Source organism: Streptomyces sp. URMC 124 (assembly GCF_051386455.1).
Taxonomy (GTDB): Bacteria; Actinomycetota; Actinomycetes; order Streptomycetales; family Streptomycetaceae; genus Streptomyces.
Genome location: NZ_JBPQTS010000007.1, coordinates 1 through 83,057, shown reverse-complemented (window position 1 = coordinate 83,057; position 83,057 = coordinate 1). Strand labels below are relative to the sequence as shown.

Here is an 83,057-nt window from a genome sequence, read left to right as displayed (position 1 = left end):
GCGGCGTTCGTCGCGGGGCGCGTGGGGCAGGGTGAAGCCGCCGGGGCGGGCGACGCGGGCGTTGAAGTCCTCGAAGCCGGGGATGACGCGGGCGATGCGGTCGCGGATGGTGGCGTAGTCCCGCTCGAAGGCCTCCCACGGAGTGGTGGAGGCGGCGCCGAGGACGCGCCGGGCGAGCCGGCAGACGATGGCGGGCTCGGAGAGGAGGTGGGGGCTCGCGGGCTTCAGGCCGCCGCGGGAGGCGTGGACCATGCCCATGGAGTCCTCGACGGTGACGAACTGGTCGCCGCCGGCCTGCCGGTCGCGCTCGGTGCGGCCGAGGGTGGGCAGGATGAGGGCGCGGGCTCCGGTGATCACGTGGGAGCGGTTGAGCTTGGTGGAGACGTGGACGGTGAGGCGGGCGCGGCGGACGGCGGCCTCGGTGACGTCGGTGTCGGGGGTGGCGGAGACGAAGTTGCCGCCCATGGCGAAGAAGACCTTGGCCTCGCCGTCGCGCAGGGCGCGGATGGCGCGGACGACGTCAAGGCCGTGTTCGCGCGGCGGGGTGAAGCCGAATTCCTTTTCCAGGGCGTCGAGGAAGGCGGGTGCGGGGCGTTCGAAGATGCCCATGGTGCGGTCGCCCTGGACGTTGCTGTGGCCGCGGACGGGGCAGACGCCGGCGCCGGGGCGGCCGATGTCGCCGCGCAGGAGGAGGAGGTTGACGACTTCCTTGATGGTGGGGACGGCGTGCTTGTGCTGGGTGAGGCCCATGGCCCAGCAGGCGATGGTGCGCTTGGAGGCGAGGATCATGCCGAGGGCCTGCTCGATCTCGGCGCGGCTCAGGCCGGTGGCGCGCAGGGTCTCGTCCCAGTCGGCGGCGAGGGCGGCGCGGCGGAAGTCCTCGTACCCGTGGGTGTGTTCGCGGACGAACTCCGTGTCCACCGCGCCCTCGGTCTCCAGGACGAGCTTGTTGAGCATCCGGAAGAGCGCCTGGTCGCCGCCGAGGCGGATCTGCAGGAACAGGTCGGTCAGGGCGGTGCCGTTGCCGGCGAGGCCGCGGGCGTTCTGCGGGTTCTTGAAGCGTTCCAGGCCGGCTTCGGGGAGCGGGTTGACCGTGATGATCTTCGTGCCGCCGCGCTTGGCCTTCTCCAGGGCGCTGAGCATGCGGGGGTGGTTGGTGCCGGGGTTCTGCCCGGCGACGATGATCAGGTCGGCCTTGTAGAGGTCTTCCAGGAGGACGCTGCCCTTGCCGATGCCGATGGTTTCCGACAGGGCCGAGCCGGAGGACTCGTGGCACATGTTGGAGCAGTCGGGCAGGTTGTTGGTGCCGTACTCGCGGGCGAAGAGCTGGTAGAGGAAGGCGGCTTCGTTGCTGGTGCGGCCGGAGGTGTAGAAGACGGCTTCGTCGGGGGAGGCGAGGGCGGTCAGTTCCCCGGCGATGATGTCGAAGGCGCGCTCCCAGCTGACCGGCTCGTAGGCGGCGGATCCCTCGGCCAGGTACATGGGGGTGGTGAGGCGGCCTTGCTGGCCGAGCCAGTAGCCGCTGCGCCCGGCGAGGTCGGCCACGGGGTGGCGGGCGAAGAAGTCGGGGGTGACGCGGCGCAGGGTGGCTTCTTCGGCGACGGCCTTGGCGCCGTTCTCGCAGAATTCGGCGGCGTGGCGCTTGTCGGGCTCGGGCCAGGCGCAGCCGGGGCAGTCGAAGCCGTCCTTCTGGTTGACCTTGAGGAGGGTGAGGGCGGTGCGGCGGGCGCCCATCTGCTGGTGGGCGATGCGCAGGGAGTGGGCGACGGCGGGCAGGCCGGCGGCGGCGTACTGCGGGGCGGTGACGTCCGGTGCGTCCTGGACGGGATCGCCGGTGGGTGGCTTGCCTGCCATGTCGCTCTCCCTTGAGCGGTCGGTGGTGCGCTGTGTCACTACGGGTCTGCCGTACGGATCTGCTGCGCGGGTCTGCCGACGGATCTCTCCGTACGGATCTCTCCGTGCGGGTCTCTCCGTTCGGTCCGATCCTGTCACGGGGCGGTGGCGGGTGCCGGGGGGAGGTCGGGCGTGGCCGGGATTGTCAGTGGGGCGTGGCAGGATCGGGGGCGTGGCAGCAAAGGCAGTGAAGACGAACGAACCGACCGGCAGCGAGGCAGCGGAGGGAGGTCGCCCCCGCCTGCTCCTCATGGACGGGCACTCGATGGCGTACCGGGCGTTCTTCGCGCTGCCCGCGGAGAATTTCACGACGGCGGCCGGGCAGACGACGAATGCGGTGTACGGCTTCGCGTCCATGCTCGCCAATACGCTGCGTGATGAGCAGCCCACGCACTTCGCGGTGGCGTTCGACGTGTCGCGCAAGACGTGGCGCTCGGAGGAGTTCCCGGAGTACAAGGCGACGCGTTCGAAGACGCCGGATGACTTCAAGGGCCAGGTGGAGCTGATCGGCGACATGCTGGACGCGATGAGCGTGCGGCGTTTCGCGGTGGACGGCTTCGAGGCCGATGACGTGATCGCCACGCTGGCCACGCAGGCGGAGGCCGAGGGTTTCCACGTCTCGATCGTCACCGGCGACCGTGATTCCTTCCAGCTCGTTTCGGACGACGTGACGGTGCTGTATCCGACGAAGGGCGTCTCGGAGCTGACGCGTTTCACGCCGGAGAAGGTGCAGGAGAAGTACGGCCTGTCGCCGTCGCAGTATCCGGACTTCGCGGCGCTGCGCGGTGACCCGTCGGACAATCTGCCGGGCATCCCGGGCGTGGGCGAGAAGACCGCCGCGAAGTGGATCAATCAGTTCGGTTCGTTCGCGGAGTTGGTGGAGCGCGTCGAGGAGGTCAAGGGCAAGGCCGGGCAGAACCTCCGTGATCACCTGGAGGCCGTCAAGCTCAACCGCCGCCTGACGGAGATGGTGCGTGACGTCGAGCTGCCGGTGGGCCCGGAGGGGCTGCGCCGCGCGGCGTACGACCGCAAGGCGCTGATCGCGTTCCTGGAGGGTCTGGAGATCCGCAATCAGGGTCTGCGGGAGCGGCTGCTGGCCGCGGACCCGGGTGCGGAGGCCGCGGAGGAGATCGTTCCCGAGGCGGGCGCCGAGGTGGACGGCACGGTGCTGGGCGCGGGCGAGCTCGCGCCGTGGCTGGCCGGGCACGGCTCGGCTCCGCTGGGCGTGGCCGTGGTCGACTCCTGGTCGCTGGGCAGCGGCCGGGTCGCGGAGATCGCGCTGGCGACGGGCGAGGGCCCCGCGGCCTGGTTCGACCCCGCCGAGCTGGACGAGGCCGACGAGCGGGCGTTCGCCGCGTGGAGCGCGGACGCGGGCGCGCCGAAGGTCATGCACGACGCCAAGTCCGCGATGCGGGTCTTCGCCGAGCACGGCTGGGTCATCGAGGGCGTCACGATGGACACGGCGCTGGCCGCGTATCTGGTCAAGCCGGGTCGCCGTTCCTTCGCCCTGGACGCGCTGTCGGTGGAGTACCTGGGCCGCGAGCTGGCCACGGCCGCCGCGGGCGACGGTCAGCTGGCGTTCGGTGCGGACGAGCAGGCCGAGGCGGACGCACTGATGGGCCGGGCCCGTACGGTCCTCGATCTGGGTGCGGCGTTCACCACGCGCCTGGAGGAGGTCGGCGCGGCGGAGCTGATGCGCAATGTGGAGCTGCCGACGAGCGCGCTGCTGGCCCGCATGGAGCGGGCGGGCATCGCCGCCGACCGGGGCTGGCTGGAGCGCATGGAGCAGCAGTTCGCGGCCGCGGTGCAGCAGGCCGTGCAGGAGGCGCACGCCGCTGCGGGCCGCGAGTTCAACCTGGGCTCGCCGAAGCAGCTGCAGGAGGTGCTCTTCGGTGAGCTGGGCCTGCCGAAGACGAAGAAGACCAAGACCGGGTACACCACGGACGCCGACGCCCTGGCGTGGCTGGCGGCGCAGACGGACAACGAACTCCCGGTGATCATGCTGCGTCACCGTGAGCAGTCGAAGCTGCGCTCCACGGTCGAGGGGCTGATCAAGGCGATCGCCCCCGGCGGCCGCATCCACACCACCTTCAACCAGACGGTGGCGGCCACGGGCCGGCTGTCGTCCACCGACCCCAACCTGCAGAACATCCCGGTGCGCACGGACGAGGGCCGGGCGATCCGCCGCGGCTTCGTCGTCGGCGAGGGCTTCGAGTCGCTGATGACCGCCGACTACAGCCAGATCGAGCTGCGCGTGATGGCCCACCTGTCGGAGGACGAGGGCCTGATCGAGGCGTTCAACTCCGGTGAGGACCTGCACACCACCGTCGCCTCCCAGGTCTTCGGCGTCGCCAAGACCGAGGTCGACCCGGAGATGCGCCGGAAGATCAAGGCGATGTCGTACGGCCTGGCGTACGGTCTGTCGGCGTTCGGCCTGTCCCAGCAGCTGAACATCGCCCCGGGCGAGGCCGGCAAGCTGATGGACACCTTCTTCGAGCGCTTCGGCGGCGTGCGGGATTATCTCCAGCGGGCCGTGGTCGAGGCGCGCGCCACGGGTTACACCGAGACGATGCTCGGCCGCCGCCGCTATCTGCCGGACCTCAACAGCGACAACCGCCAGCGCCGTGAGATGGCCGAGCGGATGGCGCTGAACGCCCCGATCCAGGGCACGGCCGCGGACATCGTCAAGATCGCGATGCTGCGGGTGGGCGAGGCGCTGGAGGCGGAGCAGCTCTCGTCGCGGATGCTGCTGCAGGTCCACGACGAAATCGTGCTGGAGATCGCGCCGGGCGAGCGGGAGGCCGTCGAGGCGCTGGTCCGCCGCGAGATGGCCGGGGCGGTCTCGCTGAGCGCGCCGCTGGACGTGTCGGTGGGCGTCGGGCGGGACTGGGAGTCCGCGGCGCACTGAGTGCGCCGCGCACCGAGTGCGCCCGCGTCCGTACGGCTACGGCCCCTCTGCCTTCACGGGAGAGGGGCCGTGCTTCACGGGAGGACGGCCGTGCGCGTGGTTCTCATCTGCGGCGTGCGTTGCTACCGTGCCCACTCCTGACGCTTCGTCAGGTCCGGGTGATCCCGCCGGGAGGCTTCGCATGCGCGCACTGGCCGCCGCGGCCGTCGGACTGGCCGCCGCCCTCGCCCTGGTCCTCACCGTCACCGCGATCGGCCCGCCCGAAGGGACCACCTCCCCGAGGCCCCTGCTCACCTCCGCCCCCGCGCACCCCTGACGGGCCGGGCGCGCCGTGCGTCGCAGAGCGAGCCTGATCCTCCTCGCGGTGGCCGTCTTCCTCGCGGCCCTCGCCCCGCTGCTGCGCTGGTACGCCTTCCCCCGCCTGGCCAAGGTCCCCGCGGGCAGCTACCAGAGCGCCGTCCTGGAGGCGAAGGACGCGACCCTGCTCGACTACGCCCGCATGGAGCCGCGGACCGTCCCCAAGGTCACCCTCGTCCAGACCCTCAAGGGCAACGCCGAAGAGGCCCGCAAGGTCCGCCGCGAGACCGGGTACGACGTCGTCGTCTGGGACACCCTCACCCACATGTCCGGGCCCGACGGCGCCATGATCTCCCAGATCCCCGAGCGCTACGTCTTCGACGCCCACAGCCAGCAGCCCGTGCACGCCGGCGGCGAGCACGTGGACGACACGCCCGTACGGCGCGACGGCATCGCCTACAAATGGCCCTTCCTCGTCGAGAAGCGCGACTACCGCTACTTCGACATGCAGACCCGCACCTCCGCCCCCATCCACTACCGGGGCACCCGCTCCTTCCGCGGCCTGGAGGTCTACTACTTCGAGCAGACCGTCCCCTGGACCCACGTCCCCCTGCCCCGGCGGATGCCTCTCGGCGTGACGCCCGACACCGTGCGGCAGCTGGGGCTGGAGCGCTGGTACACCACCCGGCGCATGTTCTGGGTCGACCCCGTCACCGGCGCCCCCGTCAACGGCGAAGAGATCCACCGCGAAGAGCTGCGCTGGACCGGCCGGCCGGACAAGAAGCCGATCACGGCGTTCGCCGGGCACGTGAAGATGCGCCCCGACTACGTCGACGCCACCGTCGGCCTCGTGACCTCCCAGCGGCGGCTCGTGCTCCTGATGACCTCGTGGCTGCCGTGGGGGAGCGCCGGCCTGGGCGGGCTGCTGCTGGCCCTCGCCCTGCTCCTGGAAGCCCGCGGCCGCCCTCGTCGTGCATTTACCGGACAAAAGGCACACGATGGAGGGAAAACCGAGCGGCAGGCCCCGGGGAAGAGGGCCGCATGGAGCAGAGGAGGCTCGCCGTGAAGGACAAGAGCGCGAAGGAGAAGACCGAGGACGGATCCACCACGTCCCGGCCGCGGCAGCTGTACACCGGGGGCGAGCGGCCGATCGACCCCGAGGACCTGGTCATGGCGTCCGGCCGGGACGTGACACCGGAACGGGTGGAGCGGGCGAAGCGGCTCATCGAGGAGAAGGGATCCGCAGCGGTCGAGCGCTACCTCCCCTGAGGTGCTCTGCCCTCACCGGGCACGCCCGGCGGGCCCCGCCGACAGGCCTTGCCGAGGCGGCCGGACGTCGCGGCGGAAGAAAGGTGCGCGGGGTGCCCTTCCGCCGCGACAGCGAAGAGGCCAGGCGGGCCCGCCAGGACCCGCCCGGCCGCCGGGCACGGGGTGCGCTGCGGGCGCGCGGGGTTCTTCGGCGGGCCGAATCCCGTCCGCCGCGGGGGTGAGCCATCGGATACATGCTGTCCGGCGGCGGCGTGCGGTGCGTGGGGCGGGGGCTCGTGCCGGGCGTCGGTCGGCCGAATCCCCTCCGCCGCAGCGGTGAGCAAGCGGATACATGCTGTCCGGCGGTGCCGTGCCGTGCGGTGCGCGGGCCGGGGGCTCGTGCCGGGCGTCGGCCGGCCGAATCGCCTCCGCCGCAGCGGTGAGCCATCGGATACATGCTGTCCGGCGGTGCCGTAGGACCTGGGCGATGGCGATGGCGAAGGCCAGGCGCCGGGTCCCGTCGGGCGGGCCGGATTCCCTCCGCCGCCGTGGCGCGCCGGCCGCCCCGCCGCGCCCGGCCCCGCCGGTACCCCTACCCGCTCAGTGGCCCCCCGTCGCCCGCCGCGTAGGGGGTGCCGTCGTCGGGTCCTCGGGCCACGGGTGGCGGGGGTAGCGGCCGCGGAGTTCGGCGCGTACGGAGCGGTAGCCGTCGCGCCAGAACGACGCCAGGTCCGCCGTGACCGCCGCGGGCCGCCCCGCGGGTGACAGCAGGTGGACGAGCACCGGCACCCGCCCGCCCGCGAGCCGCGGCGCCTCCTGCCAGCCGAAGAGCTCCTGCAGCTTCACGGCCAGCACCGGCTGCCCGCCGCCGTAGTCCACCCGGATCCGCGAACCGCTGGGCACCTCGATCCGCTCGGGCGCCAGCTCGTCCAGGCGCGCCGCATCGCCGGACGCCCACGGCAGGAGCCGCTGCAGCGCCTTCCCGCCGTCGGCCCGTTCCAGGTCCGACCGGCGGCGCGCGCGGCCCAGCTCCCAGCCGAGCCAGTCGTCCAGGCGCTCCAGCAGCGCGGCGTCGGAGACGTCCGGCCACGGCTCGCCCAGCTCCCGGTGCAAGAACGCGAGCCGCTGCCGCAGCCCGGTCGCCTCGGCCGTCCAGCGCAGCAGCCCCGGCCCCTCCCGCCGCAGCCCCTCCTCCAGCGCGGCCCGCAGGAGCCCGGGCCCGGGCTCGGCCAGGGGGCGGGACGCCAGCTCGACCGCGCCGAGCCGCTCGACCCGCCGCGCGACCACGTCCCGCCGCTCCTCCGACCAGCGCACCTCCTCGCCTTGGGCGTGCAGCGCCCCCGCCGCGGCCCGCGCCGTGCCCTCGTCGATCACCGCGCCGAGCAGCACCCGTGCCGAGGCCGCCGTGACGGGCCGGTCGGCGACGGCGGCCGCGAGCCAGGGCGCGCTGCGCAGCCGGGACCCGTCACCGAGCTGCGCCCCCGTGCCCGAGACCATGAGGTACGAGCCCTCGCCGCGCAGCCGGGCCACCCGCTCGGGGTAGGCGAGCGCGGTGACGAGCCCGGCCACGGCGTCGTCGGACAGCGCACCGGCCGCGCCGCGCGCGCCGTTCTCCGCGACGCCCGGCTCGGCCACGCCCGGCTCCGCCACGCCTTTCAGCGCGCTTTCGAGCCGCCGAGCCTCCGCGCGCCACCGCGCCCCGTACGCGTCGCCGCCGCGCCGCGCCGTGCGCCAGGCGGCCGCCAGGTCGTCGCCGTACTCGCGGGGCGGCTCCTCGCTCAGGAGGGCCACCACCTCCGCCGCACGGCGCGCGCCGGCCTCCCGGGCGCCGTCCAGGAGGGCGCGCGCGAGGCGGGGGTGCACACCGAGGCGGGCCATGCGCCGGCCCCGGTCTGTCGGGCGGCCGTCCGCCGAGACGGCGCCCGTGGCCGTCAGGACGTCGCGGGCGGCGGCCATCGCGCCGGACGGCGGTGCGTCGAGCAGGGCGAGCCCGGACGCGTCGGGGTCGCCCCAGCACGCCGCCTGCAGGGCGAAGGCCGTCAGGTCCGCGACGGTGATCTCCGCCGCCGGGAACCCGGGCAGCCGCACGTCGTCGGCCTCCGACCAGCAGCGGTACACCGCCCCGGGAGCCTCGCGCCCCGCACGCCCGGCCCGCTGCCGGGCCGAGGCGCGCGAGGCCCGTACGGTCGTGAGCGCGCTCAGCCCGCGCGCGTGGTCGGTACGGGGCTCGCGGGCCAGGCCCGCGTCCACCACGACCCGCACCCCGGGAACCGTCAGGCTGGATTCCGCCACGGAGGTCGCCAGGACCACCCGCCGGCTCCCGGCGCCACCGGCCAGCACCGCGTCCTGCACCGCGGCCGGGGCCCGCCCGTGCACCTGCAGCACCTCGGCCCCCAGCGCCTCCCGGTCGCCCAGCCGGCCCGCGACGCGGGCGATCTCCCCGACGCCGGGCAGGAAGCACAGCACGTCCCCCTCCCGCTCCCGCAGCGCCCGCCGCACCACTCCGGCGACGTGCTCCAGCAGGGCCGGGTCCACCCGCATGCCGTGCGGCGGCCGCACCGGCCGCTCCGGCGGCGCCCACACCACCTCCACCGGGTGGGAGACGCCGTCGGCCGTGACCACGGGCGCGTCGCCGAGCAGCCGGGCCCAGCCCTCGGCGTCCGTCGTCGCGGACGCCGCCACCAGCCGCAGCTCGGGACGGAGCGCGGCCCGTACGTCCAGGAGGAAGGCGGCGGCGGTGTCCGCGTCGAGGTGGCGCTCGTGGCATTCGTCCAGCACGACCGTGCCGACGCCCGCGAGCTCGGGGTCGCGCTGCAGCCGCTGCAGCAGCACACCGGTGGTGACGACCTCGACGACCGTGCGCGGCCCGGCCCGCCGTTCGCCGCGCACGGTGAAGCCGACGTGCTCGCCCACGCTCTCGCCCAGCAGCCACGCCATGCGGCGGGCGGCGGCCCGTGCGGCGATCCGGCGCGGCTCGGCGACCACGACGCGCTGTCGCGGGCCGTCTCCGGTGAGCCCGGCGAGGACCAGCGGGACGAGCGTGGTCTTGCCGGTGCCCGGGGGCGCGCACAGCACGGCCGCGCCGTGCGCGTCGAGCGCGCGCGTCAGCGCGGGGAGGGCGGAGCGGACGGGCAGCCGGTCGAGGGCGTCACGGTGGATCACAGGCCCAGTCTCGCCCAGCGGCCGGTGCCCCCACGCCGGGGCCCGGCCCGGGAGGCGAACGGGGCTCCCGGGAGAACAGCCCGCCGCAACGGCGGGTCACCACCACGGGGAGGGCCCGGCGGAACACCCGTCCACCGGGACCACCGCGGAGGTCATGATCCGCCGGAAGGGCCCTCGTCCCGTTCGCAGACGAAGATCGCCGTGCCCGGGATGAGGTTCCCGCGCAGCGGGGACCAGCCGCCCCACTCCTGCTGGTTCCAGGCCGGCCACTCGGGCTCGACGAGATCGGTCAGCCGGAACCCGGCCGCGACGACGTCCCGCACGCGGTCACCGAGCGTGCGGTGGTGCTCCACGTAGACGGCGCGGCCCTGCTCGTCCTGCTCCACGTAAGGGGTGCGGTCGAAGTAGGAGGCCGCGACGGAGAGGCCCTCGGGGCCCGGCTCGTCGGGGAACGCCCAGCGGATGGGGTGGGTGACGGAGAAGACCCACCGCCCTCCGGGCCGCAGCACGCGCCGGACCTCCCGCATCACCTGCACCGGGTCGGCGACGAAGGGGACGGCCCCGTAGGCCGAGCAGGCCAGGTCGAAGGAGCCGTCGGCGAAGGGCAGGGCGCTCGCGTCGGCCTCGACCAGAGGAACGTCACCGCCGATGCGCAGGGCGTGCTGGAGCTGGCGGTGGGAGAGGTCGAGCGCCACCGGGCGGGCGCCCTGCGCGGCGAGCCAGCGCGAGCACTGGGCCGCGCCCGCGCCGATCTCCAGCACGTCGAGGCCCTTGAGGCCGCTCGCCGGGCCCAGCAGGGCGGCGTCGGCCTCGTCGAGCCCCTCGGGGCCCCAGACGAAACGGTCGTCGCCGAGGAAGGCGCCGTGCTCGGTCTGGTACTCGTCGGCGTTGCGGTCCCACCAGCCGCGGCTGGCCCGGCTGCTCTCGGCGCCGCCCGTGGTCCGCCGGACCGCCTCCGGCTCGTGCTCTGCGGTCTCTTCGATCATCGGCGGCGCGCCCCCGCGGTAGTGTGCGGCGAGGCCCTCGTGGCCTCGCAAAACATAAGTTGTGACCGGTTTGGGGAGATTCATCCCGGGTGTGCGCCTTCGCGCATTGACCGTGCCCGGCTGCCCCCGTATGCTACAAGTTGCGCTGCGGGCCTGCGCGCCTCAGACGGAGCAGGCCGCGCTCGCACTTGTTGTATGTCCCCTCGGTTGCCGAGGCGCGTGCGGTGGTCTTCGGATCCGGAGTATGTGCCTCCAAGGCTGTCCGGCTTCGGCAGTGCGATACGGGCTCTCGGCGTAGCAGTACCTACGACTCAATGTCCGTACCGGAGCCCTTTCCCACATGACGAGCAGCACCGAGACCACCGCCACCACCCCGCAGGTTGCGGTCAACGACATCGGTAACGAGGAAGCCTTCCTCGCCGCGATCGACGAGACGATCAAGTACTTCAACGACGGCGACATCGTCGACGGCGTCATCGTGAAGGTCGACCGGGACGAGGTCCTGCTCGACATCGGTTACAAGACCGAGGGTGTCATCCCCTCCCGCGAGCTCTCGATCAAGCACGACGTCGACCCGAACGAGGTCGTCAAGGTCGGCGACGAGATCGAGGCCCTGGTTCTCCAGAAGGAGGACAAGGAAGGCCGCCTGATCCTCTCGAAGAAGCGCGCCCAGTACGAGCGTGCCTGGGGCACCATCGAGAAGATCAAGGAAGAGGACGGGATCGTCACCGGTACCGTCATCGAGGTCGTCAAGGGTGGTCTCATCCTCGACATCGGCCTCCGTGGCTTCCTCCCGGCCTCCCTGGTCGAGATGCGCCGCGTCCGCGACCTTCAGCCCTACGTGGGCAAGGAGCTCGAGGCCAAGATCATCGAGCTGGACAAGAACCGCAACAACGTGGTCCTGTCCCGCCGTGCCTGGCTGGAGCAGACCCAGAGCGAGGTCCGCCAGACCTTCCTCACCACCCTCCAGAAGGGTCAGGTGCGCTCCGGCGTCGTCTCCTCCATCGTCAACTTCGGTGCCTTCGTGGACCTGGGCGGCGTCGACGGTCTCGTCCACGTCTCCGAGCTGTCCTGGAAGCACATCGACCACCCGTCCGAGGTTGTCGAGGTCGGCCAGGAAGTCACCGTCGAGGTCCTCGACGTCGACATGGACCGCGAGCGCGTCTCCCTGTCGCTCAAGGCCACCCAGGAAGACCCGTGGCAGCAGTTCGCCCGGACCCACCAGATCGGTCAGGTCGTCCCGGGTAAGGTCACCAAGCTCGTTCCCTTCGGTGCGTTCGTGCGCGTCGACGAGGGCATCGAGGGCCTGGTCCACATCTCCGAGCTGGCCGAGCGCCACGTGGAGATCCCGGAGCAGGTCGTCCAGGTCAACGACGAGATCTTCGTCAAGGTCATCGACATCGACCTCGAGCGCCGTCGCATCAGCCTCTCGCTGAAGCAGGCCAACGAGTCCTTCGGTGCCGACCCGTCCGTGGTCGAGTTCGACCCGACCCTGTACGGCATGGCCGCGTCCTACGACGACCAGGGCAACTACATCTACCCCGAGGGCTTCGACCCCGAGGCCAACGACTGGCTGCCGGGCTACGAGAAGCAGCGCGAGGAGTGGGAGCGCCAGTACGCCGAGGCGCAGCAGCGCTTCGAGCAGCACCAGGCGCAGGTCATCAAGTCCCGCGAGGCGGACGCCGAGGCTGCGGCCGAGGGTGCTCAGGCTGCCCCGCAGGCCGGTGGCGCCCAGGTCTCCGGCGGCTCGTACTCCTCGGAGTCGGCCGACAACTCCGGCGCCCTGGCGTCGGACGAGGCGCTGGCCGCCCTCCGCGAGAAGCTCGCCGGCGGCCAGAGCTGAGGCTCTGCACCACGGCAGCTGACAGCTGACTGAGTAAGGCCCGTTCCCCTTGGGGAGCGGGCCTTACTCGTGCTCTGCTGACAGCCGTTGGTCGTAGCCGTTCGTTCCGTGACGCGAGACGCGCCGGCGTGATCCGGACGGCGGGAATGGCGGGCCCCTCCGGACGCGTTCCCCCGTACGGAACATGAGGAGGAGCGGTCACTGTGTTGGATCCGCAGGGTTTGTACGAATGGGAGCCCAAGGGGCTCGCCGTGGCCGACCTGGCCTTGGCCCAGGACACGGCCGGCCTGGTCATGCTCTATCACTTCGACGGATACATCGACGCGGGGGAGACCGGCGAGCAGATCGTCTCGCGGCTCCTTGACACCCTGCCCCACCAGGTCGTGGCCCGCTTCGACCACGACCGGCTCATCGACTACCGGGCCCGGCGGCCGCTGCTGACCTTCCAGCGGGACCGCTGGAGCGCCTACGAGACCCCGGCGATCGAACTGCGCATCGTCCAGGACGCGACGGGCGCCCCCTTCCTGCTGCTGTCCGGCCCCGAGCCGGACGTCGAGTGGGAGCGGTTCGCCGCCGCCGTGCGGCAGTTGGTGGAGCGCCTGGGCGTACGGCTGTCCGTCAACTTCCACGGCATCCCCATGGGCGTTCCCCACACCCGCCCCGTGGGCATGACCCCGCACGGCAACCGCACCGACCTGATGCCCGGTCACCGCAGCTTCTTCGACGAGGCGCAGGTGCCGGGGAGCGCCGAGGCGCTCATCGAGTACCGCCTCGCAGAAGCCGGTCACGACGTGCTCGGCGTCGCCGCCCACGTCCCGCACTACATCGCCCGCTCCGCCTACCCGGACGCCGCCCTCACCGCCCTGGAGGCGGTCACGGCCGCCACGGGCCTGGTGCTGCCCAACGCCGCGCACGCGCTGCGGTCCGAGGCGCTGCGCACCCAGGAGGAGATCGAGCGTCAGATCGCCGAGGGCGATGAAGAGCTCGTCTCCCTCGTCCGCGGCCTTGAGCACCAGTACGACGCGGTCTCCGGTGCCGAGACCCGCGGCAACCTCGTCGCCGAGCCGGTCGAGCTGCCCTCCGCCGACGAACTGGGCGCGGAATTCGAGCGCTTCCTCGCCGACAGGGAGGGCGACAGCGGTCACTGACCGCCCGCCCGCTACCGTGGGGCCCATGCTGAGAGTGGGCCTCACGGGCGGAATCGGTGCCGGCAAGAGCGAGGTGTCGCGGCTGCTGGCTTCGTACGGAGCGGTGATCGTCGATTCGGACAGGATCGCCCGCGAAGTGGTCGAGCCGGGTACGCCCGGACTGGCCGCGGTCGTCGCCGAGTTCGGCGAGGCCGTCCTCACGCCCGAGGGGGCGCTCGACCGCCCCCGGCTGGGCGCCGTCGTCTTCGCCGACCCGGACCGCCTGGCCGCCCTCAACGCCATCGTGCACCCCCTCGTCCGGGCCCGCTCCGCCGAACTGGAGGCGGCCGCCGCCCCCGGCGCGGTCGTCGTCCACGACGTCCCCCTCCTCGCCGAGAACGGCCTGGCCCCCCTCTACGACCTGGTCGTCGTGGTCGACGCCGGCACCGAAACCCGCCTGGACCGCCTGGTGCGCCTGCGCGGCATGACCCCCGACGAGGCCCGCGCCCGCATGGCGGCCCAGGCCACCCGCGAGGACCGGCTCGCGGTGGCCGACTTCGTCATCGACAACGACGGGCCGATCGAGGCGCTGGAGCGTCAGGTGGCGAAGGTGTGGGGGGAGCTGCGCGAGCGCGGCGCCGGGCGTTAGTCATCATGGCTGTTCGTCCTATCGGGTGAGGGCCTGCCGGCCCGGTGCGCTGGCGGCGTGCAGGCGCAGCAAGGCTGCCGGGACGTCCGCCGCCTTCCGCGTGGGTCCGGCCCGTCATCGACGCGGTTGCCGCATGCATAGGGTTTTCGCGATTCCGCTCGCCGAGCCGTTTCGAGGAGACCTTGCGTGGCCGTACCCGAGTTATCCGCGACGAGCCCGTTCTGCCCGCTGCCCCCGGCGCGGCTGGTGCCGAGGCTGGCCGGCATCGGCGTCGTCGTCCTGTCGTTGACCTGCATGGGGGCGATGGCCCGGCAGGCGGAGAAGGCCGCCGGCCACGTGGCGGACAAGGGCACCTTGAGCGTGGAGAGGTGCGAGGAGCACCGGGGGTCCGGCTCCAGAGGTTCGAGCGGTACGTACGACGTGTGCTTCGGCTCTTTCCGGGCGGAAAGCGGGCGTGTGGTGCAGGGCGGCCCGGGTCTTCGCGGCTCGTACGTGGCGGGCGAGAAGGTGCGCGTGTACCACCAGGGCAACAGCTACCGCCCGATCAGCTGGCGTTACTTCTGGGGCGGCTGGGCCTTCTTCTTCGCCGGACTGGCCGGGGTCGCCCTCGGAACGATGGTCGCGCTGACCGGCTTCTGGACGAAGACGCTCGGGGAGTCCAGAGCCGCGTGGGCGGCGCTGCGCCGGAACCACGCTCCCGCAGCGGCCTGTGTGGCATGGCTGTTCCGGGCCGCCGGAGTCGGAACGGCCGCGTGCGTCCTGCTCACTCTCGTCTCGCCTTAGGAGGGGGAACCATGGTTCTGAGGGTCGAGCCCGGACAGCTGGAGGCATTCGCGCGGCAGGTCGGCAGGGGTGCCGAGGACATGCGGGAGGTACTGGCGTACGCACGCCGGCACACTGTTCTGCCGTCGGGGGCCCATGGATTGTACGGAGAGGCACGCCTTCTGCACGATGCCCTGCGCAGCGATGTCGTGAGGGCCGTACGGCGCATGGCGGAAATCCTGCAGCATTCCTCGGAGGAGCTGGCTGCGGCGGCCGCCTATTACCGGCGTACCGATCGCGGCTCCGCCGCCGAGTTCGACGCGCTCACCCGGGGAAAAGGTGCCCAGCGGTGACGGGCTTCGTCGACGTGACCGAGCCCGTCGCCAGTCTCGTGCCACCTGTAACGCCTGCGGAATCCATCGATCCGCTGGGTCCGTTGAATGCAGTGGCGGATTTTCTCAGCCCGTCCCAATGGATTTTCAAAATCGCCGAGTTGATGCTGGAGACGGATCCGGTGAAGTGGGCCGGGGAGCAGCTCTCGGGCGACTGGAAATCCTATGCCGCCTGCGCCTCCGCGTGGCGGGGAATGGGGCACGCCTGCGAAGGGATCGCCCGTAACATCCGTTCGGGCGGCGTGCGCATCGATGCCTCCTGGGACGGCAACGCCGCAGGGTCGGCCGCACATTACTTCGGGGCTCTGGCGGGAAGCGTCGAGGAATTCCACCGGTCCCTTGACGCCATGGGTACCGAATACGACGCCATCGCCGGCGCTGTCACCTCCGCCGCGGCAGCCATCGCCGACTGCCTCACGGTGATGTTCGATGTGCTGATCACCGTCTCCATCGAGGTCGCCGCCTCGGCCGCCACGGGCGGTGGCGCAGCGGCCATGGTGGCCGCCCTGGGGACTTGGGAACTGCTGACCATCCTGAAGGAATGGGAGCGCATGAATGCGTTCCTCAGTGCGGCTCAGACGCTGATGCACGCGGGCCACGCCGCCCTGGCCCGGACCGGCGCCGAGGTCCTGAGCGCGCTCAACGCCTTCCCGGTGCCGCGCACGGGCTACGACCACCCCGCAGTCTGAAACAGAGGACCCGTGACCGAACAGCACGTCGGATTCGAAGAGTTCGTGACCCGCGGGCGCGGCGCCGACAGTGCGCGGGCCGTCCACGGCGCGCTGCGGCGGCTCGCCGAGGGCAGTGCCGGCGAGGTGCTCCAGGAGATGGCCCGCGACGTCCTCAGCGGCCGTGCGGGGCTGCGGGACGCCGTGCGCGTCGGGGCGTACGCCGAGGCCCTGGGCGAGGGCGCACGGGCCCTGCGGGCGGCATGGCAGGCCCTGCCGGAAGAGGAACGCGCCCGGCGCGTGGAGGACGCGCGGCGGGCCCTCGGCGCGCAGCGCCCGCACTGACCGGGGTCCTCGCCGTCACCGTCACCCCTCTCCGGCCTCCGGGGGGGGTAGGGCATTGTGGCCGGTCGTAACAGGTCGGCCGAGCCGGCCACCTCCGACAGGGCGCGCGCCAGCGCCACCAGGACCTCCCGCACCCGGGCGATCTCCTCCCGGAGCTCGGCCGCGTGCTCCCAGCCGCGCTCGTACGAGACCGGGTCCACGTCCGCGGGGCGCAGGGACTCGTACGCGGCCAGGCGGGGGTGCCAGGTGGCCAGGACCGGGCGCAGGGCCTGGTTGAGGACCGTGACCGCCAGGGCCCCGAAGGTGATCGCGCCAGGGCCGCGGCGCGGGGCGACGTCCGGGCCGTAGCGGCGCAGGATGTCGCGGGTGGTGCCGAAGAGGCTGTAGAAGGAGGAGAGGGCCTCCCTCAGGAAGCCGTCCTCCGGGCCCAGTTCGACGGTGGAGACACGGGTGGCCAGCTCCGCGTACAGCTCCCAGGCGGCCTTGCGCTCGGCCTCGACCGGCTCCCAGACGCCCGTGATGTCGCCCAGCATCGGAATGGCCATCCGGACCGTGATCTGCTTCGGCCTGGCCCGGCCGGCGGCGTTGCGTATCCGTCGCATGATCTTCCTCCCCGAGGCCCCACAGTAGGCTAGGCCCGGCCGCTGCAGACAGGTATCGGCCGGAACACCGTAGGAGAGAGCGTGGAGGGACGGGGCGCCCGCACCTGGGATGTGTTCCTCAGCTACAGCCGCGGGGACGCCCGCCGCATAGCGCCGCTCCGCGACCGGCTGCTCGCCTCGGGGCTCGACGTCTTCGTCGACGAGGTGACCGTCGCGGGCTTCGCCGGCATCAGCGACGCCATCCGCGAGGGCCTGGCCCGCTCGAAGGCGCTGCTGGCGTGCTACTCCGCCGCCTACCCCACGCGCCAGGCGTGCCAGTGGGAGCTGACCGCCGCCTACCTCTCGGGCCTGGCCGAGGGCGACCCGCGCCGCCGCGTCATGGTCGTCAACCCCGAGCCGGGCACCGGGCACATCCACCCCGTGGAGCTCCGCGACGCCAAGCACTGGGCGCTGCCCGCGGGCGCGGCGGAGCTCGACGCCCTGGTGGCGGACGTGCGGGCGCACGTCGGGGCGCTGACCGGCGCCATCGGGGCGACCGAGGCCGCCCCGGCCCGCTGGCTCCCGGGCCCGGCCCCGTCGCCCGCCCCCGCCTTCACCGGGCGCCTGCCGTACCTCTGGCAGGTGCACAGCCGCCTGCACCAGCACGCCGCGCCGCTCACCACGGGCCATTCGGCGGCCCGGCCGGTGCAGGTGCGCGGCATGGCGGGGATCGGCAAGACCCTGCTGGCCCAGGAGTACGCGACGCGTTTCGCTGCCGTGTATCCGGGCGGGATCCACTGGCTGGCCCGTGACACCGGTGACACCCCTGACGGGGACGAGGGCGCCTGCGGTGCGGAGTCGCCGTACGCGCCCTACGAGAGCGGCCTGCGGGCCCTGGCCGTCGCGCACGGACTGCCTGCGGAGGGCGGGGCGGAGGAGCTCACGGCCCGCCTGCACGCCCACTTCGCACGGACCGGCGAACCGTTCCTCTGGATCGTCGACGACCTCCCCGACCGGCTGACCACCCACCAGGTGGCCCGGCTGTGCGCCCCGCACCCGCTCGGCCGGACCCTGCTGACGACCCGCAGCCGCAGGTACGACACGCTCGCCACCCCCGTCGACCTCGACCCGCTGCCGCCGGACGAGGCGTACGCGCTGCTCACGCACGCCACGGAACCGCCCGGCTCACCGGAGGAGCGGGCGGCCGCGGAGGCGCTGTGCGCGGCCGTGGGCGGGCACCCCCTGGCGCTCGACCTGCTGTCCTCCGCCGCGGCCGACGGCTACACCACCCTCCTGGACCGCTTTCACACGCCGGGCCGCTCGCTCCTGGACGTCCTCGCGCGCGACCGGGTCCTGCCCACCGGCTACCCCGCGGGGGTGACGGCCGCGCTCGTCCGGGACGTGCGGGGCGCGGGGCCGAGCGCGACGGACGCCCTGCGGCTCGCGGCGGCCTTCTCACCCACCCCACTGACCAGGGACGACGCGGTACGGGCCCTCTCGCCGGGCAGTACGGTCCCGGACATCGCCACCGCCCGCCGCCTCGACGCGGGCATCGCCGTCCTGCGCGGGCGCGGCCTCCTCGTCCCCGCCGGCACCCGCTCCTGGTCGGTGCACCCGCTGACCGTCCACGCCTGGCTGCGCCACGACCCGGAACCCGGCCGGGCCGAACAGCTGCGGCACGCCGTCATACGGGCCCTGCGCACCTCCCCCGGCACTACGCTGGGCCGCGTCGGAGCCCGGCCCGGCACGGCCGGCACGAGCACGAGGGAGCCGCGGATGAAGCCGCACACGCCCGCCCCGCCGGAGCGCGGCCCCGGCGAGCTGGAGCGCATGGCCGCTTTCGACCTGCAGGTCGAGCTCGCCACCCGCATCGGCGTGCAGGAGCTCGCGCCCGGCACCGGCAGCCTGCGCGAGGCCCTCGGGTCGCTCCACGCCCTGTTCGAGTTCACGCGCTCCACGCTGCGGCAGTACAGCATCAACCTCGCCGCCGGGCCGCCGCCCCACGACGCCCGTACCGTGCACGCCATCGCCGACGACCTCCTCAACCGCACGCTGCGGCCCTTCACCAGCACGTGGCACCCGAGGCTGGCCGCGCACGAGGCGCTCCGGCCCGAGGGCACGAGCCCCGTCGCCCACGAGGAGGCGTGGCCGGACGCCCCGGCCATGCGCGCCGCCCTGACCGAGCTGCGCACGCCGCTGCTGCGGATCGTCGGGGAACTCGCCGGCATCTCCGGCGCCGACTTCGGCCTGCCCGCGGTCGGCTCGCCGGGCTGAGCGCTGAGGGCTACGGACTGAGGGGTGGGGGCTACGGGCCGCGCCGGTGCTCCACGGGCGCGCGCCGCTCACCGGGTGCGGGGCGCTCGCTGACGGGCCGGTACGGCGGGACGTCCCGGCCCGGCTGGTAGTGCGGGCCCTGCCGGATGTGCCGGATCACCAGCGACAGGTCGACGGCGATGACGGCGGTCAGGACGCCGCAGGCGACGGCCCAGCCGGGGTGGCCGATGAGCGCGAAGAGCACGGTGCCCGTGACGGCCCAGGCCAGGCCCCAGGCGGCCAGCCCGCAGCGCAGCCGCAGGGGGCTGCGGGCCGTGGCGGGTTCGTTGCCGGTGCGCATGGCGCTCGCCTCCACCTCCAGCATCCACCCGGAAGGGGCGGAAGGCGTCAGACCAGGCGCCGGATCTCGCCCCGAACGCGGTAGAAGCCGCCGGCGGCGGGGGAGAGGGCGTCGATGACGTAGCGGGCGCCCGCCTCGCGTATGTGACGGGGGAACTGGACGTTCCAGCTGGGGTCGTAGCCCTCGGATACGACGTGCACGCGCAGCCGGCCGGCCTCCTGGACGCACTCGACCACGATGCCCGTGGCGGGCGCCGCGCTCACCGTGGCAAGGGTGCGGGCCGGGGTGTACGTGGGCACGGCGGCGGCCGACTTCACGTCCACCGGCACGGGGACGCTGCCCGCCTGCGCGGCGGCCACCGCGCGCTCACTCGCGTCCACGCAGACCAGCGAGCCGTCCGTGGTGACCATGTACAGCTTCTCGTCCAGATACTGCATCGACAGGGCCGAACCGCTGCCCGTGCCGAGCTTCCACAGCCGGGTGCCGTCCGCCGCGAAGCAGTACACCGACGAAGCGGAATCGCCCGCGAAGACGTAGCGGCCCCCCGGGGCGGTGGCGCAGGAGTAGACCACGGTGTCGCACTGGTAGGTGGCCTCGACGGCGCCCGTGGCCTTCGACAGGCGCTGGACGACGCGGCGGTTGGTGCCGGCGTAGACCGCGTGGTCCTCCTGCCAGCCGAACAGCACCGAACCGGAGGTGGGGGTGTGCCACAGCTCGCCGCTGCCGTCGGGAGCGTAGGCGGTCACCCCGCGCGCGTGCCCGTGGTAGACGGCGCGCTCGTCGCGCCGGACCATCCAGGCGTGGTCGCCGCTGCTGCGGCGCGACCACTGGTACTCGTCCTCGTGGTCGATGACGGTCAGTCCGCCGTTGCGGTCGGCGACGTCGAGGACGCCCTCGCGGATGTCGAGCCAGAAGATGTCGACGTCGGAGGCGATCTGGTAGGCGGCGAAGGGGAGCTTGGAGGACAGGTCGTAGACCGTGCCGTCGTCGCAGCCGGCGTAGATCCAGAAGTCGTCCGCCACCAGGCACTTGACGCCGGCGGGCAGCTGGTAGCGCGCCAGCACCTCGCCGTCGTGGCCGAGGGTATGGACCTCGCCGGCCTGGTTGCCCACCCAGCAGCGGTCCTCGTCCACATGGATGCCGAAGGCGGAGGAGCCGGTGGCGAACCGCCACAGCACCGGGGCCGTGGCCCGGGCGGTCGACGGCGCGGACGTCACCTCGCGGCGCGTCACGGGGCGGGCGGCCCGCTGCCCGGGCACCGCCGGGGCGTATCCCTTGCGGACCTTCTCGCCCACCTTCTTCGCCGCGGCGGCCCGGGCCTTCTCCACGCTCGGGAACGACGAGGTCTGGACCTGGCCCGCGGCGCCGATGCGGCCGTAGCGGACGGTGACCGCCGTGCCGGCCACCGTGACCTCGTAGAACTTGTGCGCCCCGCCGCCGTCCTGCGACAGCTCCAGGTACGTCGTCTCTCCCGCCATGGCAAAGCCCCTCTCCCCGTCGGCCGCGGCGGCCGATCTCCGGTGCGCAGCACGCTAGGGGCAGCCACTGACAATCGATCAGAAGAGCGGTTCGGGGAGCACCCCTTCGAGGGACAGGAGCGAGCGCTTGATCTCCAGGCCGCTGCCGAATCCGCCCAGGCCGCCGTTGCTCTCGATGACGCGGTGACAGGGGACCACGACCGGCAGCGGATTGCTTCCCATGGCCACGCCCACGGCGCGCGCGGCACCGCGCTCGCCGACGCGGTCGGCCAGGTCCTGGTAGCTGACGACGGTGCCGTACGGGACGCCGGCGGCCAGCTCGCGCAGCACTCGCCGGTTGAACCCCGAGACCAGCGACCAGTCCAGCGGGACGGAGAAGGTCTCGCGGCGGCCGGCGAAGTAGGCCGAGAGCTCGGCCGCGGTCGTGGTGAGGACCTCGCGCGAGGCGCAGGGCCCGGACGCCGGGCCGGTGCCCATGCGCCGGGTGAGGGCGGCCACGGCTTCGGCCGACTCCGCCTCGTCCGCCCGGAAGACGACCTGCAGCAGGCCCTTGGGCGTCGCGGCGATCCCCAGGGGGCCGATGGAGGTGCCGACCGTCGTCCACGCCCACTCCTGCGGGCGGGGCGACGGGGCCGGGGCAGCTGCCGGGGCGGCCGGTTCCAGGTCCGTCATGGGGCCCAGCGTAGGCCGTCCGGGGCCCTGCCGGGCCCCGGTCCGGACAAGTGATCCACGCTCACGTGCTCCACGGCGCCCGCGGCCGCGGGCCGGCGGGCCCGGCTCACTACAGGCCCAGGAAGCCCAGGATGGACAGGCCGTCGTCCTCCTGCTCCTGCTCCTGCTCGTCCCGGTCCTCCTCCAGCGCCTCCTCGATCTCGTGCGGAGCGTTGCTGATGATGCCGTCGACCCCCGTGCGCGCCAGGTCCACGGCCCGGTCGCCGTTGTCGACCGTCCACGCGGAGACCTCGAGCCGCCGTCCGTGCGGCCCGCGCAGGGCGTGCACGGCCCGCACCCACGCGCTGGTGACGCTCCGGTGGTGCGGGTTGATCTGGTCGGCGAACGCGGCGTACGAGCGCAGTTCCGAGGCCTTCGGGGCGCCGAGGAACCCCGTCTTCACATCCGGCCGCACCCGGTGGAAGGCCTTGAGGGAGGGGGCGCTGAAGGACTGCACGACCAGGGAGCCGCGCACGTGGCGCGCGTCGAGCCACCCGGCGCGCTGCAGCTCGCCCGCCAGCTGCCGCTCGATGCCCGGGTACAGCTCGGGGGCCTTGACCTCCAGCAGCAGCTTCTGCCGGTTGCGGTCGACGCGCTGCAGGTAGCTCCGCAACGTGGGCACCCGCTCCCCGGCGAACCGGCGGTCGTACCAGCTGCCCGCGTCGAGCTTGCGGATCTCGGCGAGGGTGAAGTCGGCGACCTTCCACCGGGCGCGGCCGGGGAAGCGCCGCTTGACGTCGGTCGTCCGTTCCAGGGTGGTGTCGTGCATGACGATCAGGGCGCCGTCCTTGGTGCGCTGGACGTCGTTCTCCACCCAGGTGATGCCCAGCTCGTCGGCTCTGTCGACCGAGGCCAGGGTGTTCTCCGGGGCCTGCACCGGCACACCGCGGTGGCCGATCACGAGCGGCGCGCGCGGGGGTGCGGCCGCCTGCGCGGCAGCGGCCGCCCCGGCCCGGGGAACGGCCAGGACGAGCGTGGACAGGACGAGCAGCGCACTGGTCACGGCGGAGACGGGGCGGATGCGCATACGGGCTCCTCGCGTCGTCTGGACTCGGACGGGCACGTACCTCGGGGCCGGGCGTCCCCGGCCCTTGGTGTACGGGATCTGCGTACCTCAGACAAGTACGCGACACGGGCGGCGGCGGGGGGCGGAAACGCCTGTTCTTCGCCGGATCGCCGCCGCCCGTTCGCCCCGGGAACGAGGGCCGGACGGGCGGTGTCCGGCCGTTGTCAGTGGGGGGTCGTACGGTGGTCTCATGCGGCCCGTATCGAAGATCGAACGCAAGGTGGCACCTTTCGAGGTCGTCAGCCCCTTCCAGCCCAGCGGTGACCAGCCCACGGCCATCGCCGAGCTGGAGCGACGTATCCGCGCAGGTGAGAAGGATGTCGTGCTCCTCGGTGCGACCGGCACCGGCAAGTCCGCGACCACCGCGTGGATGATCGAGAAGCTGCAGCGGCCGACGCTCGTCATGGCGCCGAACAAGACCCTGGCGGCCCAGCTCGCCAATGAGTTCCGCGAGCTCCTGCCCAACAACGCCGTCGAATATTTCGTCTCGTACTACGACTACTACCAGCCCGAGGCCTACGTACCGCAGTCGGACACGTACATCGAGAAGGATTCCTCGATCAATGAGGAAGTGGAGCGGCTGCGCCACTCCGCCACCAACTCCCTGCTCACCCGGCGTGACGTCGTGGTGGTGGCCTCGGTGTCCTGCATCTACGGCCTGGGCACCCCCCAGGAGTACGTCGACCGCATGGTGCCCCTGAAGGTCGGCGAGGAGATCGACCGCGACGAGCTGCTGCGCCGCTTCGTGGAGATCCAGTACACGCGCAACGACCTCGCCTTCACCCGCGGCACCTTCCGCGTGCGCGGCGACACCATCGAGATCTTCCCGGTCTACGAGGAGCTCGCCGTCCGCATCGAGATGTTCGGCGACGAGATCGAGGCGCTCTCCACACTCCACCCGCTCACCGGCGAGGTCCTCTCCGACGACCACGAGCTGTACGTCTTCCCCGCCAGCCACTACATCGCCGGCGCGGAGCGCATGGAGAAGGCCGTCGCGGGCATCGAGGCGGAGCTGGCGGAGACCCTGGCCCGCATGGAGAAGCAGGGCAAGCTCCTGGAGGCGCAGCGCCTGCGCATGCGCACCACGTACGACATCGAGATGATGCGCCAGATCGGCTCCTGCTCCGGCATCGAGAACTACTCGCTGCACATGGACGACCGCGAGCCCGGCTCCCCGCCCAACACCCTCCTGGACTACTTCCCGGAGGACTTCCTCCTCGTCATCGACGAGTCGCACGTCACCGTGCCCCAGATCGGTGCGATGTACGAAGGCGACGCCTCCCGCAAGCGCACCCTCGTGGAGCACGGCTTCCGGCTGCCCTCGGCCATGGACAACCGTCCGCTGAAGTGGGAGGAGTTCACCGAGCGCATCGGGCAGACGGTCTACCTCTCGGCGACCCCCGGAAAGTACGAGCTCTCGCGCGGCGACGGCTTCGTCGAGCAGATCATCCGCCCCACCGGCCTGGTCGACCCCGAGGTCGTCGTCAAGCCGACCGAGGGTCAGATCGACGACCTGGTGCACGAGATCCGCACGCGCACCGAGAAGGACGAGCGCGTCCTGGTCACCACCCTCACCAAGAAGATGGCCGAGGACCTCACGGACTACTTCCTGGAGCTCGGCATCCAGGTCCGCTACCTGCACAGCGACGTCGACACGCTGCGCCGCGTGGAGCTGCTGCGTGAGCTGCGGGCCGGCGAGTACGACGTCCTGGTCGGCATCAACCTGCTGCGCGAGGGCCTCGACCTGCCCGAGGTGTCCCTGGTGGCCATCCTCGACGCCGACAAGGAGGGCTTCCTGCGCTCGGGCACCTCCCTGATCCAGACCATCGGGCGTGCCGCGCGCAACGTCTCCGGCCAGGTCCACATGTACGCCGACAAGGTCACCCCGGCGATGGAGAAGGCCATCGACGAGACCAACCGCCGCCGGGCGAAGCAGATCGCGTACAACAAGGAGCGGGGCATCGACCCGCAGCCGCTGCGCAAGAAGATCGGCGACATCGTCGCCACCCTGGCCCGCGAGGAGATCGACACCCAGGAGCTCCTGGGCTCCGGCTACCGCGACAAGGGCGCCAAGGGCAAGGCCCCGGTGCCCACCGCGCCGGCGGGGAAGGCGGCGGGCAAGGGAGCGAAGGCCGCCAAGGGCAAGGCGAAGGCCGCCGTCGCGGTGACGGACCGTCCCGCCGCCGAACTGGCTCAGCAGATCGAGGACATGACCGACCGTATGCGGGCCGCCGCCGCGGAGCTGCAGTTCGAGGTCGCCGCCCGGCTGCGCGACGAGGTGAGCGAGCTGAAGAAGGAGCTGCGGCAGATGAAGGAGGCCGGGCTCGCCTGAGATACGGGCGGGGATGTTGCAAGACCGCCACAAATCCCGTTCGGATTCGTGCGGGGTCGGGGTCCGTGCGTAGGGTCGGGGCCGGAGGCCGCGCGGACGCGCGGCCCACGGGGAAGAGAACGAGAAGGGACTGCGCGTGACGGTCAACTTGTCCAAGGGTCAGGGCATCAGCCTGCAGAAGGCAGACGGAGGCACCCTGACCGCCGTGCGGATGGGGCTGGGCTGGCAGGCCGCCCCCCGCCGCGGACTGTTCGGGTCGCGCACGAGGGAGATCGACCTCGACGCCTCGGCGGTGCTCTTCGCCGGGGGTCAGCCGGTGGACGTGGTCTTCTTCCGCCACCTGGTCAGCGACGACGGCTCGGTGCGGCACACCGGTGACAACCTGGTCGGCGGCGCCGGCACGGGGGGCGACGACGAGGCCATCCTCGTCGACCTGCAGCGCGTCCCCGTGCACATCGACCAGATCGTCTTCACGGTGAACTCCTTCACCGGCCAGACGTTCTCCGAGGTGCAGAACGCCTTCTGCCGCCTGGTCGACGAGACCAACGGCCAGGAGCTCGCCCGCTACACCCTCGACGGCGGCGGTGCCTACACCGCGCAGATCATGGCGAAGGTGCACCGCTCCGGCAACGGCTGGGCGATGACGGCCATCGGCAACCCGGCCAACGGCAAGACCTTCCAGGACCTCATGCCGGCGATCCTGCCGAGCCTGTAGGCACAGGCATCCTGAAGAACGACCCGGGCCCGGCGGAGAGCGCTTCCGCCGGGCCCGCGGGCACGACGAGCGCGGAACGAGCATGAAGAACGAGGGGGCGCAGCAATGACGGCCGAGCTGGTGCGGGGCCAGAACCACCCGCTGTCCGGTACCCGCCTGGAGATCCGGGTCTCGGCGGGAGGTCCCGTCGTCGCGGGCGCCACGCTCGCCGGCGCGGACGGCAAGGTGGCCGGCGCCGACCGGGTCGCGCACCCCGCCTCCCACCGCCTCCCGGGCCTGGAGGTCTCCCGGCAGGCCGCGGCCGACCACCGGCTCGCCGTCGACCTCGAAGCCCTCCCCGAGGACGTGCACCGCGTCCACGTGCTGCTCGCGCTGCCCACCGGTGCGGGCGGCCCCACCTCCTTCGGCGTGCTGGCCGCGCCGTTCGTCGCCGTCACCGAGCTCGACGGCGCCGAGATCGCCACGTACACGATCACGGACCTCGGCGTGGAGTCCGCCGTCGTCGCCCTGGAGCTGTACCGCAGGCAGGGCGCCTGGAAGGTGCGCGCCGTCGGCCAGGGGTACGCGGGCGGGCTCGCCGCCATGCTGCACGACCAGGGCCTGGAGCAGGCCTTCGAGACGGCCGCCGCCATCAACGAGGCCGTCACCCGCGGCATGGACCGCGCGGTCGCACCGCCGCCCCCGCGCCCGGCCGCCGATCCCGCACCGCCGGCCCCTGCGGCCGCGTCCGGCGGCGGCCCCGTCGACTACCGCCACCCCCGCCGCGCCACCGCGACGCCCCCGGACCCGGCTCCGGCCGCCCCGCCCGCCGAGCCGGGGCAGCCGCCCCGCCCCGTCGCGGGCGACGCCAACGGCTGGACGATGAACGAGCGGCTCTACAACCAGGTGTGGGGCATGTTCGAGGACCTGGCCCGCTCGGCCGCCGCCTACCGCAGTGCCGTCGACTTCGCGGAGTCGCGCCTGGAGCAGGAGCTGGACAAGGTCCTCTCCGACCCGGCCACCCGCGTGGGTCCCGCCGCCGATGCGGCCAGGGCCGAGGCGCGGGCCCGGCAGGCGAGCCTCGTGGAGCAGGCCCGGGCGGTCCTCGACCGGGACCTCGCCCAGCTCGCCGCCGAGGCCGAGGTCGTCGAGCACGCGCTGCCTCCGGCCTTCGCCCGCTGGGACAGCCCGGTCTGGCAGGACTTCCAGGTGCCGCTGGAGACCCCGATGGCGCTGCGCCTGGGCGAGCTGCACCTGCCCGAGCGCACGGACCTGCGGATCCCCATGCTGGTGCGGCTGCCCCTGGAGCGCGGCCTGTGGATCGACAGCGGCCGCCCCTCGGGCCTGCAGGGGGCGATCGTCGACTCCTCCGAGCTGCGCCGCCTGGCCATGGAGACCGCGGTCGCCCACGCCGCGCGGCTGCTGGCCGTGCACCCCGTCGGCGACTACACGGTGCACGTGATCGACCCCGCGGGCGCGGCCGGCGGGGCGCTCGCACCGCTGCTGCAGTCCGGCGCCCTGAAGGACGCCCCGGCGGCCGGGGCGCAGGGCGTCTCCGCGCTGCTGGACCGCCTGACGCGCCGGGTCGACCTGGTGCAGATGGCCGTGCGCAGCGGCGCCTCCGACTCCCTCCCGCCGGACGTCGACACCGCGGAGCAGCTGCTGATCGTCAACGACTTCCCGCACGGCTTCGACGACCGCTCGGTCAATCAGCTGCGGTACATCGCGGACGAGGGGCCGTCCGTGGGGGTGCACCTGATGATGGTCGCCGACCGGGAGGACGCCCGGGGGTACGGGCCGGTGCTCGACCCGCTGTGGCGCGCCCTGCTGCGGATCACGCCGGTTCCCGACGACCACCTCGCCGATCCGTGGGTCGGGCACACCTGGACGTACGAGCCCTCGCTCGTGCCGGTCGGCAGCGACGTGCTGGGCCAGGTGCTCCGGAGCGTGGGTCAGGCGCGGCAGGCGTATGGCATCTAGCAGGTAAAGGACTGCTGATCTGGGGTTTTGGGTCTTTCTTTACTCTTTCATGGGTCTTCCTGTACCATTCTGAGGACTGCCGTACGCCCGTACGACGTACCGGAGGAACAGTGGACGTCTCCCTGACCCTGTGGGTGCTGACCATTCTCGGTCTGTGCGCCCTCGTCGCCGCCGACTTCTTCATCGGAGGCCGCAAGCCGCACGAGGTCTCCCTCAAGGAAGCCGGGGTGTGGACGGCGGTCTGGGTCGCCCTCGCCGGCCTCTTCGGGCTGGGCCTGCTGCTCTTCGGCGGCGGCCAGCCGGCCGGCGAGTTCTTCGCCGGCTTCATCACCGAGAAGTCGCTCAGCGTCGACAACCTCTTCGTCTTCGTCCTGATCATGGCGAAGTTCGCGGTCCCGCCGGTATACCAGCAGCGCGTGCTGATGGTCGGCGTGCTCATCGCGCTGGTCCTGCGAGCGGTGTTCATCGGCGCGGGTGCCGCGATCATCGCCAACTTCTCCTGGATCTTCTACCTCTTCGGCGCCTTCCTCATCTGGACGGCCTGGAAGCTCATCCAGGAGGCGCGCGCCGACGAGGAAGAGGAGGAGTTCGAAGAGAATCGTTTCCTCAAGCTGGTCGAGAAGCGCTTCCCCTCCACGGACCGCTACCACGGCACCAAGCTCTTCATCGTGGAGAACGGCAAGCGCCTGATGACGCCGATGCTGATCGTCATGCTGGCGATCGGCACCACCGACGTCCTCTTCGCCCTGGACTCGATCCCCGCGATCTTCGGCCTGACGCAGGACCCGTACATCGTCTTCACGGCCAACGCCTTCGCCCTCATGGGTCTGCGCCAGCTGTACTTCCTGATCGGCGGCCTGCTGAAGAAGCTCGTCCACCTCTCGTACGGCCTGTCGGTCATCCTGGGCTTCATCGGCGTCAAGCTCGTCCTGCACGCCCTCCACGAGAACGGCGTGGGCGTCCCCGAGATCAGCATCCCGGTGTCCCTCGGCGTCATCTGCGCGGTGCTGGTCGTCACCACGATCACCAGCCTGCGCGCCTCCCGCAAGCAGGAGCAGGAACAGGAGCAGGAGGCGGCTGCGGTCGCCGCGGAGACCGAGGGCGCTTGCGAGGGCAAGGACGAGGTCCGCGTCTGACGCAGGCCCCGCCCCTGCCGCCGCGCTTCACCGGAGGCCGTCCCCGCTCAGGCGGGGGCGGCCTCCGCCGCCGTTCCGGGCGCCGCGGACGGCCGGGTCTCGGGCAGCAGGGCGAAGCACCCCAGGCTGACGAGGGCGACGGCCACGAGATAGCCCGCGACCGCCCACGGCGGACCGGAGCCCCGTGCCAGGGCCGTCGCGGCGACCGGGGTGAGGCCGCCGCCCACGACCCCGGCCAGGTTGTAGCCGACCGCCGCGCCCGTGCAGCGGATCCGCGTCTCGAACAGCTCCGGGAGGTAGGCGGCGACGACGCCGACCACCGCCGCGAACGGCACCGACGCCACCGCGAAGCCCAGCAGCATCCAGGCGGGCCGCCCGGTGTGCAGCAGGGTCACCAGCGGGACCATCCATAGGCCGAGGCCGGTGCTGCCGGCCAGGCACAGCGAACGCCGCCCGTAGCGGTCGCCCAGTACGGCGAAGAACGGGATGAGCGCGGTGGACACGACGACACCCGCCATGATGCAGCCGAGCATCACCGTGCGGCCGACGCCCAGCCGCTCGGTGCCGTAGGCCAGGGCCCAGGTGCTGATCGCGTAGTGGACGGCGTAGACGAGGGAGAGCCCGCCCGCGACGAGCAGGACGGGCCGCCAGTGGCCGCGCAGGAGCTCGGTGAAGGGCAGGGAGGCCCGGCTGTCCGTCGCCTCCAGGGCGCGGAACTGCGGCGTCTCCGGGAGCCGGGAGCGCAGCAGCAGGCCCGCCGCCGCCATGAGCCCCGCGCCCCAGAACGGCACCCGCCAGCCCCAGGCCAGGTAGTCCGCCTCGTCGAGCCGTGCCGACAGCACGAGGGCGAGGCCGTTGGCCAGCAGGAACCCCACCGGCGCGCCGAGCTGCGGGAAGCTGGTCCACAGCGCACGGCGGTGTGCCGGGGCGTGCTCCCCGGTCAGCAGGACCGCCCCGCCCCACTCCCCGCCGAGCCCCAGGCCCTGGGCGAACCGCAGGGCGAGCAGGAGCAGGGGCGCCGCCAGGCCGATGCTGTCGTACGTGGGCACGAGTCCCACGGCGACCGTGGCCAGGCCCGTCAGCAGCAGGGAGAGCACGAGGACGGGCCGCCGCCCGTGCCGGTCGCCGATGTGGCCGAAGAGCACGGCGCCCAGAGGCCGGGCGAGGAAGCCGATGCCGAAGGTGCCGAAGGCGGCGAGGGTGCCGAGCAGCGGGGAGACGGTCGGGAAGTACAGCGGCCCGAGGACGAGGGCCGCCGCGGTGCCGTACACGTAGAAGTCGTAGAACTCGATGGCGGTGCCGCTCATCGCGGCGAGTGCCAGGCGCCGCATGGACGGCGGGCCGGGGGGCTGGGTGCTGTGCCGTTGCATGTACTGCCCAACAGCCAGTCGGCAGGGAGGCAACGGGCGGCAGTGGGCGTGCGGTGGTGCGGCGGGGGGCGCGTGGGGCCGCGAGGGAAGCCGCTGAATATTTTTTGTCCGGATTTGCTCAGCTATTGCGCTTTTATCCGGCAGGGCGTAGCTTAAGAGATGAGGCCGCCGCATCCGGAGGAATTTGGATGGACGGCCTCACTGCATGCCCGGAGCACCCGGATCAAGCGCCCGGATCATCCCGGTGCGGGGGCAGTGCCAGGGGGATCACCAGCCGCGTTCGCGCCATTCGGCGAGGTGGGGGCGCTCGGCGCCCAGCGTGGTGTCCGCGCCGTGTCCCGGATAGACCCACGTCTCGTCCGGGAGCTCCCCGAACAGCTTCGTCTCCACGTCGTGCAGGAGGCTCGCGAAGGCCTCGGGGTCGTCGTGGGTGTTGCCGACGCCGCCCGGGAACAGGCAGTCGCCCGTGAAGACGTGCGGGTGTCCGTGCGGGTCGTCGTAGACCAGCGCGATGCTGCCCGGGGTGTGCCCCACCAGGTGCCGCGCGGTCAGCTCCACGCGGCCGACGCGGATGACGTCGCCGTCGGACACGGGCACGGTGGTCGGCACGGGGATGCCCTCGGCGTCCTCGCGGCCCGCGTACGTGGTGGCGCCGGTGGCGTCGACGACCTCGGCCAGGGCCTGCCAGTGGTCGCCGTGCCGGTGCGTGGTGACCACCGAGGCGATGCCGCTGTCCCCGATCAGGGAGAGCAGGGTGTGCGGCTCCGCGGCGGCGTCGATCAGCAACTGTTCGTCCGTCGCGCGGCAGCGCAGCAGATAGGCGTTGTTGTCCATCGGGCCGACCGCGACTTTCGAGATCATCAGGTCGGTCAGCTCGTGCACGTCCGCCGGTCCGCCGACCTTCACCGCTCCGCTGTACGTCATGGAGCCAGCCTATTCCTCCGGGCCGTTCACAGCGGGGGGAGGGCGGGCAGCGGGGCCCCGGCGGTGTCGAGCGCCGCGCCCTTGTCGCCGCGGCCCGCGAGCCAGCCCAGGAGGTCCGCGGGCGGGCCGCTGACGGTGACCGGGGCTCCCTCCGCGGTGCCGCCCGTGCGCCAGCTCCTGCCGTCGTCGGCGAGCAGCGTGACGGGCGGGATCCCCGGGCGGCTCGCCCAGCGGTCGGCGAGGAACTCGATCTCGCGTCCGGTGAACTCCTGGGGAAGGTCCCGCAGCTCGTAGCCGACGCCCAGGTCGACGAGGTGCAGCTCGAGCTCGATCCAGCGGCGGAAGGGGACGCGGGCGGCCCGGTCGGTCACGCCGTTGCGCATGGTGATCGTGCGGTCCCAGTCGGCCGGGACGGCGGCCTGGGCCCGCAGGCGCTCGGCGCTGTCGCGCAGGTCCGCGAGGTGTTCCTCCGGGGAGCGGCCGGCGCCCTTCTCGATGTCCTCGTCGCGGGCCTCGGCGGTCACGTACATCGGGCGGCCGGCCAGGACGTTGACGAGGGCGTCCGCATTGCGCGCGACGTGGGCCAGGACGTGCCCGCGGGTCCAGCCGGGCAGCCGGGACGGGGCGGTCACCGCGGCGTGGTCGAGCGCGCCGACCGCGCTCAGGAACCGCTCGGTCGCTTCGTGTACTGAGGCCAGGTCACGCACGTGGTCGATCATGCGGCCGACGATAGCGCCGCCACTCGTCCGGGTGAAGGTGTGCGGCTCCGACCGTAAATCGAATGTGCGTGCTATAGGCTCGATGAGGCATCGGATCCGACATCCGCGCGGCGGCCCCCATACCCTGGGTCGGGGGTGCGCGCCTCATCGCCTCAAAGAACCACCACTCTCCAGAACCACCCCCTTCTTCGTTCTCAAGAAAGGTGCCGACCGGCGTGGCTGACCGTCTCATCGTCCGTGGCGCTCGCGAGCACAACCTCAAGAACGTCTCGCTCGACCTCCCCCGCGACTCCCTCATCGTCTTCACGGGGCTCTCCGGCTCGGGCAAGTCGTCCCTCGCGTTCGACACGATCTTCGCCGAGGGGCAGCGCCGCTACGTCGAGTCGCTCTCCTCCTACGCCCGGCAGTTCCTCGGGCAGATGGACAAGCCCGATGTGGACTTCATCGAGGGCCTGTCCCCGGCCGTCTCCATCGACCAGAAGTCGACCTCGCGCAACCCGCGCTCGACGGTCGGCACCATCACCGAGGTCTACGACTACCTCCGGCTGCTGTTCGCCCGCATCGGCAAGCCGCACTGCCCCGAGTGCAGCCGCCCCATCTCCCGCCAGTCGCCGCAGGCGATCGTGGACAGGGTGCTGGAGCTCCCCGAGGGCAGCCGCTTCCAGGTGCTCTCGCCGCTGGTGCGCGAGCGCAAGGGCGAGTTCGTCGACCTCTTCTCCGACCTGCAGACCAAGGGCTACAGCCGGGCCCGGGTGGACGGCGAGACCGTCCAGCTCTCCGATCCGCCCAAGCTGAAGAAGCAGGAGAAGCACACCATCGAGGTGGTCGTCGACCGCCTCACCGTCAAGGACAGCGCCAAGCGCCGGCTGACCGACTCGGTCGAGACCGCCCTGGGCCTGTCCGGCGGCATGGTCATCCTCGACTTCGTCGACCTCCCCGAGGACGACCCCGAGCGCGAGCGGATGTACTCCGAGCACCTCTACTGCCCCTACGACGACCTGTCGTTCGAGGAGCTGGAGCCGCGCTCGTTCTCCTTCAACTCGCCCTTCGGCGCCTGCCCGGAGTGCACCGGCATCGGCACCCGCATGGAGGTCGACCCCGAGCTGATCGTCCCGGACCCGGAGAAGTCCCTGGACGAGGGCGCGATCAGCCCCTGGTCGCACGGCCACACCAAGGAGTACTTCGGCCGCCTGGTCGGCGCCCTCGCCGATGCCCTCGGCTTCCGCACGGACATCCCCTGGGCGGGCCTGCCCGCGCGCGCCAGGAAGGCCCTCCTCAACGGCCACAAGACCCAGATCGAGGTGCGCTACCGCAACCGCTACGGGCGCGAGCGCGCGTACACCACCGCCTTCGAAGGCGCGGTCCCCTTCGTCAAGCGGCGCCACTCCGAGGCCGAGAGCGACGCCAGCCGCGAGCGCTTCGAGGGCTACATGCGCGAGGTGAACTGCCCCACCTGCGAGGGCACGCGCCTGAAGCCGATCGTGCTCGCCGTCACCGTCCAGGGCCGGTCCATCGCGGAGGTCTCCGCGATGTCGATCAGCGAGTGCGCCGACTTCCTGCGGGACATGAAGCTCACCGGCCGCGAGAAGAAGATCGCCGAGCGGGTCCTCAAGGAGGTCAACGAGCGCCTGAAGTTCCTCGTCGACGTCGGCCTGGACTACCTCTCGCTCAACCGCGCCGCGGGCACCCTCTCCGGCGGCGAGGCCCAGCGCATCCGCCTCGCCACCCAGATCGGCTCCGGCCTCGTCGGCGTGCTCTACGTGCTGGACGAGCCCTCCATCGGCCTCCACCAGCGCGACAACCACCGCCTGATCGAGACCCTCGTCCGCCTGCGCGACATGGGCAACACCCTCATCGTGGTCGAGCACGACGAGGACACCATCAAGGTCGCCGACTGGGTCGTGGACATCGGCCCCGGCGCCGGCGAGCACGGCGGCAAGGTCGTGCACAGCGGCCCCTTGAAGGAGCTCCTGCGCAACAAGGAGTCGATGACCGGGCACTACCTCTCCGGCAAGAAGGCCATCGCCATACCGGACGCCCGCCGGCCCGTCGACCCCGAGCGCCGGATCACCGTCCGCGGCGCCCGGGAGAACAACCTGCAGGACATCGACGTCTCCTTCCCGCTCGGCGTGCTCACGGCCGTCACCGGCGTCTCCGGCTCCGGCAAGTCGACCCTGGTCAATGACATCCTGTACACGCACCTCGCCCGCGAGCTCAACGGCGCCCGGGCCGTGCCCGGCCGCCACACGCGCGTCGACGGCGACGACCTGGTCGACAAGGTCGTCCACGTCGACCAGTCGCCCATCGGCCGCACGCCGCGCTCCAACCCGGCCACGTACACCGGTGTCTTCGACCACATCCGCAAGCTCTTCGCGGAGACGATGGAGGCGAAGGTCCGCGGCTATCTGCCCGGCCGCTTCTCCTTCAACGTCAAGGGCGGCCGCTGCGAGAACTGCTCGGGCGACGGCACCATCAAGATCGAGATGAACTTCCTCCCGGACGTGTACGTGCCGTGCGAGGTCTGCCACGGCGCGCGCTACAACCGCGAGACCCTGGAGGTGCACTACAAGGGCAAGTCCATCGCCGAGGTGCTGGACATGCCCATCGAGGAGGCGCTCTCCTTCTTCGAGGCCGTGCCCACCATCGCCCGCCACCTGCGCACGCTCCACGAGGTCGGCCTCGGCTACGTCCGCCTCGGGCAGTCCGCGCCGACGCTCTCCGGCGGCGAGGCCCAGCGCGTGAAGCTCGCCAGCGAGCTGCAGAAGCGCTCCACGGGCCGCACGGTCTACGTGCTGGACGAGCCCACCACGGGCCTGCACTTCGAGGACATCAACAAGCTCATCTCGGTGCTGGCCGGCCTGGTCGACAAGGGCAACAGCGTCATCGTCATCGAGCACAACCTCGACGTCATCAAGACCGCCGACTGGGTCGTGGACATGGGCCCGGAGGGCGGCAGTGGCGGCGGCCTGGTCATCGCCGAGGGCACGCCGGAGGACGTCGCGTCGGTGCCGTCCAGCCACACCGGCAAGTTCCTGCGGGAGCTGCTGGGGGACCGGGTGAGCGATGCGCCCGCGGCCGCCGCGCCCAAGGCCCGCAAGAAGGCGGCGCCCCGCAAGAAGGCCGCCGCCCGGAAGGCGTGACCGGCGTGACCTCCGCCCGCCCGGGCGGAGGTCACGCCGGGGTCATGACGTCAGCTCGTCGCCGTACGGCGGCTCCGCACCGGCCTTCGTGCAGGTGAGAGCCGCCGCGCGCGCGGCGAAGGACAGCGTGTCGCGCCAGGCGGTCCCGTCGAGCCGGGCGGGCTCGTCCAGCGCGCCCGGCACCGCCGCGAGGCGGTGGAGCAGCGCGGCGTTCACCGTGTCCCCCGCCCCGATCGTGTCGGCGACCTGCACCCGGGGCGCGGGCACGGCGATCCGCTCACCGGAGCGCGTGTGCACGGCGAGCCCCTCGCCGCCGTGCGTGAGGACCACCGCGGCCGGGCCGGCCGCCAGCCACTCCCCGGGGGAGCCGCCCAGCCAGTGGGCGTCCTCCGCGGAGAGCTTCAGCACGGACACGTACGGCAGCCAGGAGCGGAAGCGGGCCCGGTAGGCGTCCGCGTCGGGGATCAGCCCGGGGCGCACGTTCGGGTCGAGCAGGGTGAAGATCCCGCGCTCCGCCTCGCGCCGCAGCAGGGCCTCGTAGGCGCTCGCCCCCGGCTCCAGCACCAGCGAGCACGTGCCCAGGCACAGCGCCCGCGCGGCCTCCGGCAGCGCCCCGGGCAGTGCGAAGAGCCGGTCGGCGGTGCCCTGCGCGTAGAAGCCGTAGCCCGCGGAGCCGTCCGCGCCGATGTCGGCCACTGCCAGGGTCGTCGGCTCCGGCCCCCGCTGCACCAGCGAGGTGTCCACGCCCGCGGCCCGCAGGCCGGCCAGCAGCACCTCCCCGAAGCCGTCCGTGGAGACCCGCGAGCAGAACGCGGCCGGCGTCCCCAGCCGCCCCAGCGCGACGGCGGTGTTGTACGGGCCGCCGCCGCGCCGCGGCAGCAGGGCGGGCAGGTCGCCGGCGGGGTCCCCGCCCGGTGCCTTGCCGGCCGGTACGAGGTCGATCAGCGCTTCTCCGGCTACGACGATCACGAGCGGTCCTCTCTGCCGTGGCTCCTGCGGCTCAGCCTGCCAGGCGGCGGGGCGGTCCCGGGAGCCGGGTAAGGTCGGCGGTCGGCAGTTCACCGTGAGTCCAGCGCTGGAGCCCCCCATGACCACCCCCTCGTGCCCGCAGAGCCCCGCCGAGCCCCCTTGTGCGTCCCGGCGCACCGTGCTCAGGGGCGCCGCGCTCGCGGGCGTCGCCGGGCTGGGCGCCGCCGCCTGCGGCGGCAAGACGGGCCCCAAGGCGTCCGCCACGCCCACGGCTCCGGTGGATCTCGGTGCGGTGGACGGCGTGCCCGTCGGGCAGGCGCGGCTCTTCCGGGAGGAGCGGCTGGTCGTCTCGCAGACCGCCCCGGGCGAGTACAAGGCCTTCAGCGCGGTGTGCACGCACGCGGGCTGCGTGGCCGACAAGGTGGAGAACGGCAAGGTCCGCTGCCCCTGTCACGGCAGCGAGTTCGACGCGAACACCGGCAAGGTCCTCCAGGGTCCGGCCGGCGCCCCGCTGCCGGCCGTGCCCGTCAAGGCGGTCGGGGGCAAGCTGATCGCGGGCCCCGAGGCCTGACGCCCGCCCGGCGGTTCGTCCGGCGGTTCGTTCAGCGGGTCGCCCGGCGGTTCGTCCGGCGTCCTCACGACCAGTCCCAGGCGATCCCCACGATCCCCGGGCGCACTGTCTGCTCCACCAGGTGCACCATGCGGTGGCGCCCAGCGAGCGTGAGCTCCTGCTGCCCGCCGCGGGGCGCGCCCGCCGAGGTGCGGGTGAAGCGCAGGCAGTGCGCGGGCAGCTCGGCGGCGTCGAAGCGGACCTGCAGCACGTACTGCCCGCCGGCGAAACTGAAGCCGCGCACGTACTCGCTGCTGGGCCCCGCGGTGCCGTCCTCGAAGCCGTAGCCGAAGACGTAGGTGTCCCCGGCCCGCAGCCGGGTGTCGAAGAGCAGCTCCGCGACGAGCACCCCGGCGGCCGTGTGCCACCGCACCCGGCCGACCCGGCAGTTCTCGTTCGCCCGCACGGCCACCCGGCCGGGGTCGCAGCCCTCGTCCCCGTGGTGGATGGCGAGGTAGCGGTCGACGCCGTCGCGGTGGGCGCGCACCACGTGGTGGGAGTCGCGCCCCTGCAGCTCCCGCCCGGCGCCTATGCGGACGCGCTCCAGGTGGCAGACGGTGTGCAGGCCGCCGTCGGAGGGGGAGCCCAGGTCGGCCAGGAGCCGCTCCAGGGCGCGGGACTCCTCGACCAGCGAACGGTACGAGCGGGCGGCGGGCCGCTCGGCACCGGTGAGCGGGGAAGCGGGCTCCAGCAGCCGCGTCAGGGAGTGGGCGGGCAGCTCCAGGAGCTCCTCCAGCGCCCGCACCGCCCTGAGCGACTCGGCCCGCTGCGGGCGGCGCGCGCCCTGCTGCCAGTAGCTGAGGCTCGTCACGCCGACGTGCACGCCGCGCTGCGCGAGCCGGTGCTGCACCCGGGCCAGCGCCAGTCCCCGTGCGCTGAGCGCGGTCCGCAGCGCCACGTGGAAGGGCCCGGTGCGCAGGGCCAGGGCCAGTTCGGCCTCGGTCGCGTCGCCGGTCGCCCGTCTGCGTGCCATCCGTCCCACCCCTGCGCCTCTGTGAATATTCACCGGTGGTGAACGCGACGGGGGCCGGCGGACCGCTGTGATCCTCATGGCCGGGCAGCGGACGTTCACATCCGGTAGGCCCCGTTCACACCGTCGGCTCACCGAGCATTGAAGCCGGTTGACCATTCACTGACAACTCCCTGATGCTCCTGACCAGCGTCCGGACGCGCCTCCATCACCACCCCCCGCCTCGGGAGGAACGTCCATGTCCCGTGCATCGGCACAACCGAACACCCCCGGAAGGGCCCGCATACGCGGCAGACGGCTGTCCACCGCAGCCGCCGTGGCCGCCGCCCTGCTTCTCGCCGTCCCCACCACGGCGTCCGCAGCAGGCGGCGACCAGCCTTCCCTGCGCGCCTCGAAGAAGCTCGACATCACCATGCAGGCCCAGCAGAAGAGCAATTGGTGCTGGGCCGCCTCCGGCAACACCATCGCGACCTGGCTGGGGCGCAACTACACCCAGAACCAGTTCTGCAACGCCGCCTTCCGCCGCCAGATGGGCTCGGAGTGCCCCAACAACCAGGCCACGCTGGGCAACGTGCAGACCGCCTTCCAGTGGGCCGGCATCAACCCCGGTTCGTACGTGAGCGGATGGCTGCGCTACCCGACCGTCCAGAGCGAGGTCAGCGCCAACAGGCCCGTGGAGACGCGCATCCAGTGGTCCTCCGGCGGCGGTCACATGCACGTCCTCTACGGCTACGACGACGCGAACCAGTTCGTGTACTGGGGCGACCCCTGGCCCTCCAGCAACCGCTACAACTGGGCGTCCCACAGCTGGTACGTGAACAACAACAACTTCTCCTGGACCCACTCGCTCTACCGGATCGGGGCGTGAGGTCATGACCGACCGGATGCTCGCGCAGCAGCACATCCGCACGAACGCGGCCCGTGCGGCGGCCGCCGGCGCGCTCACCGCCGCCCTCCTCGGCCTCGCCCCCCTCGCCCACGCCGCCACGCCGGCGCCTCCCGCGGCCCCCACCGCCGCCGGAGTCTCCGCCGCGCACGAGGCGGCGGCCTCCTCCTCGACCCTCGGGACGCTGTCCCGCTTCTTCGCCCGCGACGGTGCGGTCGCCGCGGCGAAGGCGCAGCCGAGGATCGAGGGCGCCACCGTGCCCGTCTACACGCTCTCCCCGGAGTTCGTGGCGGGCAAGGAGGACGCCCCCGTCGCCACGCTCGACTTCCTCGCCAGCAAGGCGGTCTCCTCCGACGGGCAGAAGGCGTCGGTGTGGACGGCGCGCACCGGCGGCGACTGGAAGGTCGTCAACATCGCCACCGGGGACGACGAGACGCGCTACGCCGCCGAGGGGGCGCAGAAGCTCGCCGGCGGCACGGTCTTCCGCGAGCCGCAGATCGACGCCTGGTACGTGCAGCGCGGCGACAAGGTCCTGCCGCTGGACGCCGACGCCGTCCGTGCCGTCGGCGCGAAGGGCACCACGCTCGACGGCTACCGCGCCCGCGTCCACAAGGCGTACGGCGACAAGCTGCCCGGCTCCGCGTACGCGAAGGACGGCCGGGCGGGCGGCTACGGCCCCGGGCAGGAGGCGGCCGCGGAGCAGCAGGCGGCCCCCGCGCCGCAGGGCGGCTCCGGCCCGCTGAGCACCACCGCCTCCGCGGCGGCGGCCGGCGGTGCGGCCGTGGTCCTCGGCGCGGGCGCCGTGGCCGCGCGCCGCAGGCTCCGGCGCCGCTGACGCCCTACCGGGCCGGTCTCCGGCCGGCCCGGTTCCGGCCTCCGTCCCCGGCCACCACCCCCCGCCGGGGCCGGAGCCGGTCCCTCCGCAGGCGGACGCGGATTGTCACTGCCCGCAAGTAGGGTGTGTGACATGGCCGACCCCAGCAGCTACCGACCCAAGCCGGGACAGATCCCCGACTCGCCGGGGGTCTACAGATTCCGTGACGAACACGGCCGGGTGATCTACGTCGGGAAGGCGAAGAGCCTGCGCCAGCGGCTCTCCTCGTACTTCCAGGACCTCGCCGGCCTGCACACGCGCACCCGCACGATGGTGACCACGGCCGCCTCCGTCGAGTGGACCGTGGTCTCCACCGAGGTCGAGGCGCTCCAGCTGGAGTACACCTGGATCAAGGAGTACGACCCCCGCTTCAACGTCAAGTACCGCGACGACAAGAGCTATCCCTCCCTCGCCGTCACCATGGGCGAGGAGTTCCCGCGGGTGCAGGTCATGCGCGGCCCCAAGAAGAAGGGCGTGCGCTACTTCGGCCCGTACGCCCACGCCTGGGCCATCCGCGAGACGGTCGACCTGATGCTGCGCGTCTTCCCCGTGCGCACCTGCTCCGCCGGGGTGTTCAAGCGCTCGGCCCAGATCGGCCGCCCCTGCCTGCTGGGGTACATCGGCAAGTGCTCCGCCCCCTGCGTCGGCCGCGTCAGCGCCGAGGAGCACCGCGAACTGGCCGAGGAGTTCTGCGACTTCATGGCCGGCCGCACCGGTGCGTACCTGCGCCGCCTGGAGCAGCGGATGCACGAGGCCGCCGAGGAGATGGAGTACGAGAAGGCGGCCCGCCTGCGCGATGACATAGAAGCCCTCCGGCGCGCCCTGGAGAAGAACGCCGTCGTCCTCGCCGACGCCACCGACGCCGACCTGATCGCCGTCGCCGAGGACGAGCTGGAGGCCGCGGTGCAGATCTTCCACGTGCGCGGCGGCCGGGTGCGCGGCCAGCGCGGCTGGGTGACCGACAAGGTGGAGGCCGTCGACACCGCGGGCCTGGTCGAGCACGCCCTGCAGCAGCTCTACGGCGAGGAGCGCGGCGACGCCGTGCCCAAGGAGGTCCTGGTCCCGGCCCTGCCGGAGCCGGTCGAGCCCGTCGCCCAGTGGCTGGGCGAGCGCCGCGGCTCCCGGGTCGACCTGCGCATCCCCCAGCGCGGCGACAAGAAGGACCTGATGGCGACGGTCCAGCGCAACGCCCAGCAGGCCCTCGTCCTGCACAAGACCAAGCGCGCCTCCGACCTGACCACCCGCTCCCGGGCGCTGGAGGAGATCGCCGAGGCCCTGGAGCTGGATTCCGCGCCGCTGCGCATCGAGTGCTTCGACGTCTCCCACCTCCAGGGCCAGGACGTGGTGGCGTCCATGGTCGTCTTCGAGGACGGCCTGGCGCGCAAGAGCGAGTACCGCCGCTTCCAGATCAAGGGCTTCGAGGGCCAGGACGACGTCCGGTCGATGCACGAGGTGATCGGCAGGCGCTTCCGCCGCTATCTGCAGGAGAAGCAGAAGGCGGGGGAGTGGTCCGAGGAGAACGCGGTCGCGGAGGAGAACGGACACGCCGCGGACGACGGTCCGGCGGACGCCCGCACCGAGGACGGCCGCACCGAGGACGGCCGCCCCAAGCGCTTCGCCTATCCGCCGCAGCTCGTCGTCGTCGACGGCGGGCAGCCGCAGGTGGCCGCCGCCCGCCGTGCGCTGGACGAGCTCGGCATCGAGGACGTGGCCGTCTGCGGCCTGGCCAAGCGGCTGGAGGAGGTCTGGCTGCCCGGCGAGGACGACCCCGTCGTGCTGCCCCGCACCAGCGAGGGCCTCTACCTCCTGCAGCGCGTGCGCGACGAGGCCCACCGCTTCGCCATCGCCTACCAGCGCAGCAAGCGCACCAAGACCCTGCGGGCCGGGCCGCTGGACGAGGTCCCCGGTCTCGGTGAGACCCGCAAGAAGGCGCTGCTCAAGCACTTCGGCTCGGTCAAGCGGCTGCGCGCCGCGACGGTCGAGCAGATCTGCGAGACGCCGGGCATCGGCCGCAAGACCGCCGAGACGATCGCCGCCGCGCTCGCGGCGGCCGCCCCGCCCGCCCCCGCCGTGAACATGGCCACGGGCGAGATCATGGAGGAGGCGGGGGAATGATGGGGCACGCAGTATGGAAGACGGGGCCGCGACCGCGGCGCCGTCAGTGAGACGGGGGTAGCAGCATGACCGGGACCGATCGAGACGGAGCACAGGTGAGTACGGGCACGACGGCGGATGCGACCGGCGGCGAGGGCACCGCGGCCATCCCCGAACTGGTGATCATCTCCGGCATGTCGGGGGCGGGCCGCAGCACCGCCGCCAAGTGCCTGGAGGACCTCGGCTGGTTCGTCGTGGACAACCTGCCGCCCGCCCTGATCCCCACCATGGTGGACCTCGGCGCCCGCTCCCAGGGCAACGTGGCCCGGATCGCCGTGGTCGTGGACGTGCGCGGCCGGCGCTTCTTCGACAACCTCCGCGAGTCCCTGGCCGACCTGGCCGCCAAGAAGGTCAAGCGGCGCGTGATCTTCCTGGAGGCCTCCGACGACGCCCTGGTGCGCCGCTTCGAGTCCGTGCGCCGCCCGCACCCCCTGCAGGGCTCCGGGCGCATCGTCGACGGCATCGCCGCCGAGCGGGACCTGCTGCGCGAGCTGCGCGGCGACGCCGACCTGGTGATCGACACCTCCAGCCTCAACGTCCACGAGCTGCGCGCCAAGATGGACGCCCAGTTCGCGGGCGAGGAGGAGCCGGAGCTGCGGGCCACCGTCATGTCCTTCGGCTACAAGTACGGCCTGCCCGTCGACGCCGACCTCGTGGTGGACTGCCGCTTCCTGCCCAACCCGCACTGGGTCCCGGAGCTGCGCCCCTTCACGGGCCTGAACGAGGAGGTCTCGGGCTACGTCTTCAACCAGCCCGGCGCCAAGGAGTTCCTCGACCGCTACACCGAGCTCCTGCAGCTCATCGCCGCGGGCTACCGCCGCGAGGGCAAGCGCTACGTGACCATCGCGGTCGGCTGCACCGGCGGCAAGCACCGCTCCGTGGCCATGTCCGAGAAGCTCGCCCACCGCCTGGTCTCCGAGGGAGTGGAGACCGTCGTCGTCCACCGGGACATGGGGCGCGAGTGACCGGCCGCACCTCCCGGCTCCGCCGGGTGCGCCGCCTCGTCCCCGGACGGACCACCCGGGGGCCCGAGGGCCGTGCGAAGCGCGGCGCCCAGCCCAAGGTCGTCGCCCTCGGCGGCGGCCACGGCCTGTCCGCCTCGCTGGCCGCCCTGCGCCGGATCACCGGCGACCTCACCGCCGTCGTCACCGTCGCCGACGACGGCGGCTCCAGCGGCCGGCTCCGCGACGAGCTGGGCGTCCTGCCCCCCGGCGACCTGCGCAAGGCCCTCGCGGCCCTGTGCGGCGACGACGACTGGGGCCAGACCTGGGCCCGCGTGATCAAGCACCGCTTCACCAGCGAGGGCGATCTGCACGACCACGCCGTGGGCAATCTGCTGATCGTCGCCCTCTGGGAGCAGCTGGGCGACCCCGTCCAGGCCCTCGATCTGGTCGGCAAGCTGCTGGGCGCGCACGGCCGGGTGCTGCCCATGTCCGCCGTGCCGCTGGAGCTGCAGGCCCTGGTCCGGGGGCACGACCCCGCCGAGCCCGACGCCCTCAGCACCGTCCGCGGCCAGGCCACGGTGGCGCTGACCCCGGGCGAGGTGCAGTCCGTGCACGTCGTGCCGGAGGATCCGCCCGCCGTGCCCGAGGCCGTCGCCGCCGTCCTCGACGCGGACTGGGTGGTGCTCGGCCCCGGCTCCTGGTTCTCCTCCGTCATCCCGCACCTGCTCGTCCCCGAGCTGCTGGAAGCCCTGCAGGAGACCAAGGCCCGCCGGGTGCTGTCGTTGAATCTCGCACCACAACCGGGTGAAACCGATGGCTTCTCCCCGCAGCGTCATTTGGAGGTTTTGGCCCGACACGCCCCTAAACTCGCCCTGGACGTGGTGCTGGCCGACGAGGCCGCCGTGCCCGACCGCGAGAGCCTCACCGACGCCGCGAAGCGGCTCGGGGCCGCGGTCGAGCTGGCGCCGGTCGCCGCGCCCGACGGCTCCCCGACCCATGACCCGGAGCTGTTGGCCGCCGCGTACGACCGTATTTTTCGGATGCATGGAAGGATCGGCCCATGGCGATGACGGCAGCGGTGAAGGATGAAATCTCCCGGCTCCCCGTCACCCGCACCTGCTGCCGGAAAGCGGAGGTCTCGGCGATCCTGCGGTTCGCGGGCGGTCTGCACCTGGTCAGCGGGCGCATCGTGATCGAGGCGGAGCTGGACACCGGGATCGCCGCCCGGCGGCTGCGCAAGGACATCCTGGAGATCTTCGGGCACGCCTCCGACCTGGTGGTGATGGCCCCCGGCGGACTGCGCCGCGGCAGCCGCTACGTGGTGCGGGTGGTGGCGGGCGGTGACCAGCTGGCGCGCCAGACCGGCCTGGTCGACGGCCGCGGCCGGCCGATCCGCGGGCTGCCTCCACAGGTCGTCTCCGGGGCCACCTGCGACGCGGAGGCCGCCTGGCGGGGTGCCTTCCTCGCGCACGGTTCGCTCACCGAGCCCGGCCGCTCCTCCTCCCTGGAGGTGACCTGCCCCGGGCCCGAGGCGGCGCTGGCGCTGGTCGGCGCGGCCCGCCGGCTGCAGATCGCGGCCAAGGCGCGGGAGGTGCGCGGCGTCGATCGCGTGGTCGTCCGCGACGGCGATGCGATCGGTGCCCTGCTGACCCGCCTGGGCGCGCACGAGTCCGTGCTGGCCTGGGAGGAGCGCCGGATGCGCCGCGAGGTGCGGGCCACGGCCAACCGCCTCGCCAATTTCGACGACGCCAACCTGCGCCGCTCGGCCCGCGCCGCCGTCGCGGCGGGCGCCCGCGTGCAGCGGGCCCTGGAGATCCTCGGCGAGGAGGTGCCCGAGCACCTCGCCGCCGCCGGCCGGCTGCGCATGGAGCACAAGCAGGCCTCCCTGGAGGAGCTCGGCGCCCTGGCCGATCCGCCGCTGACCAAGGACGCCGTCGCCGGCCGGATCCGGCGGCTGCTGGCCATGGCCGACAAGCGCGCCCAGGACCTCGGCATCCCCGGCACCGAGTCCAACCTCTCCGACCTGTCGGACCTCTCGGAGGAGATGGCGGAGGGCATGGCGGGCTGACGGCCCGCCCGCCCGGCCGCCCGTAGCGCCGGCCCCCGCTCCACCGCCCGTGACGCCGGTCCTGCCACCGGCACAGCGAGCCACCCCGCGCCGTGCAGGGCGCCGGAGTGGCTCTTTCTGCATCGTTGACATGATCATGCAGCCTCTTCAGGCTGGCGTCCGTGCACTGACGTGGCAGACAACAGCAAGGGGGGCTCATGAGACGCAGGACGAGATCGGTCCTCGCGGCGGCTTCGCTGCTCTTCGGCGGACTGGCCGCGGCACCCTTCGCCCAGGCACGACCCGCCGCCCCGGCGGCGGCGCGCGACGGCGACGGCGCGCCCGCCGTCTGGACCGCCGAGATCACCGCCGACCAGGTGCCGCTGCTCCTCGCGGCCGGCGTCGACGGCCACGAACTGGCCGAGCGCCCGTCCGGCACCAAGGCCGCCGCGGTCGAGCTCTACCTGACCGGCCAGCAGGCCCGCGAGCTGCGCGACCGAGGCGTCGGCCTCACCGAGAAACGGCTGCCCCGGCGCACCGAGGAGCGCCTGAAGGCCGCGGGCGACGGCGTCTTCCGCCCGTACAGCGGCAGCAACGGCCTCCGGCAGGAGCTGCTGGACACGGCGAAGGCCCACCCCGGCCTCACCAAGGTCGTGAGCATCGGCAAGACCGTCCGCGGCCAGGACATCCTCGCCCTGAAGCTGAGCAAGGACGCTCGCACCGCACCCGACGGCCGCAAGCCCGCCGTGCTGTACATGTCCAACCAGCACGCCCGGGAGTGGATCACCCCCGAGATGACGCGGCGGCTGCTCCACCACTACCTCGACGGATACGGCAAGGACGCCCGCCTGACCGACGTCGTGAACCGCGCCGAACTCTGGTTCGTCCTCTCCGCCAACCCCGACGGCTACGACCACACCTTCCGGAGCCCGGCCACCCGCCTGTGGCGCAAGAACCTGCGCGACAACGACGGCGATGGCAAGATCACCCCGGGCGACGGCGTCGACCTCAACCGCAACTTCCCCTTCAAATGGGGCTACGACAACGAGGGTTCCTCGCCCCGCCCGGGCTCCGAGACCTACCGCGGCCCGGCACCGGCCTCCGAGCCGGAGACGCGGGCGATCGACGCCTTCGAGAAGGCGCACCGCTTCAGCTACGCCGTCAACTACCACTCGGCCGCCGAACTGCTGCTCTACGGCGTCGGCTGGCAGGTCGCCACCCCCACCCCGGACGACGTCCTCTACAAGGCGCTGGCCGGCACGCCGGAGAAGCCCGCGATCCCGGGCTACCACCCGCAGCTGTCGTCCGAGCTCTACACGACCAACGGCGAGGCCGACGGGCACGCGGCGAACGTCAACGGGACGATGATGTTCACCCCCGAGATGTCGACCTGCCGCACCGCCTCCGCGGCCGACCCGAACGACCGCTGGAACCCGGCCGACTGCCCGTCCTCCTTCAGCTTCCCCGACGACGAGAAGCTGATCCAGCAGGAGTTCGCCAAGAACGTCCCCTTCGCGCTGTCCGTCGCCGAAACCGCCGTCAACCGCGAAGGCGCCGACCGGCCCCGCTCGGCCGTGGGCCTGTCCGCCCCCGACTTCTCCCCGGACACCTTCACCACCTCCTACGCGCTCGGCGACGAGCAGGAGGTCTCCGTCACCGCCCGCAAGTCCCTGACCGACCTGCGCCTCAACTACCGCATCGACGGCGGGCGTACGCACACCGCCGCGCTGGAGGCCTGGAAGGGCGGCGACCGCTACGGCGGGCAGGACAGCATCCGCTTCGCCGAGTACCGCGCCTACGTCGAGGGCGCCGAACCCGGCTCCGGCGTCCGCGTCTGGTACACCGGCCGGACCCGCGACGGCAAGCCCACCGCCAGCGAACCCTTCACCTACACCGTGGCGCAGCGCCCCGAGGCCGACACCCTGGTGATCGCCGACGAGGGCGGGCCCGGCGCCGCCCGGCACGCCGCCGCCTACACGGAGGCCCTGGCCGCGTCCGGCCGCGACGCCGCCGTGTGGGACGTGGCGGCCCAGGGCGCTCCGCACGCGCTCGGCGTGCTCGGCCACTTCAAGAGCGTCGTGTGGTACTCCGGCGCCAACCGGCCCGGCGGAGCCGTGCTGACGGCCGTGCGGGAGTTCGTCAACGAGGGCGGCAAGCTCGTCGCCGCGGGCAAGCAGGCGGGCGGCCACGGCGTCGTCGGGGCAGCCGAGACCAACGACTTCAGCCAGTACTACCTCGGCGCGGGCAGCCGCCTGCAGCACCCGGCACCGGCCCGCTTCACCGGCTCCGGCGCGCTCGCCGGCATCAGCGTCCGCCTCGCCGACGCTCCCGGTGACGCTCCCGGCGACAAGCTGGACGCCGCGGGCTCGTACACCCCCGTCTCCGACGAGCTGCCGCCGGCGAGCTTCCCGCAGTTCCGCAGCGCGGCCGCGGGTGAGTACGCCGCAGCCGGCCGGGCGGAGGGAAACCCGGGGAACCCGAACGGCGCAACGACCGCCCGCTGCAGCGGATCGGACGTCACGCTCCGTGACGGCGCTTGCGCCGCGGCGGCGGCCGCGGGCCGGGCGGCGGCGGTGGCGACCCCCTCCACCGTGCTCCTCGGCTTCGGTCTGCAGCACGTCCCGGACCCCGGCGAGCGGTCCGCGCTCATTAGTGCAGCCCTGCGCTCTGTCAAGGGGTGAAGCGCCCTTCAGGGCCCAGTGACGCCAATGTCACGTCCCCACCTTCTTAGAGGTAGGGTCGGGGTTGGTCGGGGACATCCCAAAACAGCCCGCCGGCGGACAGTCCGGCACACCAACGAGGAGATCGGTTCGTGACGATCCGCGTAGGCATCAACGGCTTTGGCCGTATCGGTCGTAACTACTTCCGCGCGCTCCTGGAGCAGGGTGCGGACATTCAGGTAGTCGGTGTCAACGACCTGACCGACAACGCCACCCTGGTCCACCTGCTGAAGTACGACAGCATCCTCGGTCGCCTCAAGCAGGACGTCAGCCACACCGACGACACGATCACTGTCGGCGACATGACGTTCAAGACGATGGCCGAGCGCGACCCGGCGAACCTCCCCTGGGGCGAGCTCGGCGCCGACATCGTCATCGAGTCCACGGGCATCTTCACCAAGCGCGAGGACGCCGCCAAGCACCTCGCCGCCGGTGCGAAGAAGGTCCTCATCTCGGCTCCGGCCAAGAACGAGGACATCACCATCGTGATGGGCGTCAACCAGGACAAGTACGACGCGGCCAACCACGACGTCATCTCCAACGCCTCCTGCACCACCAACTGCGTGGCGCCGATGGCCAAGGTCCTCGACGAGACCTTCGGCATCGTCAAGGGCATGATGACGACGGTCCACGCGTACACCAACGACCAGCGCATCCTGGACTTCCCGCACTCCGACCTGCGTCGCGCCCGCGCCGCCGCGGAGAACATCATCCCGACCTCGACGGGTGCCGCCAAGGCCACCGCCCTGGTCCTCCCGCAGCTCAAGGGCAAGCTGGACGGCATCGCCATGCGCGTCCCGGTCCCGACCGGCTCGGTCACCGACCTCGTCCTGGAACTCGACCGCGAGACCACCAAGGAAGAGATCAACGCCGCCTTCCAGAAGGCCGCCGAGGGTCAGCTCAAGGGCATCCTCGAGTACACCGAGGACCCGATCGTCTCCTCGGACATCGTCAACTGGCCGGCCTCCTGCACCTTCGACTCGCAGCTGACGATGGTCCAGGGCAAGCAGGTCAAGGTCGTCGGCTGGTACGACAACGAGTGGGGCTACTCCAACCGCCTGGTGGACCTGACCGTCTTCGTCGGCGGCCAGCTCTGATCTCTGCGCCCGCTGGTCGTACGATCACAGGCATCGGGATGTAGGGGACGGGGCTCGTACGACGCGATGACGCGTCGTACGGGCCCCGTCTCATGACTGTCCCCCAGCTGACGCTGGGAGGGGCCCCACCCTACGGAAGTACCGGAGTCACCGCATGAAGACGATCGACGAACTCATCCAGGACGGTGTCGAGGGCAAGCGGATCTTCGTCCGCGCCGACCTCAACGTGCCGCTCGACGGCACCACCATCACCGACGACGGCCGCATCCGCGCCGTCGCCCCGACGATTGCCAAGCTCGCCGCCGCGGGCGCCAAGGTCGTCGTCGCCTCCCACCTGGGCCGTCCCAAGGGCGCCCCGGACCCCCAGTTCTCCCTCGCCCCCGCCGCCGCGCGGCTCGGCGAGATCCTGGGCAAGAAGGTCTCGTTCGCCACCGACACGGTGGGCGACAGCGCGAAGGCCACCGTCGCCGCACTGGCGAACGGCGAGGTCACGCTGCTGGAGAACCTCCGCTTCAACGCGGGCGAGACCAGCAAGGACGACGCGGAGCGCGGCGCCTTCGCCGACGCCCTCGCGGCGCTGGCCGACCTGTACGTGGGCGACGGCTTCGGTGCCGTGCACCGCAAGCACGCCTCGGTCTTCGACCTCCCGGCGCGCCTGCCGCACGCCGCCGGCGACCTGATCGCCACCGAGGTCGGCGTCCTGAAGAAGCTCACCGAGGACGTCGCGCGCCCCTACGTGGTGGTGCTCGGCGGCGCCAAGGTCTCCGACAAGCTGGGCGTCATCGACAACCTGCTCAAGAAGGCCGACCGCATCCTCATCGGCGGCGGCATGTCGTACACCTTCCTGGCCGCCAAGGGCCACGAGGTCGGCATCTCGCTGCTGCAGGAGGACCAGAAGGACACCTGCCTCGCCTACCTGGCCGAGGCGGAGAAGCGGGGCGTGGAATTCGTCCTGCCCGTCGACGTCCTGGTCTCGGCCGAGTTCCCGGACCTGAAGACCAAGGCGCCGGCCAACCCCGACACCGTCTCCTCGGACGCCATCCCGGCGGACAAGGAGGGCCTGGACATCGGCCCGAAGACCCGTGAGCTCTACGCCTCGAAGCTGGCCGACGCCGGCACGGTCTTCTGGAACGGCCCGATGGGCGTCTTCGAGCACCCCGACTACGCGAACGGCACCAAGGCCGTCGCGCAGGCCCTGCTGGACTCGCCGGGCTTCACCGTCGTGGGCGGGGGCGACTCGGCCGCGGCCGTGCGCACCCTCGGCTTCGACGAGAATGCTTTCGGCCATATTTCGACCGGCGGCGGCGCCAGCCTCGAGTACCTCGAGGGCAAGACGCTCCCCGGCCTCGCCGCACTGGAGGACTGAACCACTGTGAGTGCACGTACCCCGCTGATGGCGGGCAACTGGAAGATGAACCTCAACCACCTCGAGGCCATCGCCCACGTCCAGAAGCTCGCCTTCGCGCTCGCCGACAAGGACTACGAGGGCACCGAGGTCGCCGTCCTGCCGCCCTTCACCGACCTCCGCTCGGTGCAGACGCTGGTCGACGGCGACAAGCTGAAGATCAAGTACGGCGCCCAGGACGTCTCGGCGTTCGACTCCGGCGCGTACACCGGTGAGATCTCCGGCGCCATGCTCGCCAAGCTCAAGTGCACCTACGTGGCGATCGGGCACTCCGAGCGCCGCCAGTACCACGGCGAGAGCGACGAGATCTGCAACGCCAAGGTCAAGGCCGCCTACCGGCACGGGCTCACCCCGATCCTGTGCGTCGGCGAAGGCCTGGACGTCCGCAAGGCCGGCGGCCAGGTCGCGCACACCCTCGCGCAGGTCGACGGCGCGCTGAAGGACGTCCCCGCCGAGCAGGCGGAGAGCATCGTCATCGCCTACGAGCCGGTGTGGGCCATCGGCACCGGCGAGGTCGCCACGCCCGAGGACGCGCAGGAGGTCTGCGGGGCGATCCGCGGCCGCCTCGCCGAGCTGTACGGCCGTGAGGTCGCCGACAAGATCCGCATCCAGTACGGCGGCTCCGTCAAGTCCGGCAACATCGCCGCGATCATGGCGCAGCCCGACGTGGACGGCGCGCTGATCGGCGGCGCCGCGCTGGACGTGGACGACTTCGTCAAGATCGTGCGCTTCCGCGACCAGTAGCAGCGCTATGACGAGGACTGCTCCTCGTCGTACCCTGTCGGGGCCGGGACCGGCGTTTTCACGCCGTCCCGGCCCTCACCATCGACGTCCGAGAGAGTTGGTCCAGCCGTGGTCATGGGGTTCTCGATCGCCCTCATCATCTTCAGCGTGCTGATGATGATGCTGGTGCTCATGCACAAGGGGAAGGGCGGCGGCCTGTCCGACATGTTCGGCGGCGGCATGCAGTCCTCCGTCGGCGGTTCCTCCGTCGCCGAGCGGAACCTCGACCGCATCACCGTGGTCGTCGGTCTGCTGTGGTTCGCGTGCATCGTCGCGCTCGGCCTGCTGATGAAGCTCGATAGCTGACGTACCGTCGTGAACGCGGCCTATCATTGAGGCCGTGTCCTCGCGGCCGGGCTGTAACTCCTGCCACTGGACGCGCGTTGGGCCTTACGTAGACTGGGGCGCCCGCAGCGGAACCATCGGTTCAGATGATCCGCAGCACCATTACGCAGGGAGTTACGACCGTGGCAAGTGGCAACGCGATCCGGGGAAGCCGGGTCGGAGCGGGGCCGATGGGTGAGGCCGAGCGGGGCGAGTCCGCGCCGCGCCTCCGCATCTCCTTCTGGTGCTCTAACGGGCACGAGACGCAGCCGAGCTTCGCCAGCGACGCACAGGTACCGGACACCTGGGACTGCCCGCGCTGCGGCTTCCCGGCAGGCCAGGACCGGGACAACCCGCCGGACCCGCCGCGCACCGAGCCGTACAAGACGCATCTCGCGTACGTCCGGGAGCGGCGCAGCGACGCCGACGGCGAGGCCATCCTCGCCGAGGCGCTCGCCAAGCTCCGCGGAGAGATCTGACCCGCGGCACGTCCAAAGGAAGCGGCACCCCTCGTGGGTGCCGTTTCGTCTTGCGCTCGAACCGACCGCAGATCAATTAGGTTGGAGGGCGGCGGGGCAGTTACGAGAATGAATGGACTGATGTCCGAGATGAACGCAGAGGACCGCACCAGGCTGGACCGGACCCCGGAGTGGAACGCTCTGGCCAAGCACCGGGACGAACTGGGGGAGGTGCACCTGCGCGAGCTGTTCGCGGACGATCCGCGACGCGCCGAGAAGTACGCGCTCACCGTCGGCGACCTCCATCTGGACTACTCCAAGCACCTCGTCACCGACGAGACCCTGCGCCTGCTGCGCGAGCTCGCCGCCGCCGCGGACGTGGCCGGGCTGCGCGACGCCATGTTCCGCGGCGAGAAGATCAACACCACCGAGGGCCGCGCCGTGCTGCACACCGCGCTGCGCGCCCCGGAGTCCGCCGTCGTCAAGGTCGACGGCGAGAACGTGGTCCCGGCCGTCCACGCCGTGCTGCGCAAGATGCAGGTCTTCACCGACCGGGTGCGCAACGGCGACTGGAAGGGCCACACCGGAAAGCCCGTCAAGAACATCGTCAACATCGGGATCGGCGGCTCCGACCTCGGCCCGGCGATGGCCTACGAGGCGCTGCGCGCCTACACCGCCCGGGACCTGACGTTCCGTTTCGTCTCCAACGTCGACGGCGCGGACCTGCACGAGGCCGTGCGCGACCTGGACCCCGCCGAGACGCTGTTCATCGTCGCCTCCAAGACCTTCACGACGATCGAGACCATCACCAACGCCACCTCCGCGCGGAACTGGCTGCTGGAGGGGCTGGGCGCCGGCGAGGAGGCCGTCGCCAAGCACTTCGTCGCCCTGTCGACGAACGAGGAGAAGGTCTCCGAGTTCGGTATCGACACGGCCAACATGTTCGAGTTCTGGGACTGGGTCGGCGGCCGCTACTCCTACGACTCGGCCATCGGGCTCTCCCTGATGCTCGCCATCGGCCCGGACCGCTTCCGCGAGATGCTCGCCGGCTTCCACCTCGTCGACGAGCACTTCCGCACCGCCCCGCCGGAGGAGAACGCCCCGCTGCTGCTCGGCCTCCTCGGCATCTGGTACGGCAACTTCCACGACGCGCAGTCGCACGCCGTTCTCCCCTACAGCCACTACCTGTCGAAGTTCGCGGCCTACCTGCAGCAGCTGGACATGGAGTCCAACGGCAAGTCCGTCGACCGCGACGGGCAGTCCGTCAACTGGCAGACCGGCCCCGTCGTGTGGGGCACCCCCGGCACCAACGGGCAGCACGCGTATTACCAGTTGATCCACCAGGGCACGAAGCTCATCCCCGCCGACCTGATCGGCTTCGCCAAGCCCGTGGACGACCTGCAGCCGGGGCTGGTGGCCCAGCACGACCTGCTGATGGCGAACCTGTTCGCCCAGGGGCAGGCGCTCGCCTTCGGCAAGACGGCGGAGGAGGTCGCGGCGGAGGGCGTCCCCGCCGAGCTCGTCCCGCACAAGACCTTCCGCGGGAACCGTCCCACGACGACGATCCTCGCGGGCGAGCTGACCCCGTCCGTGCTCGGCCAGCTCATCGCGCTGTACGAGCACAAGGTCTTCGTCCAGGGCGCCATCTGGAACATCGACTCCTTCGACCAGTGGGGCGTCGAGCTGGGCAAGGTCCTCGCCAAGCGCGTGGAGCCGGCGCTCACGGAGGGCGCGGACGTTCCGGGCCTGGACGCGTCCACGTCCGCGCTGGTCGCGCGCTACCGGGAGCTGCGGGGGCGCTAGGCGCGCCGCCTGAGGTGGGTCCGGCACCGCCGGACTCGTCGGACGGTGGTTGCGCGCCGGCGGTGCCAAGACAACGGCCCGGCCCCCGAACAGACGGGGAGCCGGGCCGTGGTCATGCGGACCGTCAGGGCGAAGCCGGCGGGTACAGGCCCCGCGGCAGCTGCGCCGCGGCCGGCGCGTCCAGGAGCCACAGCGTGCGCTGACGCCCGTACGCGCCCGCCGCGGGCGCCTGGATCTCGCCCGCGCCCGACAGCGCCATGGCGACGGCGTTCGCCTTGTCCTCGCCCGCGGCGAGCAGCCAGACCTCGCGGGCCGCCCGGATCGCCGGCAGCGTCAGGGAGACGCGGGTCGGCGGCGGCTTCGGCGCGCCGTGGACGCCGACGACCGTGCGCTCGGTCTCCCGGACGCCCGGGAGCTCGGGGAAGAGCGAGGCGACGTGCGTGTCCGGGCCGACGCCCAGCAGGAGGACGTCGAAGGACGGGACGGGCCCGTGGTCCTCCGGGCGCGCCGCCTTGGCCAGCTCCGCCGCGTACGCCTCGGCGGCCGCGTCGGCGTCGTCGTGGGTGCCGTCCGCGGCGGGCATGTAGTGCACCCGCGCGGGGTCGAGGTCGACGGCGTCGAGCAGGGCCTCGCGGGCCTGCGTGGCGTTGCGCTCGGGGTCGCCCTCGGGCAGGAAGCGCTCGTCTCCCCACCACAGGTCGAGCCGGGACCAGTCGACCGCGTCCCGGGCGGGCGCGGCGGCGAGGGCTGCGAGCAGCCCGTTGCCGTTGCGCCCGCCGGTGAGGACGACGGAGGCCGAGCCGCGGGCGGCCTGGGCGTCCACGATCTTCGTGATCAGCCGGGCCGCCGCGGCCCGGGCCATCAGCTCCTTGTCCCGGTGGACGACGATCTGCGGAGTGCTCACTTGCCGGCCGCCTTCTTGCCGCCGGCCTTCTTGGCCGCAGCCGCAGCGGGCTTCTCCTCCGCGGCGGGCGCCTCGGACGCGACCGGTGCCTCGGTGGCCTCGACGGCGGGCGCCTTCGCGGCGGACGCCTCCTGCAGCCGGTCCACGCCGTACTTCAGCGCCGACTCGTAGATGTCGTCCGGGTCGAGCCGCCGCAGCTCCTCGGCGAGGAGCTCGGCCGTCTCGCGGCGCTGCAGGGCGACGGCACGGTCGGGCTGGCCGGGCATGGAGAGCGTGGCCAGGGAGCCGTCCGGGCGGTCCAGGACGACGGGGCCCGTCTTCGTCTCCAGGCGGACGGCCGTGAGGCCGGGGCCGTCGGAGACGGTGCGCCGCACCGGCACGCCGAGGCGGTCGGCGAGCCACAGAGCGAGCAGCTCCGCGCTGGGGTTGTACCCCTCGCCCTCGACCTCCGCGGAGACGACGTCGGCGTGCTGCTGGTCCAGGGCGGCCGCGAGCATGGAGCGCCACGGCGTGATCCTGGCCCAGGCGAGGTCGGTGTCGCCGGGCGTGTAGTGCGCCGAGCGGGCCGCGAGCTCCTGGACCGGGTCCTCGGCGGCGTACGCGTCGGTGACGCGGCGCTGGCCGAGGGCGCCGAGGGGGTCCTTGTCGGGGTTGATCGGCGAGCCGACCGGCCACCAGACGACCACGGGGGCGTCGGGCAGCAGCAGCGGCAGGACGACCGACTGGGCGTGGTCCATCACGTCGCCGTAGAGCCGCAGCACGACGGTCTCGCCGGTGCCGGCGGACGTGCCGACGCGGACCTCGGCGTCGAGGCGGGCCTTGGCGCGGTCGCGCGGGGAGCGGCTGACGCGCTTGATGACGACGAGCTTGCGCGAGGGGTGCTCGCGGGACGCCTCGTTGGCGGCCTTGAGCGCGTCGTAGGCGTGCTCCTCGTCGGTGACGATGACGAGGGTGAGGACCATGCCGACGGCAGGGGTGCCGATGGCACGGCGGCCCTGGACCAGCGCGTTGTTGATCTTGCTGGACGTGGTGTCCGTGAGGTCCATCTTCATGGCCGGCGCCAGCTCCGTCCGTCTCGTGCGAGCATCTCGTCCGCCTCGACCGGTCCCCAGGTGCCGGCCGGGTAGGACGCGGGCTTGCCGTTGCTCTCCCAGTACTGCTCGATCGGGTCGAGGATCTGCCAGGACAGCTCGACCTCCTTCAGGCGCGGGAAGAGGTTGGCGTCACCCAGCAGCACATCGAGGATGAGCCGCTCGTAGGCCTCGGGGCTGGACTCGGTGAAGGATTCGCCGTACGCGAAGTCCATCGAGACGTCCCGGACCTCCATCTGGGTGCCGGGCACCTTGGAGCCGAACCGCATGGTGACGCCCTCGTCCGGCTGCACCCGGATGACCAGGGCGTTCTGCCCCAGCTCCTCGGTGGCGGTGTGGTCGAAGGGCGAGTGCGGGGCGCGCTGGAAGACGACCGCGATCTCGGTGACGCGGCGGCCCAGCCGCTTGCCGGTGCGCAGGTAGAAGGGGACGCCCGCCCAGCGGCGGTTGTCGATCTCCAGCTTGATCGCGGCGTAGGTGTCGGTCTTGGAGTTGGGGTCGATGCCCTCTTCCTCCAGGTAGCCGACGACTTCCTCGCCGCCCTGCCAGCCGTGCGCGTACTGGCCGCGGACGGTCTCCTTGCCGAGGTCCTTGGGCAGCCGGACGGCGCCCAGCACCTTGGTCTTCTCGGCGACCAGCGCGTCCGCGTCGAAGGAGGCGGGCTCCTCCATGGCGGTCAGCGCGAGCAGCTGGAGCAGGTGGTTCTGGATGACGTCACGGGCGGCGCCGATGCCGTCGTAGTAGCCGGCGCGGCCGCCGATGCCGATGTCCTCGGCCATGGTGATCTGCACGTGGTCGACGTAGGACCGGTTCCAGATCGGCTCGAAGAGGGTGTTGGCGAAGCGGAGCGCCAGGATGTTCTGGACGGTCTCCTTGCCCAGGTAGTGGTCGATCCGGAAGACCTCTTCGGTCGGGAAGACCTCGTGGACGATCCGGTTGAGCTCCTGGGCGCTGGCCAGGTCGTGACCGAAGGGCTTCTCGATGACGGCGCGCCGCCAGGAGCCCTCCTTCTGCTCGGCCAGGCCGTGCTTCTTGAGCTGCTGGACGACCTTGGGGAACCACTTCGGCGGAACCGAGAGGTAGAAGGCGAAGTTGCCGCCCGTGCCCTGGGCCTGGTCGAGCTCCTCGACGGTGCTCTTGAGCTTCTCGAAGGCCTCGTCGTCGTCGAAGTCGCCCTGCACGAAGCGGCAGCCCTGCACCAGCTGCTGCCAGACCTCCTCGCGGAAGGGCGTGCGGGAGTGTTCCTTGACGGCGTCGTGGACGATCTGGGCGAAGTCCTCGTTCTCCCAGTCGCGGCGCGCGAAGCCGATGAGCGAGAAGCCCGGCGGCAGCAGACCCCGGTTGGCGAGGTCGTAGACCGCCGGCATCAGCTTTTTCCTGGACAAATCGCCCGTGACGCCAAAGATGACCAGGCCCGACGGCCCCGCGATACGCGGGAGCCGTCGGTCCAGAGCGTCACGCAGCGGATTGCTGCTTGTGCTCAATTCACGCCTCCGGGGCGAGGCGCTTGAGCTCCGCCTCGGTGGACTTCAGCAGGTCGTTCCAGGACTGCTCGAACTTGTCGACGCCCTCGTCCTCCAGGAGCTGCACGACGTCGTCGTACGAGATCCCGATCCTGGCGAGCGCGTCGAGCTCGGCCTTGGCCTGCTCGTACGTGCCGCGCACCGTGTCACCGGTGATCTGCCCGTGGTCGGCCGTGGCCTCCAGGGTGGCCTCCGGCATGGTGTTGACCGTGTTCGGGGCGACCAGGTCGTCCACGTACAGCGTGTCCTTGTAGGCCGGGTCCTTGACGCCGGTCGAGGCCCACAGCGCACGCTGCTTGTTGGCGCCGGCCTTCTCCAGGGCGGCCCAGCGGTCCGAGGAGAAGACCTCCTCGTACGCCTGGTAGGCCAGACGGGCGTTGGCGAGGGCGGCCTTGCCGCGCAGCGCCTTGGCCTCGTCGGTGCCCAGGGCGTCCAGGCGCTTGTCGATCTCGGTGTCCACGCGGGACACGAAGAAGGACGCGACCGAGTGGATCAGGGACAGGTCCAGGCCGGCGGCCTTGGCCTGCTCCAGACCGGTCAGGTAGGCGTCCATCACCGCGCGGTAGCGCTCGAGGGAGAAGATCAGCGTGACGTTGACGCTGATGCCCTTGCCGATCACGTCGGCGATGGCCGGCAGGCCCGCCTTGGTGGCCGGGATCTTGATCAGGGTGTTGGGGCGGTCCACCAGCCAGGCCAGCTGCTTGGCCTCGGCGACGGTGGCCTTCGTGTCGTGCGCGAGGCGCGGGTCGACCTCGATGGAGACCCGGCCGTCCTGGCCGTTCGTCGCGTCGAAGACCGGGCGCAGGATGTCGGCGGCGTCGCGGACGTCCGCCGTGGTGATCATGCGGATGGCCTCGTCGACGGTGACCTTGCGGGCCGCGAGGTCGGCGAGCTGCTGCTCGTAGCCCTCACCGCTGGAGATCGCCTTCTGGAAGATCGACGGGTTCGTCGTGACGCCCACGACGTGGCTCTGGTCGATCAGCTCGGCCAGGTTGCCGGACGTGATGCGCTTGCGGGACAGGTCGTCCAGCCAGATCGCGACGCCTTCGTCGGAGAGGCGCTTGAGTGCGTCTGTCATGGGTTCTGCATCTCCTACTTGCTAGTGAAGGGGCGTCAGCTGCGGGCGGCGTCGGCGTGCTCGATCGACTCGCGCGCGGCCGCCACGACGGCCTCGGTGGTCAGACCGAACTCGCGGTAGAGCACCTTGTAGTCGGCGGAGGCGCCGAAGTGCTCCAGCGACACGATGCGGCCGGCCTCGCCGACGTAGCGGTGCCAGGTCAGGCCGATGCCCGCCTCGACGGCCACGCGGGCCTTGACGTCCGGCAGCAGCACGCCGTCGCGGTAGGCCTGGTCCTGCTCCTCGAACCACTCGACGGACGGCATGGAGACCACGCGGGTCGGGATGCCCTCGGCCTGGAGCTGCTCGCGGGCCTCGACGGCCAGCTGGACCTCGGAGCCGGTGCCGATCAGGATCACCTGCGGACGGCCGCCCTCGGCCTCGAACAGGACGTAGCCGCCCTTGGCCGCGCCCTCGTTCGCCTCGTACGTCGGGACGTTCTGGCGGGTGAGGGCCAGACCGTGCGGCGCGGGCTTGACGGTGTGGCGCTTGGTGATCTCGCGCCAGGCGATCGCCGTCTCGTTGGCGTCGGCCGGGCGGACCATGTTCAGGCCCGGGATGGCGCGCAGGGCGGCCATGTGCTCGACCGGCTGGTGGGTCGGGCCGTCCTCGCCGAGGCCGATGGAGTCGTGCGTCCACACGTAGGTGACCGGCAGCTTCATCAGGGCGGCGAGACGCACGGCCGGGCGCATGTAGTCGGAGAACACCAGGAAGGTGCCGCCGTAGACGCGGGTGTTGCCGTGCAGCGCGATGCCGTTCATGGTCGAGCCCATGGCGTGCTCGCGGATGCCGAAGTGGATCGTGCGGCCGTAGGGGTTCGCCTCCGGCAGCGGGTTGCCCTTCGGCAGGAAGGACGACGACGGGTCGATCGTGGTGTTGTTCGAGCCGGCGAGGTCGGCGGAGCCGCCCCACAGCTCGGGGATCACGCCGCCCAGCGCCTTGAGGACCTCGCCCGACGCCTTCCGGGTCGCGACGTCCTTGCCGGCCGGGAAGACCGGGAGGGCCTTCTCCCAGCCGTCGGGAAGCTCGCCCGAGGCGATGCGGTCGAACTCCGCGGCGCGCTCCGGGTTGGCCTCGCGCCACTCCTGGATGCGCTTGTCCCACGTGGCGTGGGCCTCGCGGCCGCGGTCGACGACCTTGCGGACGTGGCTGAAGACCTCGTCCTCGACCTGGAAGTCCTGCTCCGGGTCGAAGCCCAGGACGCGCTTGGTGGCGGCGACCTCCTCGGCGCCCAGCGCCGAGCCGTGCGAGGCCTCGGTGTTCTGGGCGTTCGGGGCCGGCCAGGCGATGATCGTGCGCGCGGCGATGAGCGAGGGGCGCTCGGTCTCCTCCTGCGCGGCCTTCAGGGCGGCGTGCAGGGCGTGGACGTCGAAGTCGCCGTTGTCGGCCTGCTCGATGCGCTGGACGTGCCAGCCGTAGGCCTCGTAGCGCTTGAGAACGTCCTCGGAGAAGGCGGTCTCGGTGTCGCCCTCGATCGAGATGTGGTTGTCGTCGTAGAGCGCGACGATGTTGCCGAGCTTCTGGTGGCCGGCGAGCGAGGAGGCCTCCGCGGAGATGCCCTCCTCCAGGTCGCCGTCGGAGACGATCGCCCAGATGGTGTGGTCGAACGGGGAGGTGCCCTCGGCGGCCTCCGGGTCGAACAGGCCGCGCTCGTAGCGGGCGGCCATGGCCATGCCCACGGCGTTGGCGATGCCCTGGCCCAGCGGGCCGGTCGTCGTCTCCACGCCACGGGTGTGACCGTGCTCCGGGTGGCCGGGGGTCTTGCTGTCCCAGGTGCGGAAGGACTTCAGGTCCGACAGCTCCAGGCCGTAGCCCGCCATGAACAGCTGGACGTACAGCGTCAGGCTGGTGTGGCCGGGGGAGAGGACGAACCGGTCGCGGCCGGCCCAGTCGGCGTCACTGGGGTCGTGGCGCATCATCTTCTGGAACAGCAGGTAGGCGGCGGGCGCCAGGCTCATGGCCGTGCCCGGATGGCCGTTGCCGACCTTCTGCACGGAGTCCATGGCCAGGACGCGGGCGGTATCGACGGCCCGCTGGTCCAGTTCGGTCCATTCGAGGTCTGTGGTGGTCGGCTTGGTGCTCACCCTTGGATCAGGGCTCCTCTCCACATGGTCTTATCTGCCGGGGGCGGTATGTTCCGCCACGACGCGGCGTGGTCGAGCCTACCCCTGTGGGGACGTGCATCTTTTCGACGTACAGTCGGCTGCCCGCTTACGGGCAGCCGAATCGCGGCGGCCGGGATTCCCGCCGCGGGTGCGGCGCCCTGCCTACAGCCTGCCGGGCGGGGCCGCGCCCCGCCTCCTGAACGCGACCGTTCCGTCAGGTCCGGGGGCTCCGCGGCCGCACGGGGGTGGTGCGGGGGCGCCTTCTTGATCCGTTCGGTGCGCCCTCAACACGACCCACCCCGGCGGAGGCCGCGCCATGCCCTGCGTCTAAAGTGGCGTGGTACGCGCAAGTCTTTACCGGGCTTTCCGTCCCGGATGTGCTTGCTGGCCTTATCTCTGTCAGGGGTGTGCGTGACGGCCGTCGAATCCCGTCCTGCGGGGGTGCTTACCGAGAGCCCCGGTCACCGGCCGTTCGGAGCCCGTGCCAAGGCGTTCGTGGCGCTGACCAAGCCGCGGATCATCGAGCTGCTGCTCATGACGACCGTGCCGGTGATGTTCCTCGCCGCGCAGGGCGTGCCCGACCTGTGGCTGGTCCTGGCCACCTGCATCGGCGGTTACCTGTCCGCGGGCGGCGCCGGCGCGTACAACATGTACGTCGACCGGGACATCGACGCGCTCATGGAGCGCACGGCCCAGCGCCCCCTGGTCACCGGGATGGTCTCGCCCAAGGAGTGCCTGGTCTTCGCCACGGCCCTGACCGTCGGCTCCACCCTGTGGTTCTGGTACCTGGTCAACCCCCTGTCGGCGATGCTGGCGCTGGGCGCCAACGCGTTCTACGTCGTCGTCTACACGATGCTCCTCAAGCGCCGCACCGCGCAGAACATCGTCTGGGGCGGCATCGCGGGCTGCCTGCCGGTCATCATCGGCTGGTCCGCCGTCACCAACTCGGTCTCCTGGGCCGCGCTCGTCCTCTTCCTGGTCATGTTCTTCTGGACGCCGCCGCACTACTGGCCGCTGTCGATGAAGGTCAAGGGCGACTACGAGCGCGCGGGCGTGCCGATGCTGCCCGTCATCGCGGGCAACAAGGCGGTCGCCAAGCAGATCGTCCTGTACAGCTGGGTGATGGTCGCCGTCTCGCTCGCGCTGCAGCCGCTCGGCTACACCGGCTGGTTCTACACGGTCGTGGCGGCCGCGCTGGGCGCCTTCTGGCTGAAGGAGGCCCACGCCCTGCAGGCCCGGGCCAAGGCCGGCATCACGGGGGCGAAGCTCAAGGAGATGCGCCTCTTCCACTGGTCCATCACCTACGTGTCGCTGCTGTTCGTGGCAGTGGCCGTGGATCCCTTCCTTCGTTAATTACCGGTGGGTAGCATCTGCGGTATGGCAGATGACACCACCTCGCAGGACGGCACGGCCGGGAAGGCCGCGGCCGCAGGCGCCCGGGCGGACCGCAAGGCCGCCCGGCTCGCCCGGCAGATCGACACGTTCGCCAAGAGCCACGGCGGCTCCGCCGAGGGCCAGCTGGCCCACATCGCGCGCGGCACCGCCCGCATCGCCCTGGTGGGCTCCGACGGCGAGTGGGGCAACCTCGTCGCCCCCTCCATGGACATCGCCCGGGCGGCCGCCGAGAAGGCCGGGCTCACCCTCCACGACGACTTCGACGGCGAGCTCGCCGCCAAGGTCCGCACCGGCCCGTACGAGTGGTCGCGCATGGCCGGCATCCAGGTCGGCGGCCCCGCCAACCCCGCCGGTCACTGACGCCGATAACTGACGCGGCCCTCGGCCGTTAGACCCGCGGGGAGCGGTCGCACACGCGCCGCTCGGGGCGGGGTACGGCACGAGGGGGGGCGGGATGGACGGCTTGCCGCTGCTCGTCGACCAGCACAGTCACGGCGCGGTCCACGGCGAGCTCGGGCTCGGCGGGTTCGAGGCGCACCTGGCCGCGGCCGCCGGGGCCGCGGGCCCCGCGCCGCCCGGCACCACCTTCTTCGACAGCCGCACCGGGCTCGCCCTACGCCGCTGGTGCCCGCCCCTGCTGGGCCTGGACCCGCACTGCTCGCCCGTGCGCTACCTGGCGCGCCGCCGCGAGCTGGGCGCCTACCGCGCGGGGCAGCTGCTGCTGCGCGGCGCGGGAATCGGCACCTTCCTGCTGGAGACGGGCGAGCCGAGCGGCCTGACCTCGGCCGCCGAGCTCGCCGGTGCCGCGGACGGCCGCGCCTGCGAGGTCGTCCGGCTCGAACCGCTCGCCGAGCAGGTCGCCGACACCTCCGGAAGCGCGGACTCCTTCACCGCGAATCTGGCCGAGGCGCTCTACTCCGCCGCCCTGAGCGCCACCGCGTTCGCCTGTGGCGCCCTCTTCTGCGACGACAGCCCGCCGGGTCTGGGGGAGGTGCGCCGGGCCGCGGGCCAGTGGCTGAGGACGCGTCGCCCGGGCGGCCGGCTGGACGATCCGGTGCTCGCCCGCCATCTGGTGTGGAGCGCGCTCGCGGCCGGGCTGCCCGTCCAGCTGCACTGCCCCGACCCGCTGCGGCTCGCCCGCTTCCTGCGGGCCACCGCGGGGCTGGGCGCCGATCTGGTGCTGCTGCCCGACCCGTGGCACCACCGGGAGGCCGCGCAGCTCGCGGGCGCCTTCCCGCACGTGTACGCGGACGTGGGAGCCCGGCCCGAGGAGACGCTGCGCGAGGCGCCCTTCGCCAAGCTGCTGTTCTCCAGCGGCGCGCGCGGACCGGCCGAGCTCTACGTGGTCGCGGCCCGGTCGTTCTCGCAGGCCATGGGCCGGCTGATGGGCGACTGGGTGGCCGACGGCTGGTGCCGGTGGACGGAGGCGCGCAGGATCGCCTCGCTCGTCGCCGCCGGCACCGCCCGCAGGATCTACCGGCTGGACGCGGAGGCGGCCTGAAGGGCCTCGTGCTCGCCCGGCTGCTCGCCCGACGGGGCGGGCACGGTGGCCGTCCCGCCCCGCTCGCGCAGCGACAGGAAGACCCGCAGCACGGCGATCCACACCAGGCAGGAGCCGAGCATGTGGGCGCCGACGACCAGCTCCGGCTCGTCGTTGAAGTACTGCACGTAGCCGATGACGCCCTGGACCATCAGTACGGCGAACAGCTCGACCACGCGGCGGCGCGGCACGGCCGGCGCCTTCACGGCCCGCAGGGCGAACCACAGGGCGATCGTCAGGCCCACCACGATGTAGACGAAGTCGACGTGCAGCTGGGAGACCTCGCGCCAGTCCAGCGGGATGCGGTGGACGTCCTTCGAGGCGTCGCCCGCGTGCTTGCCGGAGCCCGTCACCACCGTGCCGGCCAGGATCAGCAGGACGGTCGCCCCGGTCAGGACCCAGCCGAGCTGCCGCACCGGACGCGCCACCAGGTCGCGCGGCTCGTCGTCGCCCTCGGCCGAGCGGTGCCACATCACCACGGCCACCGTCAGCAGCGCGGTCGCCGCCAGGAAGTGCAGGGCCACGATGTACGGGTTGAGGCCCGTCAGGACGGTGATGCCGCCGATGATGCCGTTGCTCGCGATCAGCCAGAACTGTGCCCAGCCCAGGCGCGTGAGGGAGCGCCGGCGCGGGGCACGCGCGCGTGCCGCCACGATCGCGACGCCGACGATCGCGCAGAGCACGTACGTCAGCATGCGGTTGGTGAACTCGATGACGCCGTTGATGCCCATCTCCGGCGTCGGCGTCAGGCTGTCCTCGGTGCAGGTGGGCCACGTCGGGCAGCCGAGCCCCGACTGGGTGAGCCGGACCGCGCCGCCCGTCACCACGATGACCACGGCCATCACCACGCAGGCGAGGGACGCCCGCCGGACGAAGCGCGCGGAGGGCTGCCACCGGTCGGCGACGATCTGGAGGGGGTTCAGCGTTTTCGGCACGGGCTCATCGTAAAGGGGAGCTTGTGCACGGATTCACGAGGGGGTGCGTGGCGCGTGTCCGCCCAGCTCACTCCCAGCGGAAGGACTTCGCCGCCGCTCCGAGGCCCAGCACCGCCCACACGGCCAGGATGCCGAGGTCGCCCCACGGCATGCCCGCACCGTGCTGCAGCACGTCCCGCAGGCCGTCCGAGAGCGCCGAGATCGGCAGCAGCTCCAGCGCCGCCCGCACCCCGCCGGGGAACTTCTCCATCGGCACGATCACCCCGCCGCCGACCAGCAGCAGGAGGAAGACCAGGTTCGCCGCGGCCAGCGTCACCTCGGCCTTGAGGGTGCCGGCCATCAGCAGCCCGAGCCCGGAGAACGCCGCCGTGCCGAGCACGAGCAGCAGCAGGACGGCGAAGGGGTTGCCCTGCGGGGACCAGCCCAGAGCGAAGGCGATCACCGTGAGCAGCACGATCTGCAGCACCTCGGTGACCAGCACCGAGCAGGTCTTCGCCGTCATCAGCGCCCAGCGCGGCAGTGGCGTGGCGCCGAGCCGCTTGAGCACGCCGTAGCGGCGCTCGAAGCCGGTCGCGATGGCCTGGCCGGTGAACGCCGTGGACATCACGGCCAGCGCCAGGACGCCCGGGGCCAGGAAGTCGACGGCCGCCCCCTCGCCGGTGTCGATGATGTCGACGGCGCTGAAGAGGACGAGCAGCAGCGTGGGGATGACGACGGTCAGCAGCAGCTGCTCGCCGTTGCGCAGCAGCATCCGGGTCTCCAGCGCGGCCTGCGCGCGGATCATCCGGGACACGGGCGCGGCGCCGGGTCGCGGGGCGAAGGCCCCGGTGCCCGCCGAAATCGGATCACTCACGCCCGCAGCTCCTTACCGGTCAGTTCGAGGAAGACGTCCTCCAGCGTGTGCCGCTCGACCGCGATGCGGTCGGGCATGACGCCGTTCTGCGCGCACCACGTGGTCACGGTGGCGAGCAGCTGCGGGTCGATGCGGCCGCCGACGCGGTACGTGCCGGGGGTCAGCTCGGCCGCCGTCGACTCGGCGGGCAGGGCCTTCAGGAGGGAGGCGAGGTCCAGGCCGGGCCGGCCGCTGAAGCGCAGGGTGTTCTCCGCGCCGCCCCGGCACAGCTCCTCCGGGCTGCCCTGGGCGATGACCTTGCCGCTGTCGATGATGGCGACGTCGTCGGCCAGGGCCTCGGCCTCGTCCATGTAGTGCGTGGTGAGGACGACGGTGACGCCGTCGGCGCGCAGCTCGCGCACCAGGTCCCAGGTGGCGTGCCGGGCCTGCGGGTCGAGGCCGGCCGTCGGCTCGTCCAGGAAGACCAGCTCGGGGCGGCCGACGACGGCCATGGCGAGCGCCAGGCGCTGCTGCTGGCCGCCGGACAGCCGGCGGTAGGAGGTCCGGCCGCAGCCGCCCAAACCCAGCCGGTCGATCAGGGAGGGGACGTCGAGGGGATGGGCGTGCAGGGAGGCGACGTGGCGCAGCATCTCTTCCGCGCGCGCCCCCGCGTACACCCCTCCGCTCTGCAGCATCACGCCCACGCGGGGCCGCAGGGCCGCGGCGTCGGCGACGGGGTCGAGCCCGAGGACGCGGACGGTGCCGGCGTCGGGGCGGCGGTAGCCCTCGCAGGTCTCGATCGTGGTGGTCTTGCCGGCCCCGTTGGGGCCGAGGACGGCGGTGAGGCCGCCGCCGGCGACGGACAGGTCGAGCCCGTCCACCGCGGCCTTCGGTCCGTACCGCTTCACCAGCCCGCGGACCTCGACCGCGGGCCGGCCGGGGGCCTCGGGGGTGTCCCCCGGGAAGACGCTGCGCATGGCGGGAAGTCTACGAAGCCCGGCGTGTCCCCGGACGCCCCGGGGTGGAACCGGTCCGGCCCGGGGCGGCCGGGGACCGGGGAGAACCAAGATCCACGGGTGGTGGTTAGGTGACCCTTAGTGATCGAGGACACCGCCGGGCAGCCGGGACCGGGCTTGTCCGGCTCCGCGTAATTACGCAACAATGGTGTTGTGAAATACGCGCGCGAGGTCCCGCAGGACCCCGCGGCCGGTACGGAGCGATCCGCGGCCGCAGGGTCGCAAGCGGCTGTCCCCGCGCCCGTCCGCGCCGACGAGCGCGGTCACGACGAGCAGCGCGGCACCCGCAATCGCGTCGCCCGCTCCATCCTCGACCACGGCCCGTCGACCGCGGCCGAGCTCGCCCTGCGCCTGGAGCTCACCCAGGCGGCCGTCCGCCGCCACCTCGACACCCTCGTCGCCGAGGGCGTCGTCGAGCCCCGCGAGAAGCGGGTCTACGGCGCGCGCGGCCGCGGCCGCCCCGCCAAGGCCTTCGCCCTGACCGACTGCGGCCGGGACGCCTTCGACCAGGCCTACGACCAGCTCGCCGGAGACGCCCTGCGCTGGATCGCGCAGGCCGCCGGCGGCGGGGAGATGGGGGAGGCCGCCGTGGCCGCCTTCGCCAGGGCCCGCATGGCCGCCCAGGCCGAGGGGTACCGCGAGGCGCTGGAAGCCGCGGCGCCCGAGTCGCGCACCGAGGCCCTTGCCAGGGCATTGACCGCGGACGGGTACGCTGCTACGGCGCGTAGCGCGCCGGTCGGCGAACAGCTTTGCCAGCACCACTGCCCGGTCGCCCATGTCGCCGAGCAGTTCCCGCAGCTGTGCGAGGCGGAGACCGAGGTCTTCTCCCGCCTGCTCGGGACACATGTGCAGCGTCTTGCCACCATCGCCCACGGCGACGGGGTGTGCACGACGTTCATCCCGAAGAGCAAGACCAAGACCACCACAGCATCCGCCAGCACGGCCGGGAGGAACCCCGCATGACTCTCCCCACGGAGACTGCCCACCCTGAGCTCGAAGGCCTGGGCACGTACGAATACGGCTGGGCCGACTCCGACGTGGCCGGCGCCGCAGCCAAGCGCGGCCTCTCCGAGGACGTCGTCCGCGACATCTCGGCCAAGAAGTCCGAGCCGGAGTGGATGCTCAAGCTGCGCCTGAAGGGCCTGAAGCTCTTCGACAAGAAGCCCATGCCGACCTGGGGCTCGGACCTCACCGGCATCGACTTCGACAACATCAAGTACTTCGTCCGCTCGACGGAGAAGCAGGCCGCCACCTGGGAGGACCTGCCCGAGGACATCAAGAACACCTACGACAAGCTGGGCATCCCGGAGGCCGAGAAGCAGCGCCTCGTCGCCGGTGTCGCCGCCCAGTACGAGTCGGAGGTCGTCTACCACCAGATCCGCGAGGACCTGGAGGCCCAGGGCGTCATCTTCCTGGACACCGACACCGCCCTGAAGGAGCACCCCGAGCTCTTCCAGGAGTACTTCGGCACGGTCATCCCCGTCGGTGACAACAAGTTCGCCTCGCTGAACACCGCCGTGTGGTCCGGCGGCTCCTTCATCTACGTGCCGAAGGGTGTCCACGTCGACATCCCGCTGCAGGCCTACTTCCGCATCAACACGGAGAACATGGGCCAGTTCGAGCGGACGCTGATCATCGTCGACGAGGACGCCTACGTCCACTACGTCGAGGGCTGCACCGCCCCGATCTACTCCTCGGACTCGCTGCACAGCGCCGTCGTGGAGATCATCGTCAAGAAGGGCGGCCGCTGCCGCTACACGACCATCCAGAACTGGTCGAACAACGTCTACAACCTGGTCACCAAGCGCGCCGTGGCCTACGAGGGCGCGACCATGGAGTGGGTCGACGGCAACATCGGCTCCAAGGTGACGATGAAGTACCCCGCCGTCTACCTGATGGGCGAGCACGCCAAGGGCGAGACGCTGTCCATCGCCTTCTCCGGCCAGGGCCAGCACCAGGACGCCGGCGCCAAGATGGTCCACATGGCGCCGAACACCTCCTCCAACATCGTCTCCAAGTCGGTGGCGCGAGGCGGCGGCCGCACCTCCTACCGCGGTCTGATCGAGATCGGCGAGGGCGCCCACGGCTCCAAGTCGAACGTGCTCTGCGACGCCCTGCTCGTGGACACCATCTCCCGCTCGGACACCTACCCCTACGTCGACGTCCGCGAGGACGACGTCTCCATGGGCCACGAGGCGACCGTCTCCAAGGTCAGCGACGACCAGCTCTTCTACCTGATGAGCCGCGGCCTGTCCGAGGACGAGGCCATGGCCATGATCGTTCGCGGCTTCGTCGAGCCGATCGCCCGCGAGCTGCCCATGGAGTACGCGCTGGAGCTCAACCGGCTGATCGAGCTGCAGATGGAAGGCTCCGTCGGCTGACCCTTCCCCGCCCCCGAGGCAGGGGAGGGGCCCGGACGCCCCCGACCGCAGCAGCGAACCCTTTGTGACAGGAAGAGAGCACGACGACAGCCATGGCTGACAACACCCCCGCCGGCAGCACGACCGACGGCGCCATCCAGGTGGGCGGCCCCCGGCAGCCCATCGACGCGCGCGTGAGCGCCCCCGCCTCGTACGACGTGGCGGACTTCCCCGTGCCGCACGGCCGCGAGGAGGAGTGGCGGTTCACCCCGCTGGAGCGCCTGCGCGGTCTGCACGACGGCACGGCCCTCGAGAAGGGCGTGAACGGCGGCGGCGTCAAGGTCGAGGTCAGCGCCCCCGAGGGCGTCACCGTCGAGACCGTCGGCCGGGAGGACGCCCGCCTCGGCCGCTCCGGCAAGCCGGTCGACCGCGTCGCCGCCCAGGCCTACACCTCCTTCGAGAAGGCCTCGGTCGTCTCGATCCCCAAGGACACCGTCCTCACCGAGCCCGTCACGATCTCCGTGCGGGGCGAGGGCGGCGTGGCCTTCGGCCACCAGGTGATCGAGGTCGGTGCCTTCGCCGAGGCCGTCGTCGTCCTCGACCACACCGGTGACACCACCCTCGCCGCCAACGTCGAGTTCCTCATCGGCGACGGCGCCAAGCTCACCGTCGTCTCCGTCCAGGACTGGGACGCCACCGCGGTGCACGCCGCCCAGCACACCGCGCTGGTCGGCCGCGACGCCTCCTTCAAGTCCGTGATCGTCACCTTCGGTGGCGACCTGGTCCGCCTCCACCCCCGTGTCGTCTACGGCGCCCCCGGCGGCGAGGCCGAGCTCTACGGCCTGTACTTCACGGACAAGGGCCAGCACCAGGAGCACCGCCTCTTCGTCGACCACGACACCCCGCACTGCCGCAGCAACGTCGCCTACAAGGGCGCGCTGCAGGGTCAGGACGCCCACGCCGTCTGGATCGGCGACGTCCTCATCCGCGCGGAGGCCGAGGGCACCGACACCTACGAGCTCAACCGCAACCTCGTCCTCACCGACGGCGCCCGCGTCGACTCCGTGCCCAACCTGGAGATCGAGACCGGCGAGATCGTCGGAGCCGGCCACGCCTCCGCGACCGGCCGCTTCGACGACGAGCAGCTGTTCTACCTGATGGCCCGCGGCATCCCGGCCGACGAGGCCCGCCGCCTGGTGGTCCGCGGCTTCTTCGCCGAGCTGGTCCAGCAGATCGGCATCCCGGAACTCGAGGAGCGCCTCATCGCCAAGATCGAGGCCGAGCTGGAGGCGTCGGTGGCATGAGCGAGACCCCGTACACCCGCGCGGCCGCGCTGAGCGACCTGGAGGAGGACACCCCCAAGCGGGTCGAGATCGACGGCGTCCCCGTCTCCCTCGTCCGCACCGAGGGGGAGGTCTTCGCCATCAACGACATCTGCTCGCACGCGAACGTCTCGCTCTCCGAGGGCGAGGTGGAGGACTGCGCCATCGAGTGCTGGCTGCACGGCTCCAGCTTCGACCTGCGCACCGGCAAGCCCTCCGGCCTGCCCGCCACGCGCCCCGTCCCCGTATACCCCGTCAAGATCGAAGGGGACGACGTGCTCGTCTCCGTCACCCAGGAGTCCTGAGTTCCCCATGGCAACGCTTGAGATCCACGACCTGCACGTCTCCGTCGAAGCCGAGAACGGCCCGCGCGAGATCCTCAAGGGCGTCGACCTGACCGTGAAGCAGGGCGAGACCCACGCCATCATGGGCCCCAACGGCTCCGGCAAGTCGACCCTGGCGTACTCGCTGGCGGGTCACCCCAAGTACACGATCACCGGCGGCACCGTCACCCTCGACGGCGAGGACGTCCTTGCGATGTCCGTCGACGAGCGCGCCCGCGCCGGCGTCTTCCTCGCCATGCAGTACCCCGTCGAGGTGCCCGGCGTCTCGGTCTCCAACTTCCTGCGCACCTCCGCCACCGCCATCCGCGGCGAGGCCCCCAAGCTGCGCACCTGGGTGAAGGAGGTCAAGGAGGCCATGGAGCGCCTCAACATGGACCCCGCCTTCGCCGAGCGCAACGTCAACGAGGGCTTCTCCGGCGGTGAGAAGAAGCGCCACGAGATCCTCCAGCTGGAGCTCCTGAAGCCGAAGATCGCGATCCTCGACGAGACCGACTCCGGCCTCGACGTCGACGCCCTGCGTCAGGTCTCCGAGGGCGTCAACCGCGTCCGCGAGACGGGCGAGGTCGGCACCCTGCTGATCACGCACTACACGCGCATCCTGCGCTACATCAAGCCCGACTTCGTCCACGTCTTCTCGGGCGGCCGCATCGTCGAGTCCGGCGGCGCCGAGCTCGCCGACAAGCTGGAGGCGGAGGGCTACGAGGCCTACCAGACGAAGGGCGGCGTCACCGCGTGACCATACTGCCGGGCCTCCTCGACACCGAGGCGATTCGCAAGGACTTCCCCATCCTGGACCGCACGGTCCACGACGGTAAGAAGATCGTCTACCTGGACTCCGCGGCCACCTCCCAGAAGCCGCGCCAGGTGCTCGACGCCCTCAACGCGTACTACGAGCGGCACAACGCCAACGTCCACCGCGGCGTCTACACCATCGCCGAGGAGGCCACGGCGCTGTACGAGGGTGCGCGCGACAAGGTCGCCGCCTTCATCAACGCCCCCAGCCGCGACGAGGTGATCTTCACCAAGAACGCCTCCGAGTCGCTCAACCTCGTGGCCAACATGCTCGGCTGGGCCGACGAGCCCTACCGGGTCGACCACGAGACCGAGATCGTCATCACCGAGATGGAGCACCACTCCAACATCGTTCCGTGGCAGCTGCTCTCGCAGCGCACCGGCGCGAAGCTGAAGTGGTTCGGCCTCACCGACGACGGCCGGCTCGACCTGTCCAACATCGACGAGATCATCACCGAGAAGACCAAGGTCGTCTCGTTCGTGCTGGTCTCCAACATCATGGGCACCGTCAACCCCGTCGAGACCATCGTCCGGCGCGCCCAGGAGGTCGGTGCGCTCGTCGTCATCGACGCCTCCCAGGCCGCCCCGCACATGGTGCTGGACGTCCAGGCCCTCCAGGCCGACTTCGTGGCCTTCACCGGCCACAAGATGTGCGGTCCGACGGGCATCGGCGTGCTGTGGGGCCGCCAGGAGCTGCTGGAGGACCTCCCGCCGTTCCTCGGCGGCGGCGAGATGATCGAGACCGTCTCGATGCACTCCTCCACCTACGCCCCCGCGCCGCACAAGTTCGAGGCCGGCACGCCCCCGATCGCCCAGGCCGTCGGCCTCGGCGCCGCGGTGGACTACCTGTCGGCGATCGGCATGGAGAACATCGCGCGCCACGAGCACGCGATCACGCAGTACGCCGTCCGCCGCCTCCAGGAGGTACCGGACCTGCGCATCATCGGCCCCACCACGGCCGAGGACCGCGGCGCCACGATCTCCTTCACGCTCGGTGACATCCACCCGCACGACGTGGGCCAGGTCCTCGACGAGCAGGGCATCGCGGTGCGCGTCGGCCACCACTGCGCGCGGCCCGTCTGCCTCCGGTACGGAATTCCTGCGACCACGCGGGCGTCGTTCTACCTGTACTCCACCCCCGGTGAGGTCGACGCCTTGGTCGAGGGCCTGGAGCACGTCCGGAACTTCTTCGGCTGAGAGCTGCTGACTGTGAAGCTTGATTCGATGTACCAGGACGTCATCCTGGACCACTACAAGCACCCGCACGGCCGGGGCTTGCGGGACGGCGACGCCGAGGTGCACCACGTCAACCCCACCTGCGGCGACGAGATCACGCTGCGGGTGCGCATGGCCGGCGACACCATCGAGGACGTCTCCTACGAGGGCCAGGGCTGCTCCATCAGCCAGGCCAGCGCCTCCGTGCTCAACGAGCTGCTGGTCGGCAAGGAGCTGGAGCAGGCGCAGAAGATCCAGGAGACCTTCCTGGAGCTGATGCAGTCCAAGGGCCGCATCGAGCCGGACGACGCGATGGAGGAGGTGCTGGAGGACGCGGTCGCGTTCGCCGGCGTCTCCAAGTACCCGGCGCGCGTGAAGTGTGCTCTGCTGAGCTGGATGGCGTGGAAGGACGCGACCGCCCAGGCACTGGGCGGAGGCCGCGAAAACACAGCAAGGAAGACCGCATGAGTGACAACGCAGAGGTGACCACCAAGCCGGCCACCGAGGAAGAGGTCCGCGAGGCCCTCTACGACGTGGTCGACCCCGAGCTGGGCATCGACGTCGTCAACCTCGGCCTGATCTACGGCATCCACATCGACGACGCCAACATCGCCACCCTCGACATGACCCTGACGTCCGCGGCCTGCCCGCTGACCGACGTCATCGAGGACCAGGCGAAGTCGGCCACCGACGGCATCGTCAACGAGCTCCGGATCAACTGGGTCTGGATGCCGCCGTGGGGCCCCGACAAGATCACCGACGAGGGCCGCGAGCAGCTCCGGGCGCTCGGCTTCAACGTCTGAGCCGCGCACTCCGCACGACGGCAGCAGCCCGCCCCTGACCCCGGTCAGGCGGCGGGCTGCTGCTGTGTGGCGCAGTGGATGCCGCCGCCGCCCTCCGCCAGGTCGTGGATCTCGACCTGGCGGACGGTGCGGCCGGGGTGGAGGGCGCGCAGGACGGACGCCGCGTGGTCGTCGGCGCGGCGATCGCCGAAGCGGGGGGCGATGACGGCGCCGTTGGTCACGTAGTAGTTGGCGTAGGAGCCCAGGAAGTCGGCGCCGCGCTCGCCGAGGGCGGCCGGGTCCGGCTCGGGGAGGGGCACGATCTCCAGGCGCCGGCCGTGGGCGTCGGTGGCCGCCTCCAGGACGGTGCGCGCCTGTTCGTACACGCGCGTCCAGACGTCGGGCCGGGCCCCGGGCGGCGGGCTGCTCAGCAGGACCGTGCCGGGGGCCGCGAAGCGGGCCAGGGCATCGACGTGGCAGTCGGTGACGTCCTCGCCGCGCACGCCCTCCAGCCAGATCACCTTGCGGGCGCCGAGCAGGTCCGTGAGGGCGCGTTCGATCTCGGCGCGGGTCCGGCCCGGGTTGCGGTTGTCGTTGACCAGTGAGCTCGCGGTGACCAGCAGCGTGCCCTCGCCGTCGGTCTCCAGGGAGCCGCCCTCGGCGACGAGCGGCGCCTCGATGCGGGGCACGCCGAAGGCTTCCAGCACCCGGCGCGCGACCAGGCCGTCCCGGGGGTGCTCCTGCTTTCCGCCCCAGCCGTTGAAGCCGAAGTCGATCCCGGCCGCGGCGCCGTCCGGGCCGGTCACGAAGACGGGGCCGGAGTCGCGCAGCCAGAGGTCGTCCACGGGCAGGGGCACGACCTCGACGCCCCCGCCGCACGCCTTGCGGGCCGCCTCGGCGTCCTCGGGCGCGGCGAGCAGCACCACGGGCTCGTACTCCGCGATCGTCCGGGCGATCGTGGCGACGTCCCGGCGCACGGCGGCGGTGTACGGGCCCCAGATGGGGCCGGCCGGCGGCCAGCCCATGAAGGTGCGCAGATGGGGCTGTGACTCGGCGGGCATCTGATGCATCGTCGGGATCCTCGGGTTCCTCGGGACTGTTCGGGGCTGTTCGGGGCTGCTCGGGGCTGCTCGGCAGAACCGCGGCCGTGCTGCTCGGCGGGACCGTGGCCGCGGCTTCTCCGAGGATGACGCGGAAACCGTCACCGGCGTTGACCACTCCGCACCCGCCGCGGGCGTGACCGGTTCGCCTTGAGAGGGCCCGGCCGGTTAGGTTTTCGAGCATGACCGATGCTGTTGCCCCCCGTACCACCGGCGCCGTCGCCGCCGGCCTTGCCACGATCACCGAGGACGGCACCGTCCTCGACACCTGGTTCCCCGCCCCGGAGCTCACCGAGGACGCCGGCCCGGCCGGCACCGAGCGCCTGAGCGCCGAGCGCGCCGCCGAGCTGCTCGGCGAGAACGCCCTCAAGGCCGTCGGCCCGGACGCGCGCCGGGGCGTCGAGGTCGTGGCCGTCCGTACGGTCATCGCCTCGCTGGACGACAAGCCGCTCGACGCGCACGACGTCTACCTGCGCCTGCACCTGCTCTCCCACCGCCTGGTCAAGCCGCACGGCCAGAACCTGGAGGGCATCTTCGGCCTGCTCGCCAACGTCGCCTGGACCTCGCTCGGCCCCGTCGCCGTCGACCGCGTCGAGAGCACGCGCCTGGCCGCCCGCGCCGAGGGCCTGCACCTGCAGGTGACCAGCATCGACAAGTTCCCGCGGATGACGGACTACGTCGCCCCGGCCGGCGTGCGCATCGCCGACGCCGACCGCGTCCGCCTCGGCGCCTACATCGGCTCCGGCACCACCGTGATGCACGAGGGCTTCGTCAACTTCAACGCCGGCACGCTGGGCACCTCCATGGTCGAGGGCCGCATCAGCGCGGGCGTCGTCGTCGGCGACGGCACCGACATCGGCGGCGGCGCGTCCACCATGGGCACGCTCTCCGGCGGCGGCAAGCAGATCATCTCCATCGGCGAGCGCTGCCTGCTCGGCGCCGAGTCGGGCATCGGCATCGCGCTCGGCGACGAGTGCGTCGTCGAGGCCGGCCTGTACGTCACGGCCGGCACCCGCGTCACGCTGCCGGACGGCGAGGTCGTCAAGGCGCTGACCCTGTCGGGCGCGGACAACATCCTCTTCCGCCGCAACTCCACCACGGGCGCCGTCGAGGCCCGCCCCTACAAGAGCACCTGGGGCGGCCTGAACGAGATCCTGCACAGCCACAACTAGCCCCCGCGCGGCCGCGGCGCCCGCGGCCCGCACGCACGAGCGCCCTCCCGAGGCCCGACCGGCCCCGGGAGGGCGCTCTGCCGTGTCCGCGGGATCGGCGCGGCCGGCTAGAGCCCCAGTTCCCCGTACGCCTTGAGGAGCGCCTCGGTGCGTTCGGGGGCCGCCGGGCGGAGGGGGGCGCGGGCCGGGCCGGCGGGGAGGCCGAGTGCGTGCAGGAGGGCCTTCGCGGTGACCGTGCCGGGCAGGCCGGACGCCATCATCAGCTCGATCAGGGGCAGCACCTGCTGGTGCAGGCGGGTGGCCTCCGCCGGTGCGCCGCGGTCGAAGGCGTCCAGGGCCGCGGCCAGCACCGGGCCCGCGACGTTGGCGACCGTGCTGACGTAGCCCGCGGCGCCCAGGGCGCGCAGCGGAAGGTTGAGTTCCTCGCAGCCCGAGTAGTAGGCGAGGTCCGTCGCGGCGATGACCTTCGAGCTGCCCAGCAGGTCGTAGGCGCAGTCCTTGACGCCGGCGATGCGCGGGTGCTCGGCGAGCCGCAGCATGGTGACGGGCTCGATCCGCGTGCCCGTGCGGCCGGGAATGTCGTAGAGCATCACCGGCAGCCCGGTCGCGCCGGCCACGGTCAGGAAGTGCTCGGCGACGTCCTCCTGCGGCGGGCGGCTGTAGTACGGCGTCACCACGAGCACCCCGTGCGCCCCGGCCGCCTCGGCGGCCCGGGCCAGCTCCACGGTGTGCCGGGTGTCGGCCGAGCCGACGCCCGCCGTGATGCGCGCCCGGTCGCCGACGGCCTCCGCCACGGCCCGCACGAGCGCGCTCTTCTCCGCGTCGCTCGTGGTCGGCGACTCGCCGGTGGTGCCGTTGAGGACGAGGCCGTCGCAGCCGCCGTCCCGGACGAGGCGGTCCGCAAGGGCCTGCGCGCCGTCGAGGTCGAGCTCCCCGTCCTGGGTGAAGGGGGTGACCATCGCGCAGACGGTACGGCCGAAGGGGCTGGTGGGAGTGAGCGTCATGGACGCGATTCTCGGCCCCTCCGACCGTACAGGTCTATTTAATTGTTCTCCCCGCAACCCATAAGCAGTGCTACGGCTTTGCTACGGCTTCCAGCGCAGCACCTGCGGGTCGTGGTCGCTCGCCTGGTCGGCGAACTCCGCGTTGATGTGGACGATGTCGTAGTCCACGCGGCGCACGTGAGAGCTGGTCAGGATGTGGTCCAGCACCTGGGAATTGCCCTGGTAGACATAGCCGTAGCGCTCGGCGCGCGGCAGCCGGTCGACCTGGTCGGTCAGCACCTTGCCCGCGGTGAGGGTCTTCACGGCGGACGAGAACTGGAAGTCGTTCAGGTCGCCCGCGACGATGACGTTCGCGTGCCGGTCGGCCGCCAGCAGCTGCTTGACGAAGGCGTTCACGGCCTTGGCCTGCTCGGTGCGCTGCGTCTCCGACGGGCGGGCCGGGGGCTGGAAGCGGCTGTCGACGCCCTGGTCGCCGCCCTTGGAGTTGAAGTGGTTCGCGACGACGAAGACCCGCTCGCCCCGGAAGGTGAACTGGCCCGCCAGGGGCTTGCGGCTGTTCGCCCACGCGGGGTTGCCGGGGTCGATGCGGCCGGGCGAGGCGGTCAGCGCGGCCTTGCCGCCCGCACGGACGGCCTTGACGGCGGTGCTGGAGTCCCCGCCGGGGGTGTCGGTGAAGGAGACCCGGGCGGGGTTGAAGAGGAAGGCGGTACGGATGTTGCCGCCCGGCTGGCCGCCGTCCTGCCCGTTGACCGGGTTGATCTGCCGCCACTCGTACGCCGGGCCGCCGGCCGCCTTGATGGCATCCGTCAGCTTCCGCAGCGTGCGGCCGGCGTCCACGGTGCCGTCGTCGGTGGTGCCGTTGTCGTCCTGGACCTCCTCCAGGGCGACGATGTCGGGCGAGGCGAGGTTGGTGACCAGCGCGGCCGCCAGCCGGTCGAACTTCGCCTGCGGCGTCTTGGGGGAGAGGTTCTCCACGTTGTACGTGGCGACCGCGAGCTCGTCGCCGCGCTGCTTGCGCGTCGTCTCGCGCTTCAGCCCGCGGTCGGTGAGCTTGCCGAGCTCGGTGGCCTGCAGGGTGTAGCCGCCGAAGTTGTCGTAGTCCAGCGGGCCGGCGGTGGTGCCGGTCAGCTCGTCACCCACGTTGGCCACGGGGAAGGGGCGCTGGGCGAAGGGGATCAGCGAGACCACCTTGACGCGGCCGGCGTTCGGGTCGCGGTAGGAGCCGTAGAGCGCGCCGCCGCGGGCCGTGCGGTTGTGGCGGGGCTCGGCGGTGACCCACAGGTCCTTGTGCTCGCTGGTCGCGCCGACGACGGGGGCGTCCTGCACGGAGACGCGCATGCCCTCCAGCGACTCGTAGCGGTCCAGGGCGTACGAGCCCGGGCGCAGCGGGAGCTTCTCGATGGAGCCGCCGTGCGCGTCGGGGGCGTAGCGGTCGGGGATCTGCGAGGGGCGCAGCTTGACCGGGGCGGGCAGCGCGTTGCCGGAGGAGCGCACCGTCCACGTGGCCTTGGAGAGCTGGGTGACCGACTGCAGACCGGCCTTCTCGCCGCCCGGGTAGTACTCGGTGACGGTGCCGGAGACGGTCACGGCGTCGCCCACGGCGACGGCCGGCGCGGTGGAGCCGGTGAAGACGAAGATGCCCTCGCTCGTCGCGTCGTTGCGGTCCGGGCGGGCGTCCTGGATCCAGAAGCCGCGCGCGGACCCGAAGGCGCGCACGGCCGTGACGACGCCGGGGACGTCCGAGACCTGCCGGCCGGCGAGCGGGGACACCCGGGTCGTGCCCTGGATGTCGTGGATGCGCAGGCCCTCGGCGTTCGCCTGCTGCGGGGCGAGCAGTCCCGCGGCGAGCGCGGCGGCGACGAGGGAGCCGAGGGCCGCGGGTCTGTGCAGGGAACGGCGGGCGGACGGGCGAGCGGGCACGGGTGCCTCCGGTAGGAATGCGAGGGGGGTATGACGTGGAGGAATCGTCGTTGACGCGATCCTGACGATCTCTACGCGCGTCAATGTCTTGCGCGTCCGGGGAAGTTGTCAAGGTTCCGCGGGTAACCGTCAGCCATATGTCCGCCGACGGTTCGGCGAACCGGGCGGCAGGGTGGAAATCCCGTCTACGCTTGGGCGGCGCGCCCCTTCGCGGCGCCGCCCGCCACACCGCGCATCGCCGCACGTCACCGTACGTGCCACGACGCATGTCACGACGAGGAGAGACCACCCTGATGTCCGGAGACCGCCCGACCATGCCGCCGGTGCGGCTCCCCTCCGACGCGGAGCTCGCGCGCGACGCGCTGTCCGCGCCGCTGCTCGCCCGCGCCGCGAAGCTCGCGCGCTGGGCCGGCGAGGAGGGCATCCCGGTCGGGGTGGGCGGCGAGCTCCTCGCGGAGCAGCTGCGCGCAGCGACGGAGCTCCTCGGGCTCGCGGGCGACGAGGACGGCGACGCGTACGCCATGGACGCGTGGCAGCACGCGCTCGACACGGGCCTGGTGGACTTCGAGGAGAACGAGGAGAGCGAAGAGGGCGAGGACGGCGAGGAGCCGGGAGCCGGCGAGGACGAGCCCCGGGGCACCGCCGTCGCCGGCGAGGAGCTCGCCACGCTCACCTCCGGCAGCCCCTCCGACGTCCTCGACCTCTTCCTCGGCGGGTTCGAGAGCGTCCTCGCCGACGCCGCCGCGCCCGACCTCGGCGACATCGCCGACCGGATCGCCGAGGGCGAGGACCTCGACCTCGACTCCCTCGACTGGGACCCCGAGGGCGAAGCCGACTTCCTCGACGGCGTCCTCGGCAACCTCTACCTGCTGACCGCGCTGGAGCAGAGCGACGTCGAGCACCCCGTACCGCTGCCGGCGCTCGCCGCGTCCATGATCGTGCCCGACGACATGGACGAGCCCACGGACGACATCCTCGAAGAGGTCTCCGACGCGATGATGCGCCTGGACGACCAGTTCCGGCTGCTCGCGCCCACCGGGATCATCGAGTACCGGCCCGTCGACGAGTCCCTCATCGAGGAGGTCGACGGCGAGGGCCACATCCGCGAGTCCGTCGACGGCGTCGACTCCGAGGCCCCCGAGGAGGAGGACGTCAGCCGCTACGGCATGGTCTCCCTCACCCCGCTCGGCGTCTTCGCCGTCCGGACCCGCATGGCCGAGGCCGGCATCGACGCCCCCGCCGTCGGCGACCTCGCCGACAAGGGCGCGGACGTGCTCCTCGCCGCCCTCCCCGGCCACCCGGAGACGGCCGCCCGCGCCGAGGCCGAACTGTGGCTCGCCCGCCGCACGCCCGCGGAGGCCGCCGCGGAGCTGCTCGCCGCCGGGCGCGGCAACGACGCGGACGCGCCGTCCCGCCGCCTCGCCTGCCAGCAGACCCTCTCCCTCCTCGGCGCCGACGCCGAGCCGGCCCTGCGGGACGTCCTCGACGACCGCGAGCTGGGCGGCCTCGCGCGCGTGTGGCTCGCCGAGCACGGCGCGACCGACGTGCCCGAGCCGGGCGAGGACATGGTCTTCTGGCTGACGGTCGACACGATCGCCGCACAGCTGGCCGCCTCCGGCGACACGGACGAGCTGCGCGGGCTCGTCGAGGGCCTCGTCGGGCAGCACGGCGGGTTCTTCGAGACGGCGTGGCGGGTGGACCACCCCGCGACGGCGGACGTCCTGGAGGCCATGGGGCGCCTCCACCCGGAGAAGAAGATCGCGAAGGAGGCCCGCAAGGCGGCCTTCAAGGCCCGCTCCCGCCGGTGACGCTGCGCTGAGCTTGCCGCGTATCCGGGGTGCGCCTGCGCTGCGCTTGCAGTGTGGTGCGGTGCGGCGGGGCGTGCCTTCGGCACCGCCGGTCCGCGACGCGGGGGTTGTTCGCCGTTGCGGCGGGCAGGCTCCGGCGCGCCGGGGGCCGATGCCTGCTGCGGCCCACGCACGGCTCGGCCCAGCCGGTCGCGCCGAGGCGGGGGCCGGGCGCGGCTCGGCACCGCCGGGCTGCGGCGTTGTGGTTGTTCGCCGTTGCGGCGGAGATGATCGGCGGTGCTGGGGGCGAGCAACCGGCCTGTGGCCGTGGGCGCGGCCCGGCGTCGCCGGCTCCGCGCCGGGCGGGGCACCCGGTCGCTTCGGCGCGCGAACATTCCTCCGCCGCAGCGGTGAGCGACCACCGTGGTGGAGTCCGGCGGTGCCCTGCCTCGGGCGCGGGCCGTGACGTTCTGGCCGGCGTGTGCCGGGGCGTGCGCGCTGGGGCGGCGCTCGGGGTTCCGTCCCGTGCGCTTCGTGTGGTGTTCATACGGTATTCGGTGGGGAACGGGAACGTAGGCGCGTGAGCCCGCGGACCCTGGAGATCAGATGACCCTCAGCCGAAGAGACTTCGCGAAACGATCCGCCATCACCGGCGCCGGGGTGGCGCTCACCGGCACGGTGGGCGTGCTCGCCAGCGCCCCCGGCGCCCTGGCGGGCAGCGTGCCGGAGCAGTCCGGCCCCCGCCCGCGCCCCCGGCCCGGCTACGGGCCCCTCGTGCCGGACCCGAAGGGCCTGCTCGCGCTGCCCGCCGGGTTCTCCTACCGCGTCGTGACCCGGACCGGCGTCACCAAGCTGGAGTCGGGCGAGCCCACCCCCTCGAACCACGACGGCACCGCCGCCTTCCCGGGCCCCCGCGGCGCCACCGTCCTCGTCAACAACCACGAGCTCAAGGGCCCCCGGGGCGGCTGGAAGCACCCGGTGCCGCTCACCGAGGGCCTCGTCTACGACCCCGCCGCGTCCGGCGGCTGCACGGTCGTCGAGGTCTCCCACGACGGTTCGCACGTCGCCGAGCGCGTCGGCATCGCGGGCACGTCCACCAACTGCGCGGGCGGCGCCACCCCGTGGGGCACCTGGCTGACCTGCGAGGAGACCGAGGACAAGGCCGGCCAGAACGGCATGACCAAGGATCACGGCTACGTCTTCGAGGTCGACCCGCACGACCGCCGCGCCAACCGCGCCCCCCAGCCCGTCAAGGCGCTGGGCCGCTACGCCCACGAGGCCGTCGTCACCGACCCCTCCCGCGGTCACCTCTACCTCACCGAGGACGCCTCGGGCCCCAACGGCCTGCTCTACCGCTGGACCCCGCCGAAGGGCTTCCGGCACGGCCGCGGCAAGCTGCGCACCCTCGCCGACGACGCGGGCGCGCTCCAGGCCTTCAGGTGCTTCGACTCCGGCGGCCGTTTCGTCGACGACCTCTCCCGCGCCACCCGCACCGGCACGGTCTACGGCGTCGACTGGGTCGGCGTGCCCGACCGCGATGCCCGGTCGGTGCCGGTGCGCAAGCAGTTCAAGGACGGCGAGGTCACCCGCGCCCGCAAGCTGGAGGGCATGTGGTGGGCGGACGGGGGCGCGTACGTCGTCGCGTCCTTCGCCCGGGAGGAGAGCCCTGTCCAGCACGACGGCCAGGTGTGGTTCTACCACCCGGCGCGCCGCACCCTGACCCTGAAGGTGCGCCTCGGCGTCAACAAGGACCCGGGCCGGGACGGCGTGTTCGACGGCCCGGACAACATCACCGTCTCGCCGCACGGCGGCCTGGTGGTCGCCGAGGACGGCGAGGGGATCCAGCACCTCTTCGGGGCCCTCGACGACGGCCGTACGTACCCCCTCGCCCGCAACGAGCTGAACGTCGGGACCGCCGAGAAGCCCGAGTACGGCGAGTTCACCGGTGTCACCTTCTCGCCGGACGGCAGGACGCTCTTCGCCAACATCCAGGATCCCGGCATCATGCTGGCGATCACGGGCCCCTGGCGTCGTCAGGGCAGGTGACAGCGCGAACGGGAGCGGGCCCGGGCCCCGCCCGCTCCCGTTCGCGGGCCCGGGAATCATGAACGGCCGGCCTTGTTGAAACAGAGGTGACGATCCGGCTCTCCGTACTCGACCGCTCCCGCACCCGCCGGGACCGCCCGCAGGGCGAGGCGCTGCGCGACACCGTGCGGTTCGCGCAGCAGGCCGAGGCGCTCGGCTACCACCGCTTCTGGGTCTCGGAGCACCACAGCGTGCCCGGCGTGGCGGGCTCGGCCCCGACCGTGCTCGCCGCGGCGGTGGCGGCCGCGACCTCGCGGATCAGGGTGGGCACGGGCGGCGTAATGCTGCCCAACCACCGCACGCTCGTCGTCGCCGAGCAGTTCGGGGTGCTGGAGTCGCTGTTCCCGGGCCGCATCGACATGGGCCTGGGCCGCTCGGTCGGCTTCACGGACGGCATCCGCAGGGCCCTGGGCACGGACAAGGAGGCCATGGGGGACTTCGCCGGGCAGCTCGCCGAGCTGGAAGGCTGGTTCACGGGGGGCCCGAGCGCGTACGAGGGGGTGCACGCCCGCCCCGCGGAGGGCCTGAGCGTTCCGGCGTTCGTCCTCGCCAACGAGGCGGGCGCGGACCTGGCGGCCGCCGCGGGGGCGGCGCTGGTCATCGGCGGCCTGAGCGGCGAGGAGCGGATGCTCGCCGCCGTCGACCGCTACCGGGCGGCCTTCCGGCCCTCGGCGTGGTGGCGGCACCCGTACGTCGTGGTGGCGGGGAACGTGGCCGTCGCGGGCACCCGCGAGGAGGCCCGCAGGCTGCTCGTGCCCGAGGCGTGGGCGCTGGCGCACGCGCGGACGCACGGCGCCTTCCCGCCGCTGGAGCCCGCGGAGGAGACCGAGGCGCGGGAGATGAGCGAGCGGGAGCGCCGGCTGTACGAGGACGGGCTGCGGGGGCACATCCACGGCACGGAGGACGAGGTGGCCGCCGCGCTCGGGGCGCTGGTCGAGCGCAGCGGCGCCGACGAGGTGCTCGTCACCACGTCCTCGTACGACCGGGAGGGGCTGCTGGACTCCTACCGCAGGCTGGCCCGGCTCACAGGGCTTGGGCGGCCGGCTTGACCAGGTCCCGCACGGTGCGCGACTTCACGAACTCGCCCAGGGCGGTCATCTCCCACTCGCCCGAGTACTGCCGGATGAACTTGGCCATCAGCACGCCCGTCTTGGGCTCGGCACCGGTCAGGTCGAAACGCACCAGCTCCTCGCCCGTGCGGGCGTCGAGCAGGCGGCAGTAGGCCTTGGCGACCTGGTTGAACTTCTGGCCGTTGAAGGAGCTGACGGTGAAGACCAGGCCGGTCACCTCCGGCGGCAGGCCCTCCATGTGCACCGTGATGGTCTCGTCGTCGCCGGAGCCCTCGCCGGTGAGGTTGTCACCGGAGTGCTGGACGGCACCGTTGAGGATCTGCAGCTTGCCGAAGTAGCAGGCGTCGATCATATTGCGGTCGGGGCCGTAGGCGATGACGGAGGCGTCCAGGTCGATGGCCCGGGTGCCCCAGGCGGGCTCCCAGCCCAGGCCCATCTTCACCGACTGCGTCAGCGGCCGGCCGCCCTTGACCAGCGACACCGTCTGGTTCTTCTGCAGGCTGACCCGGCCCTTGTCCAGGTTGATCTTCCCGGCGCCGGGGGCGGGGGCCGGGAAGATCAACCTGGACAAGGGCCG

The 83,057-nt window shown here is 72.3% G+C and carries 69 protein-coding genes and 1 pseudogene; 45 read left to right on the top strand and 25 right to left on the bottom strand.

What is annotated here, in order from left to right:
• Positions 1-1,854, bottom strand: a 1,854-nt coding sequence (locus ACSNOG_RS02780; RefSeq protein ID WP_436750881.1) for an FdhF/YdeP family oxidoreductase, incomplete at its 3' end; no start/stop codon positions are given.
• A gap of 289 nt (positions 1,855-2,143) precedes the next feature.
• Here ACSNOG_RS02780 and polA point away from each other — a divergent pair.
• The 4 genes from polA (at position 2,144) to ACSNOG_RS02760 (ending at position 6,367) form a co-directional block, all read left to right on the top strand.
• Positions 2,144-4,801 carry a DNA polymerase I gene (polA, locus tag ACSNOG_RS02775; protein WP_436750885.1) on the top strand — a complete coding sequence of 886 codons (2,658 nt, stop codon included), beginning with the start codon at positions 2,144-2,146 and terminating at the stop codon, positions 4,799-4,801.
• A 181-nt stretch (positions 4,802-4,982) separates the two neighbouring features.
• Entirely contained in the window at positions 4,983-5,117 is a 135-nt protein-coding gene (locus tag ACSNOG_RS02770; protein WP_436750880.1) for an SPW_0924 family protein, read from the top strand.
• Positions 5,118-5,132: 15 nt separating this feature from the next.
• Complete coding sequence (locus ACSNOG_RS02765) at positions 5,133-6,164, top strand: DUF3068 domain-containing protein (RefSeq protein ID WP_436750879.1); 1,032 nt, start codon at positions 5,133-5,135, stop codon at positions 6,162-6,164.
• Positions 6,161-6,367 carry a hypothetical protein gene (locus ACSNOG_RS02760; RefSeq protein ID WP_436750878.1) on the top strand — a complete coding sequence of 69 codons (207 nt, stop codon included), beginning with the start codon at positions 6,161-6,163 and terminating at the stop codon, positions 6,365-6,367. The genes ACSNOG_RS02765 and ACSNOG_RS02760 overlap by 4 nt, the downstream gene beginning before the upstream one ends.
• Positions 6,368-6,946: 579 nt before the next feature.
• On the opposite strand, the gene hrpB is transcribed toward ACSNOG_RS02760, so the two are convergent.
• Positions 6,947-9,508, bottom strand: a complete 2,562-nt coding sequence (gene hrpB / locus ACSNOG_RS02755; RefSeq protein WP_436750877.1) for an ATP-dependent helicase HrpB — start codon at positions 9,506-9,508, stop codon at positions 6,947-6,949.
• A 152-nt stretch (positions 9,509-9,660) separates the two neighbouring features.
• Complete coding sequence (locus tag ACSNOG_RS02750; protein WP_436750876.1) at positions 9,661-10,494, bottom strand: class I SAM-dependent methyltransferase; 834 nt, start codon at positions 10,492-10,494, stop codon at positions 9,661-9,663.
• Positions 10,495-10,834: 340 nt separating this feature from the next.
• Between ACSNOG_RS02750 and rpsA the strand changes: the two genes are divergently transcribed.
• The 6 genes from rpsA (at position 10,835) to ACSNOG_RS02720 (ending at position 15,956) form a co-directional block, all read left to right on the top strand.
• Entirely contained in the window at positions 10,835-12,337 is a 1,503-nt protein-coding gene (gene rpsA, locus ACSNOG_RS02745) for a 30S ribosomal protein S1 (RefSeq protein WP_058044905.1), read from the top strand.
• Positions 12,338-12,540: 203 nt separating this feature from the next.
• On the top strand, positions 12,541-13,485 hold the full coding sequence (locus ACSNOG_RS02740; RefSeq protein WP_382042962.1) for a PAC2 family protein: 945 nt from the start codon (positions 12,541-12,543) through the stop codon (positions 13,483-13,485).
• Positions 13,486-13,510: 25 nt separating this feature from the next.
• Positions 13,511-14,113, top strand: a complete 603-nt coding sequence (gene coaE / locus ACSNOG_RS02735; protein WP_436750875.1) for a dephospho-CoA kinase — start codon at positions 13,511-13,513, stop codon at positions 14,111-14,113.
• A gap of 186 nt (positions 14,114-14,299) precedes the next feature.
• Positions 14,300-14,896: a hypothetical protein gene (locus ACSNOG_RS02730; protein WP_436750874.1), complete on the top strand. Its 597-nt coding sequence runs from the start codon at positions 14,300-14,302 to the stop codon at positions 14,894-14,896.
• Positions 14,897-14,907: 11 nt separating this feature from the next.
• A complete protein-coding gene (locus ACSNOG_RS02725) occupies positions 14,908-15,228 on the top strand; it encodes a type VII secretion target (protein ID WP_436750873.1) in 321 nt (106 codons plus the stop codon).
• Positions 15,225-15,956, top strand: coding sequence for a hypothetical protein (locus tag ACSNOG_RS02720; RefSeq protein ID WP_436750872.1), 732 nt, complete (start codon positions 15,225-15,227; stop codon positions 15,954-15,956). Before ACSNOG_RS02725 ends, ACSNOG_RS02720 begins: the two co-directional genes overlap by 4 nt.
• Here the strand turns inward: ACSNOG_RS02720 and ACSNOG_RS02715 are convergent.
• Positions 15,935-16,882, bottom strand: coding sequence for a hypothetical protein (locus ACSNOG_RS02715; protein ID WP_436750871.1), 948 nt, complete (start codon positions 16,880-16,882; stop codon positions 15,935-15,937). The two genes, ACSNOG_RS02720 and ACSNOG_RS02715, sit on opposite strands and share 22 nt — an antisense overlap.
• Before the next feature lie 81 nt (positions 16,883-16,963).
• On the opposite strand from ACSNOG_RS02715, the gene ACSNOG_RS02710 reads away from it, so the two are divergent.
• Positions 16,964-19,135 (top strand): TIR domain-containing protein, encoded by a 2,172-nt coding sequence (locus tag ACSNOG_RS02710; protein WP_436750870.1) that lies wholly within the window; start codon positions 16,964-16,966, stop codon positions 19,133-19,135.
• Positions 19,136-19,166: 31 nt separating this feature from the next.
• Here the strand turns inward: ACSNOG_RS02710 and ACSNOG_RS02705 are convergent, their stop codons facing one another.
• The 4 genes from ACSNOG_RS02705 to ACSNOG_RS02690 form a co-directional block, all read right to left on the bottom strand.
• Positions 19,167-19,475: a DUF6343 family protein gene (locus tag ACSNOG_RS02705; RefSeq protein ID WP_436750869.1), complete on the bottom strand. Its 309-nt coding sequence runs from the start codon at positions 19,473-19,475 to the stop codon at positions 19,167-19,169.
• Positions 19,476-19,522: 47 nt separating this feature from the next.
• Positions 19,523-20,953 carry a WGR domain-containing protein gene (locus tag ACSNOG_RS02700; protein WP_436750868.1) on the bottom strand — a complete coding sequence of 477 codons (1,431 nt, stop codon included), beginning with the start codon at positions 20,951-20,953 and terminating at the stop codon, positions 19,523-19,525.
• A gap of 78 nt (positions 20,954-21,031) precedes the next feature.
• A complete protein-coding gene (locus ACSNOG_RS02695) occupies positions 21,032-21,625 on the bottom strand; it encodes a methylated-DNA--[protein]-cysteine S-methyltransferase (protein WP_436750867.1) in 594 nt (197 codons plus the stop codon).
• A gap of 109 nt (positions 21,626-21,734) precedes the next feature.
• On the bottom strand, positions 21,735-22,691 hold the full coding sequence (locus tag ACSNOG_RS02690) for a glycerophosphodiester phosphodiesterase (RefSeq protein WP_436750866.1): 957 nt from the start codon (positions 22,689-22,691) through the stop codon (positions 21,735-21,737).
• 229 nt (positions 22,692-22,920) lie between these two features.
• Here ACSNOG_RS02690 and uvrB point away from each other — a divergent pair, with 229 nt between their 5' ends.
• The 4 genes from uvrB (at position 22,921) to ACSNOG_RS02670 (ending at position 28,872) form a co-directional block, all read left to right on the top strand.
• Positions 22,921-25,062 (top strand): excinuclease ABC subunit UvrB, encoded by a 2,142-nt coding sequence (uvrB, locus tag ACSNOG_RS02685; RefSeq protein ID WP_436750865.1) that lies wholly within the window; start codon positions 22,921-22,923, stop codon positions 25,060-25,062.
• A 136-nt stretch (positions 25,063-25,198) separates the two neighbouring features.
• Positions 25,199-25,777, top strand: a complete 579-nt coding sequence (locus tag ACSNOG_RS02680; RefSeq protein WP_436750864.1) for a TerD family protein — start codon at positions 25,199-25,201, stop codon at positions 25,775-25,777.
• A 105-nt stretch (positions 25,778-25,882) separates the two neighbouring features.
• The gene (locus tag ACSNOG_RS02675) at positions 25,883-27,736 is read left to right on the top strand and encodes a TerD family protein (protein WP_436750863.1); all 1,854 of its coding nucleotides are present in this window, start codon (positions 25,883-25,885) and stop codon (positions 27,734-27,736) included.
• 110 nt (positions 27,737-27,846) lie between these two features.
• A complete protein-coding gene (locus tag ACSNOG_RS02670; RefSeq protein ID WP_436750862.1) occupies positions 27,847-28,872 on the top strand; it encodes a TerC family protein in 1,026 nt (341 codons plus the stop codon).
• 47 nt (positions 28,873-28,919) lie between these two features.
• Here ACSNOG_RS02670 and ACSNOG_RS02665 read toward each other — a convergent pair whose 3' ends face one another.
• From ACSNOG_RS02665 to ACSNOG_RS02655, 3 genes are all read right to left on the bottom strand, one after another.
• On the bottom strand, positions 28,920-30,203 hold the full coding sequence (locus tag ACSNOG_RS02665) for an MFS transporter (RefSeq protein WP_436750884.1): 1,284 nt from the start codon (positions 30,201-30,203) through the stop codon (positions 28,920-28,922).
• Between the two features lie 306 nt (positions 30,204-30,509).
• The gene (locus ACSNOG_RS02660; protein ID WP_436750861.1) at positions 30,510-31,166 is read right to left on the bottom strand and encodes an MBL fold metallo-hydrolase; all 657 of its coding nucleotides are present in this window, start codon (positions 31,164-31,166) and stop codon (positions 30,510-30,512) included.
• A 26-nt stretch (positions 31,167-31,192) separates the two neighbouring features.
• Positions 31,193-31,885: a maleylpyruvate isomerase family mycothiol-dependent enzyme gene (locus tag ACSNOG_RS02655; RefSeq protein WP_436750860.1), complete on the bottom strand. Its 693-nt coding sequence runs from the start codon at positions 31,883-31,885 to the stop codon at positions 31,193-31,195.
• 215 nt (positions 31,886-32,100) lie between these two features.
• Between ACSNOG_RS02655 and uvrA the strand changes: the two genes are divergently transcribed.
• A complete protein-coding gene (uvrA, locus tag ACSNOG_RS02650) occupies positions 32,101-35,025 on the top strand; it encodes an excinuclease ABC subunit UvrA (RefSeq protein ID WP_436750859.1) in 2,925 nt (974 codons plus the stop codon).
• A 42-nt stretch (positions 35,026-35,067) separates the two neighbouring features.
• On the opposite strand, the gene ACSNOG_RS02645 is transcribed toward uvrA, so the two are convergent.
• Positions 35,068-35,994, bottom strand: a complete 927-nt coding sequence (locus ACSNOG_RS02645) for a carbohydrate kinase family protein (RefSeq protein WP_436750858.1) — start codon at positions 35,992-35,994, stop codon at positions 35,068-35,070.
• Between the two features lie 118 nt (positions 35,995-36,112).
• Between ACSNOG_RS02645 and ACSNOG_RS02640 the strand changes: the two genes are divergently transcribed.
• The gene (locus ACSNOG_RS02640; protein ID WP_436750857.1) at positions 36,113-36,565 is read left to right on the top strand and encodes a Rieske (2Fe-2S) protein; all 453 of its coding nucleotides are present in this window, start codon (positions 36,113-36,115) and stop codon (positions 36,563-36,565) included.
• Positions 36,566-36,629: 64 nt separating this feature from the next.
• Here ACSNOG_RS02640 and ACSNOG_RS02635 read toward each other — a convergent pair whose 3' ends face one another.
• Positions 36,630-37,577 carry a hypothetical protein gene (locus ACSNOG_RS02635; protein ID WP_436750856.1) on the bottom strand — a complete coding sequence of 316 codons (948 nt, stop codon included), beginning with the start codon at positions 37,575-37,577 and terminating at the stop codon, positions 36,630-36,632.
• Between the two features lie 235 nt (positions 37,578-37,812).
• Here ACSNOG_RS02635 and ACSNOG_RS02630 point away from each other — a divergent pair, with 235 nt between their 5' ends.
• The 13 genes and pseudogenes from ACSNOG_RS02630 to pgi all read left to right on the top strand — a co-directional run bounded on the left by ACSNOG_RS02630 (position 37,813) and on the right by pgi (position 53,069).
• On the top strand, positions 37,813-38,442 hold the full coding sequence (locus ACSNOG_RS02630; protein WP_436750855.1) for a papain-like cysteine protease family protein: 630 nt from the start codon (positions 37,813-37,815) through the stop codon (positions 38,440-38,442).
• Between the two features lie 4 nt (positions 38,443-38,446).
• On the top strand, positions 38,447-39,295 hold the full coding sequence (locus tag ACSNOG_RS02625; RefSeq protein ID WP_436750854.1) for a hypothetical protein: 849 nt from the start codon (positions 38,447-38,449) through the stop codon (positions 39,293-39,295).
• Positions 39,296-39,427: 132 nt separating this feature from the next.
• Positions 39,428-41,449 (top strand): excinuclease ABC subunit UvrC, encoded by a 2,022-nt coding sequence (uvrC, locus tag ACSNOG_RS02620; RefSeq protein ID WP_436750853.1) that lies wholly within the window; start codon positions 39,428-39,430, stop codon positions 41,447-41,449.
• 65 nt (positions 41,450-41,514) lie between these two features.
• Positions 41,515-42,453, top strand: a complete 939-nt coding sequence (gene rapZ / locus ACSNOG_RS02615) for an RNase adapter RapZ (RefSeq protein ID WP_436750852.1) — start codon at positions 41,515-41,517, stop codon at positions 42,451-42,453.
• Complete coding sequence (locus ACSNOG_RS02610) at positions 42,450-43,502, top strand: gluconeogenesis factor YvcK family protein (protein ID WP_436750851.1); 1,053 nt, start codon at positions 42,450-42,452, stop codon at positions 43,500-43,502. The genes rapZ and ACSNOG_RS02610 overlap by 4 nt, the downstream gene beginning before the upstream one ends.
• On the top strand, positions 43,493-44,500 hold the full coding sequence (gene whiA, locus ACSNOG_RS02605; protein WP_030366605.1) for a DNA-binding protein WhiA: 1,008 nt from the start codon (positions 43,493-43,495) through the stop codon (positions 44,498-44,500). The genes ACSNOG_RS02610 and whiA overlap by 10 nt, the downstream gene beginning before the upstream one ends.
• A gap of 197 nt (positions 44,501-44,697) precedes the next feature.
• Positions 44,698-46,920 (top strand): annotated as a pseudogene (locus ACSNOG_RS02600) (M14 family metallopeptidase); the annotation flags it as partial.
• 371 nt (positions 46,921-47,291) lie between these two features.
• Entirely contained in the window at positions 47,292-48,296 is a 1,005-nt protein-coding gene (gene gap, locus ACSNOG_RS02595; protein ID WP_168094519.1) for a type I glyceraldehyde-3-phosphate dehydrogenase, read from the top strand.
• Between the two features lie 154 nt (positions 48,297-48,450).
• Positions 48,451-49,662: a phosphoglycerate kinase gene (locus tag ACSNOG_RS02590; RefSeq protein ID WP_436750850.1), complete on the top strand. Its 1,212-nt coding sequence runs from the start codon at positions 48,451-48,453 to the stop codon at positions 49,660-49,662.
• Between the two features lie 6 nt (positions 49,663-49,668).
• Positions 49,669-50,445, top strand: coding sequence for a triose-phosphate isomerase (tpiA, locus tag ACSNOG_RS02585; RefSeq protein WP_229899659.1), 777 nt, complete (start codon positions 49,669-49,671; stop codon positions 50,443-50,445).
• 114 nt (positions 50,446-50,559) lie between these two features.
• A complete protein-coding gene (secG, locus tag ACSNOG_RS02580; RefSeq protein WP_030366610.1) occupies positions 50,560-50,790 on the top strand; it encodes a preprotein translocase subunit SecG in 231 nt (76 codons plus the stop codon).
• Between the two features lie 161 nt (positions 50,791-50,951).
• Positions 50,952-51,287: an RNA polymerase-binding protein RbpA gene (locus ACSNOG_RS02575; RefSeq protein ID WP_003957010.1), complete on the top strand. Its 336-nt coding sequence runs from the start codon at positions 50,952-50,954 to the stop codon at positions 51,285-51,287.
• 129 nt (positions 51,288-51,416) lie between these two features.
• Positions 51,417-53,069: a glucose-6-phosphate isomerase gene (pgi, locus tag ACSNOG_RS02570; protein ID WP_436750883.1), complete on the top strand. Its 1,653-nt coding sequence runs from the start codon at positions 51,417-51,419 to the stop codon at positions 53,067-53,069.
• Positions 53,070-53,193: 124 nt separating this feature from the next.
• On the opposite strand, the gene pgl is transcribed toward pgi, so the two are convergent.
• Genes pgl through tkt form a run of 5 tightly spaced genes read right to left on the bottom strand, consistent with a single transcriptional unit; the run spans position 53,194 to position 59,788 of the window.
• Complete coding sequence (gene pgl, locus ACSNOG_RS02565; protein ID WP_436750849.1) at positions 53,194-53,973, bottom strand: 6-phosphogluconolactonase; 780 nt, start codon at positions 53,971-53,973, stop codon at positions 53,194-53,196.
• On the bottom strand, positions 53,970-55,025 hold the full coding sequence (gene opcA / locus ACSNOG_RS02560; protein ID WP_436750848.1) for a glucose-6-phosphate dehydrogenase assembly protein OpcA: 1,056 nt from the start codon (positions 55,023-55,025) through the stop codon (positions 53,970-53,972). The genes pgl and opcA overlap by 4 nt, the downstream gene beginning before the upstream one ends.
• The gene (gene zwf, locus ACSNOG_RS02555) at positions 55,022-56,548 is read right to left on the bottom strand and encodes a glucose-6-phosphate dehydrogenase (RefSeq protein WP_436750847.1); all 1,527 of its coding nucleotides are present in this window, start codon (positions 56,546-56,548) and stop codon (positions 55,022-55,024) included. Before zwf ends, opcA begins: the two co-directional genes overlap by 4 nt.
• Position 56,549: 1 nt before the next feature.
• Positions 56,550-57,665, bottom strand: coding sequence for a transaldolase (gene tal, locus ACSNOG_RS02550; RefSeq protein ID WP_436750846.1), 1,116 nt, complete (start codon positions 57,663-57,665; stop codon positions 56,550-56,552).
• A gap of 35 nt (positions 57,666-57,700) precedes the next feature.
• Positions 57,701-59,788: a transketolase gene (tkt, locus tag ACSNOG_RS02545; protein ID WP_436750845.1), complete on the bottom strand. Its 2,088-nt coding sequence runs from the start codon at positions 59,786-59,788 to the stop codon at positions 57,701-57,703.
• A 432-nt stretch (positions 59,789-60,220) separates the two neighbouring features.
• Between tkt and ACSNOG_RS02540 the strand changes: the two genes are divergently transcribed.
• From ACSNOG_RS02540 to ACSNOG_RS02530, 3 genes are all read left to right on the top strand, one after another.
• Complete coding sequence (locus ACSNOG_RS02540; protein WP_436750844.1) at positions 60,221-61,162, top strand: heme o synthase; 942 nt, start codon at positions 60,221-60,223, stop codon at positions 61,160-61,162.
• Between the two features lie 24 nt (positions 61,163-61,186).
• A complete protein-coding gene (locus ACSNOG_RS02535) occupies positions 61,187-61,564 on the top strand; it encodes a hypothetical protein (RefSeq protein WP_436750843.1) in 378 nt (125 codons plus the stop codon).
• 94 nt (positions 61,565-61,658) lie between these two features.
• On the top strand, positions 61,659-62,705 hold the full coding sequence (locus ACSNOG_RS02530; RefSeq protein WP_436750842.1) for an amidohydrolase: 1,047 nt from the start codon (positions 61,659-61,661) through the stop codon (positions 62,703-62,705).
• On the opposite strand, the gene ACSNOG_RS02525 is transcribed toward ACSNOG_RS02530, so the two are convergent.
• The 3 genes from ACSNOG_RS02525 to ACSNOG_RS02515 all read right to left on the bottom strand — a co-directional run bounded on the left by ACSNOG_RS02525 (position 62,678) and on the right by ACSNOG_RS02515 (position 65,488).
• Positions 62,678-63,679 carry a COX15/CtaA family protein gene (locus ACSNOG_RS02525; RefSeq protein ID WP_436750841.1) on the bottom strand — a complete coding sequence of 334 codons (1,002 nt, stop codon included), beginning with the start codon at positions 63,677-63,679 and terminating at the stop codon, positions 62,678-62,680. The genes ACSNOG_RS02530 and ACSNOG_RS02525 overlap by 28 nt on opposite strands.
• Before the next feature lie 67 nt (positions 63,680-63,746).
• Complete coding sequence (locus tag ACSNOG_RS02520; protein ID WP_436750882.1) at positions 63,747-64,463, bottom strand: ABC transporter permease; 717 nt, start codon at positions 64,461-64,463, stop codon at positions 63,747-63,749.
• A gap of 65 nt (positions 64,464-64,528) precedes the next feature.
• Positions 64,529-65,488, bottom strand: coding sequence for an ABC transporter ATP-binding protein (locus ACSNOG_RS02515; RefSeq protein ID WP_436750840.1), 960 nt, complete (start codon positions 65,486-65,488; stop codon positions 64,529-64,531).
• 192 nt (positions 65,489-65,680) lie between these two features.
• Here ACSNOG_RS02515 and ACSNOG_RS02510 point away from each other — a divergent pair, with 192 nt between their 5' ends.
• The 8 genes from ACSNOG_RS02510 (at position 65,681) to ACSNOG_RS02475 (ending at position 72,363) form a co-directional block, all read left to right on the top strand.
• Positions 65,681-66,490, top strand: a complete 810-nt coding sequence (locus tag ACSNOG_RS02510; RefSeq protein ID WP_436750839.1) for a helix-turn-helix transcriptional regulator — start codon at positions 65,681-65,683, stop codon at positions 66,488-66,490.
• Entirely contained in the window at positions 66,487-67,908 is a 1,422-nt protein-coding gene (gene sufB, locus ACSNOG_RS02505; RefSeq protein ID WP_436750838.1) for a Fe-S cluster assembly protein SufB, read from the top strand. Before ACSNOG_RS02510 ends, sufB begins: the two co-directional genes overlap by 4 nt.
• 92 nt (positions 67,909-68,000) lie before the next feature.
• Positions 68,001-69,191, top strand: a complete 1,191-nt coding sequence (sufD, locus tag ACSNOG_RS02500) for a Fe-S cluster assembly protein SufD (protein WP_436750837.1) — start codon at positions 68,001-68,003, stop codon at positions 69,189-69,191.
• A complete protein-coding gene (locus tag ACSNOG_RS02495; RefSeq protein WP_436750836.1) occupies positions 69,188-69,514 on the top strand; it encodes a non-heme iron oxygenase ferredoxin subunit in 327 nt (108 codons plus the stop codon). Before sufD ends, ACSNOG_RS02495 begins: the two co-directional genes overlap by 4 nt.
• 7 nt (positions 69,515-69,521) lie before the next feature.
• Positions 69,522-70,289, top strand: coding sequence for a Fe-S cluster assembly ATPase SufC (gene sufC, locus ACSNOG_RS02490; RefSeq protein ID WP_436750835.1), 768 nt, complete (start codon positions 69,522-69,524; stop codon positions 70,287-70,289).
• The gene (locus tag ACSNOG_RS02485) at positions 70,286-71,542 is read left to right on the top strand and encodes a cysteine desulfurase (protein ID WP_436750834.1); all 1,257 of its coding nucleotides are present in this window, start codon (positions 70,286-70,288) and stop codon (positions 71,540-71,542) included. Before sufC ends, ACSNOG_RS02485 begins: the two co-directional genes overlap by 4 nt.
• A 12-nt stretch (positions 71,543-71,554) precedes the next feature.
• Positions 71,555-72,028, top strand: coding sequence for a Fe-S cluster assembly sulfur transfer protein SufU (gene sufU, locus ACSNOG_RS02480; RefSeq protein ID WP_436750833.1), 474 nt, complete (start codon positions 71,555-71,557; stop codon positions 72,026-72,028).
• Positions 72,025-72,363 (top strand): metal-sulfur cluster assembly factor, encoded by a 339-nt coding sequence (locus ACSNOG_RS02475; RefSeq protein ID WP_229348027.1) that lies wholly within the window; start codon positions 72,025-72,027, stop codon positions 72,361-72,363. The genes sufU and ACSNOG_RS02475 overlap by 4 nt, the downstream gene beginning before the upstream one ends.
• A gap of 44 nt (positions 72,364-72,407) precedes the next feature.
• On the opposite strand, the gene ACSNOG_RS02470 is transcribed toward ACSNOG_RS02475, so the two are convergent.
• Positions 72,408-73,403, bottom strand: coding sequence for an agmatine deiminase family protein (locus ACSNOG_RS02470; RefSeq protein ID WP_436750832.1), 996 nt, complete (start codon positions 73,401-73,403; stop codon positions 72,408-72,410).
• A gap of 221 nt (positions 73,404-73,624) precedes the next feature.
• Here ACSNOG_RS02470 and dapD point away from each other — a divergent pair, with 221 nt between their 5' ends.
• Positions 73,625-74,614: a 2,3,4,5-tetrahydropyridine-2,6-dicarboxylate N-succinyltransferase gene (dapD, locus tag ACSNOG_RS02465; RefSeq protein ID WP_436750831.1), complete on the top strand. Its 990-nt coding sequence runs from the start codon at positions 73,625-73,627 to the stop codon at positions 74,612-74,614.
• A 107-nt stretch (positions 74,615-74,721) separates the two neighbouring features.
• On the opposite strand, the gene dapA is transcribed toward dapD, so the two are convergent.
• Positions 74,722-75,618 (bottom strand): 4-hydroxy-tetrahydrodipicolinate synthase, encoded by an 897-nt coding sequence (gene dapA, locus ACSNOG_RS02460; protein WP_436750830.1) that lies wholly within the window; start codon positions 75,616-75,618, stop codon positions 74,722-74,724.
• 81 nt (positions 75,619-75,699) lie between these two features.
• Positions 75,700-77,538: an endonuclease/exonuclease/phosphatase family protein gene (locus tag ACSNOG_RS02455; RefSeq protein WP_436750829.1), complete on the bottom strand. Its 1,839-nt coding sequence runs from the start codon at positions 77,536-77,538 to the stop codon at positions 75,700-75,702.
• Positions 77,539-77,831: 293 nt separating this feature from the next.
• Between ACSNOG_RS02455 and ACSNOG_RS02450 the strand changes: the two genes are divergently transcribed.
• The 3 genes from ACSNOG_RS02450 (at position 77,832) to ACSNOG_RS02440 (ending at position 82,459) form a co-directional block, all read left to right on the top strand.
• On the top strand, positions 77,832-79,346 hold the full coding sequence (locus tag ACSNOG_RS02450; protein WP_436750828.1) for a hypothetical protein: 1,515 nt from the start codon (positions 77,832-77,834) through the stop codon (positions 79,344-79,346).
• A gap of 585 nt (positions 79,347-79,931) precedes the next feature.
• Positions 79,932-81,371 carry an alkaline phosphatase PhoX gene (locus ACSNOG_RS02445; protein WP_436750827.1) on the top strand — a complete coding sequence of 480 codons (1,440 nt, stop codon included), beginning with the start codon at positions 79,932-79,934 and terminating at the stop codon, positions 81,369-81,371.
• A gap of 86 nt (positions 81,372-81,457) precedes the next feature.
• Complete coding sequence (locus ACSNOG_RS02440) at positions 81,458-82,459, top strand: MsnO8 family LLM class oxidoreductase (protein ID WP_436750826.1); 1,002 nt, start codon at positions 81,458-81,460, stop codon at positions 82,457-82,459.
• Here the strand turns inward: ACSNOG_RS02440 and ACSNOG_RS02435 are convergent.
• Positions 82,434-83,057: TerD family protein (locus ACSNOG_RS02435; RefSeq protein WP_436750825.1), on the bottom strand; the 624-nt coding region annotated here is incomplete at its 5' end. The two genes, ACSNOG_RS02440 and ACSNOG_RS02435, sit on opposite strands and share 26 nt — an antisense overlap.

Coding starts and splice junctions, on each gene's coding strand:
- polA (WP_436750885.1), top strand. CDS start 2,144: ATGGACGGGCACTCGATGGCGTACCGGGCGTTCTTCGCGCTGCCCGCG.
- ACSNOG_RS02770 (WP_436750880.1), top strand. CDS start 4,983: ATGCGCGCACTGGCCGCCGCGGCCGTCGGACTGGCCGCCGCCCTCGCC.
- ACSNOG_RS02750 (WP_436750876.1), bottom strand. CDS start 10,494: ATGATCGAAGAGACCGCAGAGCACGAGCCGGAGGCGGTCCGGCGGACC.
- rpsA (WP_058044905.1), top strand. CDS start 10,835: ATGACGAGCAGCACCGAGACCACCGCCACCACCCCGCAGGTTGCGGTC.
- coaE (WP_436750875.1), top strand. CDS start 13,511: ATGCTGAGAGTGGGCCTCACGGGCGGAATCGGTGCCGGCAAGAGCGAG.
- ACSNOG_RS02725 (WP_436750873.1), top strand. CDS start 14,908: ATGGTTCTGAGGGTCGAGCCCGGACAGCTGGAGGCATTCGCGCGGCAG.
- ACSNOG_RS02715 (WP_436750871.1), bottom strand. CDS start 16,882: ATGCGACGGATACGCAACGCCGCCGGCCGGGCCAGGCCGAAGCAGATC.
- ACSNOG_RS02705 (WP_436750869.1), bottom strand. CDS start 19,475: ATGCGCACCGGCAACGAACCCGCCACGGCCCGCAGCCCCCTGCGGCTG.
- ACSNOG_RS02700 (WP_436750868.1), bottom strand. CDS start 20,953: ATGGCGGGAGAGACGACGTACCTGGAGCTGTCGCAGGACGGCGGCGGG.
- ACSNOG_RS02695 (WP_436750867.1), bottom strand. CDS start 21,625: ATGACGGACCTGGAACCGGCCGCCCCGGCAGCTGCCCCGGCCCCGTCG.
- ACSNOG_RS02690 (WP_436750866.1), bottom strand. CDS start 22,691: ATGCGCATCCGCCCCGTCTCCGCCGTGACCAGTGCGCTGCTCGTCCTG.
- uvrB (WP_436750865.1), top strand. CDS start 22,921: ATGCGGCCCGTATCGAAGATCGAACGCAAGGTGGCACCTTTCGAGGTC.
- ACSNOG_RS02675 (WP_436750863.1), top strand. CDS start 25,883: ATGACGGCCGAGCTGGTGCGGGGCCAGAACCACCCGCTGTCCGGTACC.
- ACSNOG_RS02665 (WP_436750884.1), bottom strand. CDS start 30,203: ATGCGGCGCCTGGCACTCGCCGCGATGAGCGGCACCGCCATCGAGTTC.
- ACSNOG_RS02660 (WP_436750861.1), bottom strand. CDS start 31,166: ATGACGTACAGCGGAGCGGTGAAGGTCGGCGGACCGGCGGACGTGCAC.
- ACSNOG_RS02655 (WP_436750860.1), bottom strand. CDS start 31,885: ATGATCGACCACGTGCGTGACCTGGCCTCAGTACACGAAGCGACCGAG.
- ACSNOG_RS02640 (WP_436750857.1), top strand. CDS start 36,113: ATGACCACCCCCTCGTGCCCGCAGAGCCCCGCCGAGCCCCCTTGTGCG.
- ACSNOG_RS02635 (WP_436750856.1), bottom strand. CDS start 37,577: ATGGCACGCAGACGGGCGACCGGCGACGCGACCGAGGCCGAACTGGCC.
- ACSNOG_RS02630 (WP_436750855.1), top strand. CDS start 37,813: ATGTCCCGTGCATCGGCACAACCGAACACCCCCGGAAGGGCCCGCATA.
- ACSNOG_RS02625 (WP_436750854.1), top strand. CDS start 38,447: ATGACCGACCGGATGCTCGCGCAGCAGCACATCCGCACGAACGCGGCC.
- uvrC (WP_436750853.1), top strand. CDS start 39,428: ATGGCCGACCCCAGCAGCTACCGACCCAAGCCGGGACAGATCCCCGAC.
- rapZ (WP_436750852.1), top strand. CDS start 41,515: ATGACCGGGACCGATCGAGACGGAGCACAGGTGAGTACGGGCACGACG.
- whiA (WP_030366605.1), top strand. CDS start 43,493: ATGGCGATGACGGCAGCGGTGAAGGATGAAATCTCCCGGCTCCCCGTC.
- ACSNOG_RS02590 (WP_436750850.1), top strand. CDS start 48,451: ATGAAGACGATCGACGAACTCATCCAGGACGGTGTCGAGGGCAAGCGG.
- secG (WP_030366610.1), top strand. CDS start 50,560: ATGGGGTTCTCGATCGCCCTCATCATCTTCAGCGTGCTGATGATGATG.
- pgi (WP_436750883.1), top strand. CDS start 51,417: ATGAACGCAGAGGACCGCACCAGGCTGGACCGGACCCCGGAGTGGAAC.
- opcA (WP_436750848.1), bottom strand. CDS start 55,025: ATGAAGATGGACCTCACGGACACCACGTCCAGCAAGATCAACAACGCG.
- tal (WP_436750846.1), bottom strand. CDS start 57,665: ATGACAGACGCACTCAAGCGCCTCTCCGACGAAGGCGTCGCGATCTGG.
- ACSNOG_RS02535 (WP_436750843.1), top strand. CDS start 61,187: ATGGCAGATGACACCACCTCGCAGGACGGCACGGCCGGGAAGGCCGCG.
- ACSNOG_RS02530 (WP_436750842.1), top strand. CDS start 61,659: ATGGACGGCTTGCCGCTGCTCGTCGACCAGCACAGTCACGGCGCGGTC.
- ACSNOG_RS02520 (WP_436750882.1), bottom strand. CDS start 64,463: ATGATCCGCGCGCAGGCCGCGCTGGAGACCCGGATGCTGCTGCGCAAC.
- ACSNOG_RS02515 (WP_436750840.1), bottom strand. CDS start 65,488: ATGCGCAGCGTCTTCCCGGGGGACACCCCCGAGGCCCCCGGCCGGCCC.
- sufB (WP_436750838.1), top strand. CDS start 66,487: ATGACTCTCCCCACGGAGACTGCCCACCCTGAGCTCGAAGGCCTGGGC.
- sufD (WP_436750837.1), top strand. CDS start 68,001: ATGGCTGACAACACCCCCGCCGGCAGCACGACCGACGGCGCCATCCAG.
- ACSNOG_RS02495 (WP_436750836.1), top strand. CDS start 69,188: ATGAGCGAGACCCCGTACACCCGCGCGGCCGCGCTGAGCGACCTGGAG.
- sufC (WP_436750835.1), top strand. CDS start 69,522: ATGGCAACGCTTGAGATCCACGACCTGCACGTCTCCGTCGAAGCCGAG.
- ACSNOG_RS02475 (WP_229348027.1), top strand. CDS start 72,025: ATGAGTGACAACGCAGAGGTGACCACCAAGCCGGCCACCGAGGAAGAG.
- ACSNOG_RS02470 (WP_436750832.1), bottom strand. CDS start 73,403: ATGCCCGCCGAGTCACAGCCCCATCTGCGCACCTTCATGGGCTGGCCG.
- dapD (WP_436750831.1), top strand. CDS start 73,625: ATGACCGATGCTGTTGCCCCCCGTACCACCGGCGCCGTCGCCGCCGGC.
- dapA (WP_436750830.1), bottom strand. CDS start 75,618: ATGACGCTCACTCCCACCAGCCCCTTCGGCCGTACCGTCTGCGCGATG.
- ACSNOG_RS02450 (WP_436750828.1), top strand. CDS start 77,832: ATGTCCGGAGACCGCCCGACCATGCCGCCGGTGCGGCTCCCCTCCGAC.
- ACSNOG_RS02445 (WP_436750827.1), top strand. CDS start 79,932: ATGACCCTCAGCCGAAGAGACTTCGCGAAACGATCCGCCATCACCGGC.